The 115,343-nt window shown below is 41.0% G+C and carries 95 protein-coding genes, 1 tRNA gene and 1 pseudogene (1 of these 97 running past the window's edge); 77 read left to right on the top strand and 20 right to left on the bottom strand.

All coding sequences use genetic code 11. The annotated features are described in order from the left end of the window. The 5 genes from DFR58_RS11740 to DFR58_RS11720 form a co-directional block, all read left to right on the top strand. A protein-coding gene (locus DFR58_RS11740; protein ID WP_170138138.1) for an ABC transporter permease crosses the window boundary here: on the top strand, window positions 1-1,950 show its 3' portion. It extends 99 nt beyond the left edge of the window; only the last 1,950 of its 2,049 coding nucleotides appear in the window; its start codon lies off the left edge, out of view; its stop codon occupies window positions 1,948-1,950. A gap of 172 nt (window positions 1,951-2,122) precedes the next feature. Then, a complete protein-coding gene (locus DFR58_RS11735; protein WP_341457402.1) occupies window positions 2,123-2,836 on the top strand; it encodes a YetF domain-containing protein in 714 nt (237 codons plus the stop codon). Window positions 2,837-2,859: 23 nt separating this feature from the next. Further along, window positions 2,860-3,660: a JAB domain-containing protein gene (locus tag DFR58_RS11730; protein ID WP_479722739.1), complete on the top strand. Its 801-nt coding sequence runs from the start codon at window positions 2,860-2,862 to the stop codon at window positions 3,658-3,660. A 110-nt stretch (window positions 3,661-3,770) separates the two neighbouring features. Then, complete coding sequence (locus DFR58_RS11725; protein ID WP_114298037.1) at window positions 3,771-4,838, top strand: DUF4097 family beta strand repeat-containing protein; 1,068 nt, start codon at window positions 3,771-3,773, stop codon at window positions 4,836-4,838. Window positions 4,839-4,979: 141 nt separating this feature from the next. Then, the gene (locus tag DFR58_RS11720; RefSeq protein WP_114298036.1) at window positions 4,980-6,377 is read left to right on the top strand and encodes an AAA family ATPase; all 1,398 of its coding nucleotides are present in this window, start codon (window positions 4,980-4,982) and stop codon (window positions 6,375-6,377) included. A 196-nt stretch (window positions 6,378-6,573) separates the two neighbouring features. Here DFR58_RS11720 and DFR58_RS11715 read toward each other — a convergent pair whose 3' ends face one another. The 4 genes from DFR58_RS11715 to DFR58_RS11700 all read right to left on the bottom strand — a co-directional run bounded on the left by DFR58_RS11715 (window position 6,574) and on the right by DFR58_RS11700 (window position 10,515). Further along, complete coding sequence (locus DFR58_RS11715; RefSeq protein WP_114298035.1) at window positions 6,574-7,515, bottom strand: transketolase family protein; 942 nt, start codon at window positions 7,513-7,515, stop codon at window positions 6,574-6,576. Between the two features lie 2 nt (window positions 7,516-7,517). After that, the gene (locus DFR58_RS11710; RefSeq protein WP_114298034.1) at window positions 7,518-8,360 is read right to left on the bottom strand and encodes a transketolase; all 843 of its coding nucleotides are present in this window, start codon (window positions 8,358-8,360) and stop codon (window positions 7,518-7,520) included. A gap of 20 nt (window positions 8,361-8,380) precedes the next feature. Beyond that, entirely contained in the window at window positions 8,381-9,148 is a 768-nt protein-coding gene (locus DFR58_RS11705) for an SDR family oxidoreductase (RefSeq protein ID WP_114298033.1), read from the bottom strand. 140 nt (window positions 9,149-9,288) lie between these two features. Further along, window positions 9,289-10,515, bottom strand: coding sequence for an ROK family transcriptional regulator (locus DFR58_RS11700; protein WP_114298032.1), 1,227 nt, complete (start codon window positions 10,513-10,515; stop codon window positions 9,289-9,291). An 890-nt stretch (window positions 10,516-11,405) separates the two neighbouring features. Here DFR58_RS11700 and DFR58_RS11695 point away from each other — a divergent pair. The 5 genes from DFR58_RS11695 to DFR58_RS11675 all read left to right on the top strand — a co-directional run bounded on the left by DFR58_RS11695 (window position 11,406) and on the right by DFR58_RS11675 (window position 17,551). Then, on the top strand, window positions 11,406-12,824 hold the full coding sequence (locus DFR58_RS11695; protein WP_114298031.1) for an ABC transporter substrate-binding protein: 1,419 nt from the start codon (window positions 11,406-11,408) through the stop codon (window positions 12,822-12,824). A 143-nt stretch (window positions 12,825-12,967) separates the two neighbouring features. Next, the gene (locus DFR58_RS11690; RefSeq protein WP_114298030.1) at window positions 12,968-13,867 is read left to right on the top strand and encodes a carbohydrate ABC transporter permease; all 900 of its coding nucleotides are present in this window, start codon (window positions 12,968-12,970) and stop codon (window positions 13,865-13,867) included. Window position 13,868: 1 nt separating this feature from the next. Beyond that, complete coding sequence (locus tag DFR58_RS11685; protein WP_114298029.1) at window positions 13,869-14,693, top strand: carbohydrate ABC transporter permease; 825 nt, start codon at window positions 13,869-13,871, stop codon at window positions 14,691-14,693. 114 nt (window positions 14,694-14,807) lie between these two features. Continuing rightward, window positions 14,808-15,866 (top strand): NAD(P)-dependent alcohol dehydrogenase, encoded by a 1,059-nt coding sequence (locus DFR58_RS11680; RefSeq protein WP_114298076.1) that lies wholly within the window; start codon window positions 14,808-14,810, stop codon window positions 15,864-15,866. Window positions 15,867-15,895: 29 nt separating this feature from the next. After that, window positions 15,896-17,551, top strand: coding sequence for a ribulokinase (locus DFR58_RS11675; RefSeq protein WP_114298028.1), 1,656 nt, complete (start codon window positions 15,896-15,898; stop codon window positions 17,549-17,551). Window positions 17,552-17,626: 75 nt separating this feature from the next. Here the strand turns inward: DFR58_RS11675 and DFR58_RS11670 are convergent, their stop codons facing one another. The 3 genes from DFR58_RS11670 to DFR58_RS11660 all read right to left on the bottom strand — a co-directional run bounded on the left by DFR58_RS11670 (window position 17,627) and on the right by DFR58_RS11660 (window position 24,791). After that, entirely contained in the window at window positions 17,627-19,111 is a 1,485-nt protein-coding gene (locus DFR58_RS11670) for a glutamate synthase subunit beta (RefSeq protein ID WP_114298027.1), read from the bottom strand. A 20-nt stretch (window positions 19,112-19,131) separates the two neighbouring features. After that, a complete protein-coding gene (gene gltB, locus DFR58_RS11665; RefSeq protein ID WP_114298026.1) occupies window positions 19,132-23,718 on the bottom strand; it encodes a glutamate synthase large subunit in 4,587 nt (1,528 codons plus the stop codon). 551 nt (window positions 23,719-24,269) lie between these two features. Further along, on the bottom strand, window positions 24,270-24,791 hold the full coding sequence (locus DFR58_RS11660; RefSeq protein WP_114298025.1) for a hypothetical protein: 522 nt from the start codon (window positions 24,789-24,791) through the stop codon (window positions 24,270-24,272). 233 nt (window positions 24,792-25,024) lie between these two features. On the opposite strand from DFR58_RS11660, the gene DFR58_RS11655 reads away from it, so the two are divergent. Continuing rightward, entirely contained in the window at window positions 25,025-25,534 is a 510-nt protein-coding gene (locus DFR58_RS11655) for a hypothetical protein (protein ID WP_114298024.1), read from the top strand. 72 nt (window positions 25,535-25,606) lie between these two features. Here DFR58_RS11655 and DFR58_RS11650 read toward each other — a convergent pair whose 3' ends face one another. Then, window positions 25,607-27,472 carry a VanW family protein gene (locus DFR58_RS11650; RefSeq protein ID WP_114298023.1) on the bottom strand — a complete coding sequence of 622 codons (1,866 nt, stop codon included), beginning with the start codon at window positions 27,470-27,472 and terminating at the stop codon, window positions 25,607-25,609. Window positions 27,473-27,814: 342 nt separating this feature from the next. On the opposite strand from DFR58_RS11650, the gene DFR58_RS11645 reads away from it, so the two are divergent. The 9 genes from DFR58_RS11645 to DFR58_RS11605 all read left to right on the top strand — a co-directional run bounded on the left by DFR58_RS11645 (window position 27,815) and on the right by DFR58_RS11605 (window position 34,343). Further along, complete coding sequence (locus DFR58_RS11645) at window positions 27,815-28,405, top strand: NUDIX hydrolase (RefSeq protein WP_170138137.1); 591 nt, start codon at window positions 27,815-27,817, stop codon at window positions 28,403-28,405. 167 nt (window positions 28,406-28,572) lie between these two features. Further along, window positions 28,573-28,908, top strand: a complete 336-nt coding sequence (locus DFR58_RS11640) for a YaaL family protein (RefSeq protein ID WP_114298021.1) — start codon at window positions 28,573-28,575, stop codon at window positions 28,906-28,908. 23 nt (window positions 28,909-28,931) lie between these two features. Further along, window positions 28,932-29,204: a pro-sigmaK processing inhibitor BofA family protein gene (locus DFR58_RS11635; protein WP_114298020.1), complete on the top strand. Its 273-nt coding sequence runs from the start codon at window positions 28,932-28,934 to the stop codon at window positions 29,202-29,204. A 306-nt stretch (window positions 29,205-29,510) separates the two neighbouring features. Continuing rightward, window positions 29,511-30,089 carry a 2-oxoacid:acceptor oxidoreductase family protein gene (locus DFR58_RS11630; RefSeq protein WP_114298019.1) on the top strand — a complete coding sequence of 193 codons (579 nt, stop codon included), beginning with the start codon at window positions 29,511-29,513 and terminating at the stop codon, window positions 30,087-30,089. Then, on the top strand, window positions 30,086-30,406 hold the full coding sequence (locus tag DFR58_RS11625; protein WP_114298018.1) for a 4Fe-4S binding protein: 321 nt from the start codon (window positions 30,086-30,088) through the stop codon (window positions 30,404-30,406). The genes DFR58_RS11630 and DFR58_RS11625 overlap by 4 nt, the downstream gene beginning before the upstream one ends. A 19-nt stretch (window positions 30,407-30,425) precedes the next feature. Next, window positions 30,426-31,610, top strand: coding sequence for a pyruvate ferredoxin oxidoreductase (gene porA, locus DFR58_RS11620; RefSeq protein WP_114298017.1), 1,185 nt, complete (start codon window positions 30,426-30,428; stop codon window positions 31,608-31,610). 11 nt (window positions 31,611-31,621) lie between these two features. Then, a complete protein-coding gene (locus DFR58_RS11615; RefSeq protein ID WP_114298016.1) occupies window positions 31,622-32,557 on the top strand; it encodes a thiamine pyrophosphate-dependent enzyme in 936 nt (311 codons plus the stop codon). A 240-nt stretch (window positions 32,558-32,797) separates the two neighbouring features. Continuing rightward, complete coding sequence (locus DFR58_RS11610; protein ID WP_114298015.1) at window positions 32,798-33,052, top strand: hypothetical protein; 255 nt, start codon at window positions 32,798-32,800, stop codon at window positions 33,050-33,052. Window positions 33,053-33,356: 304 nt separating this feature from the next. Next, window positions 33,357-34,343, top strand: coding sequence for a CotS family spore coat protein (locus DFR58_RS11605; protein ID WP_114298014.1), 987 nt, complete (start codon window positions 33,357-33,359; stop codon window positions 34,341-34,343). Between the two features lie 3 nt (window positions 34,344-34,346). Here the strand turns inward: DFR58_RS11605 and DFR58_RS11600 are convergent, their stop codons facing one another. After that, on the bottom strand, window positions 34,347-36,017 hold the full coding sequence (locus DFR58_RS11600) for a formate--tetrahydrofolate ligase (RefSeq protein ID WP_114298013.1): 1,671 nt from the start codon (window positions 36,015-36,017) through the stop codon (window positions 34,347-34,349). A 210-nt stretch (window positions 36,018-36,227) separates the two neighbouring features. Between DFR58_RS11600 and yabG the strand changes: the two genes are divergently transcribed. The 4 genes from yabG to DFR58_RS11580 all read left to right on the top strand — a co-directional run bounded on the left by yabG (window position 36,228) and on the right by DFR58_RS11580 (window position 38,884). After that, window positions 36,228-37,106, top strand: coding sequence for a sporulation peptidase YabG (yabG, locus tag DFR58_RS11595; RefSeq protein WP_114298012.1), 879 nt, complete (start codon window positions 36,228-36,230; stop codon window positions 37,104-37,106). A 115-nt stretch (window positions 37,107-37,221) separates the two neighbouring features. Next, window positions 37,222-37,488: a Veg family protein gene (locus DFR58_RS11590; RefSeq protein WP_114298011.1), complete on the top strand. Its 267-nt coding sequence runs from the start codon at window positions 37,222-37,224 to the stop codon at window positions 37,486-37,488. Between the two features lie 393 nt (window positions 37,489-37,881). Continuing rightward, window positions 37,882-38,160, top strand: a complete 279-nt coding sequence (locus tag DFR58_RS22170) for a hypothetical protein (RefSeq protein WP_114298010.1) — start codon at window positions 37,882-37,884, stop codon at window positions 38,158-38,160. A gap of 208 nt (window positions 38,161-38,368) precedes the next feature. Then, window positions 38,369-38,884 (top strand): C39 family peptidase, encoded by a 516-nt coding sequence (locus DFR58_RS11580; protein ID WP_114298009.1) that lies wholly within the window; start codon window positions 38,369-38,371, stop codon window positions 38,882-38,884. Window positions 38,885-38,990: 106 nt separating this feature from the next. On the opposite strand, the gene DFR58_RS11575 is transcribed toward DFR58_RS11580, so the two are convergent. Then, window positions 38,991-40,211 carry a DUF5050 domain-containing protein gene (locus DFR58_RS11575; protein ID WP_114298008.1) on the bottom strand — a complete coding sequence of 407 codons (1,221 nt, stop codon included), beginning with the start codon at window positions 40,209-40,211 and terminating at the stop codon, window positions 38,991-38,993. Continuing rightward, complete coding sequence (locus tag DFR58_RS11570) at window positions 40,157-40,726, bottom strand: RNA polymerase sigma factor (RefSeq protein WP_114298007.1); 570 nt, start codon at window positions 40,724-40,726, stop codon at window positions 40,157-40,159. The genes DFR58_RS11575 and DFR58_RS11570 overlap by 55 nt, the downstream gene beginning before the upstream one ends. Before the next feature lie 276 nt (window positions 40,727-41,002). Here DFR58_RS11570 and DFR58_RS11565 point away from each other — a divergent pair, with 276 nt between their 5' ends. The 3 genes from DFR58_RS11565 to DFR58_RS11555 all read left to right on the top strand — a co-directional run bounded on the left by DFR58_RS11565 (window position 41,003) and on the right by DFR58_RS11555 (window position 44,380). After that, window positions 41,003-42,571 carry a DUF3794 and LysM peptidoglycan-binding domain-containing protein gene (locus DFR58_RS11565; RefSeq protein WP_114298006.1) on the top strand — a complete coding sequence of 523 codons (1,569 nt, stop codon included), beginning with the start codon at window positions 41,003-41,005 and terminating at the stop codon, window positions 42,569-42,571. Window positions 42,572-42,770: 199 nt separating this feature from the next. Next, complete coding sequence (ispE, locus tag DFR58_RS11560; protein ID WP_114298005.1) at window positions 42,771-43,622, top strand: 4-(cytidine 5'-diphospho)-2-C-methyl-D-erythritol kinase; 852 nt, start codon at window positions 42,771-42,773, stop codon at window positions 43,620-43,622. A gap of 74 nt (window positions 43,623-43,696) precedes the next feature. Continuing rightward, complete coding sequence (locus DFR58_RS11555; protein WP_114298004.1) at window positions 43,697-44,380, top strand: GntR family transcriptional regulator; 684 nt, start codon at window positions 43,697-43,699, stop codon at window positions 44,378-44,380. Between the two features lie 48 nt (window positions 44,381-44,428). Here the strand turns inward: DFR58_RS11555 and DFR58_RS11550 are convergent, their stop codons facing one another. Next, entirely contained in the window at window positions 44,429-44,638 is a 210-nt protein-coding gene (locus DFR58_RS11550; RefSeq protein ID WP_114298003.1) for a heavy-metal-associated domain-containing protein, read from the bottom strand. Between the two features lie 213 nt (window positions 44,639-44,851). Between DFR58_RS11550 and DFR58_RS11545 the strand changes: the two genes are divergently transcribed. The 10 genes and pseudogenes from DFR58_RS11545 to DFR58_RS11500 all read left to right on the top strand — a co-directional run bounded on the left by DFR58_RS11545 (window position 44,852) and on the right by DFR58_RS11500 (window position 59,452). Continuing rightward, window positions 44,852-46,477 carry an ATP-binding protein gene (locus DFR58_RS11545; RefSeq protein WP_114298075.1) on the top strand — a complete coding sequence of 542 codons (1,626 nt, stop codon included), beginning with the start codon at window positions 44,852-44,854 and terminating at the stop codon, window positions 46,475-46,477. Window positions 46,478-46,603: 126 nt separating this feature from the next. Further along, window positions 46,604-47,332: a PspA/IM30 family protein gene (locus tag DFR58_RS11540; RefSeq protein ID WP_114298002.1), complete on the top strand. Its 729-nt coding sequence runs from the start codon at window positions 46,604-46,606 to the stop codon at window positions 47,330-47,332. Between the two features lie 16 nt (window positions 47,333-47,348). Then, complete coding sequence (locus DFR58_RS11535) at window positions 47,349-48,170, top strand: hypothetical protein (protein WP_114298001.1); 822 nt, start codon at window positions 47,349-47,351, stop codon at window positions 48,168-48,170. A 159-nt stretch (window positions 48,171-48,329) separates the two neighbouring features. Continuing rightward, window positions 48,330-49,919, top strand: a complete 1,590-nt coding sequence (locus DFR58_RS11530; protein ID WP_114298000.1) for a DUF342 domain-containing protein — start codon at window positions 48,330-48,332, stop codon at window positions 49,917-49,919. Between the two features lie 69 nt (window positions 49,920-49,988). Further along, window positions 49,989-51,917 (top strand): GAF domain-containing protein, encoded by a 1,929-nt coding sequence (locus DFR58_RS11525; RefSeq protein ID WP_114297999.1) that lies wholly within the window; start codon window positions 49,989-49,991, stop codon window positions 51,915-51,917. A 345-nt stretch (window positions 51,918-52,262) separates the two neighbouring features. Next, complete coding sequence (locus tag DFR58_RS11520; protein ID WP_114297998.1) at window positions 52,263-53,441, top strand: metallophosphoesterase family protein; 1,179 nt, start codon at window positions 52,263-52,265, stop codon at window positions 53,439-53,441. Window positions 53,442-53,708: 267 nt separating this feature from the next. Next, window positions 53,709-56,228, top strand: coding sequence for an ATP-binding protein (locus DFR58_RS11515; RefSeq protein ID WP_114297997.1), 2,520 nt, complete (start codon window positions 53,709-53,711; stop codon window positions 56,226-56,228). Window positions 56,229-56,438: 210 nt separating this feature from the next. Then, window positions 56,439-56,795, top strand: a pseudogene (locus DFR58_RS11510) (cell wall hydrolase); the annotation flags it as partial. Window positions 56,796-56,848: 53 nt separating this feature from the next. Continuing rightward, entirely contained in the window at window positions 56,849-58,240 is a 1,392-nt protein-coding gene (gene ypeB, locus DFR58_RS11505) for a germination protein YpeB (RefSeq protein ID WP_114297996.1), read from the top strand. A 147-nt stretch (window positions 58,241-58,387) separates the two neighbouring features. Continuing rightward, on the top strand, window positions 58,388-59,452 hold the full coding sequence (locus tag DFR58_RS11500; RefSeq protein WP_114297995.1) for a type II CAAX endopeptidase family protein: 1,065 nt from the start codon (window positions 58,388-58,390) through the stop codon (window positions 59,450-59,452). Between the two features lie 9 nt (window positions 59,453-59,461). Here DFR58_RS11500 and DFR58_RS11495 read toward each other — a convergent pair whose 3' ends face one another. After that, entirely contained in the window at window positions 59,462-60,478 is a 1,017-nt protein-coding gene (locus DFR58_RS11495) for an ATP-binding protein (RefSeq protein ID WP_114297994.1), read from the bottom strand. 17 nt (window positions 60,479-60,495) lie between these two features. After that, window positions 60,496-61,479, bottom strand: a complete 984-nt coding sequence (locus DFR58_RS11490; protein ID WP_114297993.1) for a DnaD domain protein — start codon at window positions 61,477-61,479, stop codon at window positions 60,496-60,498. Window positions 61,480-61,924: 445 nt separating this feature from the next. Between DFR58_RS11490 and DFR58_RS11485 the strand changes: the two genes are divergently transcribed. After that, the gene (locus tag DFR58_RS11485; protein WP_114297992.1) at window positions 61,925-62,857 is read left to right on the top strand and encodes a magnesium transporter CorA family protein; all 933 of its coding nucleotides are present in this window, start codon (window positions 61,925-61,927) and stop codon (window positions 62,855-62,857) included. Between the two features lie 92 nt (window positions 62,858-62,949). Here DFR58_RS11485 and DFR58_RS11480 read toward each other — a convergent pair whose 3' ends face one another. Next, complete coding sequence (locus DFR58_RS11480) at window positions 62,950-63,174, bottom strand: hypothetical protein (protein WP_114297991.1); 225 nt, start codon at window positions 63,172-63,174, stop codon at window positions 62,950-62,952. A gap of 287 nt (window positions 63,175-63,461) precedes the next feature. On the opposite strand from DFR58_RS11480, the gene DFR58_RS11475 reads away from it, so the two are divergent. The 17 genes from DFR58_RS11475 to DFR58_RS11395 all read left to right on the top strand — a co-directional run bounded on the left by DFR58_RS11475 (window position 63,462) and on the right by DFR58_RS11395 (window position 81,587). After that, a tRNA-Arg gene (locus tag DFR58_RS11475) sits at window positions 63,462-63,538 on the top strand. Window positions 63,539-63,771: 233 nt separating this feature from the next. After that, window positions 63,772-64,761 (top strand): LacI family DNA-binding transcriptional regulator, encoded by a 990-nt coding sequence (locus tag DFR58_RS11470; RefSeq protein ID WP_114297990.1) that lies wholly within the window; start codon window positions 63,772-63,774, stop codon window positions 64,759-64,761. A gap of 218 nt (window positions 64,762-64,979) precedes the next feature. Next, a complete protein-coding gene (locus tag DFR58_RS11465; protein ID WP_114297989.1) occupies window positions 64,980-66,080 on the top strand; it encodes a Gfo/Idh/MocA family protein in 1,101 nt (366 codons plus the stop codon). 50 nt (window positions 66,081-66,130) lie between these two features. Continuing rightward, window positions 66,131-66,916 (top strand): sugar phosphate isomerase/epimerase family protein, encoded by a 786-nt coding sequence (locus tag DFR58_RS11460; protein ID WP_170138134.1) that lies wholly within the window; start codon window positions 66,131-66,133, stop codon window positions 66,914-66,916. Between the two features lie 30 nt (window positions 66,917-66,946). Further along, window positions 66,947-68,050, top strand: a complete 1,104-nt coding sequence (locus DFR58_RS11455; RefSeq protein ID WP_114297987.1) for a Gfo/Idh/MocA family protein — start codon at window positions 66,947-66,949, stop codon at window positions 68,048-68,050. Between the two features lie 34 nt (window positions 68,051-68,084). Further along, window positions 68,085-69,467 (top strand): MATE family efflux transporter, encoded by a 1,383-nt coding sequence (locus DFR58_RS11450; protein ID WP_114297986.1) that lies wholly within the window; start codon window positions 68,085-68,087, stop codon window positions 69,465-69,467. Window positions 69,468-69,730: 263 nt separating this feature from the next. Beyond that, on the top strand, window positions 69,731-70,129 hold the full coding sequence (locus DFR58_RS11445) for a C-glycoside deglycosidase beta subunit domain-containing protein (protein ID WP_114297985.1): 399 nt from the start codon (window positions 69,731-69,733) through the stop codon (window positions 70,127-70,129). A gap of 24 nt (window positions 70,130-70,153) precedes the next feature. Continuing rightward, window positions 70,154-71,134, top strand: coding sequence for a sugar phosphate isomerase/epimerase family protein (locus tag DFR58_RS11440; protein WP_114297984.1), 981 nt, complete (start codon window positions 70,154-70,156; stop codon window positions 71,132-71,134). A 524-nt stretch (window positions 71,135-71,658) separates the two neighbouring features. Continuing rightward, a complete protein-coding gene (locus tag DFR58_RS11435; protein ID WP_170138133.1) occupies window positions 71,659-73,257 on the top strand; it encodes an ABC transporter substrate-binding protein in 1,599 nt (532 codons plus the stop codon). A gap of 161 nt (window positions 73,258-73,418) precedes the next feature. Continuing rightward, window positions 73,419-74,393 carry an ABC transporter permease gene (locus tag DFR58_RS11430; protein WP_114297982.1) on the top strand — a complete coding sequence of 325 codons (975 nt, stop codon included), beginning with the start codon at window positions 73,419-73,421 and terminating at the stop codon, window positions 74,391-74,393. Between the two features lies 1 nt (window position 74,394). After that, on the top strand, window positions 74,395-75,306 hold the full coding sequence (locus DFR58_RS11425; RefSeq protein WP_114297981.1) for an ABC transporter permease: 912 nt from the start codon (window positions 74,395-74,397) through the stop codon (window positions 75,304-75,306). Between the two features lie 10 nt (window positions 75,307-75,316). Beyond that, window positions 75,317-76,303 (top strand): ABC transporter ATP-binding protein, encoded by a 987-nt coding sequence (locus DFR58_RS11420; RefSeq protein WP_114297980.1) that lies wholly within the window; start codon window positions 75,317-75,319, stop codon window positions 76,301-76,303. Further along, on the top strand, window positions 76,300-77,256 hold the full coding sequence (locus DFR58_RS11415) for an ABC transporter ATP-binding protein (protein WP_207659220.1): 957 nt from the start codon (window positions 76,300-76,302) through the stop codon (window positions 77,254-77,256). The genes DFR58_RS11420 and DFR58_RS11415 overlap by 4 nt, the downstream gene beginning before the upstream one ends. Window positions 77,257-77,307: 51 nt before the next feature. Next, window positions 77,308-77,970: a nuclear transport factor 2 family protein gene (locus tag DFR58_RS11410; RefSeq protein WP_114297979.1), complete on the top strand. Its 663-nt coding sequence runs from the start codon at window positions 77,308-77,310 to the stop codon at window positions 77,968-77,970. A gap of 491 nt (window positions 77,971-78,461) precedes the next feature. Beyond that, window positions 78,462-79,427: a sugar phosphate isomerase/epimerase family protein gene (locus DFR58_RS11405; protein ID WP_114297978.1), complete on the top strand. Its 966-nt coding sequence runs from the start codon at window positions 78,462-78,464 to the stop codon at window positions 79,425-79,427. A 13-nt stretch (window positions 79,428-79,440) separates the two neighbouring features. After that, window positions 79,441-80,367, top strand: a complete 927-nt coding sequence (locus DFR58_RS11400; protein ID WP_114297977.1) for a sugar phosphate isomerase/epimerase family protein — start codon at window positions 79,441-79,443, stop codon at window positions 80,365-80,367. 41 nt (window positions 80,368-80,408) lie between these two features. After that, window positions 80,409-81,587: a Gfo/Idh/MocA family protein gene (locus tag DFR58_RS11395; protein ID WP_114297976.1), complete on the top strand. Its 1,179-nt coding sequence runs from the start codon at window positions 80,409-80,411 to the stop codon at window positions 81,585-81,587. A gap of 159 nt (window positions 81,588-81,746) precedes the next feature. Here the strand turns inward: DFR58_RS11395 and DFR58_RS11390 are convergent, their stop codons facing one another. The 3 genes from DFR58_RS11390 to DFR58_RS11380 form a co-directional block, all read right to left on the bottom strand. Further along, window positions 81,747-82,598 (bottom strand): AraC family transcriptional regulator, encoded by an 852-nt coding sequence (locus DFR58_RS11390; protein ID WP_114297975.1) that lies wholly within the window; start codon window positions 82,596-82,598, stop codon window positions 81,747-81,749. 13 nt (window positions 82,599-82,611) lie between these two features. After that, complete coding sequence (locus DFR58_RS11385; RefSeq protein ID WP_114297974.1) at window positions 82,612-83,793, bottom strand: MFS transporter; 1,182 nt, start codon at window positions 83,791-83,793, stop codon at window positions 82,612-82,614. 158 nt (window positions 83,794-83,951) lie between these two features. Next, window positions 83,952-85,505: a PucR family transcriptional regulator gene (locus tag DFR58_RS11380; protein ID WP_114297973.1), complete on the bottom strand. Its 1,554-nt coding sequence runs from the start codon at window positions 85,503-85,505 to the stop codon at window positions 83,952-83,954. Between the two features lie 268 nt (window positions 85,506-85,773). Here DFR58_RS11380 and DFR58_RS11375 point away from each other — a divergent pair, with 268 nt between their 5' ends. The 11 genes from DFR58_RS11375 (at window position 85,774) to DFR58_RS11325 (ending at window position 96,357) form a co-directional block, all read left to right on the top strand. Further along, the gene (locus tag DFR58_RS11375; RefSeq protein WP_114297972.1) at window positions 85,774-86,019 is read left to right on the top strand and encodes an acyl carrier protein; all 246 of its coding nucleotides are present in this window, start codon (window positions 85,774-85,776) and stop codon (window positions 86,017-86,019) included. A gap of 61 nt (window positions 86,020-86,080) precedes the next feature. Continuing rightward, window positions 86,081-87,817 (top strand): CocE/NonD family hydrolase, encoded by a 1,737-nt coding sequence (locus DFR58_RS11370; protein WP_114297971.1) that lies wholly within the window; start codon window positions 86,081-86,083, stop codon window positions 87,815-87,817. A 293-nt stretch (window positions 87,818-88,110) separates the two neighbouring features. Beyond that, entirely contained in the window at window positions 88,111-88,485 is a 375-nt protein-coding gene (gene acpS / locus DFR58_RS11365; RefSeq protein ID WP_114298072.1) for a holo-ACP synthase, read from the top strand. A 41-nt stretch (window positions 88,486-88,526) separates the two neighbouring features. Then, window positions 88,527-89,525, top strand: a complete 999-nt coding sequence (locus tag DFR58_RS11360) for a phosphate acyltransferase (RefSeq protein ID WP_114297970.1) — start codon at window positions 88,527-88,529, stop codon at window positions 89,523-89,525. 19 nt (window positions 89,526-89,544) lie between these two features. Next, window positions 89,545-90,660, top strand: a complete 1,116-nt coding sequence (gene buk / locus DFR58_RS11355) for a butyrate kinase (RefSeq protein WP_114298071.1) — start codon at window positions 89,545-89,547, stop codon at window positions 90,658-90,660. Window positions 90,661-91,202: 542 nt separating this feature from the next. Then, window positions 91,203-92,195 (top strand): sugar phosphate isomerase/epimerase family protein, encoded by a 993-nt coding sequence (locus tag DFR58_RS11350; protein ID WP_114297969.1) that lies wholly within the window; start codon window positions 91,203-91,205, stop codon window positions 92,193-92,195. Next, window positions 92,195-93,127 carry a sugar phosphate isomerase/epimerase family protein gene (locus DFR58_RS11345; RefSeq protein ID WP_242987570.1) on the top strand — a complete coding sequence of 311 codons (933 nt, stop codon included), beginning with the start codon at window positions 92,195-92,197 and terminating at the stop codon, window positions 93,125-93,127. Before DFR58_RS11350 ends, DFR58_RS11345 begins: the two co-directional genes overlap by 1 nt. 54 nt (window positions 93,128-93,181) lie before the next feature. Next, window positions 93,182-93,667 carry a VOC family protein gene (locus DFR58_RS11340; RefSeq protein ID WP_114297968.1) on the top strand — a complete coding sequence of 162 codons (486 nt, stop codon included), beginning with the start codon at window positions 93,182-93,184 and terminating at the stop codon, window positions 93,665-93,667. Between the two features lie 51 nt (window positions 93,668-93,718). Then, window positions 93,719-94,708: a sugar phosphate isomerase/epimerase family protein gene (locus tag DFR58_RS11335; RefSeq protein ID WP_114297967.1), complete on the top strand. Its 990-nt coding sequence runs from the start codon at window positions 93,719-93,721 to the stop codon at window positions 94,706-94,708. A gap of 13 nt (window positions 94,709-94,721) precedes the next feature. Continuing rightward, window positions 94,722-95,873, top strand: a complete 1,152-nt coding sequence (locus tag DFR58_RS11330; protein WP_114297966.1) for a Gfo/Idh/MocA family protein — start codon at window positions 94,722-94,724, stop codon at window positions 95,871-95,873. A 112-nt stretch (window positions 95,874-95,985) separates the two neighbouring features. Then, window positions 95,986-96,357 (top strand): nuclear transport factor 2 family protein, encoded by a 372-nt coding sequence (locus tag DFR58_RS11325; protein WP_114297965.1) that lies wholly within the window; start codon window positions 95,986-95,988, stop codon window positions 96,355-96,357. Between the two features lie 49 nt (window positions 96,358-96,406). Here the strand turns inward: DFR58_RS11325 and DFR58_RS11320 are convergent, their stop codons facing one another. After that, window positions 96,407-97,285 carry an AraC family transcriptional regulator gene (locus DFR58_RS11320; protein WP_114297964.1) on the bottom strand — a complete coding sequence of 293 codons (879 nt, stop codon included), beginning with the start codon at window positions 97,283-97,285 and terminating at the stop codon, window positions 96,407-96,409. A 413-nt stretch (window positions 97,286-97,698) separates the two neighbouring features. Here DFR58_RS11320 and DFR58_RS11315 point away from each other — a divergent pair, with 413 nt between their 5' ends. From DFR58_RS11315 to DFR58_RS11305, 3 genes are read left to right on the top strand one after another with little or no spacing between them, the layout of a single operon-like run. Beyond that, window positions 97,699-99,084, top strand: a complete 1,386-nt coding sequence (locus DFR58_RS11315; protein ID WP_114297963.1) for an ABC transporter substrate-binding protein — start codon at window positions 97,699-97,701, stop codon at window positions 99,082-99,084. A gap of 10 nt (window positions 99,085-99,094) precedes the next feature. Next, window positions 99,095-100,942, top strand: coding sequence for a cache domain-containing sensor histidine kinase (locus DFR58_RS11310; protein ID WP_114297962.1), 1,848 nt, complete (start codon window positions 99,095-99,097; stop codon window positions 100,940-100,942). 19 nt (window positions 100,943-100,961) lie between these two features. Then, window positions 100,962-102,518 carry a response regulator transcription factor gene (locus DFR58_RS11305; protein ID WP_114297961.1) on the top strand — a complete coding sequence of 519 codons (1,557 nt, stop codon included), beginning with the start codon at window positions 100,962-100,964 and terminating at the stop codon, window positions 102,516-102,518. Between the two features lie 39 nt (window positions 102,519-102,557). Here DFR58_RS11305 and DFR58_RS11300 read toward each other — a convergent pair whose 3' ends face one another. Continuing rightward, window positions 102,558-104,072 carry a PucR family transcriptional regulator gene (locus tag DFR58_RS11300; protein ID WP_114297960.1) on the bottom strand — a complete coding sequence of 505 codons (1,515 nt, stop codon included), beginning with the start codon at window positions 104,070-104,072 and terminating at the stop codon, window positions 102,558-102,560. Window positions 104,073-104,616: 544 nt separating this feature from the next. Between DFR58_RS11300 and DFR58_RS11295 the strand changes: the two genes are divergently transcribed. From DFR58_RS11295 to DFR58_RS11260, 8 genes are all read left to right on the top strand, one after another. Beyond that, complete coding sequence (locus DFR58_RS11295) at window positions 104,617-106,077, top strand: FAD-dependent oxidoreductase (protein WP_114297959.1); 1,461 nt, start codon at window positions 104,617-104,619, stop codon at window positions 106,075-106,077. 53 nt (window positions 106,078-106,130) lie between these two features. Next, window positions 106,131-107,096 (top strand): flavodoxin family protein, encoded by a 966-nt coding sequence (locus tag DFR58_RS11290; protein ID WP_114297958.1) that lies wholly within the window; start codon window positions 106,131-106,133, stop codon window positions 107,094-107,096. A gap of 246 nt (window positions 107,097-107,342) precedes the next feature. Continuing rightward, window positions 107,343-107,855, top strand: a complete 513-nt coding sequence (locus tag DFR58_RS11285) for a nitroreductase family protein (protein ID WP_170138132.1) — start codon at window positions 107,343-107,345, stop codon at window positions 107,853-107,855. Window positions 107,856-107,875: 20 nt separating this feature from the next. Continuing rightward, window positions 107,876-109,981 carry an FAD-dependent oxidoreductase gene (locus DFR58_RS11280; RefSeq protein ID WP_114297956.1) on the top strand — a complete coding sequence of 702 codons (2,106 nt, stop codon included), beginning with the start codon at window positions 107,876-107,878 and terminating at the stop codon, window positions 109,979-109,981. Between the two features lie 18 nt (window positions 109,982-109,999). After that, the gene (locus tag DFR58_RS11275) at window positions 110,000-110,647 is read left to right on the top strand and encodes an NADH-ubiquinone oxidoreductase-F iron-sulfur binding region domain-containing protein (protein ID WP_170138131.1); all 648 of its coding nucleotides are present in this window, start codon (window positions 110,000-110,002) and stop codon (window positions 110,645-110,647) included. Window positions 110,648-111,328: 681 nt separating this feature from the next. Continuing rightward, window positions 111,329-112,261: an ABC transporter permease gene (locus DFR58_RS11270; RefSeq protein WP_341457400.1), complete on the top strand. Its 933-nt coding sequence runs from the start codon at window positions 111,329-111,331 to the stop codon at window positions 112,259-112,261. A gap of 14 nt (window positions 112,262-112,275) precedes the next feature. Further along, entirely contained in the window at window positions 112,276-113,166 is an 891-nt protein-coding gene (locus DFR58_RS11265) for a carbohydrate ABC transporter permease (protein ID WP_114297954.1), read from the top strand. Between the two features lie 332 nt (window positions 113,167-113,498). Next, window positions 113,499-115,046 (top strand): ABC transporter substrate-binding protein, encoded by a 1,548-nt coding sequence (locus tag DFR58_RS11260; RefSeq protein ID WP_114297953.1) that lies wholly within the window; start codon window positions 113,499-113,501, stop codon window positions 115,044-115,046. The last annotated feature ends 297 nt before the right edge of the window (window positions 115,047-115,343 follow it).

Genomic DNA, 115,343 nt, shown 5'->3' with positions numbered 1-115,343 from the left:
ATGTATTTTATAATAATAAACATAGTGTTCTCAAAAAGTATTTCAAACATGAGCTTTGGTCCTACAATGCAGGCAATGCTGACGTTTGGCCTTGTTGTAATGAGCTTGTTCACCATTGCGTACATGCTGTATATAAACAGCTTTCTTATTAAACGCCGCAAGCAGGAATTCGGGCTTTATGCCGTTCTGGGTCTGGAAAAGCGCCATGTGGGAAAAATTATTCTATGGGAAAGTGCTATGCTCAATACCGCGTCTATGGCACTGGGGTTTCTGTTTGGAGTAGTGTTCGGCAAGCTGGCTTTTGTGCTGCTGCTTAAAATCGTGAAAACTGCGCCGAACAGTAAATACGTGCTGTCTCCTTCTGCGTTTGTTGTCACTGCCGTGATATTTGCGGGCATATTTGTGCTTACTACAATTTATAACCTTAATCAGGTGCGCCTTGCAAAGCCTGTGGAGCTGCTTTCAGGTAAAAGGAAGGGTGAGAAGAAGGTAAGAGGCGTTGTGCCACTGACAATTATTGGGCTTATTCTTCTGTGTACCGCATACACCGTATCGATTACAGCCAAAATCCCTGCATCGGCGCTTCTGCTTTTCTGGCCTGCCGTTATACTGGTTATAATCGCTACCTGGATGCTCTTTACTGCGGGAAGTGTGTTTTTGCTCCGCGCTCTGAAAAGGAATAAAGGATACTATTACAAACCGGGAAACTTCATAGCAGTATCAGGACTTATGCACCGTTTAAAGCAAAATGCCTCCGGGCTTTATAACATCTGTATTCTTTCGACTATGGTGCTGGTGACGGTTTCGGGCTGCTGCGCTCTCTATTTCGGACAGGAGGAGATACTTTCGGTTCAGAATCCAAATGATTTGGTTATATCTATAAATTATAATAAAAATTATGCAAAGTTTCCCAATGCCGACAAGGCCAGAGAGACGATTGATGCTCTGGCGCGTGAGCACGGCGTTGCCATTGAAAGCATGTATACCTACAAGTCCCTCAGTGACAACCTTATTATAAAAAACGGTGAATTTATATTCAAAAATAAAAATGGAGATATCAGTGTCGGTACGGAAGACTACAATGATAATTACTTTTATGTTTATATAACAACACAAGAGGAATATAACGCTGTAACAGGAGAGAAAGAAGATCTTGGGAGCCATGAGCTGCTGCTTCTGACCGATGATGATATAGGAAGCCACTCACAGCTTACCATTCAGGGAACAACATATGCTGTAAAAGAGATTATTTCAGGCACAAAATTTACCGCAGGCAAAAATTCCGTAAGCAAGACAAGGCTGTTTATTGTGGCCTCGGATGATGCCGCAGCTCTTGAGCTGAGGGCGGTAATTAATCCGTCTGCGGGCAGCAGCTCTAATGATAGGGGTAAGTGCTTCTCATTTACTACCGTTATTAACCTCAAGGGGGACAATAGCGACTGTGCAGCTTATTCAGTAGCCTTGTCCAAACAGCTTTACAGTGCGGCAACTGACGGGCTGGACACCGGAATGGGATATTCCTACAGAAATATTTTCACCAACCGTCAGCAGAGCAACGGTATGTTTGGGGGACTGCTTTTCCTGGGAGCCTTCTTCACTATACTTTTTCTGACAAACACAATTTTGATTATTTACTTTAAGCAGATATCCGAGGGCTTTGACGATAGGGATCGTTTTGTCATTATGCAAAAGGTGGGCATGAGTGACGATGAGGTGAAGAGCACAATAAACAAGCAAATACTTATTATATTTTTCCTTCCGCTTGCCACAGCCCTTCTGCATGTAGCGGCGGCGGGCAATATGATTATACGGCTGCTGGAGGCATTTGCACTGTTTAACGGCGGTCTGACGATAGTGTGCATTTCGGCGACAAGTGTAGTTTTTGCACTTGCATATATATTTGTATACCGCTTTACGGCTAAGGCTTATTATAGAATTGTCAGGTGGTAAGAACGCGGCTATGTCCTTGCCCGATTTATAAAATACGGCATCTCAAAATATGAGGTGCCGTATTTTTGTAGTTATAAACAGTTATAATCAGAATGTTATTTAAATGTGGATAACTTATTAAAATAAATATTAAAAAGTGGATAGAATACTTGGTAAAGGAGGTGCAAGCTCAATGATGACTTATTTAATGCTTACAGCAAGGATTATCTCTATAATGCTTTTGTTTCTGGTAATGACACTGCTCTCGGGAAGAAGGAAAATAGGTGAAATTCCTGTGTTTGATTTTTTGGTAATTATAACTTTAGCTTCAGTGGTTGGTGCCGACATAGCGGAGCCTGATATAAAGCATTTGCCCGTTGCATATGCTGTGGTGCTGATAATACTTATGCAATATTTTTACGGAGTTCTTATTATAAAGAGCAAAAGGCTGGGGAAGCTGCTTACCTTTGAGCCTGTTGTTGTTATAGAGAACGGACAATTTGTAAAAGAAAACTTAAGAAAACTGAAGTATAGCATTGATACAATACTTATGATGCTCCGGGAAAAAGAGGTTTTTGATGTCAGTGAAATAGAGTTTGCCATAATAGAGTCCACAGGACAGCTCAGTATACTTAAGAAATCCCAGTATCAGCCGTTAACTCCAAAGGAAATAAAGCTCAACACAAATTATAAGGGATTATGCATCCCTTTGATTGTTGAAGGAGAAATATACGAGGAAAACCTGGTCCAATTGAATTTGAGCAAGGAATGGCTGCATAATCAGCTCGAAAAAAGCAGCATAAGCTCAGAAAGAGATGTATTTTATGCGGCAATAAATACTGATGGGCAGCTATATATATCAAGGGGCAAGGATGATATAAAGGACATACACAATATAAGGCATTGAAAGCATAATACTTTTATTTGGACATGCCACAGAATTTGCTTCAGCAGGAAGGGAATTTACTGCAGGATGGAGAATATTTGAAGGTATTAAGAGGACTGCAGAGCGTTTTGGATAGGATATTCCTGTCTGGAGGGGAAATGATGGATAAAAAGCTGCATGAGGGACACCGGCAAAGAGTAAAAGCGAGGTACTTAAGGGAAGGGCTTGATGCGTTTGAGGATCATCAGGTGCTGGAAATGCTTCTTTTTTTCTGCATACCTATGAAGGATACAAATGAGCTTGCACATAAAATGATAAAGGAATTTGGGTCTCTTTCGGGGCTGTTTGAGGCCGGCCCGGAGGATATCTGCAAAAGGTGCGGGGTCAGTGAGAATACCGCAATTCTGGCATCTCTTGTTCCGTCGCTGGCAAGAAGATATTTTAAAGATAAGTGGAGAGACAAGCCCCTGCTTAACAGCTCGTTAAAAGCGGGGGAGTACGCGGTTTCTCTGTTTGCAGGCAGGATTTACGAGGCTTTTTTTGTAATATGCCTGGATTCTCAAAACAGGGTAAACTATTCTGCTCTGGTACATGAGGGTACAATAAATGAAGCGCCTGTGTACCCAAGATTGATTGTTGAGGCTGCGCTGAGGCATCAGGCCAGCGGCGTAATACTTGCACATAATCATCCCGGGGGCAGCTTAAGGCCGTCGCAATCAGACCTTGAAGCAACTAAAAGAATAATCACGGCACTTGAGGCAATATCAATTAAAGTGATTGATCATATTATAGTGGCGGGGGACAGATATACCAGCTTGACTGAAAGAGGGCTTATAAATGCTTGATATTTTAATTCAATAACTATATAGAATATAAATTATTTTTTGCAGACAAATTAAAAGATCTATCGTACTATTCTTATATATCATTAAAGATTTTAAGGGGTAAATTCTCTATGAAAAAATTTGTATTGATTTTTATATCAGGCATAATGCTTGTAATGCTTTCGGGATGTGCGTTATCAATAAACGGAAAGAAGATAATTTCCTTTAACGAAAGAGAATCCTTTAAATGGCCGGCGGGTAATAATTCTCTTGAAAAGGCGGAGGTAATAAGCGAGCCGTTTAAGAAAGACGGAAGGCTTGTTGTTGCCAACACAGCAGGAGAAATAGTATTTAAATCATGGGAAGAGGATTCAATTCAGATAACTGCATTAAAGAGTGTAAAGGGCGGAGGAAGCCAGAAGGATTTAGAGCAGCTTATTGATAAAATTAAGATTGATGTGGATAATAACAACGGAAATATAAACGTAAATGTAAAATATATTACGGGAATGTGGGGCATTAACAGACAGAAAGTAAATTTGGAGATTGCGGTTCCCCAAAATGCCGAGATTATAAGCGGTAACTCGACATCGGGAGACATAAGAGCTTCAGACATTAACGATGTTAAAGAGCTGAATTTATCTTCTGTGTCGGGCAGAATTGAGATAAGAAGCTCCTCATCGGAAAAATTTAGTGTAGGGACAACATCTGGAGGAATAAATGTTGAAGATTGTAAAGGGAATATGACACTGCAAACCATTTCAGGAGAGATTACTCTGGAAGAGGCAGTGGGAGAATTAAAATGCAGGACTACCTCAGGGAGAATTAAAGCGGATGATGTAGAGGGGAGTATGACAGCTTCAACTATATCGGGGAGCATAAATGTAAGCGGTACGTACCTTGGGAGTATATCCGATTTTCGCACGACATCGGGGAGCATATATGTAGAGGCCGAAAGGATAGACGACAGAGGAGAATATAAGCTAAGCTCCGTTTCAGGCTCTGTTAAGTTGATACTTGATGAAGAAGCTTCTTTTAACTTAAAGGCCAGCTCTACCTCGGGACATATAACAAACAGGTTTGACATGAGCCGGGAGAATGAGGGTGCTTCAAAAAAGAAAGTAAGTGGCAGGGTCGGTTCGGGAGGTGCTGATATAAATATAAGCACTGTATCGGGAGGTATAAGTATATTGAACTAACAGGCAGGATAGAGCGAAAGTTAATTGAGTCTGTTTTTTTCTAAAAACTATAAGGAGTATTTGACAATTTAATATTACAAAGATATAATATAATTGTGATTAGACTAAAATAAAATATATTATTTGATGTATCGGTGAGATATGAAGAAATTTATTGGTAGAGAATCAGAATTAAAAACCCTTGATCGTGAGTTCAATCGCGGAAGCGGCTTTGTAGTCATATATGGACGAAGACGAGTCGGAAAGACTACACTGATAAAGGAGTTCATTAAGAATAAAGATGCGATGTATTTCCTTGCTACAGAGGAATTGGAGATTGGGAATATGAAGCGCTTTACTAATACTTTGACGGAATACACTAAGCAGGATTATTTAAAAAATGCAAGTTTTTCTGATTGGGAAGACTTGTTCAAAATATTTGCAACACATAAGCCTGATGCTAAAAAAGTACTGGTAATAGACGAATTCCAATACCTTGTGAATGTTAACTCCGCGTTTGCGACAATTTTTCAAAGAATATGGGATGAAATACTGAAAGATAAAAATGTGATGATTATCCTTTGCGGGTCGCTAATCAGTATGATGATGGCTCAGGTACTCTCATACAGTAGCCCTTTATATGGAAGAAGAACAGCGCAAATACGTTTGTCTCCTTTAAAATTTACAGATATTATGAAGTCGAATGCCAATAAATTTTTTGAGCAGCTTGTAGAAGTATATTCTGTTACAGGGGGAGTTCCGAAATACTTTGATTTCTTTGATAATGATGAACCATTAATAGAAAATATTGAGCGTGAAGTTCTTCAAAAAGGTGGCTTTTTATATGAAGAACCAGTTTTTTTGCTGGAAAAGGAAGTCAAAGAACTTGTGAGTTACTTTTCTATTATGAAGAATATTGCAGCTGGTAATCATAGGGTATCTCAACTTGCAGGTGTTCTGGAAATGCCTTCAAATGCATTAAGTCCATATCTCAAAACTCTTATGGATTTGGATCTGGTTGAAAAACGGATACCTGTCACTGAGAAACAGCCTGAAAAGAGCAGGAAGGGTTTATACTTTGTTAATGACCACTTTATAGAATTCTGGTTCAGATTTGTTTATGCTTACAAAGGAGAACTTGAACTTGAAAATACTGAATATGTTTTAGGAAAGATAAAGAAAAGCTTTATTGAAAAGCATGTCAGCTTTGTATATGAAGATATTTGCAGGGAGCTGCTTGCGTTGTTGTGCAGTGAAGGGAAGATAAATTTTATACCAAGTAAAATTGGATCTTATTGGGGTCCTAACATCGAAATTGATGTTGTAGCACTTGACGAAGAAAGAAAAAAGGTATTGCTTGGGGAGTGTAAATATCACAACCAGCCGGTGGATGCAGATGTTTTTTTTGAACTGAAAGGGAAAGCTGAGAAAATTATTGAACTAGCAGAATATGAAAAAACTTTTATATTATTCTCTAAGAGTGGTTTTAGTGATCGACTAAAAGAATTGGCAGAACAAAATTCCAATGTTATACTTGTAAATAACGATAGTATTGTTTAATTGTGGTATGAACTGCTCTTTTATAAATGAATAGAGATTTATACAAAGCACAAAACAGATTTGAGAAGGGCTTTTGGCTTTGGCATCAAGTTAACAACTGAAGTATATAGCAGCAAAGGCGGCATATCCGATGAAGATTTGGATATGCCGCCTTTGCTATGAGAAAAGGTACGGAAACTTTATAAAAAAAGCATTGTTATTTTTTCATAGAAATGGATTTTTTAACCTTTTCAATTATATTTTCCTTGTTCAGACCGAATCTCTCCATTAGTGCTTCGGCATTGCCCGATTTGCCAAAGGTATCCTCCGTGCCCACTTTCAAGACAGGAACGGGAACAGTATCAGTGACAACTTCACTGACGGCGCTTCCAAGGCCTGTCAAAACATTGTGTTCCTCGGCGGTTATAATGGCCCCCGTTTCTTTTGCCGCGTTTATAATAGCATCCTTGTCAATAGGCTTTATAGTATGCATATTAAGGACTCGGACATTGATATTTTCCTTTTCCAGCTCTGCGGCAGCCTTAAGTGCTATTTGCACCATTATTCCGGTTGCAATTATGGTAGCATCCGTGCCGTCCTTTAAAGATTGGGCCTTACCTATTTCAAATTTATAGCCGGGGAATTCGGTGACAACGTCAACGGCCAGCCTCCCAAGCCTTAAATAGCAGGGCCCGTTATAGCTTGCTATTGCACGCACGGCTTGCTTTGTTTCATTTCCGTCGCAGGGGCAGATGACAACCATTTCGGGGATAGCACGCATAAGCCCGAGATCCTCAAGACATTGGTGTGTAGCACCGTCCTCTCCCACGGTCAGGCCTGCGTGAGTTCCTACTACTTTGACATTGAGATGGGGGTAGGCCAAGGTATTCCTGATCTGGTCATATGTCCTTCCGGCTGCAAACATCGCAAAGGTATGGATAAAGGGGATCTGCCCAAGAGTAGACATACCGGCGGCGATTCCAACCATGTTGGCTTCCGCAATACCTACATTATAGAAACGGTCAGGATATTTCTCGCCAAACATGCATGACATTGTGCATGTTGAAACGTCGGCATCAAGCGCGACAACATTAGGCTCCTTCCCGAGCTCGGACAATGCTTCTCCATATGCGTGTCTTGTTGCTATTTTATCAGCCATTTTCAACCCTCCAGTTTAAGATTTTTATTATATAATTCTTCAAAGGCTATTTTAAATTCTTCATCATTTGGAGTTTTACCATGCCATTTCGATTTGCCCTCCATAAAGGAAATACCCTTGCCTTTAACCGTGTTGGCTATTATAATTGTAGGCTTTCCCTCTGTGGCGTTGCCCCCGTCGATAGCAGCGGCAATTTGCTGTACATCATGCCCGTCAATAGATATTACATGAAATCCGAAGCTTAAAAATTTCTTTGTAATATCACCCGTATTAAGGATTTCTTCGATGGTTCCGTCAAGCTGTACCTTATTTGAGTCTAAAATTACTATGAGGTTGTCGAGCTTGTGGGCTGCTGCAAACATGAAGGCTTCCCATATCTGACCTTCGGCAATTTCACCGTCGCCAAGTATTGCATAGGTGGTGTATTTTTTGCCAAGCTGTTTAGCGGCAAGAGCCATCCCTACGGCTGTTGACAGGCCCTGGCCCAGTGAGCCCGTAGACATGTCCACACCGGGTACGTGTTTCATCTCAGCGTGCCCCGAGAGGTAGCTGTCTATATTCCTGAAGGTGCTAAGGTCTTCAATGGGAAAAAAACCACGGGTAGCAAGGGTAGGATATAGAGCCACCGTTGCATGGCCTTTTGAAAGAACAAATCTGTCCCTGTCTTCCCATTGCGGATCCTCGGGACGAATATTCATTTTTTCAAAATACAGAACAGACATAATTTCCGAAAGGGAAAAGGCGCCTCCTATATGCCCGGAATGGGCGCTTTGAACCATTTTAAGGCCTGTTATTCTTAAGTTTTGGGCAATACCGCCAAGCTCTCTAGCTCTCTGTGCATTCATTGTAATCATCCTTTCTTTATTTAATAGCAGCAGTAACCGCCATCGATAACTATATTGCAGCCGGTAGTGAAGGACGAAGCACTGCTTGCAAGATAAAGAACCGCGCCGGCCAGTTCATTAGGCGTACCCAGACGCTTTATAGGAGACATTGCAAACCATGTGTCCATCCATGCTTTGTTTGAAGTGGGGGGAGTCATATCCGTACAGATATATCCGGGACTTATGCAATTTACCCTTATATTGTGCTTGGCCCATTCACATGCCAAAGATTTTGTCAGATGAATTACACCTGCCTTTGCCGCATTATATGCAACCTGTTCCTGGGGATAGTTTACGATAATTCCGGACATTGAGCCGGTGTTTATAATTGAACCGCCGTTTCCATCGGCTATCATGCACCTTCCCGCAGCTCTGGCTACAAGGAATACAGCATCAAGATCTATAGCTATTACCTTACGCCATTCCTCAAAAGTCATGTCCTCACACTTTACACAGTATGCGATGCCTGCATTGTTATGAACTATGTCAATGCGCCCGAATTCATTTTTAATCTGTGCAAAGGCTTCGTTTACTTCTGATTCCTTTGTCAGATCCACTTTGATGGAAAAAGCCTCTCTTCCAAGCTCCTTGATTTGTTTTACCGTCTCACTGTCTTCAAGTATATCAAGAATTGCAACATCTGCGCCTGCCTCAGCAAGAGCAATTGCAGATGCCTTGCCTATTCCTCTGATTCCTCCTGTAACCACAGCCTTTCTGTCAGTTAACATAAAATAATCCAGAATACTCATGAGTATCACTCCTTTTAAATTGTATAATAAAACATTAAAATTGTAATTTTTATGATATATTTACATAATATAACATGGCATGATAATATAATACTTGAGTAGAATAGTAAGAAATGCTATCCCTGAAAGAATATTTTGTTCTAAATAATAAAATCGATTATTTTAAAAGTTTCCAAGTAATATTTTGTCATTGCGATTGATGCACCGATTAGAATTCCCGATTCATTAAATTCGGATATTCTAAGATCAAGCCTGTCGTAGAGTACACTTGGAAGAAACTCCTGAAGGTGGTATCTCAGCTTTGCCAAAAAACGCTCACTGTGAATAATCCTGTCTCCAAGCACTATTACCTCGGGGTTTATGATAAATATAAGTCCTGTAAGACCATAGGCCAGCAAGCGGGACATACGGTTCATTGCCCACACGGCAAGCTCATCTTCCTGCTCATATGCTTCATATATATCGTCTAACCCCGATTTATCATTTAGCGAGGTTTCAGGGAAATCCATGAGCCTGTCCAAAATATTATTCTGCAAGGCGCGAGGTGAGGCATACTCTTCAAAAGTTCCGCGGTATTGGCTGCTGCTGTTGGGGCTGTAATTGACGGCATTAAAATTGATTCCCATATGCCCGACCTCACCTGCTACACCATTGCTGCCGTGAAAAAGCTCTCCGTTTATTATTATACCGGCACCAAAACCAATGCCTCCAATTATGCTCAGCATTGACCCCGCAGCAGTTTCTGAATTTTTGGTGTAAGCATTCCATTCCGTAAGTGCGCTTAAATTGGCATCATGATCAAGCATTATATGATAATCCGGAAACATTTTGGACATTTTCTCCCTGAAATCAACCTTGCTTAATTCCGGAAAGCCGTCGGTCTTTGCGATTATATGTCCGTCATACCTAAACAACCAGCCTAATATAGCTATAGATATCCCCATTACCTTTTTTTCTTTACGGTTGTCAAGCAAATATTGCGTGTTTTTGCGAAGAAGCTCCAATATGGTATCAATGCCGTCGTCATTTGCAAAATTCTCTTTTCTCAAGTCACTTATGTCTCCATGAATATTACAAAATGCAAAGCTTATTTCGTAACGGTTGATACGGATAACCAGAGTAACGACATCAAGCATATCAAGCCTTATGCCGGCAGTTTTACGACCGTTGCTGGCAATCACAGAGCCTGCGTCCCTGACTATACCAATTTGGGTAAAGTCATTTATAATATTAGTGATTGTAGCTTTATTAAGGCCTGTCTGTCTTGCGAGATCAGCACGCGAGATGCTATCATTCCTTAATAAAATTTGAAGAACCGTACACCGGTTTTTTTTACGCATATCCTCGGAATTTCCGCCCAATTTCATGCAACTATGCCTCTTCTCGTAAAAATAATAAAATTAATAAATTATTTTTGTCACCAGACACGAAATATTTGTTAATCGTATAAACTATTTAACTTATATTTTTATGATATTGGATAAAGCTTTTTTTGTCAAGCTATTTTTTCATAATAATTTTGACTGTCCTAAAGTATACTTATATAGAGGCCATTTACAATATATTTGTTGAGACAATGCTATTCTTGGCTTTGCATATTTTATTTAATGTTATATAAGCGTTTAAAAAGTTTACCCAATAAACTTTTATTTCAAATAAACTTACATAAGAACATGGGAAAAAAGCTTACTAAATATATTTAAAAAATACATGCTTTTACCACAGGAAAAAGATTTTTTGTAAATCATAATAATATAAACACAGAGTCCAACAAAAAAATAGGTTTATTAAATAAACAAATGCAAGCCTGATATTTATGTTAATTCATCAAATTGCACAAATAATAGATTTAAAACTGCTTGACAATTAGTAAAAATGTGATAGTATATAAACTATAGACGCGAAATAAGTTAAATCAATAAACTAAATAAAAAATTTAAAAACAAATCAATTGCTTTATATTCGGGAGGAAACAATTATATGTTAACAAATTCCCCGGTATCACAAATATTTTATCTTTTATAAAAACAACTAAAGAAATCTAACTTTTTGACTGCCTTGCTGAATTTTATAAATTTATATGGATTATCTGATTTATAGTTATTCTGGTTATTTTTGTTCTTAATGCATAAAGCTATTTACAATCAGGATTTTGTTGCTGTCTGATAGACAGTGACTTTATTCCGCATACATATTTTGGGCCCATTTATGTGTGCGAAATATATAAACTAAAAAACTTATAAATGGAGGTATCAAAATGAAGAAGAAATTTTTCAAATCCTTGAGCCTGATTATCTTATCTCTGGCAATTTTTGCCGTATCGTTTGCAGGCTGTGGGTCGGGGCAAAATGAGCAAAATCCATCTGCAACTACTCCTGAAGGAACAACGGCTGATCAGCCTAAAAAAAGCACCGAGCTGGTTGTGGCATCTGTTAACAATGGCCCTATGGTTACTATGAATGAGCTTTCAAGTGAGTTTACTAAAGAAACCGGTATTAAGGTTACCTATGTAATGCTGACTGAGAATGACATACGATCCAAAATACAACAGGATGTTGCGGTTGGCAGCGGACAGTTCGATCTTGTCACCCTTGGTACGAATGACATAGGGACTTATCTTGATAATGGGTGGACAACCGAGCTTCAGCCCTTATTTGACAAAATGTCCGATGCCGATAAGACCGCATATGATTTTGATGATCTTATCAAAGCCAATATCCCTGCTTATTCTTCTGCAACAAAGGGACTGGCTGCCATTCCCCTTTACGGTGAGAGTACAATGATCATGTATCGTAAGGATCTCTTTGATGCAGCCGGGCTTACAATGCCTGAAGAACCTACATGGGAAGAGGTTTACCAGCTTGCAAAGAAGCTTCACGACCCTTCAAAGAACATAGTCGGTATGGCTCTTCGCGGAAAGCCCGGCTATGGTGAAAATATGTATACCTTCGGAGCAATTCTCTATGGATATGGAGCGCAGTGGTTTGACATGAACTGGCAGCCACAGCTGCAGACACCTGAAATGAAAGCTGCGTGGGAATTTTATAAAAAGCTTGAGACAGAATGCGGTGCAAAGGATGTTACTTCAAATGGGTATACCGAGACGTTGAATCTTATGGCAAGCGGAAATGCCGCAATATATTATGATGCTACGGTATCTGCCGCAACCTTCGAGGCTGACAATTCACCTATCAAGGGCAAGATGGGCTACGCCCTGTCGCCAAGCGGCCCCGGCAAGGGAAACACTCAGACAATAGGCGGATGGGGACTGGCTATTACTTCTTCAAGCAAAAATCAGGACGCTGCATTTAAATATCTTACCTGGGTTACCGGCAAGGACTATGTAAAGCTTGTTGCCGAAAAGAAGGGCTGGATCAATGTCCCCTCCGGCGCGCGTACCTCAACCTATAAGGATGCTGAATACCAAAAGGTCGCAAGCTTTGCCGACATTACTTTAAAATCTCTGTCCGGCGCGTCCTTTGACAAGCAGGCTGTAAAACAAACGCCGTATACCGGCAATACTTTGCCCAACATTCCCGAATACGCAAGCATAGGTGAACAGGTCGGACAGCTTCTTGCAGATTATGTATCGGGAGGAAAGTCTATTGACAATGCTCTTGCAGAAAGCCAGAAAGTGGCCTTACAGGCTATGAAGGACGGTGGCTATATAAAATAAAATACCTTACTTTAAGGGATTTTAAAAAAGACCTTCAAAACGATATTTAATCCGTCAGCAAAGCTCTACGGCGTGATCATAAACGCTCACGCCGTAGAGTAAATGACAACAGAAAATAAATTGAAAGCGGGTGGAGCTCAATAATGCAGACAACTAAAACCTTAGTGAAACCCAAAAAGAGTCCGATCAGATACCTCTTATTACCTGCTGTAATTTTTGTGGCGGTTGTGACACAGATCCCATTTTTGATGACCATAATTATTTCTTTCTTAAAATGGAACGTTAAAAGGCCGGATATACCTGTAACCTTCGCCGGATTTGACAATTATGCCTATATATTTACTGATTCCAAATTCTACAGCGTGCTGATAAACAGTCTTGTTCAATCCGCTGTTTCACTGGTTTTGTGTACCGTGCTGGGCTTTCTTCTGGCTTTGCTCTTCAGTAAAAGCTTTAAAGGGATAAACATTGCGCGTTCCTTTATCATAGTTCCGTATTTTGTTATGGAGTCGGTAACTGGTATTATATGGAAAACATTGATGTTAAGTCCGTCTTTCGGAATAAACATGGTATTGTCTAAATGGATTGGTATAGAGCCTGTTGCATTTTTCAGCAGTCAGCTTTCCTTAGTGACTATTATAATTCTGATAGTGTGGCAGTGGACTCCATTTTTGTTTATGATCCTTCTGGCGGGCCTGCAGAATCTGTCGGAGGATGTGCTTGAAAGCGCAAAGATAGATGGCGCACATGGACTGAAGCTTTTGTATTATATTAAGATACCTATGCTTAAGAGTTATTTTGAGGTTGGTATGATGTTCGGACTTATTAATATATTAAAAGTGTTTGGCCTTGTATTTGTAACGACACAGGGAGGGCCGGGAGTTTCATCGGCAAACCTACCGTATTATGTTTACCGCACAGCGTTTTATGACTGGCAGATGGGACGTTCGGCCGCAATTGCAGTTATAACCGTAGCTATTACCCTTATTGTAATTCAAAGCTTTTTCAACCTTATAAGGCGCAGACAAAAGGGGGTGGCCTGATATGGATATATCATTAAAAAAGAGAATGGGAAAGCATATCGTTAATGTTTCAATATGGATTATTGCATTGCTTTATTCATTTCCTATACTGTATATGGCGGTTACAGGATTCAAACCGGAGGAAAAGGTTGCTCCTCCTCAACTGTTTTTTACGCCTACCTTTGAAAATTACAGGGCAGTTATTTCAAATGAGCTTACACTGCATCTTTTCAATTCAAGCGTAATAACTGTTATTACGGTGCTTATAGCCGTGTTGCTGGCGGTGCCTGCCGCGTATGCCATAGCATACGGAAAGCTGAAGAGTGCCCAAAGCTATTATTACTGGTTTATAACTACTACACTGCTTCCCGCTGTGGCAGTTGTAATTCCTATTTACCTTGCGCTAAATTTTACAAAGCTTATTGATTCAAGAACGGGACTGGTGCTTTTATATGTCGGTGCGGGCGTGCCGCTGATGATATGGCTGGTCAAGACGTTTTTTGAGGATGTGCCCTTTGAGCTTATAGAAGCTGCTGATATAGATGGTTGTAACCGCGTTATGTCATTTTTTAAGATTATACTTCCTCTGATAAAGGGAGGCATTTTTTCAACGGCAATGCTGGTATTTATAACTACATGGAATGAATTTTTCTTTGCGGTTAACATGACGTATAACAAAGCGGCAACACTAACCGTCTACCTAAACAGGTTTTTAACGCAACAGGGATATTTTTGGGCAAAGATGTGTGCCGCAGGCACTATTGTAGTTTTTATTCCGATAATTCTTGGATTTTTTACCCAGAAGGCTCTTGTAAAGGGGCTTACAGTCGGAGCTGTCAAGGGATAGGGTAAATATCGGGAGCAGACTGTGAGCAGTAAGCCTTTGGCTGAGTATTGTATAGAGCTTGGCCGGTTAAGAGGTATATTTATGGATATGAAAGGTATAGAAGGAGTGGGCGGTATGGATGGTATGATGAAGGTTGCAATGATGAATAAACCCGGAAGGTTTGACTTTGAACAAAAACCGATACCGAAGCTTAAGCCCGATTGTGTGCTGGTTAAATTGGAGTATGTCGGTATATGCGGTTCAGATATGCACCTGTTTGAGCATGGATATATAGGAGAAAATTATGTGAAGGAGCCTATGGTACTTGGGCATGAGCCCGGCGGTATTGTAGCGGAGGTTGGCAGCAATGTAAGCAGCTTGAAGGTTGGAGACCGTGTTGCCGTTGAGCCGGGAGTGCCATGCTGGCACTGTGAATTTTGCAAGAGCGGAAAATATAATCTTTGCCGCAATGTATATTTCTATGCTTCACTGCCTGTCGTTGAGGGCTGCTTTGCAGAGTATATAGCTCATCCGGCAAATCTTTGCTATAAGCTTCCCGATAATGTAAGCACAATGGAAGGGGCGCTTATGGAGCCTCTGGCAGTAGGAATGCACGCCGTAATGCAGTCCGGCATCAGAGTGGGCTCTAATGCTGTTGTAATAGGGGCGGGATGTATAGGCATTGTAACAATGCTTTCTCTTAAAAGCATGGGAATCAGGAACATCACTGTTGTAGATCTTGTTAAAAGCAGGCTGGATCGCGCTTTGGAATTGGGGGCTGCAAATATTGTAGATGCTTCTGAGACTGACGCGGTGAAAAAGATCCTTGAGCTTACCTGCGACGGGGCGGAATTTGTTTTTGAAACAGCGGGCTCAGAGGTAAGTATATTCCAGACTGCAAAAATGGTAAAGCGCGGAGGCACCATTACTCTGGTGGGCTATACAAAGGACGGAACAGCTAAAATGAATGTAAACTGGATTATTGACAATGAAGTTACAGTTAAAACGGTTTTTCGCTACAGAAATATTTATCCACTGGTTATTGAGGCTGTATCCGGCGGCATAATTCCGCTAAGAAAAATTGCATCCGATATTTATGATTTTAATGATATCCAGACTGCTATGGAGAATGCCATTAATAACAAGGATACCGTAATGAAGTGTGTTGTCCGTATCAGCCCGGATGCAAAATAAGGCAAATTGACAAAGGAGAATGGCGCAGAATGAGGAATCTTGTTGCAGGTGCTGACTTTGGAAGTGATTCGGTACGTATTATAGTTATTGATGCCATGACTGGCGAAAGGCTTGTAAAGGCTGTTTGCAGCTATCCCAGATGGCAGAAAAAGCTGTATTGTGATGCTGCAAAAAATCAGTTCAGGCAGCATCCGCAGGATTATATTGAAAGCTTTGTACAATGCATGAATTCTGTTATGGAGCAGCTTGGGGAGAACAGGAGGGGTGAACTCCGAAGCATTGCCATTGATGCTACGGGATCTACGCCTTGCCCTGTGGACAGAAGAGGAGTTCCATTAGCCCTGCTTGAGGAGTTTGCAGACGATCCGGACGCCATGTTCCACCTTTGGAAGGATCATACGGCGGTTGAGGAGGCTAAGGAAATAAATGAGGCTTTTTCCAATGCTAAAATCGATTATACAATGTATCAGGGTATTTATTCGTCCGAATGGTTTTGGTCCAAAATACTGCGAACTATCAGGAAAAATGAAAGAATAAGGGAAAAAGCCTGGATGTGGGTGGAGCATTGCGACTGGCTGCCATCACTTCTGATTGGAAAGACTGATCCGGAAACCATGTACAGGGGATCTTGCGCCGCGGGGCATAAGGCCTTATGGAACAGCCATTTCGGCGGGCTTCCCGATAGAGAATGCTTAGAGAGCATTGATCCGTATCTGGCGTTGGTCTATGATCGGTACGGGAGCAAGCCCCAGCCCGCGGGTACGTGTGCGGGAGTGATTACAAGGGAGTGGGCTGAAAGATTGGGTGTCCCTCAGGACACTATAATAGGAGGAGGTTCATTTGATGCACATGCGGGTGCAGTAGGTGCAGGCGTATCTCTGCGTACAATGGTCAAGGTTGTAGGCACATCCACCGTTGACATGCTTATTGAGGCTTCGGAGAATGTTGAAGGAAAGGATTTAAGAGCATATTGCGGACAGGCGGAGGATTCAATTGTTCCGGGATATATAGGAATAGAAGCCAGTCAGGCGGCCTTCGGCGATGTTTACGCATGGTTTGCGGGTATTCTGATGTGGCCCGTACGCGAATTGATAAATAAATCCCAGCTGCTTGACAGTGAGACCAGAGAAAGGCTTGTTAATGAAACAGCCGCTAGCCTCATCCGGCAAGTGGAACAAAAGGCAATGCTGATTAATGATACTGACATAATTGCTTTGGACTGGTTTAACGGCAGAAGGTACCCCAACCTAAATGACAAGCTGAAAGCTGCCGTAATGAATCTTGGCCTTGGAAGCACGGCACCGGAGATATATCATGCGCTGGTAATGGGTACGGTATTTGGCTCCAGACATGTATTTGACAAATATACAGCCAGCGGCATTAAGATAGAACGCATTATAATGGTAGGGGGAATAGCCAAGAAATCACCTTTTGTAATGCAGATGATGTCCGACGTATTGCAAAGGCCGCTTATGGTTTGTAATGAGGAGCAGACCTGTGCGTTTGGCGCGGCAATATATGCGGCAGTCGCGGCGGGCTTTTACCCCGATGTACCTACGGCACAGCGGGCACTGTGCGAGCCTTTCGAAGCAAATTATTACCCCATTGCCGGCAACCTTGCAAGGTACGAGGAGAAGTACCAAAAATACCTTGTGCTTGGCGGCTTTGTAGAATCAGTCACATAAAGAAATACAGGCGATACAAACTAAGAAATGCTTCCTTAAGAAGGAAGCATTTCTTAGTTTGTATCGCCGTTGTTTTTACGGAAGCACCGTGCTTCCCATTAAATACTTATCGCATTCTCTTGCCGCCGCTCTGCCCTCGTTTATAGCCCACACAACAAGACTCTGCCCCCTGCGCATGTCTCCTGCGGCAAAGACTCCTTTAATATTGGTTTCAAAGCTGCCGTAAGCAGCCTTAACGTTTGATCTCGCATCCTGTTCCACACCAAGCGGCTTTAAAACAGTATCCTCCGGACCAAGGAACCCCATCGCAAGAAGCACAAGTCCGGCAGACATTACCTTTTCTGTTCCGGGAATTTCAACGGGGACAAAACGTCCGGCACCGTCCTTCTTCCATTCTATTTTTACTGTATGAATTTCTTTTACATGCCCATTGCCGTCACCCACAAATTTTTTGGTGGTAATGCAATATTGACGCGGATCTGCTCCGTACAGAGCTGCTGCTTCTTCCTGACCGTAGTCCATTTTATAAACCTTGGGCCATTGAGGCCAGGGGTTGTCACTCTGTCTTTCAGAGGGGGGAGAAGGCATAATTTCAAGCTGCGTGACACTTTTGCAGCCATGACGGATAGAGGTACCCACACAGTCTGTTCCCGTGTCCCCTCCTCCTATAACTATAACATCCTTACCGTTTGCATTTATATAGTTTCCGTCTGCGTGAGCAGAATCAAGCAGGCTCTTAGTATTGGCATGAAGGAATTCCATAGCAAAATGGACACCTTTTAATTCACGGCCCTCTATGGGAAGGTCGCGGGGCTTTGTAGCCCCTCCGCACAACACTACCGAATCATAATCTGCAAGGAGCTTTTCGGCAGGATAATCCTTGCCTATCTCTGTGCCTGTAACAAACTCAATGCCTTCAGCCTTCATTATATCAATCCTGCGGTCTATAACAGCTTTGTCCAGCTTCATGTTTGGTATGCCGTACATCATAAGCCCGCCAACTCTATCGGCACGCTCGAATACTGTGACAAGATGGCCTGCCTTGTTTAATTGAGCTGCACACGCCAGCCCCGAAGGCCCTGAGCCTACCACAGCAACCTTCTTTCCGGTACGGGATACCGGAGGCTGGGGTATAACCCAGCCCTCCGAGAAGGCTCTGTCAATAATAGTGCATTCATTGTTTTTTATGGTTACCTGAGGCTCGTTAATTCCTACGGTACAGGAGCCCTCACAAGGGGCAGGACACACCCTTCCCGTAAATTCAGGAAAATTATTTGTCCTGTGAAGACGCGCGATGGCTTCTTTCCATAGTCCCTTATATATAAGATCATTCCACTCTGGAATTAAATTGTTTATAGGACAGCCTGAGGCCATTCCGTTCAGCAAAATCCCCGTATGGCAAAAAGGTATTCCACAGTCCATACAGCGTGCTCCCTGATTGCGCTGTGCCTCTTCCGGCAGATGCAGGTGAAATTCCTTCCAATCCTTTATCCTCTCCAGAGGAGGGCGATCTGCGGGAAGCTCACGCTTATATTCCATAAATCCAGTTGGTTTACCCATTGTACTTCCTCCAATTCTAATTAATTGCCACCTACACGGGCAACATCCTTATTGTTTGCTTCAAACGCCGCCATAAGAGCATCCTGGCCGCTTAAGCCCGCATCCTGCATCTGCTTTATAGCCTGAAGCATTCTCTTATAGTCCTTAGGCATAACCTTTACAAACAAAGGAACGGTTTTATGCCATTCGGAAAGGATTCTGTCGGCTAAGCCGCTGCCTGTATATTTAAGATGTCTTTCAAGCATTGCTTTAACTTCCAGTATTTCCTCGGTATCCTCAAGACTTTCAAGGCTGACCATTTCCTGATTGCATTTTGTGCTGAAGTCTCCCGTGCGGTTAAGAACATACGCAACACCACCTGACATACCGGCTGCAAAGTTGCGTCCTGTAGAACCGAGAACAAGCACCTTTCCTCCCGTCATGTACTCACATCCATGATCGCCTACAGCCTCTACAACAGCATGCACACCGCTGTTTCTTACACAGAAGCGTTCGCCTGCTATTCCGCGTATATATGCCTCGCCGCTTGTAGCACCATAAAATGCTACATTTCCGACTATAATATTTTCTTCCGGTACGAATGGGGATTCCTTAGGAGGATATACAATTATTTTCCCTCCGGACAGCCCCTTTCCTATATAATCATTTGAGTCACCCTCAAGCGTCATTGTAATGCCTTTGGGTACAAAGGCTCCAAAGCTCTGGCCCGCCGAGCCTTTAAAGGTAAGTGAAATAGTATCCTCGGGCAGTCCGTCTCCGCCATAACGCTTAGATACCTCACTCCCCAGTATTGTACATGCAACCCTGTTAATATTCTTTATAGGCAGCGTTGCAGTCACCTTTTCAGCATTCTCAAGTGCCGGCTTGCATATTTTCAGCAATTCCTTCATATCAAGGGTCTTATCCAGCTCGTGATCCTGCTCTATCTGGCAATATCTGCCGATATCTGCCGAAACATGGGGCTGATACAGTAGCGGGGACAGATCTATTCCTGAAGCCTTCCAGTGATCCTCAATTTTCCTTGCCTCCAGCTTGTCAGTGCGCCCTATCATTTCGTCAATTGAGCGGAAGCCAAGCTCTGCCATAAGCTCACGCATTTCCTGTGCAACAAAGTGCATGAAATTAACCAGATGCTGGGGATCACCACTAAACCTCTTTCTGAGCTCGGGGTTTTGTGTAGCCACTCCGACAGGACATGTATCAAGGTTGCAGACTCTCATCATAACACATCCCAGAACAACGAGAGGAGTGGTTGCAAATCCGAATTCCTCAGCTCCTAAAAGTGCAGCTACTACAACATCCCGGCCTGTCATGAGCTTGCCGTCTGTTTCCACCGTAATACGGCTTCTCAAGTTATTTAAAATCAGTGTCTGATGTGTTTCGGCAAGACCCAGCTCCCAAGGAAGTCCGGCATGTCTTATGCTGGATCTTGGCGATGCTCCGGTTCCTCCGTCATATCCGCTTATCAGAACAACATCGGCGCGTCCCTTTGCAACTCCTGCCGCAATAGTTCCGACCCCTACTTCTGAAACAAGCTTTACACTTATTCTTGCATCCCGGTTTGCGTTCTTTAAATCATGAATAAGCTCGGCAAGATCCTCTATGGAATATATGTCGTGGTGAGGCGGTGGGGATATAAGCCCTACCCCGGGGGTTGAGTGCCTTACCTTGGCAACCCACGGATATACCTTTCTTCCCGGAAGCTGGCCTCCTTCACCGGGCTTTGCGCCTTGAGCCATCTTTATTTGAATCTCTTTTGCATTCACCAGATAGTGGCTTGTAACACCAAAACGGCCTGAAGCTACCTGCTTGATTGCACTGCAGCGCGAATCGCCATTGGAGTCGGGAGTAAAACGGCTGACGTCCTCTCCGCCCTCTCCGGTATTGCTCTTGCCCCCGATTCTGTTCATGGCTATTGCCATAGCCTCGTGAGCTTCCTTGCTTATAGAGCCATAGGACATAGCTCCTGTCTTAAACCTCTTGCATATCGACTCAACAGATTCAACCTCATCTATTGGTATGGGGTTTTCAAGCGTTTTAAGCTCCATAAGCCCACGTAAGGTACACAGCTTCTGGCTTTCATTATTTAAAAGACGCGAATACTCCTTAAACAGTCCATAATTATTCGTACGGCACGCGTACTGAAGCGTATGAATTGTTTCTGGATTAAACATATGGTATTCGCCGTCTTTGCGCCATTGGGTGTTGCCTCCTGAGTCAAGAGTGCCTTCTTCTGCCACATGGCTGCTGAATGCGCTGCTGTGAAGCTTTATCGCCTCATTGGCGATAATAGTCAAATCTATTCCGCCTATACGGGAGGGGGTTTTTGTAAAATACCTGTCTATAACCTCCTGACGGATGCCTATTGCTTCAAAAATCTGGGCGCCCTGATAGCTCTGTATAGTGGAAATACCCATTTTGGATAATGTTTTTACAACACCTTTTACAGAAGCCTTTATATATTTGCCTATGGCATAATCAGGCTTGATATCTGTAAGCATACCCTGACTTATCATAGACTCTATACTCTCAAATGCAAGGTATGGGTTAATCGCTGACGCTCCATAGCCTATAAGCAGCGCAAAATGGTGAACCTCGCGGGCCTCACCTGTTTCAACAACAATGCTTATACGCGTACGGGTACCCTCACGAATAAGATGGTGGTGCAGACCCGAAACTGCAAGCAAGGCAGGAATGGGCGCATAGTCCTTGTTCATGCCCTTATCGGAAAGTACAAGTATGTTTGAACCTTGAGATATAGACTCACTGGCGCTTTTAAATATGTCCTCAAGAGCTGCCGCAAGGCCATTTTCTCCCTCGGAAACCTTAAAGAGCATAGGAATGCGGCAAGTCTTAAAGCCATCTTTGTCTATGTTCAGTATTTTAGACATTTCTCCGTTATCTATAACGGGATATTTCAGCTTTATTTGGCGGCAGCTTTGAGGGGACGGAGTTAATAAATCCCCTTCGCTTCCCATCATGGTCTCCGTTGCAGTAATAATTTCCTCGCGAAGAGCGTCAATGGGAGGATTGGTCACCTGCGCAAAAAGCTGCTTAAAGTAAGTGTAAAGAAGCTGCGGCTTTTCCGATAAAACAGAAAGAGGTGTATCTATTCCCATAGCTCCTATCTGCTCTATCCCATCCTTGGCCATAGGGCCTAGTACTGTTTTAAGGTCTTCATAGGTATAACCGAAGGCCTTTTGGCGTATAATAGTAGTGTTGTAATCTGGTTCATCCATCTGAGGAGCAGTTGGAAGATCCTCAAGCGTTATTAAATTTTCATTCAGCCACTGCCTGTAGGGATGCTGTGCCGACATCTTCTCTTTAAGCTCATCATCATTTATAATTTTGCCCTCGACAGTATCTATCAAAAGCATTCTTCCGGGATGAAGTCGTTCCTTGCAAAGCACGCGCTCAGGCTCAATATCAAGAACGCCGACCTCCGATGCCATTATAACAAGGTCATCCTTCGTAACATAGTAGCGTGCGGGGCGTAAGCCATTCCTGTCAAGCACGGCACCGACAACAGAGCCGTCTGTAAAGCCCATGGCCGCAGGACCGTCCCATGGCTCCATAAGGCAGCTATGGTACTCGTAAAAGGCCTTTTTCTCATCACTCATGCTTTCGTGGTTTGACCACGGCTCAGGTATCATCATCATGACGGCATGTGGCAGCGAACGCCCTGCCAGTGCGAGAAACTCCGTGCAGTTATCAAACATTGCCGAGTCGCTTCCGTCTGGGTTGATAATAGGGAATATCTTTGAGATATCGTCCCCGAATAAGTCCGATTTAAGCATCGACTGACGGGCAGACATCCAGTTTACATTACCTCTTAGTGTGTTAATCTCTCCGTTATGAATCAGGTAACGGTTAGGATGTGCGCGTTCCCAGCTTGGGAAAGTATTTGTGCTGTAGCGGGAATGCACAAGCGCAAGCGCAGATTCCACAGAAGCATCCGCCAGTTCGGTATAAAAGGAATCAACCTGTTCTGCGGTAAGCATTCCTTTGTATACAATTGTTTTAGAGGAAAGACTGGCAATATAAAAATGCTCGTTGTTATCTATAGCACTTTTTTCACAAAGCTTTCTTATTACATAAAGTTTTCTTTCAAATGCCATTGAATCCTTTAAATTCGGGCTGCGGCCTATAAAGGCCTGGCGCATAAAGGGCATACAGGCTTTAGCCGACGCTCCTACGGAGGAATCGTCTACGGGGACGTCTCTCCAACCCAAAAAATTCTGTCCTTCTTCCTTAACAATACGTTCAAAAAGCTTTTCAATGGCTGAACGCTTATTTGCATCGGATGGCAGAAAGACCATTCCAACGCCATATTCCCCAGGCGAAGGCAAATCAATACCTGCTTTTAGACATTCCTTTTTAAAAAACAGATGAGGAATCTGAATAAGAATTCCCGCACCATCTCCACTGTTGGCTTCCGCGCCGCATCCGCCTCGATGAGACAAATTAACAAGGATGGTCAATGCCTGCTGTACGATTTGGTGGGATTTTACACCTTTGATGTTTACCACAAAACCCATACCGCATGCATCATGTTCAAATTGAGGATCGTAAAGTCCCTGCTTAGGAGGTATTCCATTAAGTTTCATGTCAAGCAACCTTTCTAAACTTCATTGTTATATTTTTATGTTAAAGCAGGGGCCTGTTTTGGCCTCCTGCATCAGTGCCATGCCTTTAGGGGATTTTTCCACCAGTCTGTAAGTTAATTATGATAAATAGGTCAGACTTAAAATGAATAATTATCAAATCAATCCTTCAAAAAGAGCATTATCTATTTTAAACCGCGTATCCTTAAATTTGGGATACAAAAAAGACATAACAACAAAGACGCTTGCCCTCTTCATTGAGTATGTCTTGGAAAAACCTTTGAGTACATCTTCGCACTCTAAAATTATTCAAAAAATATGCTTATCCGCATTATAAACAAATACATTTGACGTAATGTACATATTTAGTGCTATAATTATAACATGCTGATGTGCTACATTCAATAGAAATTATAAAAAAAAATAAAAAAACTGCAACTTGTGGAGATAATTCTTGCAAAAACCCTCTGCGTTGTACATTCTAAAGTACACGAATGCTCTTGCTTTTAAAGGCAAAAGACGTTTTTGTACTCTAACCTTTAGACACTGAAGTATTATAAAACATTTTTCACAAACTTATTATAAGCTACAGCGGCTATAATAAATATTGAGATAATTCTTACTGCAAACTTTGCTGCTGTGTCAAGCTTTACATTTTTTTTGAAGGATATTAAGCTGCGGCTTGCAATAATTACATTTATTCCATATATAAGATATAAGATTATCAACGCTGTCAGTATTTTTAATATAAATAAGTTTATATATAATGAGCAGTATATGTAAAATAATATTACAATAAGATTTCTTGTGATATGAATTCCTATATCAAACCTTTTGAAATCTAAAGAGTCATTGTCGCTGAGATCCCGCTTTTCGGACATATTGTTTTTGTCCGAAGCTTTATTTTCTTCAGGATCATTCGCATTACCTAAAAATATAAATGCTATAAATTTGAAAGAATCTGCAACGATAATAATTGATACAAAGGTAAAAAAAACATCATGGTTTGCAAATATAATTACTAAAGGCAGTACTACTAATAAAAATAGAACTAACATAAATTTTTGAGAAGGCATAAAAATACTCCCAGTTTTAAATAATAGGATAAATTACCTCTACATTATAAATTAAATATACATTAAATGACAAGTTTTTTTGATATATATTTATTTTTTTAAATACAGAGGTCTGAAAATATAAAATTCAGAAAGGCCGCCGGACACTTTAAGCATGTCCTTGAGAATAAATAAAGAGATATTAACTAAAAATATAGTAGTAAATAATAAAATCACAAAGGAGGAGCAGCGATATGGCGAGGACACTTGTAGCTGTTTTTGATAAGTATGATCATGCCGAGAATGCCGCGAGGAAGATAAAGGACAGGGGCTTGAAAACCGACGACATATCTATCGTGGCAAAACACGGAGAGGAACAAGGGATGGATCAGCCGGGGGGAATAGGGGCAAGCATGGGAAGAAATGACGGACAGGTAAACGATAACATATCTGACGGAGTAGTCACAGGAGGTATCTTAGGAGGACTTGCGGGACTTGTTATAGGAGCGGGAAGCATGGTGATACCGGGATTTGGAATAATTGCGGCAGCGGGTCCTATAACAGGTCTGATATCAGGTGCGGTAACAGGAGGGATAGTGGGAGGACTCGTAGACTTAGGTATTCCTGAGAATGAAAGCAGGCAGTACGAAGAAGACATAAAATCTGGAAAGATACTGTTCAGCATGAAGACAGATGAGGATAAAATAGACAGTGTATCTTCAATTCTTAGAAATAATGGTGCGTCAAAGATAAAAAGCTATTAAAACAAAGTCTTAAGCAGAGAGAAATCCTGTCCGCAAGCTTTTTAGGAATTCTCTCTGTTTAATTGATTATACTCAAATTACATCTTCCGTATTGATATGGTCATTAATGGCACTATCATCCATGTCGGGCCTGGGAAGCTGGTCAAGGGGAATACCTTCCGGATCTCCGGCATTATCGGCAGAGTCTGACTCTGCATCGGGCAAAAAGCTATCAGGCTCAGAATTCTGTGCAGGGTCTGTATCTGTTGAAGCTCCATTCTGCCCTTCACTATTCGGAACGGAATTTCCTTCGTTTAGAGGGTCTTTATTTGAGGGAGTTTGTTGAACCTTTTTGGTTCCCCTCACCACCTCTTCCACCAGAGGCTGGTAGACACTTGTGGTTATCTTTATCTTTTCAATGACTTTTCCATCCTGCTTTACGGTTTTGAAGGTATCTATGATAGCCCCGTTATGACCCTCCTGAATGACCTTGGTAGTGCCTTCGGGGAGATTAGGATCGTCGGTATAGTTGGTAGTAAAAGGCTTCTCGTTCCTTTTGGAGGATGTAAACTCTACCGTTTTACCGGGAGTTTCATTTGTACCCTTAAGAGAGAAGACAAGGTAATTGTCCTTGGTTATCTGGCTATCTATTTTTATGGGCCATTTTGTAGAGTTCTTGAATCTGAAATCTGTGCTGCCGTAAAAAACAGTGGCATCCCTTCCTTCAGGCACATAAACTACTGAAAACATATGGTTTCTGCGCTCCACCACTTCAAGATCACTGTGCAATACGGCATTGTATAATGTTGAGGAAACCTGGCAGATACCCCCGGCAAGGTCACTTACCACCTTGCCTGACTTATATATGTATGCATCCTTATAGCCCGCATCAACTGTCCTTTTTCCAACGGTCTCATTAAAGGAAAATATTTGACCCGGTGCAAGAATTATACCGTTTATTTTAGAAGCCGCTATTTTTATATTTTGGCTTCTGTTTAAATTATTTTCGGTATTTGTATTAAAATGAGTCTTCATTGTATAAAGATTATCCTTAAACAAACGTGAGTGAACATCAGCAGTGGTTATTTTAGGCGTTTCGGTTGTTAGTGGCACAACTTTTTCGGAGGACTGTCCCTTTTCCAGCTCGGAAACTGCCTGGGCTATTTTGCTCTTATCCACACTTATGCCGATTACCTCAGGTATGATTTCAAGCTTATTGTTTTCCACCTTGAAGGATGCGTCCTGTGCCCTGCGTGTTACCTTGCCGTACAGCCCGTCAACGTCTATAGCATCGGGGTAGACAGTTTCAACAGGTATTTTTAGAGTGTCTGTTTTAAGGTTTTTTATGCTTTCGGTCAATTCCCGGAGTGCCGCGATTCTGTCTATGCGTTCTCCCGAATGCCCCCGCCTTATTATCAGCTTATCCTCCCGTATGGAAAAATCGGACTGCTTAACATCAACAAGAGTTTTAGAGTAAATGGACTGTATAACCTCGTTTGCCTTTTCTTCACTGAACAAAACAGGTATGGAAAGCTTTATGCCATTATGGCGCGCCTTAAATATATCCCCCAGCTTGCTAAGAAGGCTTCCCTCTCTGCCTATATTAAAAGCTGAGTCAACAGCGACTTTTACATCATAGGCCGCATTTATGGAGGAAAATGGAAGGCTGTTGTAAACTCCCTTGCATACTATATTAAGCTCCAATTCCTCAAGATTTTTTTGATATTTGAGATTTAAAGTCTCAGTCAGTTCTTCCTTGGATAAATTTCCGGCATAAATATCATTAATATATATGCCCTTATATACTCTGTCTGAATTTAAAAGAGTATAGCCTAACTGTGCAGTTATTGCCAGCATCAGTAAAATAAAAGTTATCAGCGATATTACGATAACTTTTCGGGAAATAAATTTAACGGCCTGCTTTTTCTGTGGTTCAATGTTTTGCACACTTGTCTCCATTTAAATAAACACTCCAATTTATAATGCCTTTTGTAGGTATTTTCTTAAATAAATGCTTCATGAACGACGGCAGAATTTCTTTACCCAAACAAATATGACGTAAAAAAAATTTTTTTGTTCCATATAAAGCATATCTATATTATCGCAATTTTATAGTAAAAACACAATATATTTATATTAAGCGATGTGAAAATATAATTTGTTGCTGCTATCTAAGTATTGTTACATATAAATTAAGAATTGTGCAAGGTTATAGAAAAAGCCATAAAAAAGTATTAATATAAAGGTAATAATATATAGCTATGAATGGACATATGTCCTCATGGGGGAGGTAGAGTAGAGATGAATACATTTAATCGGAATGAATTGCTTAAAATATGTGAAGAGCTTGGTACGGATCCGTGTTCTCAGGACATTACAATAAAATATATAAACAGCAGCTTTTTTAATAAAATGAAAAAATCCATTGAGAAGGATAGGCGCGGGGAGGTAGTGTTTTGTGTTTTAAGGCCAAACAATAAGATTATCACAGTCACTTGCTCGGAGTATCCCAAGGGTATATTCAGAATTCCTACAGGAGGGATACAGTATGGAGAGGATATTATAAAAGCTGTTTTCAGAGAGACCCGTGAGGAGCTGGGTATAGATGTTAAAGTGAGCAGCTTTGCGGGTGTGTTGAAAATAAGGTTTGAGCACGAAAATAAATTTATTATGTTTTATTCCTATCTGTTTATATTGGAGGAAATGGGAGGAAGGCTTCTTATCGATGCCAGTGACAATGAGGTCAGCGAAATAAAAGAGGTTACGGTGGATGAATTGGGGGAGGTTGCCGGTTTACTGAATAATATTGTGGGAAAGTGGTCCGATTGGGGAAAGTTTAGATATGCCACAACAAATGCGATATATGAATATTTGAGGTCAAAAGAATATTAAGACAGTCAAATTCAATTATATATTTCTTTTTCTTTCATAACCAACAAGCTTATCTTTCAAAATTAAAACCCGTTGAATATCTATCTGAAATTTTTCTGGGCAATGCATATAAATGGTAAATTATGCTTATACTTTTAATATATTTATAAAGTATAGGGAGAATTTACATGCAGCCTAATCCTGAAAAAAATTATAATGTAAAACTGAATAAAGGCGGCTTATTTGCAAGAATTTTAAGAAAATTCAGCTTTAAAGCACCGCAGGCGGTACCTGAAAATGTCCCGAATGAAAACGAAGAGCTGCTGCAAAGCATCAGGAATGCCAAGATGGATTGGATTAATGCAAATATAAATTTTGAAAATGCCGACGAGAGTGAGCTGGTAGACTATTATGCTTACAGAATCAAGGCATGTCAGGTAAAATATGAATACTACATAAAAAAGGCCAAGGAAAAAGGCATTAGAATAGATAGCATTGACTTTAAGCAGCAAACCTTTCAATAAACCGACGAGGGGAATGTGGGTGTATGAGTGTGGATTACGGAGTATTGTTTGCTTATATTGTAGGGATAATATTTCTATTTATACTTGGAAGAGTCTTTTTGATTCCTCTTAAAATAATTTTTAAGCTGGTGTTTAATGCTGTGATAGGGGGGATCGTGCTGGCTCTTATCAATTTTATAGGAAGCGCATTCGGATACCACCTTCCTTTAAATATAGTATCTGCATTAACAGTAGGGTTTCTTGGTGTACCCGGTGTAATATTTCTTGTTATAATTAAAATTATCTTTAACATATAGTACAATCAAATTGTCATGAAGGATTTTGAACGTCTGGCAAATAATATATGCCGGACGTTTATTTATGCATATTTTTTTTGTCTGTATACAGGTATCACGCGCACATGAATTTATAAGGATTATTGTATACAAAGAACAAACGTATAATTAAAATTTCGTGTATATATGGGCATTCTCACGCTTAGTTTCGACTTGACAAGAAATAAACAAACAAGTATACTTTTATTTGAGTTTAGCATAAATTTAGTAAGCCTAAGATTTTTAGCTAATAATATTAAAATTAATTATAAAGAGGAGGTTTACCCCATGGGAAAGATTGTTGAGATTAGATGGCATGGGCGTGGTGGACAAGGTGCAAAAACAGCATCTTTGCTGCTTGCTGATGCGGCATTTAATACGGGAAAATATATTCAGGGTTTTCCAGAGTATGGTCCCGAAAGAATGGGAGCGCCTATTACCGCTTATAACAGAATAAGCGATGAAAGGCTTTCTATTCACAGTAATATTTATGATCCTGAGTATGTGGTTGTAGTAGATGATACGCTTTTGGAGGCTGTTGACGTAACGGCGGGTCTTAAGGAAGAAGGGGCGATTATCATTAACACCGTTAAGGCTCCCGAAGAAGTAAGGCCTTTGCTTAAAGGATATAAAGGAAAAGTATGTACTATTGATGCAAGAACCATTTCTATTGAAACTCTCGGCAAATACTTCCCCAACACTCCTATGCTTGCCGCAGTGGTTAAGGTCAGCGGCGTAATGGAAGAGAATGAATTTTTAAAAGATATGGTTGAGTCCTTTAAACACAAATTTGCAAAAAAACCAGAGGTTGTTGACGGAAACGTAAAGGCTCTTGAGAGGGCTATGCAGGAGGTGAAGGGTCTATGAGTAATAACGCTGCTGAAAAAACAAAAATTCAGGCAGGGAGCTGTACCTGGAAGGAAATATCGGAGGGCGGCATGATTCCCTATGCCGGAAATGCTGAATTATTTAAAACAGGCGACTGGCGTTCAATGAAGCCTATATGGCTTCAGGAAAAGTGCAAGCAGTGTCTGCTGTGCTACCCTGTATGCCCGGATACTTCAATTCTTGTAGATGAGAACGGCAAAAGAATAGAATTTGACTATGACCATTGCAAGGGCTGCGGCGTATGTGTAAAGGTTTGTCCTTTTAAAGCCATTGACTTTGTAGAAGAAGGCAAGTAAGTGAGGAGGGAATTTATAAATGGGTATTAGAGAAAGAATGAGTGGCAATGAAGCGGTAGCTATTGCCATGAAACAGATAAATCCTGACGTTGTTGCGGCTTTTCCGATAACTCCGTCAACAGAAGTACCTCAATACTTCTCGACATTTGTGGCTGACGGTGCCGTAGATACGGAATTTGTAGCTGTTGAATCAGAGCACAGCGCAATGTCGGCTTGTATAGGAGCTCAGGCTGCGGGAGGAAGGGCGATGACCGCTACCTCGGCTAACGGGTTGGCTCTTATGTGGGAATGCCTTTATATAGCATCATGCTCAAGGCTTCCTATAGTTCTGGCCTGTGTTAACAGAACACTTTCAGGCCCATTAAACATCCAGAACGATCACAGTGACTCTATGGGTGCCAGAGATTCAGGATGGATACAGCTTTACGGAGAAAATAACCAGGAAGCATATGACAATACTCTTATGGCTAACAGGATAGGAGAGCACCCTGATGTTATGCTCCCTGTAATGGTCTGTCAGGATGGCTTTATTACTTCTCACGCAGTTGAAAACATAGAGCTGCTTGAGGATGACAAGGTTAAAGCGTTTGTTGGAGAATATAATCCCGAGAATTATCTTTTAAACAGGGAAAACCCTATTGCGGTAGGTCCGCTTGACCACTTTACGCACTGCTTTGAGCATAAGAGGCAGCAGGCCCAGGCGATGATGAACTCTAAGAAAGTAATACTTGAGGTTTCTGAGGAGTTTTACAAGCTTACAGGAAGAAAATACGAGCTTTTTGAGCAATATAAAACAGAAGATGCGGATGTTTGCATGGTTATACTCAGCTCGTCTGCCGGTACAGGGAAGTATGTTGTGGATCAGATGAGGGCAGAGGGCAAAAAGGTTGGACTTATCAAGCTGAGAGTATTCAGACCTTTCCCTGTGGACGAAATTGCGGCAGCCCTTTCAGGATTTAAAGCCATAGCGGTAATGGATAAGTGCGACGGCTTTAATGATGCGGGAGGACCTCTCTTTACTGAAGTAACAAGTGCTCTTTATAAGGCTGGAGCTTTTGGGCCTAAGGTCTTAAACTATATATACGGTATAGGCGGAAGGGACGTAAAGGCCGGGGATTTGGAATCGGTATTCAGTGCATTGTTGGATACAGCAAATACAGGCAAGGTAACTTCTGCATATAATTACCTTGGAGTAAGAGAATAGGAGGTGTGATAATGGCTTATAATTTGAAAGAAGCTGCTAAGAAGCCGGAGAGATTCACCGGCGGACATAGAATGTGTGCGGGCTGCGGTGCTCCCGTAGTAGTCAGGCAGATACTCAGAGCGTTAAAGCCTGAGGATCATGCTGTTATAGGAAGTGCTACAGGATGTCTTGAGGTTTCATCATTTCTTTTCCCATATACGTCATGGAAGGATTCCTTTATTCATAATGCCTTTGAGAACTCTGCCGCAACAGTATCAGGCGCGGAAGCGGCTTATGTTGCAATGAAGAAAAAAGGGACTTTAAAGGGAGAGACAAAGTTTATAGCCTTCGGCGGTGACGGAGGAACTTACGATATAGGTTTGCAGTCATTGTCAGGAGCTATGGAGAGAGGGCATGACATGGTTTATGTTTGCTACGATAACGGAGCATATATGAACACAGGTATTCAGAGATCCTCTGCTACTCCTCAATTTGCCGATACGACTACTTCCCCTGCGGGAAAGAAAATACCCGGTAAAATGCAGGTAAGAAAAGACCTTACAGAGGTTATGGCTAACCACCATCTTCCGTATGTTTGCCAGACTGCGGCTATAGGCAATATGAAGGATCTTTATGAAAAGTCTGAAAAGGCTCTTTATACCAAGGGACCTGCTTTCATGAATGTGCTTGCTCCCTGTCCTAGAGGATGGAGGTACAATACTCCCGACTTAATGGATATTAACAAGCTGGCTGTTGAGACTTGCTTCTGGCCGCTGTATGAGGTTATAGACGGGGAATATACAGTTAATTATATTCCCAAAAATAAACTTCCTGTCAAAGACTTTTTAAAGGCTCAAGGGAGATTTAAGCATCTTTTTAAGGCCGGAAACGAGTACATGATAGAGCAGATACAGGCCGAAGTCGATAAGAGATGGGAAGCCTTGCTGAAGCTTGCAGGAAAGGCTTAATAATATAAAAAGATAAGGCTTGATACAAAGAAGGGGTTAACGGTTGCCCCTTCTTTTTTCAACCTGTATTTAAATAAAGTTGCCAATATATTATTTTATACCATACCATATATTGACATTGAATCCAATCTGTAATAATATATCGTTATATAAATAAATATATACTTAATTATTAAATAATTACAGCTTGGGAAAACCTGACAGCATTCTGGATAAATAATGAAAGGGATGATTTTTTATATGGATTACCTTTTAAGCAGATTGATTAAGGAAACAATAAAGTTTTTGGAAATATGTCAGGAATATTCGTTAAAGAAGGCTATAAGTGTTGATCAGTACCGTAATTTAACCAACATAAAGTTTAAATTCATAAATGATGTTTTAAATATTGAAAAGAAAAACATTGTTATAGATATAGAGCTTCGAAAGAGGCTGAATAAGCTTTTTATTAACGACTGCCGAATAACTCATCCAAGTAAGTTTATTGTGGGATAATGAAAATAAAAATTTTCTTCAAGATGAAGTAAGGACTAATCACATCCAGTCTATGATATAAGGCTGCCCTTTTTGATTCCGCTACAGGATGTCAGGGCAGGCTTTTGCATATTTATGTTTTTAGCTTTTATAAAATGTCCGAATCCTTTCGGCATTTCTGTCTGTATTAAATAGCCTGATAAAACTTCTTAAAGCTTAAAGCGCTAATTTTATTCTTCTATGTAAAATAGACTTAGCATATATTATTAAAGAACACGCTAAAGTGCTTATGCAACTTTCATTTCATAACTGCCGGAGGTTAATTATGCAAGACAGAGAAAGGGAATTGGCATGCAAGTATAATCTGGAGGTAAAGAGCTCTGTTCCTTACAAAGACGGATATTTACTAAATACTCAGAGAGGCAAAATATTTTTAAAAAAAAGCTTGCTGTCAGCAGAAAGAATTCTATTTATATATGGAGCTAAGGAGCATTTATATAATAACGGATTTAAAAATCTGGACAGATATTTATGCAATGAGGAGGGCTTACCCTACTCAAGCATAGATGGCTTTAATTATACTGCCTGTGAGGTAATTGAAGGCTCAGAGTGCAATTTTGATAATACAGATGATGTAATAAAAGCTTCTGTTATGCTTGGAAGCCTGCATAAGTCATCTATGGGATACGTTCCCCCAGAGGGGAGTAAAAGCAGGGATGATCTTGGAAAGCTGCCGTGTTTTTTCGGTAAAAGACTTGAGGAAATTAAAAAGCTTAAAAAGGTTGCAAAGAAGGGAAGAACTAAATTCGATTACATGTTTTTAGAGCATTTTGACTATTTTAACTGCCTTGGAGAGGATGCCATAAGTATGCTTTTGAACTCCCAATATGAACAAATCGCCGATAACTCAAGAAAGCAGGGAATTTTTTGCCACCATGATTTTACTCACCATAACATTTTGCAGAGTGCAGAGAAGTTTTTTTTAATAAACTTTGATTATTGCTGCTTCGAGCTTAAGGTCTATGACCTTGCCAATCTCATAAGGAGAAAAATGCGTAAGTGCAAATGGGATATAAACGAGGCCAAAATAATTGTAGACAGCTATAGAACCGTAGAAAAAATTTCGAGTGAGGAGCTTTTAATAATGAAAATAATGCTTCAATTTCCCCAAAAGTTCTGGAGGGTGGTTAATAAGTATTATAACAGTAAAAGAAGCTGGTCTGAAAAAAGCTTTGTATTTAAAATGCAGGAGGTCATTGATGAAATTGAGTGCCACAAAAAATTTCTGGAAAATTACGAGGTGCTATGCTAAGGCTTAAAAAAGCCCTGTTATAACACCGTTTTCGTCTATGTCTATTTTTTCTGCCGAAGGTATCCGCGGCAATCCGGGCATAGTCATAATTTCACCTGTGACGGCTACTATAAAGCCTGCGCCTGCTGAGAGCTTAAGCTCCCTCACTGTTATATCAAAGCCCTGAGGTCTTCCTAAAAGAGCTGGGTTATCGGAAAGTGAATACTGGGTTTTAGCCATACATATGGGCAGCTTATCCATTCCCATTTCCTCTATCTTCTTTATGGATTTTTCGGCCGATCCGGTATACAGTACATCTTTTCCGCCGTAAATCTCTTTGGTTATAATTGATATTTTCTCTTTTATTGTAAGGTTTACATCATATAAGGGCTGAAAATGTGATGGCTCTTTGTCTGTCAGCCTTACCAGCTTTTCTGCCAGATCGGCTCCTCCGTGGCCCCCTTTGGAAAAAACCTCAGAAAAGGAGACTTCTATGTTCATATCCTTGCAAAAGTCTTCAACGTATTTTATTTCATTTTCGGTATCGGTATGGAAGTGATTTATTGCTATTATTACAGGAACTCCAAACTTTTTAATATTCTCAACATGCTTTTGCAAATTTACAATCCCTCTTTTTAGGGCTTCAACATTCTCGGCATTTAGAGCATCCTTTTTAACCCCTCCGTTGAATTTAAGAGCGCGAATAGTTGCTACCAGCACTGCCGCATCGGGCTTTAGGCCTGCGCATCTGCATTTTATATCGAAAAACTTTTCCGCTCCAAGATCAGCCCCAAACCCCGCCTCAGTTATTACGTAGTCGCAGAGCTTTAAAGCCAGACGTGTGGCCATTACGCTATTGCAACCGTGTGCTATATTAGCAAAGGGGCCGCCGTGCATTAATGCGGGAGTATTCTCTAGGGTTTGAACCAGATTTGGTTTTATAGCGTCTTTTAACAGCACTGTCATTGCTCCCGCTACTCCAAGGTCTTTAGCGGTGACGGGACTGCCTTGATATGTATACCCTATTATTATGCTTCCCAGTCTGTTTTTTAGGTCATTTAAGCCTGAAGACAGGCATAGTATTGCCATTACCTCCGAGGCAACCGTTATATTAAAGCCGTCCTCCCTGGGGAAGCCGTTTGCTTTTCCTCCAAGACCTACCACAATATTTCTAAGAGCCCTGTCATTCATATCCATAGCTCTTTTCCAGACAATCTGGCGAGGGTCTATGTTAAGCTTATTGCCCTGCTGGATATGGTTATCTATGGCAGCGGACAATAAATTGTTTGCTGATGTTATTGCGTGCATATCGCCTGTGAAGTGAAGATTTATATCCTCCATTGGAACTACTTGAGAATACCCGCCTCCGGCAGCTCCGCCTTTAACACCCATAACAGGTCCAAGTGACGGCTCACGAAGCGCAATGACGGCATTTTTTCCTATTCTGGACATTGCCTGCCCAAGCCCCACGGTTGTTGTTGTTTTGCCTTCTCCGGCAGGAGTGGGATTTATGGCGGTAACAAGAATGAGTTTGCCATCTTTGTTGTCCTTAACTCTGTCCCAGATTTTATCGGTAAGCTTAGCCTTATATTTTCCGTACAGCTCCAACTCATCGCAAGCGATATTTAATACTCCCGCAACTTCATCTATAGGTTTAAGGCGGCATTTTTGAGCAATCTCAATGTCTGTCGTCATTTTGAATTTATCTCCTTATTTTTACAGGCAATATAGCTGCCTATATTATATATGCAAATTTATTATACCGTTTGTTATTGCATGGAAGCAATAGTTATTTTTTTTGTAACAGCATAAAATTCATACGCATATTATGTACTAGAAAAATTTATGCGATCCGGAGCTTGTTTTGAAGTTGCCTTAAAACTATAAAAGGACGAAGGTGATTTAGTGGGAGAACTGAAAATAGGGGATACTGTGGCAAGAAAATCATATGGAGGGGATGTTTATTTCAAAATAGTGGATATAAAGGATGTTGAAGGCGAGAAAGTGATAACACTCCAAGGCATAAGCTACAGGATAGAGGCAGATGCCCCGGAAACGGACCTGTACGTGCTTACCGATAAGAATCTGATTGAGCACAATTCCAGAATGGCGTCAATGATTAATAAAAAGTGCAGGGACATACAGCAGATTCACCAATATAGGGGTGGTTTAAAAAAAGCAGTATATAGGAATACCACACCTGATAATACCCGGAAATTTTCGAGACCGGGGAAGATACTACATATAGACGGAGATGAAGATTACCTCGACACTTGTTTAAAGCAATACAGAAAATTTGGTCTTGAGTGTACCGGAATATATATACCCGAAAACCGGCAGGCGGAGCAAATATATGATTTGCTTCGGGAGCACAGGCCGGATATTCTTGTATTAACAGGCCACGATGGTGTAATTAAAGGTAATGGAAACTATTGCAATATCGAAAATTACAGAAATTCAATGTGCTTTATTGAGGGGGTACGGGAAGCGAGAAGATATGAGCCTGATATTGACAGTCTGGTAATTTTCGCCGGTGCTTGCCAGTCCATGTACAATTTGATAATAAAGGCGGGGGCAAATTATGCAAGCTCGCCTTACAGAGTCTTAATTCATGCGCTTGATCCGGTATTTATATGCCAGAAGGTAGCTTTTACAGGGATAGGCAAAACGCTGGGACCATCGGATGTCATTAAAAATACAATAACAGGATCGGAAGGGATAGGAGGACTGGAAACACGTGGAAAATACAGGGTTGGTTTTCCTGTCGAACCATACAATAATTAATATTTTAAAAATAGTACTTGACATAATTAAAAAATCCTTGTTATAATATTTATTTTTTTTGACAAGCCTATTTTTATATGATATAATATTTCCAAACAGAAGATGAGGTGATTCAATGATAGGAAAAAGTGATCTTTCACAAATCAAGAAAGACATTGAAACCTGTATTGGTGAAAAAGTTCAGCTTAAAGCCAATAAGGGCAGGAAAAAAGCTTTTATCAGAGAAGGAATCCTTGAAAACACCTATCCCAGCATCTTCATAGTGAAGTTTGAAAACGATTATGAAGCAACTAGAAGGGTATCTTATAGCTACACCGACATACTTACAAAGGCTGTAGAGCTTATAGTATGCAAGGATAATAAAAAGATACAGGTTAGCTGATAGCGGTAGGACAGAATGGGATTGGCGGGATACTTAAGGGATATTAAACTATATACTTTTATGACACTATGACTAATGTTTACTTTAAGGTAAAATTAAAGGAGCGGGAATTTATTTCCCGCTCCTTTAATTTTGCCCGCAAACGTTGCATTAAATATAAAACAAAAAGCCAAGGTTGTGCTTAAAAACATTCAATATATCCGCATCAGAATATCCGTATCAGATTTGCATTTTTCATCAAAGATACTTATGTTTCGTTAAATTTCCAAAAAAATATTGACACAAATTAAATTGAATGGTAATATTTTCAATAAAGCAAAAACTTTTGAATGTTAAAGTTTTATGGAATAATGTAGAAAAGCGGAATTATATATATAATTATTGGTATTTATTATGACAAAGGGACTTATGGAATTAATAGTAACAATAGGCATTGCATTGTTGGAATATTTGCTTTTAGAAAAGTTTATTGGTTTAAGAAGTCAATTGAAAAAAGTTATAAATAACTCCTTAATTTATTTATTTGTTGTTATATTTATAGCTGTAATCTTATACTATATTTTCAATTTGCTTTTTAGCAAGAATGAATACTATTATTTAATAAGCAAAATTCCGATGGGTACAATGGTATTTTTGCTATTAAGCGATTTCAAAAAACTTATAAAAAAATAATAACTTAATTAAAGGCAGGATATCAAAATGACTACTAATCTTGTTGAATTTTCAGCAGATAAAGATAGGATTTAAAGTATCTGTCTTAAAATTGCAACACACTACACAAGATATACAAAAAATAAACAATCGAAAAGGAGTTTTAATTCATGCGTAAAACAACAAGGTTAATTTCATTTCACTGGAATCAAAGATTACTAAACACTTATTGACGGATACTGATTCTTTATATCCCGGTGATAACAGCAATAATTGCAGTCTAACAGCACTTGCCACTATCTTTGAATATCACAAAAATTATGGCGGATGCAGTAGTTTACCTTCTGGATTCACTGCTATTTATAAAGATATTCACACTATCGCTAAAGATAAAGGTTGGTGGACAAGTTCAGGTGGAACAGACCCAACTTACATCGACGATATAGCCACAGCAATGTTCAAAAAATACAATTATACAAACGGTAGGGGCAATAATGACTATGTTCTTGATTGGAATGTAGCAAAATCTCAAATAGACCAAGGACGACCATTCGTATTCAACATGGCTAATGACTATTATGCAAACCATTCAGTGTGCGTATTTGCGTATTGTGCTTATAAGAAGTCTGGTAAAAGTGATGTTTGCTTCTTAAAGGTTGCTGATGGTTGGTCAACAGGCTCACGTTACATAGACTGGAACCAGTTTGTTGGCTTCGGCAGTTGGACAAAGGTATTGCCTTATTAGGAAAAAAAGGAACTCTGTAGGGTAATTAGGAGAGCCTTAAGAGTCCCATAGGAAAGCAATAATATAGCGTGTAGTGTGTTGCAATTTTGGTACAGACATTTAATAGTTATTTGTCTGTATTATTTTTATTGTAGTTTGTTAAGATTTCCAACTTTGCTTTTCTTTCTGTATCAACCTTAAATAACCTTCCTCCATAAGAAGGGTGGTAACAATACACTGTATTTCCAATAACATTTATTGTTGTCGCTTCAAAATTATCTATAAGCTTTGTGATATTTGCCCCGTTAATGTCCATTTTGTAAAGGCTTGGGGTTGAATTTTCACTTGAAATAAAGTATATGTTATTATCCTTAATATCAAATGTACCTGTTGTTAGTTCTTTGTCTAAAAGCTTTTTCATTCCTGTTCCATCAATATTTATCCTATAAATATAATGTGAAATTTTGTTCCCATAAATTTGAAAGAAAATATAATTGTTTGACATCTTAAAATCATGTGTGGTTTGGTCTGAAATTTTCTGTATGTTTGAACCATCTAAATTCATTTTATAAATGCCGCCATTACTACTATCATTATTTGTTGGAATTCCTGAAAAATAGAGCTTTTCATTATAAAATCTAAGTGTATTTGCTAGGACATCAGAAAGCTTCTCTAATCCTTGACCATTTTTATTAATTTTATAAATACCATTATTACCTGTGAAATAAATAAATTCATCGTGAATAACTACATCCCCATTAACATTTGCTAATAATTCTCTTTTTGTACCATCCGTTCTAATTCTATATTGCTTTTGGTCATTTAGATTTTGATAATAAATGTATTCCCCATCAGCTATTAAATTTACAACATAATCATCACAAAGCTTTTTTCTGTTACCACCATTCATATCCATACTGTATAACTTAGAACCATCTGTAAAGTCCTGATAGTACAAAGTATTGTTTGCCTCAACAATATAGAACCTTGAGTCTAATGACATGTTAGGCTTATTTCCAAACATTTTTAAAATTCCTCCCCCATAAAAAAGTGAGATATAAATTCCGGCGATAATTATTACAAATGCTGCTGCAATTGATGAGATTCTTTTTATAGGGAGGTTTCGCCGGGGCTTTATAGGTGTGGGCATTTCGCACTCTATATCGCTTAAACGGCTTTTCTGATTGTTTTTAATCTTATCCCACACATCTGGCATATCCTTTTCAATCGCATTTGAAAGTATGTCAAGAATCTCCTTTTCACTCTTGTTTTTCATAGATACCATTCCTTTCCTTAATAATTTTTTAAAAGATTTTTCAATTTCCCTATTGCTGAACGGTATTGCCACCGTTCCGTTGCTTTTGGGATATTAAGCAAATCAGCTATCTCATGATGTTTTAATCCTTTTACTGAATATAGCAATACAATTTGACGTTCGTTATCTTTAAGTTTGTTTAATGCTTCCTTCAAAACAAATCTTTCTATTGAGTTTTCAAATTCATTTTTTTTATCATATGCATATTCTGGTTTTTGGCTTATATGGTCAATGCTCTCAAAACCCGGACTTTGTTCGTTTGTTGAAAAATTCACTTCAAATTTACGTTTTTTCAGGACATTCAAACATATATTCCTTGTTATTCTCAAAACCCATGCTGTCCCGTTTGTTCCGGAAGCGTAAGAATTAGCCATAAGCTTAACTCTAATAAATGTTTCGTGTATGGCATCTTCTGCTAATGGCTTGTCGCCTAATATTGAAAATGCTAAAGCATATACCCCTTTAGACATTTTTTGATATAGCAATGCAAAGTCATTGAGGTTTCCGCTTTTTACATTTGTAATTAATTTATCAATTTCATTATTCAAACTCTTTCACCCCCTCAATAATAATAACAATTTATGGGAGCGTTTTGTTGGAAATTATAAAAAATTTTTTCAAGAAACCGATGTTCCCCAAAAAAAGCTTAATAAGCTCCTCACCCTCTGCTCCCCTCTTTTGAAAAGAGAGGGGCCGGGGGTGAGTTAATTCTTTGCCCATATTTACCTTATTTTTCAGTAAAGTAATATTTTTTTTGCCTTTTCAATATATATTAACTAATAGTAAAAGCCCATTTTTAAATTAAGTTGGAGGAGGGTTAAAAAATGTCACTTGAGCTTATAAGGGAAGAGGTAAAGGTCAGCAGATTAATTGGCAGTAATTCCACTCAGACGGTGATAGAGAATGATATAATCGTGCCTGATATAAAGCCTGACATAGTAAAGATAATTCTTTTAGACGGAGATGTTTATATAGGCGACACCGATGTTATGCAGGATAAAATACTGGTTAATGGAACAATACAATATAAGATACTTTACATTTCGGATAATGAGGAAGAAAATATAAAAAGTATAAACAGCAGCTCCAATTTTTCCTGTGGACTGGATATTGATAATGCAAGGCCCGGGATGAAGGGAAGGGTCAAATGCGAGATAGAGCATATGGATTTTGATATCTTAAACGGAAGAAAGCTTAATGTTAAGGCTGTTGTCAAGGTGGAGGGAAAAGCACAGGAGGAGACTGAGTACAGCGTAATAAACAATCTGAGAGCGGAAGAGGATGTACAGATTTTAAAGGAGAGCATAAGGATAAATTGCTTCCTTGGTGATAACACAGAGGAGTATTCAATGAGAGAGTCTCTTGAGGTTCCCTCAGATAAGCCTGCCATGCTGGAAATTTTAAGAAATGATATAAAAATAGCGGGGAAGGAATATAAGGCTACTGACGGAAAAATAATTGCAAAGGGGGAGCTGAACATTTCCACCCTGTATGTAGGAGACGACGAGAGCAGAAGTATATACTTTATGGAGCATCAGATGCCCTTTACGCAGTTTGTAGATTTGCCTGAAATAAATGAGGACTGCGAATGCAGGGTTGAATATGATATAAATGACACTCTTTTTGACATGGAGGAGGACAGCGACGGAGAATTAAGAGTTTTAAATGCTGAAATAGGACTCAAAATATTTGCCGAGGGCTACGGCAAAAAAAATATAGAGGTTGTAGAGGATGCTTACAGCAGGTATTTTAAGATAGGCATGGAAAAAGAGCTAATTAAATCAGAGGAGACGTTCAGTGAAAATAAAAGCCAAATAATTCTTAAGGACACTATGCAAACGGAGGATGAGGATTGTGAGATAGCTGAAATATTTAATGTTGTGTCAAAGCCTGTAATTTCCGAGCTGATAATATCCGATGAAAAAGTAGTGATTGAGGGATCGGTTAACAACACAATACTGTATCTTGCAGAAAACAACCCGCAGGCTGTTTTTGCGTGTACCAAGGAGGTACCCTTCAAGCACAGCGTGGATATAAGAGGCATAAAGCCTGAAATGCAGTGCGAAGCGGAGGCTGTAATAGACAATTGCAGCCATAGCTCTGTTTCTCCAAAGGAAGTGGAGCTGAGAGTGGTTATAGGAATGAACATCAGAGTAATTAATCAGATACAGCTTTCCGTTATTTCAAAGGCAAATGATTTTCCGATGGATGACAGAGGCGCCGATACGCAGCCAAGCGTAGTGATTTATTTCACAAAGCCGGGGGATACCCTGTGGAAAATTGCAAAAAAATACTGTACAACTGTGGATGATATTGAAAGGGTCAACAATATGGCGGATTACGAGGCCGTTATACCGGGACAGCAGATATTGATTCCAAGGAAAATATCATAACAGCTAAAGGCTCCCTTTGTATTAAAAATTGATATTGTGATAGAAAAAAGTGCCTGAAATTTAGAATTCAGGCACTTTTTATTGAAACGATATTGTTCTTTGTATATAATATACTTAATTATTTAATAGTTAAAGAATAAAGGTAAAAACAGCTTGTAAATTGTTAACAATAATTATATCGGACGGAGATATTTAGGAAATGAATTCAATAGAGCTTGAGGCGAGGGCTAAAATAAACCTGTCTCTCGATGTGACAGGCAGGCGCGACGACGGCTACCATACAGTCAAAATGATTATGCAGACCGTTGCGCTGCATGACCGGGTAATGCTTGAGACGGCGCGTGAGGGAATAGAAATACAGTGCAACTGCAGGTGGGTTCCTTCAAACGAATCAAATATTGCATATAAAGCGGCAAAGCTGCTTATGGAGACTGCCGGCGTTAAAACAGGAGTCAAAATAGTAATTGATAAGAGAATACCTGTGGCAGCGGGATTGGCAGGAGGCAGCTCCGATGCTGCTGCCGTTTTAAAGGGGCTTAACACCTTGCTTGAGCTGGGGCTTTCTACTAATGAATTAATACGGGTGGCAAAGCAGATAGGAGCTGATGTGCCGTACTGCATTTTGGGAGGAACAATGCTTGCCGAAGGAATAGGAGAGATCCTTACCGCCCTTTCTCCCTTGAAAGGAGTGGCTGTTGTGCTGGTAAAGCCTAAGATAGGAGTGTCTACGGCGTGGGTCTACAGCAACCTTGATTTGAAAAATATTTCCCGGCACCCTGACACCGATCTGTTGATATCTGCTATTAAAAACAGGGACTTAAGCACGCTTTGCAAAAATACTCAAAATGTTTTGGAGACAGTCACAATACCAAAGTATGGAGTTATACAAAGGATAAAGGATACCTTGATGGAGCTTGGGGCCATAGGCAGCATGATGAGCGGGAGTGGGCCCACTGTTTTCGGGGTATTTAAGAATGCGGGGACTGCCGAAAGGGCATATAGGCATGTCAGGAAGTTTAATTGGGAGTGTATATTGACATCCACGTATTAAGAGTACCTGGACCGGTATTAGAAACACAAAGAAAAAAGTAACGCTTACAATAGCTTTACAAAGGAGAGATACGTATGGCAGGAAAACTTTCAAAGGTAAATTTGAATGATTACAAGCCTTTAAGAGAAGTTATTTTTAACACCTTGAAAGAAGCAATTATAGTTGGCGAGCTAAGGCCGGGGGAGCGGCTTATGGAGGTGCAGCTTGCCGATAAAATGGGAGTGAGCCGCACTCCGGTACGTGAGGCTATAAGAAAGCTTGAGCTGGAGGGTCTGGTAAATATGATCCCAAGAAAGGGGGCGCAGGTTGCGGATCTGTCTGTTAAGGACATAATGAATGTGCTGGAGGTAAGAGCCTCTCTGGACGGATTGGCAACAGCTCTGTCCGCTCAGAGAATCACAGAGGATGAGATTAAGGAGCTAAAGCATGTGCTTTCCCAGTTCATAAGTAATGTTGAGAAGGAAAACCTTCCCGGAATTATAAAAAAGGATGTTGAGTTCCATGACATAATTTACCGCTCATCGAGAAATGAGAAGCTTATACAAATATCCAGCAATTTAAGGGAGCAGGTTCACAGGTTCAGAGTTATATACCTTAAGGACTATATAAGCACAAAGGATATAATGCACGAGCATATGGAGATATATGACGCTATAGTGTCTAAAGACCCAGAGAAGGCTTTGGTGCTGGCCCAGAAGCATATAAAGAATCAAGAGGTTACTATAGTAAATTCAATAAAAAAGAATAATCTGACTTGAAAAAAGGGGAGAATGTAACATAAAACACATATCTCCCTCCTTTTAATGCTATTGTATTACCTCATACCCTATAGAGGAAACATTTTTTCTGATTTCCTCAGGATTTATGTCATGAGGCTCATAATCTACGTTTACTGTTTTGGTCTTTAAATCTACAGAAACAGTATTTACTCCCTTGACACCCTTAAGGCTCTGCTGTATCTTATTTGAGCAAATGCTGCAGGTTATTGAGGGAACGTTAAAAGTGGTTGTTTCCATGTAAAAGGCCTCCTTGTTTTAAGCTTTATGATAGTTAGTATTATTCCTTTGCGGCATAAAAAATATTATCAAACATAAAAATATATTTATATTGACTAAACATAGAGTATTACATTATAATCTATGCTGCTTAATACTATGACTGCGGTTTTTTAATTTAATAAGTTATATACTATAAATAATAATTCTGTTAAGAGGCAGGTTTTGTTAAATATGTGGTATGATGAGTTTTTAAGTAAATATAGGGCGGGTATTTCCCATGAGTTTCTCCTGTACTTTAACGTAAGGGATGTGGTGGACAATTACAGACACATGGATCGCTTTCTTTATGAGGAGTTTGTTAAAGCACGGGGCTTTGCAATAGTGGCATTTTATGATATTTCAAGAGGACTCACGTTTGCAGACCCCGGCATGGAGAAAGAGTTTAATAAAATAACCTCAAATGAGGCTTCCGGCTTGCTACACTCTCTTCCGTCGAAGATATTTCCATATATAGACATGGCTATAAGAAGCACCAAAATGATTTTGTTTTTAAATCACGCAGAGAAGATCATTCCTGCGGTAGATATAGGAAGCATGTCTTTAGAGGAACGTGCTGCATTAATATGGATTTGCGAGTGGTCTGTGGACGGTAAGGTATCTTCCGTAGGAAGCACTATAATAATGCTGGCGGACAACCTTGCCGATGTCAGCAAGGAGACTCTTAAATCATCCTATAGGATAGAGCCTGTGCTTATAGAGCTTCCCGGAGAGGATGAAAGAAAAAAGTACATCGAATTTCTTTTAAAAGACAATACTATAAAAACAGATATTTCTGTAGAAGAATTTGCAAAGCTTTCGTCAGGCTTAAGCAAAAAATCCATAAAGGATATCAAGCTTAAGGCGGAGGCTGAGGATGTGCCTGTGAGCTTTGAATTTATTAAGGAGAAGAAGCATTCCGTCCTTAAAAAGGAATACGGAGATGTTCTGGAATTTATTTATCCTGAGATAGGCTTTGAAGATATCGGGGGAATGGACAGAGCAAAAGGATATCTTATGAAGAATATTATAGAGCCTGTAAGAAAAGGGGATTTGAGAAGGGTTCCGATGGGCATACTGCTGTGCGGGCCGTCGGGGACGGGAAAGACACTTCTGGTAAACGCTCTTGCCAAATCCAGCGGCTTCAACTGCGTAAAAATAGACATGTCAAGAATTTTAGGGCAGTATGTGGGTGAAAGTGAAAAGAATTTTAAGAAATGCCTGCTGGGAGCGCAGTCTCAGCAGCCTGTAATAGTATTTGTAGATGAAATTGACACTGCTTTCAGAAGAGGCGAAAGCGGAGACAGCGGAGTGGGAAGAAATATCTTCAGCGAATTTTTGCAGTTCACGGGAAATACAAGCAACAGGGGGAGGGTAATTTTTATTGCCGCCACAAACAGGCCGGATCTTCTGGACGCTGCATTAAAAAGAGCGGGAAGGTTTGATAAAAAGATACCTGTTCTGCTGCCTGAGGTTGAAGAGAGAGCTGAAATATTTAAGATAATGATAGGCAAATATGGCTTTGAGACCGATATAAAGGATTTTATGCCATTTGCCCAAAAGAGTGAAAGCTACACCGGCGCTGAAATTGAGACGGTGGTAAGAAAAGCGTATGAGCTGGCAAATGAAGACGGGTGCGATGGATGTGTTCTTACGGGAAATATATTGCAGAAGGCAATAGACAGGTGCAGGCCAAGCACTCAGGAGGTTGAGTTCATGACCATGCTGGCAATAAAGGAATGTGACGATAAGGATTTACTTCCGGAAAGGTATAAAAAGTGGCTGGACAACAGAGAGGCTCTTGATATGGCAGAGGGTTAAAAAATATCAGACATGGAAATAAAAATCACGTATAATACATATTATTATAGTAATTTTTGTTTACAAGATGTCTTATTTATAATAAATTAATATTAAGAAGAATATATAAATGGGAGGCAATGCTCTATGGGTTTATTTAGCAGATTGGGTTCCGTAATAAGAGGCTTTTTCGGGCTGTTTATAGGAGGGGTTGAGGAAAGAAACCCCGAAGCTCTTTTTGAGGATATTAAAAATCAGATTGACAGAGCGAGAAAAGAGGCCGAAAAGCAAATTATAGAGATCCAAACCAATGCTGAGATGATAAAAATTGAGATGAAGAATGCCGAAAAGAGCTTGCTTACTATAAAGGCAAGAGTAGAGGCTGCTCAGAGGCAGGGAGATAAGGATGTGCTTGTGGAGCTCCTAATGCAGGAGGAGGAGTATCAGACGGTGTTTGATACTCATAAGGCAACTTATGACAACGCTATGGCAGAGGTTGCAAAAATCCGTGACGACTATAAGATATTTGAATCTGAGATGACCTCCAAGCTTAACGAGCTAAGGACATTAAAATCTCAGGCAAAGATGGCGGGCCTGAGGGAGAATATAAACTCCGTAAATGCTAAATACACCTCTAAAAACAGTACTGTAGGCAGTGTAAACGAGAGCATGGACAGGGCCAGAGAGGTTGTAAACAGGAAGACGGCAAGGGCAAACGCTATAGAATCGTTAAATGATGACAATATGGATATGAAGCTTAAAAGGCTGGATATGAACTCCGCAAGAGACAGGGCCCGTGCAAGAGCTGAGGCTATGTTAGGAAGCGAGCAGGGCTTTGAGGTTAAGGAAAAGATTAATAATAAGACTACAAATTGATTTTAAAGAGGGTAATATGAAATTTAGAATGGTGATGAGTGCATTTTTTAAATTTAAAAATCTTGGCTGGATGTGCTTGCTTCTGGCTGCGTCTGCTATTGCCGCAAATATGCTTAGCGGATTGGATGTATTTGGGCTGTCGGTTTTGATTGACCCTACGACTCCGGTTGTATATCTTCCCGCGCTGGTCATATATCTTGGCATTATTGCAAAAACTCTTTTAAGCGAGGAGTTTCATGAGGAGTTTAACCGCAGAGAGAAGAGACGGGAGATACAGGATTTAAATTATAAATGCTTAAAGCTTGCCAATGAAGCGAAAAGACATACCAATGCTGCTTATATGAAGAAGCTGAGAAGGGTTATGGACGATAAAAAGGATATAGTTGAATCCTATTTCAGAGGAGAGCACAGCTATATAAAGGAAAAAATAGTAGAGCAGACGCTGAATCTTATAGTTGCTTATATAAAGCTGCTTATTAATTTCTGCATAAGAAGCAAGGAGCTTGGAGAGATGGATGTAAGCACTATAGCCGACAGGATTAATGCAAATGTCCGCAAGCTCAATTTTGCAAATGACCCGCATATAAAGGAGGATGTGAAAAACCTCATAGAAATGGATGAAAAGATAATAAACAGGCTGAAGGATGAAAAGAAGGAACTGGAAAGAATCAGTGCAAAGCTCGATTATATGGAAAGCACGGTAAATATGTTTAAGCATCAGGCTATATCGAGCATTGAGTCGGAGGAAATGGTAGAAAAGCTGCAAACGGCTGTAGATGAGGCAAAAGCACTTGATAACGTTCTGGAGGAGAGGCGAAGAAATAAAATTAATTTGTAAAAACCAATTGTTATTTAAGATAAAAGAAAATGGCTTAATTATTAAGCCTTTTTTTGCATAATAAAAGGGAAAAAGTATTTTATGTCGAATAATTTAAGTTAATGGGGATTTTTTGCTAGAACGAATTACTCTATATATAAGAGTGAGTGGGGTTTTAAGATGAGGCATGATATTATTTTTTCATCTGATTACATATTGATTACAAAAAGGCAGGATGACTTTTATATTGAATCCTTTAAAAGAGGAATGTCGGTTGAAGATTTTAACAGGCTTGTGCTTGAGCATAACAATATTAAAATCATAAGCTTTATTGCTGTAAAAAATGCACTTCTGTTTGCGCCCAAGCCTCCCGTAAAGTTTGGGGAGCTGAGGGAGAGAGTGGCTGTCGAGATTTCCAGTGATGAATTGAAGGCCTATATAACTCTATGTGTAAAAGAAGATGAGCTTCAAAACGAAAAGAGAATAAATCTCATAAGGGAAATTGTAGGTAAATTGGGGGAGAATGGCGTAATATTTGGTGTAAAGCATGACGTATTGCTCAACCGTCTGGAGAATGGCAAAAAAATACTTATTGCCGAAGGAGTGGCTCCTGAAAACGGAGATGATTCAGTAATAAAAATGTATGAGATGAAAGAGCCTAAGCCGGAGGTAAAGGAAGACGGAAATGTCGACCATTATGAGCTTAACCTTATAAATAAGGTGCATGTGGGAGATTGGTTGGGTGAAAGAAGGGACCCCACTCCCGGTACATCCGGAAAATCGGTTAAGGGAAATACTCTGCTTGCAATGGAAGGCAAAAAATATCCTCTTTTTTATGATAAAAAAACAGTTAAAGAGGTATATGAGAATAATGTTTCGACATTGTATGCTTTAGTGGATGGTGCGGTTAATTACTCAGGGAACAGGATAGGGGTGTCAAACCATCTTGAAATAATCGGCAATGTAGGCTTTAAAACAGGGAATATTGATTTTGACGGCTTTTTAACCATAAAGGGCTCTATAGAAGATAACTTCTCGGTGACTGCAAACAGAGATGTGGAAATTCTCGGAGATTATGGTGTAGGGAGCGTAAGAGAGATAATAAGCCGAGAGGGCAGTGTTTTTATAAAGGGTGGTATTGTAGGTAAGAATAAGGCGGTTGTTAAATCAAAAAAGGATATTTACACAAAATACATTTCGGATGCAACAATTATTTGCGACGGAAGCGTACATATAGGATTTTACTGCCTTAACAGCAACATTATAGCAAAGGAAGTAATTCTTGATTCGCCTAAGGGACAAATAATAGGGGGAAGTATTGAGGCCGAAATCAAGGTGATATCATCTATTATAGGCTCCCAGAGTGAGAAGCGCACCTCTATTTGTGTTAAGGGATTTGACAGAAATAATTTAAAGGATAAGCTGGAGAACGTCATACGTGATATTGAGATCTCTAAAAGCTGCTTAAGCAGGTACAAGCAGGAAATGTCAATATATTCAAGCTCCTCAAATCTCACAAAAGAGCAAAGTGTAATGTGGGATAACCTAAGAGAGAAATACAACAGTGAGAGAGACAAGCTTAAGCTTTTAGAGGATGAGAAAAAGGTTTTTATTAATTATTTGAAGACTCATGGAGAAGGAGAAATTTGTATACTCAAAAAGGCTTATCCCGGCACTGTAATAGAAATTAACAGAATACCAAAGGAACTGAGCAAGGTAACCTTAAGTACGTGCTTTTATGTCCATAATGGGGTTCTGAAGGAGCTTTGATATATTTATCTTAAAAGGAACAATACTTAAATAACTTCTCGAATGTAGGATTTTTAAGGGGGAAGGCTAATGGAATACAAATCTATCCTTGATAGAATTGAAGAGCAAAAGAAGGTCGAGGATTTATCGGTAAAATTATTCAGGTACGCGGGACTGATACAGGCTATTGAGTTCTTTTCACAGAAACTGAATTTTGAGCAGATAATAGAAGCGGGCTTCGATTTTGTCAATGAGCTTCTTACTATAGGAAGGTCGGCTGTTTTTGTGTTGGAGGGAGACAGCTACGTTTTAAGAAAGATTAAGGGCTTTGATAATGCCGTTTCTACCATAAAAAATAATGACAAACTGCAAAGCTTCGCCTTATTGAATGGCAGCCTTATATTTGACAGGGCTTTGCTTAAAGAATTTTTTGATGAGGAAATACTGGATGCGTACAGTATCTCTGTTTTTATGCCTCTGATAATTGAGAGCACGCTGTTTGGATTTATATTTATATCTAATAAAACCACAGGTCCGTTAAACGATGAAGACTACATAATATCTGAGGCGTTGATAAAGCTTTTAAATAATGCTCTTGAAAACTACAGGAGCTATGAGCAGCTTCAAAAGGCCAATCGGGAGCTGGACGAAAAGATATTCAACCTTTTTGCAATAAACCAGTCGTCAAAGGCTCTCTTAAGCGAGCTTAGTCTTGATTCTCTCTACAGTTTGTCGGTAGATGTCTTTTCAGAGCTGACACAAAACAGCATTACCGGCTTTGTTTTGTACGACGAGAAAAGTGAGAAGCATGTCTTAAGGGCATTTAAGGACATCTGCTATACCTGCATGGATGCACAAATAAGTCTTACCCTTAACAAGGGGGCAAGGATAGATGCAAATAAGGTAATTATAAAGCTTTGCGACGAGCGGGATGCACAGTATTTTAACGATATTTTCATTGAGGGGGCTGGAGTACTTGCTCCTTTAAGGCCCGATTATATAATACTGCTGATAAAGAACAACACAATAGCAGGCTTTGTGACGCTGGGTCAGTCAATAACGGGCACAGAGTATAAGCACAGCATGTTTGAGCTCATAGAAAGCCTTGCATCCTCAACATATATTGCTCTTTCAAACGCCATGCTGTTTAAGCAGGTAAACGAGCAGAAGAAGATGATTCAGGGCAAGCTGGATAAGCTTATTACTTTAAACAATCTCATGAAAAACATAAACAGCTCTCTTGATGTCGATACGCTTATAGATATTACGTTAAAAACTCTTGAGGTGTCGTTTTTTGTAGAAAAAGCCGTATTTGCGTTATACGATAAGGAGAAGAATGCCTTTAACCTTTACAGAACCCTGAACATAGAAACCGCGGAAAAAGAGATTGCTGTAAACGGGAACTGGAAAAGAGTCATGGAGGGCGACAGAATATACAGAGTAGGTGAAGCTGCGGTTTTTGATTATATGGGAGAGAAGCTTGCATCCGATATAGATGTAAGTCCGGGAATAGTAATTTTCCCTATATATATAGACAGGGTAGAGATTGAGGTTTTGGGAGTGCTAATTGTATTTAAATACAAAAATACCGCTATTGATGATACCGAAAACATGATTACTCTCGAGACTGTTGCGGGACATATTGCACCAGCTATAAGCAACCTGTTTACAATTGAGGCTCAAAAGAAGTTTTTACTGCCTAATTATACCGAGCTATTTAAGAAAGACTTAACGGAAGCAATAGAAGAGACCTTTGAGGTGTTAAACAAGCTTGAGGTATTTTATATATGTGATAAAAGAGATCTTCTTTTTAAGGATAATGCCATAATTGACAGGCTGAAAGGCAGCTTCAGGAATGTATATCCCTTTACGCAAAACAATATTTTTATAATTAATATGTACGAATTGGATGCCGATCAAAAAATAGAGCTGATAACGGGCACTGAGGATATTGCAGTAAGGAAGATGGTTCTGGGAAAGGACTTTAATAACCTTCAGGAGTTTTTAGCATTGTTCTAAATAATTTAGGCTTTTGCATATGATATGGGATAACGGAGGATGTAAAATAATATCCTCCAGAATAATTTCTACTCTAACTACAGAAGCATGTATACCTGTAGAAGACGCTTGTGACTTTAGTTAGCCTAAATTGTAGCGCGGTTACGCATTCCGGGGAAATTATCCTTCCGGAAATTATTTTACATTCTTTTTAGATAGTTTGCATCCTAATTTATATAAATAACAAGGCAGTATTGAAAAATATCAGGCGATTTAAGGGGCTGCCGCAAAACAGGTGCCGGATGCATTATGTTTTGTGAGGAGCCTCTTTAATATTAAAATGTCGGCAGGGGGTGGTTTCTAGGGGTGAAAAGTGTAAAATTTCTTCATTGTGCGGACATGCATCTTGACGCTCCGTTTACTTCTTTGGCAAGCTATGAAAAAGTGCAATTAAGGCAGAGGGATTTAAAAGAAGTATTTAAAAGGATAATTGACGCGGCAAGGGATGAGAATGTCGACATACTGCTGGTAAGCGGGGATCTCTACGAGCATAATTATGTAAAAAAATCCACTGTAGAGCTTATTAATGATGCTTTTAGCAGTATAAAGCATATAAAGGTTTTTATAGCACCGGGCAACCATGATCCTTATATACCCGGCTGTTACTATGAAAAATTTAAGTGGAGCGATAATGTGCATATATTGGCGGGAGAAAGCTGCTGCATAAAGCTTGATGATATGGGAGTGTGTATATATGGTGCGGGCTTTGGCAGCTTTTATGAGGAACGGACACTGATTTCAGGAATAGCGCCTGTGGATGAAGGCTGTATAAACATTCTTCTAACTCATGGAACTGTGGATATGAATTTTAAAGCCTCCGTATATAATCCAATGTCGGGAAATGAGCTGGCGGCATTAAATATGGACTATATAGCTCTTGGACATTTCCACAACAGGATAGAGGATATAGGGGGATATGGAGTGGTATACAATCCCGGAAGCCCTGAAGCGCTTGGGTTCGATGAGCCGGGAGAGCATGGGGCTTTTATGGGCAGTATATACAAGGACAATGAAAAGTCAAGTAAGCTAGATTTGAGGTTTCTGACGCTTGGGAAAAGGTTTTATGAACAAAAGGACATCAATATAGGAGGGTGTTGCAGCGAGCAGCAGGTGATATCAAAAATTGAGGATGCAATATGCCTGTGCCCTGCCGGAAGGCCCGGTGGAAAAAAGCCTGCCGACGGATTGTATTCCGTAACGATAAGAGGATCCGCCGGAGACTTTAAGTGGGTTAAGGCAGAGCTTATAGAAAACTATTTTAGGGATAAGCTGTTTTTTTTAAAGCTGGCGAATGAGGCAGGCACGGATTATAATATAGATGAAATAATAAACGAGCCGGGACTTAGAGGGCTGTTTGTGCGTAAGGTTCTTAAGCTGATGGATCAAGCTCAAGGGAACCATGACAGAGAGCTTTTGCACAAGGCCATGCATTATGGCCTTGAAGCACTGGAAAAGGGCAGGGTGGATATTGACTATATAATTTAGGCTTTTGCATATCGGATAACGGAGGATGTAAAATAATATCCTCCAGAATAATTTCTACTCTAACTACATAAGCATGTATATCTGTAGAAGACGCTTATGACTTTAGTTAGCCTAAATTGTAGCGCGGTTACGCATCCCGGGGAAATTATTCTTCCAGAAATTATTTTACATTCTTTATTAGATAGTTTGTACCCTAATTTATATAGTGATTGGATAGACTTCTGTTGCGGTGCGTTGCTATAAAGGGGCGGTTTTGACGGGGGAGCTATGAGGATAGAAAAGCTTGAAATAAAAGGCTTCGGGAAATTGAGAAACAGAAAGCTGGAGCTTAAACCGGGGCTGAATATAGTTTTTGGAGCTAATGAATCGGGAAAGACTTCTCTTCAGTGCTTTATAAGATCGATGCTTTTTGGAATTAAGGGTGGAAAGGGAGCAAGGGACGGAACGCCTTCGCCTCTTAAAATGTATAGGCCGTGGGACACAAATGAGTTTTCAGGCATTATGGAATATGTGCTTGACAACGGCGAAAGGTATAGAATAGAAAGAAGCTTTGTAAACAATTCTGTAAGAATATTTGATTCTTTTTTTAATAACATAACGGACACCTTCCATGTAGGTAAGGATAAAAGGGCGAGATTTGCGGAAAAGCATACGGGGATGAATGAGGTATGCTTTAGTAAAACTGTGTTTATAGGGCAAATGGATGCCAAAATAGGCGAGGACGGCGGCAGAGAGCTTTTAAGCAGGCTTACAAATATAGCTCAGACCGGCTATGAGGATATTTCCTTTAAAAGAGCGAGTGAGGCGTTAAAGGATGCCTTGAAAAACCATGTAGGAACCGATAAAACCTCTACACGCCCGCTGGACAGAATTACTTTACGGCTTTCGGAGCTGAATTCAACGCGCGGGCAGTTGCTTGAAAAAATCGCTCTGCTGAATGAGACAAAAGGCTGCTTGGACAGAGCTGAGATTGCTAAAAAAGGGTTGGGAAAGAGAGAGGCTTTTTTAAGAAGCCTTAAAGAGCTGCTGCGGTTTTATTTGGAGCTTGAAAGGTGTGTAAGCTTAAAAACGGGCTTGGAGCAGGCTCTGGAAGGCATAGACGGATATGAAAAGGAGCTTGGAAGCGTTTCTCTTCGCATGGAGGAATACAACAGAATAATAGCGGGATCTTCAGGAATACATGCGTTCGGAAATGATGATATGGACAGGCTGGATGAAGACTATAACAGTCTTTTAGGCATTGAAGCCGTTATACGGACGCTTAACCGGGAAATAGACCGCAAGAGGCAGGATGACGAAAGCGGCATGATAAATTCTGGGGACATAATAACACCGAGGGATGAAATTGAGTCTATCGAGAAGGGTAAAAACAAAGGCAGCGAGGCTATTAATGAGAAAATCAGAAATATGCAGTCAGGTCAGAGAGTATATGCAATAGTAATGGGTGTTTTGACGGCATTGAGTGCGATGTGCTTTGCAGCGGGGCTTATAAAGGACTCTGCGGCAGCAGCAGTGGTGGCAGGCTTTGTGTTGCTTGTGTGTGCCGTCGCGGCCTTTTTTGTGAGAAGTAAAGGAGCAGGAGAGCTGAGGAGGCTTAGAGAGCAAAAAAGAGCTGCTTTGATAAATGAAAGCAGGCTATCTGAAGATATTAATAAAAAGAGGGAGCTTTTGAAGCTTGATTTAACCAGGCTTGAGGAGGAGCTTCAGGAAAATGTGAGAATAAGGCAGGCGTTAAAAAATAAAATTGAGGCTGTGCTTAACTGCGGAGGAATAACAGGCGAGTGCGGCGAACAGCTTTCGCAGGAGGGGATTAAAGCCTTCCGGAGCTTGGTAAGAAAATATAGTGAAGCAAAGTCGGAGATGGGCTATGCTCTAAAGAGAGGTAATGAGCTGCGGCGGGGGCTGGACACATATTTAAAAAATGCTTCTGCATTGTGCGGAGAGGATGTTAACAGCAGGCAAAGCATAGAGAGCAAAATTTTAAGCGCATCGGAGAGAATAAATTGCCTTGAAAAAAAGGCAGAGGAGACATCGGCGGAAGTTGAACAGCTTTTTCTGCATGAGGCTGTAAGCGATTTATATGCAGGTATATATAACGACTTTAAAGTATTAAAGAGCACCGGGGCCGATATGGGTGCCGAAGGACTTGAGGAATTACTGGAAAGAGAGCATGTCAAAACCTCCCGGCAGCTGGAGGAGGCATCTCTAAGCATAAGGGAGTATGAAACCATTATTAAGGGAATAGAGGAAGCTGCGCCGGATGTGCAAAATATTGGCGCTGAAATAGAAGAGCTGGAAGCACAAAAGTCTAAGCTTGAGGACATAAATGCTTCATTAAAAATAGCTGCGGATGTTCTGGCGGAGGCAAGCATGGAGCTGCAAAGAGACTTTGCGCCTGCTTTGAATAAAAAGCTCGGGGATACCATAAGCAGAATAACGGCAGGGAAATACATTGATCTCAGAGCCGACAATTCACTTCTATTAAAGGCTATAGTGCCGGAAACGGGAGAGGTTGTGCCTGTTGTGGCCTTAAGCGGAGGCACTATGGATCAGATGTACCTTGCACTCAGGATTTCTGTCGCTCAGCTTATTGCCAGAGACGGTGAGAATGTGCCGTTCATTATGGACGAAGTGTTTGCACAGTATGATGATAAAAGGACAGAGGAAGCGTTTGATTTTTTATATGAGCTGTCGCAAGGGAGGCAGGTATTGCTGTTCACCTGCAAAAGCAGGGAGGTAGAGCTTGCGAGACAAATATGCGGTGAAATTAACGTTATAGAACTGTGATAGAAAAAAATACAACAAATATGCAGAGGGACAGCTTTCCTGTGCATATTTTTTTGTGTACAGACAAAAAATATCTGCATGGGTAACAATTGAGAGAGGAGGAAGGAATGCTTGAAAAGGGTAAAGATTCTATCGATTGTTCTTGCGGCGGCCTTTGTAATAATTAGCACAATTTTTTATAACAGCCCCTTTTATGCCGAGGGAAACGGAATAGGAGAAGAGCAGATGCTGGCCAGAGCGATAAACGGAGAGGCGAGAGGCGAACCCTACGAGGGCCAGGTTGCTGTGGGTGCTGTAATTCTGAACAGGACAAGAGACGCGGCCTTTCCTAAAAGCATAGCCGGAGTAATATACCAGCCGGGGGCATTTACAGCGGTGAGTGATGGACAGATAAATGTCCCCATCGAAAGCAATTCATCAGTAGTAAGGGCAGCGAGGGATGCTTTAAACGGATGGGATCCGACAAACGGCTGCATCTATTATTGGAATCCGGCCACTGCCACAAGCAATTGGATCTGGAGCAGACAGATAGTCACAAAAATAGGCAAGCACAATTTTGCAAAGTAAAGTGCTGCGTAAGGCGAATAAGCTATTTGGGATAAATTTACGGAGGTGGGAATTTGGGCTTGAGAGAAAAGCTATTGGATTTTAAGCAAAGGCTGTCCGACAGGAAAATGTACAGTGTTGTTATCATTGCTATAGCGATAGTTGCCATATGGGGAATATACCAGTACAAGCGTGCTGCTGACCTGACGCAGCATATTAATAATCAGTACAACAGGGCTTTTTACGACATGGTGGGATATGTAAATAATGTAGATGTGCTGCTGATAAAGTCGCTTATATCAGCTTCACCGGCAAAGACGGCCTCCACGCTTCAGGAGGCGTGGCGACAGGCCAACCTTGCTCAGGAGAACCTTGGGCAGCTTCCTGTTTCTCAGCAGGTACTTGCCAACACGTCAAAGTTTCTCACGCAGGTGGGAGACCTTTCTTATTCTCTGAATAATCAAAACATGCAGGGAAAGGCTTTGACGGAGGAGCAGTATAAAACTATTGAAAAACTGTACGGATATGCTTCAACTCTTGGTAAAAGCTTAAACGAGCTTCAGACGCAGATTAACTCGGGAAGGATAAAATGGGGCGAATTAGCACAGAAGGGGACTCCGTTTTTTAAAAAGGCCTCTGCCCAGATGCCCTCAAAGCAGTTTGAGAACATAGATAAAACCTTTCAGGACTATCCCACGCTTATTTATGACGGGCCGTTTTCAGACCATCTTGCAAAGGCTGAATTAAAGGGACTGACGGGTGATGTGATAAGTGTGGAGGAGGGGAAAAAACGTGTAATGAAGCTGTTTAACGGAAATAAGTCTGCGGTCGTTGAGGAAAACGGTAAAAATGATTCTCCTCCCATCAAAACTTACAGCTATAAGGTAACATTTGAAAATGCCGATAAGAACCAAACCGCTATTGTAGATATAACTCAAAAGGGAGGGCATTTATATCAAATGCTCTACAACAAGCCTGTGGCAAATGCAAAAATAGATGTGGATCAGGCGAAGGCCATGGGGAAAAAGTTTCTGGACGAAAATGGCTATAAGAATATGAAGGACACTTATTATCTGAAGGAAGACAGCACGGCGGTAATAAATTATGCCTATGAGCAGAACGGCGTTGTTGCATATCCTGATTTGATAAAGGTTAAAATTTCATTAGACGACGGAGAGGTTCTGGGCTTTGAGAGTAGGGGCTATATTTCCTCACACTCGGAGAGGAAGATCCCCAAGCCCAAGATAAGCGAGAAGGAGGCAAGAAAGCTCATAAATCCCAAGGTAAAGATTTTGAGTTCAGGCTTTGCAATAATACCCACAGAATATAAGACGGAGATATATACCTATGAGTTCAAGGGAAAGCTTAACGGAAGAGATTTTCTCATATATATAAACGCGGAGACGGGCAGAGAGGAAAATGTGCTTATGATACTCGAGACACCCGGAGGGATTCTCACAATATAGTTTTTAGATATAAAAATGCAATAAAAACCGGCTTGCTTAAGTCGGCTTTTATTGCATATATTTTTGTATAGCGGTAATATAGGACTAGGGAAATTTGCATTTCCGTGCATTAAGCAATGCTTTCTAAAACAGTTTGGGGGGTACAAGGTGGATAAGAATGACTATACAAACAACATTGATCTATCCGCAGAGGGGCTTTGCGGACAGCAGCCTCGAAGGCCAAGCATAGCTCAGGCAGCACTTTTGTATTCCGTGGCGGTTGTACTGCTGCTGTATGTAGGGTTTAAGGCGCAGAATGCCAGCAGGTATCCCGGGCTTTTGATAACTGAATTTTTGCTTATACTTGCACCGTCTCTTGCTCTCTTGCTCATAGGGAGGTATGACTTTAAAAGTGTGCTGAGGATAAAAGGGGTAAGCCTCATAAACCTTTTTATTATCCTGTGCATTATGGGAGCCGCGCTGCCTATAGTGGGCTTTTTAAACATGCTCAACCTGTTTGTAATTGAGACTGTATTTGGAAGGGTTGTACTGCCGGATATTCCTGTGGCCTCCAATGGGACGGAGCTGCTTGTAAATATTTTAATCATAGGCGGCTCGGCGGGGATTTGCGAAGAAATTATGTTCAGGGGTGTTATACAGAGGGGAATGGAGAGGCTCGGGGCCGTAAAGTCTATTTTAATTACAGCCTTTTTATTTGGTCTGATGCATCTTGATTTTCAAAGATTTTTAGGAACCTTTGTGCTTGGGGCACTGATAGGGTTTATAGTATACAGGACAAACTCAATATTTGCAGGCATATTCGCACATTTTGTAAACAATTCTATCGCTGTAGTCGCATCGTATGCCGCAGCGCGCATAGGTGAGCTTGCAAAGTCAATGGGAAAGGATCAGCTTACCGCAGAAACGGGTAAATACCTGTCCAGCCTGACAAGCCTACCGTTTGAACAGCTTATAGGAGTAATAATTGTCTGGGGATTTATGTTTATGTCCTGTGCGGCAGTACTGACAGGCCTTATTGTAGCACTTATAAGAACCACAGAGCAAGAGGTCCGGCCTGTGGTAAAAGAAAGCTCAACAAGGGGAAGAGCGGGATTGCTGTGGGCTTTGCCGGGAATTCTTATTACAGCGGCAATTTACTTTGCTCAGGGGCTTAAGCTAAGTGATCCGTCCAATGCGCTCGCCGACAGAATATTAAGTATCTTGAGGCTTTAAATAAGAGGTTCAGCGAATATTTCTTCTTATATCGTCCCCTATGAACATAAGCCTGTCAAAGCAGCCTATGATACGTGAGGAAACCCTTTCGGTATAGTATTCGTCAAGCTTTCTTGCACCTATATTTGTAGAAATTATTGTTTTGCAGGGGGAGCTGAAATTGTTCATCTGACGGGTATTAATTATTGTGAGCAACTCGGCATATCTTGCGGCGGTCTGGGACTCTGTGCCGAGATCGTCAATTATCAACAGACCCACTTCAAAAATACTGCTGTAATTGCCGTCTTCAAAATCGTCCTCCTTATAGGCCTTCATTTTGAACTCTGCAATGGTATTAAAAAGCACAGGTGCGGTCTGATACAAGACAGTGTGCCCTTTTTTCATAAGCTCTAAGGCTATGCAGTTGGACATAAAGGTTTTCCCTACGCCTGTCGGGCCGCTGAAAAAGAGGTTCTTTTCATCAGAAGAATTAAAATTTTCTATAAAGCTTAAGCATCTTCTTTTTATATTCAATATATTTTCCCTAGGAGAGATTTTTAACCCGTACCTGCTTTCATCTGAGGTTTCAGGATATACATGCTCATTGAAGGCGGAAAAATTCTCTTTTTGAACCAGCTTGAGATTTGACTGGCTATATATGGCGTTTATCAGCATCTGCTTATAGCAGGAGCACTTTTCCGCTCCTGCCGGATTTTCGATAAAGCCCGTGTCCTTGCACTTGGGACAGGTATAAGCAATTTCAAGGTGATCTGCGGTATAGCCATGCTTCAAAAGCAGGGTTTCCCGTTTAGTTTTCAAGACGCGCAGAGTTCTGGTGAATTCCTCAAGCAGATTATCTTTCGCACTGTTTTCAACAAGAAGCATTCTATTGTATTTGATACCGGAAAGATTAATTTCCTTGTCTATTTCCTCAAGTCCGGGCACAAGCAGATAGGCCTGTGACTTTTTAGCCATAAACCTGTCAACGGCCGCCCTTTGCCTATCGTCATATTCCTTTTTAATGGACTGATAAATATGCCTGTTCATGTGTATCTCCAGTACAATTATTTTTCACCCGCAACATTATTAAAAAAGCTATTATAGTAATCATCATCGTGCTTTCTTTGCTCAAAATTGTCCTTCTGCGGAATAGCCTGACTTTTTACCTGAGCTTTAGGGGTATTCTGCTTTTTGCTTTTTTCATGGGCAATGACCTCATCTCTGGTCCGCAAGCCTCTTTCATACCAATCTGTTAGTATTGCGTGAACATACTTAAAATTGGGGTTGGTCTTGGCAGTGGTCTTTTTAAGCGACAGGTCAATGACTTCAATTGTATATTTATAATCAACCACCCATTTTTCCACATACTCATCTTCATATTCGGTAAGGTTTCTGCCAAGCTTAAGCTTTTTCACTATGCTGCTTCGGATGTCCTTTATTTTCTGATACTCAATAAAATACTTGTCCAGATCAAAGCTGTTCTGAATGTTCTTATTGTGCCAGTTGTCGGCAACCTTCATTATGTAGTTTTTTGATAGCCCCTTATGGTCATAGCAGTGCTGAAAAAGAGCGTACATTACGTCCTCCTCAAACTTATACTTATCAAACCATGCGTCCAGATCGGTGTACCAGGACGGAGACATGACTCCCTGAAAAAAAGAGTTGTTTATTGCGGTAATAATTCTGTTCCGCTTCTTATTTCTTTCAGAGCTGAGTGCCGCCTCCTCGGGGGTGGAGGTTGTCTTTAGCCTGTACAGCTTATTTATCTCCTTCTCCTTGAGATCGGACATCACGATTCCATCGTTTGTACGGTCTATTACCCCTATGCTCTCAAGGAAGGTAAACGCACTCTTTACCTTATGTATGTCTATTTCCAGCTTTTTGCACACCTCTTCAGTGGAGGTTTTTTTGTTGTGCTTGCTTAAAAAAAGGCAATACATATAGATCTTTACAAAATCCGAATCCATAGAGGGCATGTACTCGGTAATAAAGATATCCGGTACCATTGTATCTGAGTACAGCATTGACTTGTACGATTCAAAAAACATATATTCCTACCTTTCAAGGCGCCTGTTATAAATAGCATTGTCTATTTTTACTAAAATTATATCATATAAGATTGCCTCATTACAAAATGAATAAACATCAAAAACATGTTGTCGGGATATTATTGCTGGCTATTTCTGCACTTTTTTTGAATTATCGGGGCAATGTAAGGATTAAAAATATGCAAACTCCGAATTGCAAAATAATCGTTGAAATACTTATTTTAAAAGGGTATAATTATTTAGTCAATGTTGTTATGGTGTTACTTATTAATGATTTCTGCAAAATGGAGGTGAACAGCATGGAAAGTGAACCTGGTGGTAGTAGTCACATACGACATTTCCAATTATTCCTTGGGTTTATTTGTCATGCTGTTAATATTAGTTTAACACTATGACACATAAACCCTCTGGCATTAGTAAAAATATGTTTGAGAGGGTGATTTTGTTGATTAAAATGTTTAAAACTATTAACAATGAATTAGTATGCGTAGAAAAAATTGACGATGGTGTTTGGGTTAATTTAATTAATCCAACAGAAGAAGAGATTAGCAATATTTGTGATGAACTAAAAATAGATCCTGAATTTGTTAAATCGGCATTAGACGAAGAAGAACGTTCTCGAATAGAAAGCGAAGATGGCCAGATACTTATATTGGTTGACATACCGATTATGGAAAATACTGGGAAAAACAACACATATTCAACCTTACCTTTGGGAATTATATTGACAAAAGAAAGTATTATTACCATATGCCTTAAAGAAACACCGATTATTTATGATTTTATCAATAAGCGTGTAAAATCGTTTTATACGTATTACAAAAGTAGGTTTGTTCTGCAAATTCTTTTTAAAAACGCAACCTATTACCTTCAATATTTGCGTCATATTGAGAAATTAAGCAATAGAATTGAGAATGATCTGCAAAAATCAATGAGAAATAAAGAGTTAACCCAATTGCTAAAACTTGAAAAAAGCCTTGTATATTTTTCTACCTCCTTAAAATCCAATGAATCTGTTTTTGAAAAAATGTTAAAGCTGGATTCTATTAAGAAATTTGAAGAGGACAAGGATTTATTGGAAGATGTCATAATAGAAAACAAGCAGGCAATTGAAATGACCAATATCTACAGCAGTATTTTAAGCGGCATGATGGACGCTTTTGCTTCGATTATATCAAACAATTTGAACATGGTAATGAAATCGTTGACGCTTATAACAATTGCGCTTGCAATTCCAACAATGATATCAGGTTATTTTGGAATGAATGTGCCAAATTCATGGGAAGGAAGTAATGTGGCTTTTCCTGTGATAGTGGGGGGATCAATTTTACTATCTGTTCTAGCTTCAGTTATTCTTATAAAGAAAAAGCTTTTTTAATAAAGAATAACAATTAAAACGACATAAAGTGCTGGCTTCTGAGAGGCAGCACTTTTTAAAATTGGGTTTTGTTTTTGATTATATTAACAGCTTTAGCCTTCTCTTAAACAACCCTCGCTGTCATAAAAGTTTTCACCTGCAATTCGCAGAATACCTTTTCCGTCAAAGAAATTTTCGCCGGCTTCGCGTAAAATCCCCTCATAATCATAAAAGCTTTCACTAGGCTGTCTGATATGACCCTGATAATCATAATATACTTCTCCCGGACTACGTAAATAGCCCTCGCCGTCATAAAAGCTTTCCGATTTTGAATACATTAAGGTTCCTCCTTATTTATAAAGATTTCTATAAACCCTTTTAATATTTCTACATCTATAAGAGATTATACCATACCTCTTTTGTTATTTAAAAAATTTTTTTGGGTTTATTAGAGGACATTTAATGTGAAAATAAAGTGGCAACGTCACGGATGCTCTTATTTTATTTAAAAATTTGAATTCACTGCCACTTGACTTTTGGAATTTCAAATGCTAAAATTAATGTCTACAGGAGATGCAAGTATTTGCTCTCTTGACATAACAACAGAATATTGAAATTATAATATGCGCCCATAGCTCAACTGGATAGAGCGTCTGACTACGGATCAGAAGGTTGTGGATTCGATCTCTGCTGGGCGCGCCAAGGCTTGCTGGTATTAAATTCCGGTAGGCCTTTTTAATTTCTTTAGACATCTATTTCCCAATTTTTTATATATTACCTTCGCTAAGGCTGCATTTGCTTTGTCAGGTGAAGATAGAAACACCGCTGGTAAACGATTACTTCATTTGGTTGAAACTATTTTTATTTAATGATATAATGTCATAAATAAATATATGATTTAAAACACAAGGATACTATTATCGGGAGCGTATCATATGGTTAAAATAGAAGATGTGGCGGCTTTGGCCGGTGTTTCGGTTGCTACGGTTTCAAGGGTTTTAAATAATAATTACATGGTATCTAAGGAGAAAAGGGAAAAGGTACTGGAGGCAGTCAAAGCCTTAAACTACCAGCCTAATGCTCTGGGGCGCAACTTGAGGCGTGCCGAATCTAAAATGGTGCTCGTTGTATGTACCGCGGTAATAGACGAAGCTATGCGCGGGATACAGGATGTTGCAAAGGATCTGGGCTACGATGTAATACTCAGCTATTCCGACAGGACGGGCGGTATGAATTCCATAAAGTTTCTTGAGAATGGCCTTGTCGGAGGAGTAATTTTCTTAAACATGCTGTTTAAGGACGAGGAATTGATAAATATCAGCAAGCAGTATCCTGTTGTGCAGTGCGGTGAATATGTTGACATACCTAATTCCTATCTTGTGGCGGTTAACGACGGAAAAGCTACCTATGATATGACGAAGCACGTGATTGAACTGGGAAAGAAACGAATCGCGTTTGTTGCCTGTGAAGGCTATGGCGAAAATCCGCACTTTTCAAGAGACAGGGAAAGAGGCTATAAGCTTGCACTCGCGGATTTCGGTCTGCCCCATTATCCTGAATTGAGGAGATCGGGAGATTTCTCAATAGAGAGTGGTATTGCCGCCGCAAAGGAATACTTAAAAATGGATCATAAGCCCGACGCGGTAATATGCGCGCAGGACAACATTGCCTTTGGGTGCCTGAACACCTTTAAAAACGCAGGGCTCTCTGTGCCGGGCGATATCGCTGTAACGGGCTTTGACAACATTGAAATTTCCGAGGTCAGCGATCCGTCAATAACAACTATTGCACAGCCCTTTTATGAAATTGGCCGTGAAACAATGAAAATGCTGGTTTCACTTATGAAGGGTGAAATTAGTGTGGGAAGGCATCTGTTTATTGACTATCAATTGATTGTCCGTGGCTCTACTGTCGGTAAAAAGTGATTCAAGCAAGATATTTCAAGGCTTCTCTAAATTGAGAGGCCTTTTATTTTTTATTATAAGCACGGACCGCACGGGTAAAAGTAATCGTTTTCTGAAATACTGCTTGTATTTTCAAAAGCATAGTGTTATAATATTATCATGATAAAAGAAAACGATTACAAAGCGATTGTCTTGCGAATAACAGCACAAATAATTTTAATTTAAGAGGAGTGTTTAAAATGAAAAACGGAAAATTGTTAATAGGCATTATAGGATGCGGGGGAATTGCAAATAACAAGCATTTGCCTTCACTGGCTAAGCTCGGTGAACTATGTGAAATGACAGCTTTCTGTGACATCAAGGTGGAAAGAGCCGAAGAAGCGGCAAAGAAATATGGAGCAGCCGACGCGAAGATATACTCCGATTATAAGGAGCTTTTAAATGACGACTCAATTGATGTTGTGCATGTGCTTACTCCTAACGTATTCCATGGACCTATAACGGTAGACTCTTTTAACGCTGGGAAGCATGTTATGTGTGAAAAGCCTATGGCTCATACGGCGGCGGATGCTAAGAAAATGCTAGATGCGGCTAAAAAATCGGGTAAGAAATTTACTATAGGCTACCAGAACAGATTCAGGAACGAAGTGCAGACATTGCATAAGGCTTGTGAAACAGGCGCGCTTGGAGATATATACATGGCCAAGGCTCATGCCGTAAGGAGAAGAGCGGTTCCTACATGGGGAGTATTCCCTGACAAATCGCTTCAGGGCGGAGGTCCTCTTATCGATATAGGAACACATGCGCTGGATATAACTCTGTGGATGATGAACAACTATAAGCCAAAGAGCATAACAGGCTCAGTGTTTTACAAAATGGCGGACAAGTTTGAAGGCAACCTGTTTGGGCCTTGGGACCCAAAGACCTTTGAGGTGGAGGACTCAGCGTTCGGATTTATTAAAATGGAAAACGGAGCAACAATTTTCCTTGAGGCTGCATGGGCACTCAATGTTTTGGATTCAAAAGAAGCGGCAACAACTCTTATGGGTACAGAAGCGGGAGCTGAAATAAGATCGGGCATGAGCTATGCTCAGAATGAATTAATAATAAATAACTCAAAGTATGGCAACCTTTTTGAAGAGAAAATTTCAGGCGGGGGACACATAGCTTACTTTGAAGGCGCATCCAATGAGCCGGGCTATCTGGAAGCAAGGCAGTGGCTGCTTTCGATAATAAACGATACCGAGCCGCTTGTAAAGCCTGAGCAGGCATTTGTGGTTACGCAGATACTTGAATGCATTTACAAATCTCACGAAACCGGAAAGATGATTGAGCTTTAAAAATACTTGAGTTTTAAATTATATTTTTTAAATAAGAGGGTTTGATGGTTATGAAGCTTGGAATTATAGCTGCGGTAAAAGAGGAAAGCTTTAAAAATGCCGCCAAAAAGGGTTTGGATTTTATAGAGCTCTGTATAAACGGTGGGTATAATACTGAAGAATTTTTCAATCAGCTTTCTGAAATCAAAGGCTGGATTAAAGGGTATAACGTTGGCGTTGGTTCGGTAGGCCGCTGGAAAGCCAATGTATTAAAAGAAGACGGAAGCATAGACGAAGAAGAGCTTGAAATAGCTTATAAGCTTATAGATGCTGCGAGTTGCCTTGGATGTGAGGTATATGTATGCGGCTGCAACTATATTGAGTCTATGTCATATTACGAAAATTGCACTAAAGCTATTGAGTTTTTCTCAAAGCTCATAGAGTACGGTAAACAAAGGAAGGTTAATATTGCGTCATATAATTGCAGAAAAATAAATTTTGTTCATAATCCTGTGGCTTGGACGATTATACATGGGCATCTGAAGGAGCTTGGGATAAAGTATGACCCCTCCCATGCTGTATATAACGGCGGAGATTATCTTAAAGAAGCTGAGGAATGGGGACACCGGTTTTATCATGTGCATTTGAAGGGCTCTCTCATGATAAACGGAAAAAGAGTGGATGACCCGCCGGCGGGGCTTGATCAGACAGACTGGAAGGCTTTTTTGTCCATATTATACGCAAAGGATTACAGCAGAGGCTTAAGCATAGAACCCCACTCTCCTCACTGGCAGGGGGAGCTGGGAGAAAAAGGCGTGGATTTCACTATAAGCTATATGAAGGCATTAATTCTGTAACTAAAGCTGTAAAGAATAGGGGTGAGGCAAATGCAGAACAAATTAAAATATGCTTGCATCGGTGCCGGAGGAATTGCGGACAAGAAGCATTTAAATGAATATTCAAAGCTTAATGCAGTAGAGATAACCGCTATATGTGATTGTGATATTGAGGCGGCAAAAAGGCTTGCGGAAAAGTACAAAATACCGCATGTATATACCGACTATAAAGCGATGCTTGCGGAGCAAAGGCTGGATTTGGTAAGCATTTGCACACCCAATTTTCTTCATGCCGAAATTTGTATAGATGCTCTGGAGGCAGGAGTAAATGTTCATTGCGAGAAACCGCTTGCACTTAATGCGGAGGAAGTACTGAACATTATAGAAGAAAAAAACAAAAGCGGAAAAAAACTTATGGTAGCCTTAAATAACAGGTTTACAAATGAAGCGGCTCATATTTATGAACTGATTGAAAAGGATTTCTTCGGAGAGATTTATCATGCAAAATGCGGTTGGAAGAGGAATAGCGGTATTCCGGGAATCGGAAGGTGGTTTACCGATAAAAAGCTTTCAGGCGGGGGGCCTCTTATTGATTTGGGAGTTCATTTTCTGGATTTGGCGCTATATTTTATGCAATTCCCCAGAGCTGTTTCGGTGTATGCCGCAACTTATTCCGCATTCGGACGGGATGCTGATAGAATAAGAGTGGGGTATAAAAGCATAAAGGACGGAGTTTTTAATGTTGAGGATACGGCAGTGGGCTTTATAAGGCTTGAAAATGATGCAACCATTGATTTCGACTTTAGCTGGGCCTCCAATATCGAAAAAGAACAAAAATATGTGGAGCTGTTAGGAACGAAGGGCGGATTATCCTTTGTCAATGGAGAAATAAAGCTATATTCTCAAATCGGGAATGCGTGCTATACTTTAACACCTGATACAAAGACAATTCCCTTGGCTCAAAATGAGTGTCGGCATTTTGTCGAGTGCATCATTAGCAATAAAGAGCCGTCAGCTTCAGTTGAACAGGCGTATGAGCTTATGAAGATTATAGATTCCGCTTATGACTCAGCCTCTAAGAAAAAAGAGGTTAGGCTTACAAGCAAAATGCAATTCGGAAAATATGGACAACGTATTTTGGCACAGAGTTATTAAAAGAATTATTTGTATTGCCGGAGGTAGAATATAGGTGGAACAAAAGCTCGGAAGAGATTTGACTGTTGGCAGCATCCCAAAGCATTTGCTTGTTTTTTCAATACCGACATTAATAGGAAATCTGCTTCAAACAGGGTACAGTATTATAAATACAATATGGATAGGAAATATAGTGGGGGAAGACGGCATTGGCGCAACTACTGTTACAACCTCGGTTATATTTGTAATAATAGCTTTAGCCATAGGCTTGACTACGGCAACAACAATTTTGGTATCCCAATATTATGGTGCGAAAAATTATGAAAAGGTCAAGCTTACAGTTAATAATTCGTTTATAGTTGCGCTTATAATAGGAGCAGTAATGACGATAGGTGGAATTTTGTTCCGTGAAACTATACTAAGATTCATGAATACCCCTGAGGAAATTTTTCAGTCAGCCAGCGGATACTTGAAGATTACACTTACAGGACTTATTTTATATTTCCTTTCAGCGCTGATTATTGCCATACTAAGAGGAGTGGGAGACTCCTTTACACCGCTGATTTTCACAGCTATAGGTGTAACCATTAACGCAGTGCTTGATCCCATGCTGATATTGGGAATAGGGCCCTTCCCCGAGCTCGGGCTGAATGGTGCCGCTTATGCGTCAATTATTGCGCAGGGGATAGCCTTTATGTTTTCTTTATATTACCTTAATCATAAAGAAAACTTTATTTCCCTTGATTATAAGAGATTGTTATTTGACAAGGAAGTGACGTTGAAAATTTGTAAATTAGGCTTGCCATTTGCTGTTCAGTCAGCGTTTGTGTCAATTGGAGGACTTTTTATTAATACCTTTGTAAATGCCTTCGGGGCTTCAGCCATAAATGCATACGGAGCTGCCTCAAGAATTGACCAGATTGCTTTTATGCCCGGACAGTCAATAGGTGCGGCGGTAGCTACGCTTACGGGACAGAATCTTGGAGCAAATAAGCCTGAAAGAATAAAATTGATTTTCAAGTGGAGCATAATATTCACGACTGTTTTCACTCTGGCGGTATCGGCATGTGCTGTAAGCCTGCCGGGCCACATACTTTCTATATTTGGTTTTGACAGCGGATCGCAAGGTTTTGATATAGGCATTGAATATTTAAGAATTGTCGGCTCCTCATACGTCTTTCTTTGTGTAATGTTTGCTATTGGAGGAATATTCAACGGGTCAGGGCTGACTACCGTATCCATGGCCTTGGCGTTATTATCGTTATGGGTTGTGAGGCTGCCTCTTGCTGCCGTTCTTTCAAAAACCTCCCTTGGCTTAAAAGGGATATGGCTGTCAATTGGTATCAGCTTTTTTGTAGTTATGTCGGTGGCTTTGATATATTACTATTCCGGCAGATGGAAAAAAGCGGCCTACAAGGTTATTAAAAGCGTATCTTAAATAGCTTGCCAATGCATTGCTTCTATAGTATACAGCGATAAAGATTTTACATGGAGGATATAACTTGATGGAAGAAATTTTTTTGACCCGTAAGGAATACATCTAAGAAAAGCGCCTGATGACATACCCGTGAGACATTTCCCCGCAAGGCGTCTTTTCGTTGTAGTTAAAAATTTTTGTAAGCAATTATATCCTCTATGTTTGTAAAATCTTTATCGTGTCCTATATAAATGCAGCATTATTTATGTAAAGGAGAATGAAATATGTATGATAAGTACATGGTCCTGAGAGAGGACATACAAAGTGTCATTGAAAACGGCGTAGGCACAGGCTTTGAAGTGAAGCTCCGTATTCCGTATTACAGGGGAGTTTTTTTAAGCCTTGTAGAAGACGTCACCGTTACTTTTAACAGCACTGTTTTTACGCGTGACCAGCTCAAATTTTCAGTGGGCGGGGACACTTATACCTTTGATGAGATGGCTACAATGTCAACGTTAAGGTGGGAATACGGTGAAAAGGCCACTGTATTTGTACCACTCAAGGGAGGAATTCCCCTAGGGCTCCATAGAATAGAGGTTTCGGTTACCATTCGTGTCAGTTATATGGGCGGAGGACGCCCATTCACTGTAGTTCTGGAAAATGTAAGCCCTATGGGGGGCTAAATAACCGATTAGGAGGGTTTTAACATGTCGATTAAACGTGGAGTTTCATTTTATAGCTATCAGCAAGCATATTACAAGGGTATATACAACCTTGAGGATCTAATCCGTATTACTTCCCAAGAGGCCGGCGCCGAGGGTATTGAGATTGTGGCGGAGCAAACGCCTGTGGGTAGCTATCCAAATCCGTCCGACGCAGATGTTGACAGGTGGTTTGGCTGGATGGATAAATATAAAACGAAGCTTGCCTGCATGGACTCTTTTATAGATTATTTAATGTTCAAGGGCAGGGTATGCACCTTAAAAGAGCAGGTGCAAATGATGGAAAGGGATTTGAGACTGGCGGCAAAGCTTGGCTTTCCCGTTATCCGTGTTTTGTGCCCTGTGCGCAAGGAGGTTGTGGAGGCGAGCATTCCCATCGCCGAGTACTGCAATGTAAGGATGGGGCTTGAGGTGCATTCTCCCATGATGATACATGCCAGGTGGATTGAGGAATACGTGGACATGTATGAGCGCTCCGGCTCAAAGCATGTGGGAATAATACCCGACTTCGGAATTTTTCAGAAAAGGCCTGCACGAAAGATGATTCAGGACGCACTAAAGCGCGGTGCTGATGAAAAGACTCTCATGTATATTTCGGAAGCCTTTGAAAGCGGGACGGATATTAATAAAATTATTCAGCAGCTCAAGCAGAGCAACGCGGGGCCGAATGAAATGCAGGTTGCCATGTCTCTGATACGCACGCGTAGAAGCAAGCCTGAGGATTTGAAGGATATTGCAAAATATATATTCCATGTGCATGGTAAATTCTACGATATGGATGAGAACTGCAATGAAACCTGTATAGATTATGAGACGCCCTTTAAAGTACTCAAGGAGATTGGATATGAAGGGTACATCAGCAGTGAGTTTGAGGGACAAGGCCTATACAAGGGAGAAGAGGAAGCAGATGAGCTGGAGCAGGTTAAGCGGCATCAGGTGATGCTCAAAAGGCTTATAGGAGAGTAGAACTTTTAAGGCTATATTTATATATAAAGCTATATTTAATAAAAAAACAATCGTTCCTTTGTAAGGAACGATTGTTTTTTAGCTTTATATTGTGTTTTTTACTCAATACGTCAACACCTCTAATCAAAGTTTTTAGTATGGAACAAATTTACATAGGTATTATAAAATTATAGTTTGAGATTAACAGAAGGACATATTTGCCACAAGCCAATTTCTGCACAAAGGTGAGACAATAATTGCCGGCATAATACCGCTTAAATGCTTGTAATTATTGCATAAGCAATAATTGTCTCTGTTTTCTGCAAAGTTTGGCGTGTGGGAGACATATATATATGTTAACCTCTATATGTAATTGCGCGTCACACATTCAACTAGAACTGTTATTGATAGTTTCCTACATTTCGGATTTTCTATATTTAGTACTTTTGGTAATTATGGCATCCATTAAAGGCGTGGAGAGATGCGAGGGGTCTCAAAGCAGATCTTGAGGGAGCCAATAAATAAAAGAAAGGATGAAAACTACTATGAAGCTAAGAAAATATTCAATTTTCCTTGCCTTGGTTATGATTCTCATGACATTTGCAGCTTGTGGCAACGGAGGGACTGACCAACCGGACCCATCGGGAACAGTTTCCAATTCTACAACGGGTGATGCACCCAATGAGGGGACTGCAGGCATACAGAAAGGTACCTCGTTTAAATACTGGGTTAATTACGATATGCCTTCTCATATGCCATGGAAGGACAGCCGCGGAGCTGCTCTGTATAATCAGCTCTACGATAACCTTCTCTACAAATACCAGATGAACCAGAACGACATTCGAGGCAATCTAGCCGAGAGCTGGAAAGTTTCCGATGACGGAATGGTATGGGTGTTCCAAATTAAGAAGGACGCTTATTTTACAAGCGGTAATCAGGTTAATGCGGAAGCCTTCGTAAAGACGTGGGATATTACTAAAGAATTTCAGCCCCGCTACTTCTCTGCTGTTAAAAGCTATGAGGCAACAGGTGAGTTTGAGCTCACCATCACTCTCAACAACCCCTCGGCAACATTCATTTACGATCTTCCCATGCAATCACTTTGCGGCGTTGTAGACCCTAAAGCCATCGAGCAGTATGGCTCTGAGGATAACAAGGCGGCTATTGGCTGCGGCCCGTATTATATAGAATCCTATACCTCAGGTAAGGGCTTTGTACTCAAAGCAAACCCTAACTATCACAACCCCGACAAAGCTCCGTCCATTGAGACGTGCGAGCTCGTGATTATACCGGACGAGAACACAGCTCTCATTGCGCTTATGAATGGTGATCTCGATTGCTTGAATACCGTAAATATCGAAGTGTACAACAACCTTAAACAGAAGGGCTGGGATGTTCTTGAAGTGGAGGATCGCGTAAATCCCTTCTGGTTCAACGCCCGTGAGGTTGAAATTTTCAAAAATGACGCAGTCCGTGAGGCTCTTTGCCACATGGTTGACTGGGAGGCAGCGTCACAGCTGGTGTATGACGGCAAGTATCCCGCCTCTAAGAGCTACTGGGCAGGCCCTGGCATGGTTCCATATTCCGACAAGTATAAGTATGACCCGCAGTTGGGACTGAAAATACTTGCAGATGCAGGCTTCAAGCCGGAGGATATCAAATTTACCATGCTGGCTGACCCCGACTTCACCAACCTCGAGATTGCCATTCAGGCACAATTAAATGAGCTTGGTCTGGTAAATGTTAAGACGGTAACTTATGACGGAGCTACCTGCTACGGTATGCTCAAGGGAGGCACATATGAAATGTTCCCCTGCCATAACGGCTACGGTGTCGAGTCGCCTCTTACGCCATTCTCCATGGGACTTACCCCACAATCAACCCAGCGTGTCATGTGGCTGGACTATATTAACAAGGATCGCTATGCTGAGGCTATGAAGCTTTATGAGGCAGCCAACACATCTGCTACAAATGAAGACTATCTCAAGAATGTTGAAGCACTGACTTCTCTTGTTCAGGATGAATGCCTTGCTATGGGCGGTGTTCAGGTTTATCGCTTCTACGCTGTCGCCAAGAATATAACAGGTGTTCATGTGGCTCCTATTACCGGGTATATGGATTTCTGTTATCTCAAGGTTAAGTAATAACCCGGCAGTTATGTTAAATGACCATAGGCTTAAATAATATTGTGAAGGGTACCGGCGAAAGCTCTGTCTTATCGGTACCCTTTGCGAAACTGATACCACAATCTAAAATATATAAAATGGTAGTTTCGGACTACTCCATTAGTTAAACGAGGTATTATATGATAAAATATACAATAAATAGGATTATTATGGTTCCCATTTTGCTTCTGCTTGTTGCTTTTTTTATATTTATTCTCTTAAATCTCTCAGAGTCAGACCCCGTTGTCCTTATGCTGCCCTCTGAATACACTCAGGCGGATTATGACGCAATGGAGGCTAAATTCGGACTTGACAAGCCTATGCCCGTTCAGTACTTCAACTGGGTTGTCAATTTTGTACAGGGTGATATGGGGACATCCTTCAAAACACAGGGGCCTGTTGCGGATGATGTCGGGTTCCGCATTCCCATAAGTCTCAAGCTGGCATTTATAACAACATTAATTATGGTGATTTTAGGAATTCCGTTGGGTGTCATGTGTGCTGTTAAGCAATATACGGCATTTGACAGCATTGTTAATGTTCTGGCTAAGTTTTTGGGGTCTATACCGGGTTTTTGGCTGGGTCTGATATTGATCATGACCTTCTCGGTAAATCTTGGATGGTTTCCGACATATGGAACGGGGACACTTCGTCATTGGGTCTTGCCTGTATTTACGCTGCTTTTGCCATTTCTCGCAAACTATGTCCGTCAGGTGCGCAGCGCGATGCTGGACTGTATAAGGCAGGATTACATCAGAACGGCACGCAGCAAGGGAGCTAAAGAGGGCTATGTAATTTTCCGTGAGGCCCTTAAGAATGCGCTGCTGCCTATTATTACGCTTACGGGAGGTATCTTTGCTACTATGATCGGCGGTGCGGTTCTTGTCGAAAAGGTTTTCGCCATCCCCGGCGTCGGCTTTAAAATTGTAGAGGCCATTAACAGCCGTGATATGCCTACGCTGCTGGCCTGTACCATGATACTTGCCATATTTACAATTATGGTTCAATTGATTGTAGATCTCTCGTATGCGTTGGTTGATCCGCGTATAAGGAGCAGCTTTGCGGGCAAGAAAAAGAGAAAAGAGACTAAGAAGCTTAAAGAGGAGGTGGCGTGACATGCTGAAAACTGAAAAAGCTGCCGCAGAACAACTGGTTAAAAGGGAAAAAAGTACAAAAAACAGTCAGGGCAGAGAGGTGTGGCATCGGCTAAGCTCACGTCCTGTGGCAATGATCGCCTTTGTGGGTGTGTCACTTTTAATTTTAATCGCTATATTCGCAGATTTGATAGTTCCGTATGAGATGGCCATTAAGCAGATAGCGACTGATAAATTAATGCCGCCGGGAAGCCCGGGACATTTGCTTGGCACAGACAATTTCGGCCGTGACATCTTCGCCAGGATTATACACGGCACCCGTACCGCGCTGCAGATTGGATTAATATCGGCGGCCTCTTCGCTTTTTATATCTGCAATATTGGCCTCCGTCTGCTCTATGCTGGGGGGAATTGTTGACAATATAATCATGCGTGTTATAGATGTAATAAGCTGCATACCCGGCTTGGTTGTTGCTCTTGCAATATGTGCCGCGCTTGGCAATGGGGTGCCGCAGCTTATTGTTGCGCTGACTTTCTCAGGATTGCCCATGCATACAAAAATGGTGCGAAGTGTGGCACTGACGCTGTCAAAGATGGACTATGTGGAATCTGCCGTGGCTTTGGGAGGGAAACCGTCATATATAATGTATAGACATTTATTTCCGAACCTTACCAGCATTATGATAATTAACGGTACAGCCCAGGTTTCCATGAATATTATGATGGGCGCTACATTAGGCTTTATCGGACTGGGAGTGAAGGCTCCTACGCCTGAATGGGGAACTATGCTTGCGAGCGGACTCAACTTCATGATGCGCAACCAGTATATGGTTCTTGTTCCCGGCTTGGTGCTTGCCATATCTGCGTTACTAATCAATACTTTAGGAGACTGCCTGAGAGATGCTTTCGATCCGCAGCTCAAGGGCAGAGCATAGGAGAAAGAATATGGGAGAAAAATTGCTTGAAATTAAAAACCTTAGCGTACGATACACTGCCGATAAGGTAGTCTCAAGAGCGGTAAACCAAGTGAATCTGTCAATAGACAAAGGAGAGGTGCTGGGCCTTGTCGGCGAGACGGGAGCGGGTAAAACTACAACTGCCCTGTCAATACTCGGCCTTCTGCCCAAATACACTTCAACGGTTGAGGGCGAAATCATATTTGACGGTGAAAACCTGAAAGGCGCAAGCGAAAAGAAGCTCCGATCCATCCGGGGCAGCCGTATATCAATGATATTTCAGGACCCCATGACCAGTCTCAACCCCGTCTTTAGGGTGGGTTCTCAGATTGCGGATGTCATAAGGTTTCATAACAGGAATATCAGTCATCATGAAATAAACCAAAGAGTTGATAACATCCTTAGTCTCGTTGGAATTCCGCCGTCCAGAAAGAATGAATATGCCCATCAGTTTTCGGGAGGCATGAAGCAGCGCGTCATGATAGCAATAGCTATTGCCTGCAACCCTGATCTACTCATAGCGGATGAGCCTACTACAGCACTAGACGTAACAATACAGGCCCAGGTTATTAAAATGATGCGCGGGCTGCAAAAGGAAATGGGCTCATCCGTTATGCTTATAACGCACGACCTTGGCATTGTGGCAAACTTCTGCGATAAGGTTGCTATAATGTATGCCGGAGAGATAGTGGAGTATGGCACTTTGGAGGATGTGTTTGATAAAAGCCGCCCTCATCATCCATATACAAATGGGCTTTTTAACTCCATTCCCAATATCACAGAGCGCACTAAACGCCTGACTCCGATAAACGGGCTGACTCCGCACCCTTCAGAGCTGCCGGACGGCTGCAAGTTCCATCCCCGCTGCCCAAAAGGCTCAGAATACTGTCAAAGCGGCGATAATCCGTCCAAGTATATAAACGGCACACATATGATACAGTGTCATCAGTTTGACAAAGGGGGTGCAATTCTGTGAGCGAAAAAGTACTGCTTGAATGCAAAAATCTTAAAAAGTATTTCGAAACGCCAAAGGGTATGCTGCATGCCGTCGATGATGTCAGCTTCAAAATTGGTGAGGGAAAAACCCTTGGCGTCGTCGGAGAATCCGGATGCGGAAAGTCAACTCTTGGAAGAACGATACTAAGGCTTCTACCTTCTACAGACGGAAAAATTATTTTTGACGGTAAGGATATAACTGATATAAAGCCAAAGGATATGACGGCACTTCGCCGACAGATGCAGATAATCTTTCAGGATCCCTTCTCATCACTTGACCCCAAGATGACAGTGTATCAAATTATTGAGGAGCCGCTGTGTATTCACAAGGTCTTCAAAAATAAGCAGGAGCGCACTGAAAGGGTTGCCGAGCTCATGGAAATTGTAGGCCTTGACAGAAGGTATTTTAACACCTATCCGCATGAGCTGGACGGTGGGCGCCGCCAGCGTATTGGCATAGCGCGTGCCCTTGCGCTTAACCCCAAGTTCATAGTCTGTGACGAGCCGGTGTCGGCACTGGATGTATCAATACAAGCACAGATTTTAAACCTGATGATGAACCTGAAGGATAAGCTGGGCCTCACATATATCTTTATTACTCACGATTTATCGGTTGTAAAGCATATAAGCGACGATATACTTGTACTTTATTTGGGTAAGATGGTTGAAATGACAAGCTCGGACAGCCTTTTTGAGGATCCTCTGCACCCATACACCAAGGCACTTCTTTCGGCAATACCTATTCCCGATATATCGCACAAGGGGAAAGAGGCAGAGATTATGAAGGGCGAAGTGACTTCGCCTATTGACCCGCCGGAGGGCTGCCGTTTTGCGGCGCGCTGCCCTAAAGCCACTGAGCGTTGCTTTAAGGAGATGCCTGAATTTATTGAAGTTAAGGAAAAGCATTTTGTGGCCTGCCATTTGTATAATTGACGCGGCTCTGCAAAAAGCTGTCAGTATTTATTTTTTATAGGTGGTGTAAAAATGGAACCGACATTTGAACAAAAGGTTAAAGAGCTGTGGGATGTGCAGGAAATAAAAAAGCTTATGGCCCGTTATGTATATTACGGATATGGACGTGCATGGGAAAATGTCCCTGGAATGTTTGCTGATCGTGATGATATTTGGATAGACTGCGAGGGCTTCGGAGTATTTGACGGCCCTAAAGGTATTGAGAAATTTTTTGTGGAATGGCATCATTCCATGGAGGGCGACGGAAAAGGCATGTTTGCGCTCCACCTGCTGACAACTGATATAGTAGAGGTTGCAGCCGACGGTAAGACTGCGCGCGGACTGTGGCTGTCGCCCGGTGCCGAAGGCCGCAAGGATGCCGGTACAAAAGAGCCGGAGGCCTTTTGGGTATGGGGAATGTATGCAATTGATTTTATAAAAGTGAACGGAGAATGGAAATTCTGGCATTTCAGAATACCTCATTTGCTGTTGTGTGATTACCACCACTCGTGGGTTGAGCTGGACAGGGTCAAGCTGGGAAGCCAGATTGCAAACGACGGACGCCCTGAAGCTGACAGGTCTTCGACCTTCGAGCCTACGTTCTTTGGATGTGAAAAGACGACTAATATGTTCTTTGAGCCTCCTCGCCGATACAATTCTGAGGAGGATCTAAAGGATTTCTGGGTAAAAAAATAATCGCATATTTTGGCTTAAGGCTAAAGGGAGTGTCTCGAAACTACTTTTTCGGTAGTGAGGGATACTCTCTTTATTTTGCTCAAGCTGTCTTTCCCGCAGTGTGAGAATCTTAAAAAATCTGAATAAATGTGAAATTTGCATCATTGTTAAGTGCTGAAAAATTATTTACAATTATTATATACCCTAATTATTTTACGGGTGAATTTATTTATAAAATAATATGTTATTATATAATTTGCAGGTATTACACAAATATATAGTAACAATTTTCAAGCTGCCATTTTTTCATTAAAACAATTGTCTCACCCCTGACCCCTCTCTTTTCTTTAAGCCAATTATTCAAATAAAGAGCCACAAAAAATGTCTTACAAAGGTAATGTTATGACACGCCTGAAATTGGGGACTATGATAAGCTATAATCAGTTAATAAAATTGCCATTATAAATTTTGGCTCGGGGCAACAATAATATAACGGAGAGGAGCGTTCACATATGAAAATAGGCTGTAGTCTGGATTTGGTTGACCTGCGCTATCAGGAGCCGAACCGTAACAAGAGGGAAAGCCAGTACTATTGGGAAGAGCTGTATAAGATGATATCTGCTGCGGGGTTTAAGGGGATTGAGCTTCCTTACGAACCGTATTGGGATTTTGGAGGGCGTACAGGGATACCCTTTACCTTGTACACGGTAAAGGCTGCATACGGATCAGTAAAGAAATATGTTGAATTCTTGAACAACTCAGGTATAGAAGAAATTGCGAGCATTCATTTCAATCCTACCATGTTCATTGGAAAGGATCTTGACAGGTATTTCGGGGCATTTATGCATTTTGCCGTACAGGCAGTGGAGTTCGCGGCACAGGCCGGAACAAAAACGGTAATTGTTACCCCTACTCCCGATATAGGGGAGCTTCAGCTTAATGTAAGCGTGGGACAGGGCGAATGGCCGGTATGGGTAGAGGACTTTCTGAAAAGGACAAATGAGACTCTTGCCAAGCTGGGTGAAATAGCTTCAAAAAGCGGTGTGAAGCTTGCTATAAAGAATGAATTCTGGAGTCTTGCCCACGGCGGGAGGATAGATGACTTCCTTAAGGTGCTTGAACCGGGGCTTGTAGGCTACAGCGCAGATACAGCACATCTTTCCATAGGACGCACAAACCCTGCGGATATAATAAAGAAATACAAGGACAGACTGGACTGTGTGCAATTTTGCGACACAGCATTTGAAGACGTTGAGGATTACTACAAAAAATTTAATCCCGAATATCCTGCAACCGGCACTCAGAAGGTTTTCTGCGATATGGGGCAGGGCAAGGTGGATTTACCGGGCATATATAACACTCTTAAAGAGTGTGGGTATAACGGCTGGGTGATTTGCAGCTGCAGACAAACGGCTGATGTTATGAGAGCATTGCTCAGGATGAGGTATCATCTGGACAATGTAATTTTGAAGGCGTAAGGGGGCATGTAAAATGGAAAATTTAAAATACTCATATATGATGCACTGGAAGCTGATACCGTATAAAAAGATAGAGAATTTCAGAGATTTCTATTATATAGACCGCAGCAACAAGGCATATTTCTCTGACTGGGACAAGATAGTCAAATATCATGTCGGAGCCGGATATAAGGGAATAGAGCTGATGCCCTTCGAGCGCCATCAGATGAAAACACTCTTCGGGTCAATTCAGAACTTCGTGGACTTCATAAAAGAAAGAGGCCTTGAGGGAATATCGGGTATGTTTCACGGGCTGGGGGAATCGTTCGACAGATCTCAGCATAAGGCGATGATTGAGGAGGCTCAGGAAATAATTGACGATACCTATGCCTTTGGCGGTGAGCTTATCAATTTATGCCCTGTTGCCAATTACAACAGAGTAGGCCCTTTGTCCACCGAGCAATTAAAGGCTATTGCCGAGGTGGTTGATGAAATAGGAAAAAGGGCTCTTGACAAAGGGATATCGGTTTGCCTGCACAATGAATTTTTTTGTGCCACAAACACGGAGAATCATAATCAATTTTTGGAAATGACAGACCCGCGGTATGTATTTTACTGTCTTGATACGGCTCAGGTGGCTCTCATGGGAATTGACCCGGTTGAGTTTTACGATAAATACCATGACAGGGTAAAGACCTTCCATTTGAAGGATACCGCTTCGGCGCCTCTCCCCGACAGCGTAAGACATTCTCAGGACCCAGAAATTCAGCCTGACGGCCATCGCTGGTTTTGGGAGCCGGGTGAGGGCGACTTGGATTTCAAGAGCTTGTGGAAGCTGCTGAAGAAATACAATCAAAAGGGCTGGGTAACCATAGAAACTGACGGAACTCCTGATTTGCTGGCATCCATGGTGCTTACAAAGTGGTACATCGACCATGAGCTTTCACCTATTTATAAATAGTATAAAAATACTTTTCGTTGAAGATAAGGAGGTCTTAAGCCATGAGAAGGGTTAAGGTTGGAATTATAGGCTGCGGAGTGATAAGCGGCATTTATTTGACCAATATGACAACAAGATTCAACAAACATTTGGAGGTGGCAGCATGTGCCGATATGTTTGTTGAAAAGGCAAGGGAAGCTGCTGAAAGGTTTAAAATCCCCAAGGCCTGCAGTGTAGAGGAATTACTCTGCGATTCCGAAATTGAGATTGTAGTGAATCTTACCATACCGGCGGCGCATTATGAAGTAAATATGGCGGTGTTGAACGCCAGTAAGCATGTGTATTGTGAAAAACCGCTGGCTCTTACAATGGAAGAAGGAAGGAAGATTGCTGAATTAGCGGCGGCTAAGGGACTGCTTGTTGGAAACGCACCCGATACATTCATGGGAGCCGGCATACAGACCTGCAGAAAGGCTCTGGACGAAGGCTGGATAGGAAAGCCGCTTGTTGTAACTGCCAATATGGTTTGCCACGGCCATGAGGCATGGCATCCTGCTCCTGAGTTTTACTATAAAAAGGGAGCAGGGCCCATGATGGATATGGGGCCGTATTATATAACGGCACTGGTTTCTCTTCTGGGGCCTATTAAAAGGACTATGTGCTTTGCGAAAAAATCCTATGACCAGAGGACAATTACAAGCACCTCGCCTCTTAAGGGGAAGGTAATAGATGTAGAAGTGCTTACACACTATTCGGGCATCATGGAGTTTGAAAGCGGAGTAGTGGCAAATATAAACATGAGCTTTGATATGTGGAAATCAAAGCTGCCGTGCATAGAAATACATGGCACCGACGGTTCAATGGCCGTTCCCGATCCCAACATGTTCGGAGGGCCCGTTAAGATCATAAGAGGAGAAAGCATGATTGCGGCCGTCGATGGACTTAGTACCGGAGAAGCGGTGATGAAATTCCACTCGCCTGAAGTAGCGGATTTATATAAGGAAGTACCTATGCCGTACTATTATGTTCACAACAGCAGGGGCTTAGGAATACTGGATATGGCTTATGCCATAGTCAACGGCAGGAGGCATAGAACAAACGCAGAGCTTGCATATCATGTGCTTGAAGCACTTATAAGCTTTGATATATCCGCAAAAGAAGGCACCGTATATAATATGAAGAGCACCTGTGAAAGACCCGACTCAATGCCTGTAGGCTTGTCAATGGGAGAATTGGACTAATATCTATTTAAAAACCTTTATTAATTTAAAGGGGAAATCGTGAAGCCGTTCAAACGGTTATGATTTCCCCTTTTAGATATTTAGAATCATCTCACTTCTCATTTCTCACCTCTCACCTCTCACTTCCACATTGATAGCCGGAGACGGCAGAAAGGGCTGCTAAAGATCCGCCGCATGTCTGAGGCTGGAAGGAGTAGAGCCTTTAAGCTCCTTGAAGGCCCGGTTAAAGGTGCGGAGGCTGTTATAGCCGCATTCATAGGCTATATCGGTAACGGACATTGTCGTAGTCTCTAAAAGGTTATGTGCTTTTTCCACCCTTGTTTTATTAAGGTAATTTTTATAGGTTAAGCCGGTAACGCTGCTAAAAATCCGTGAGAAATAAAAAGGGCTGATTTTAAGATACTCGGAAATTTCGTCCAGGGATATATCCTGCGAATAATTATTTTCTATATATTTCATAGCGCTTTGAACCAGCGTTATACTTCTTGGGCCGGCTGTATTTCCATCTAGCTCAATAGCCGACTTGGGTATATGCCTTGAGAATAATCCAAAAAGCTTTATTAGGTCTGCTTTGACAAATAGCTTGTAATCATGTCTTTGTGCGCTCATCTCTTTATAAATGGAGTCTATGCAGTATGTCATTTCATTAAGAGCGGATGCTTCCAATTTTAATTCTTCCACTGCGGCACTATCCAATAAGGGAATTGTAGACTGCTTATATGCTGACAAATCAACTGCATTCCCCAAAAGCTCAGGGCGAAAAATGATTGTCACAACAGTTGAGTGCATACCTTTACTGTTAAAATAATGAAGATCTCCCACACCGCAAAAGGCTATATCACCCTTTTTCAATACCCTGTATTCCGAATTTCTTCCCATACCGACGCTTCCTTCGCACACCAGCGAGAGCTCATATTCTGGATGCCAGTGGGGAAGAGAGGTAGCATCGGTGAGCTTCTTTGCAATAATTGGGAAGTTTGGAGAGTAGCCTGTGTTTTCATAGAATGCCATAATCAGTTACCTCCTATGCTTTATTAATATAGTTTTGTGACACAAAGCTTTTCTTTTTAGCTATGGAAATTATTAAAAATGACATCAGGGAATATAAAAATAAAAGAACCGCGGTTAAGGTGTAGATTCCTCTGGCGGAAAAAGAAGGCACCAGATGGCTTAATACTGAAGTGAAAATGGGCGCCCCTGACATGCCCAGACTTATAGATGACATAAAAACTGCCGTTACAAATGTGTTGGATGCCCCGGAGGAGGCTGAAGCGATCATGCTCATGAAAGCTGCGACTGAAAGCGCCGAGCCTGAGCCTAATATTAATGCCGCAAGCATCATTATGCCGGCTTGGTGTGTATTGGCGGCTATAAATATACCCAGCCCCGCCAGAAAAATGGCCAAAGTAACCACAAAGCGGTTTAAAATTCTGGAAAGCTTTCCGAAATAAAGTCCGGCCATTAACCCGCCTACACTGGTAAACATAGTAATAATACCTGTTGTGGCCGCATTTCCTATTCCTTCGCCTGTAATTAAGAAGGAAAGCCTAGCGGTGAATACCGAAATGAGTAAGGCTGCTGCAAACACCAGAAAGCAAATAACAAGCTGCCTTTTAGAAATAAGGGCTGTGCTTTTGTTTTCAGCCTTGTTTTCATGCTTATCCTTACCGGGCAGGTAAAGCATAACCAAAGTAATAACCAAAAGCCCTATGAAAAAAATAGAAAAGTTCAAATGCCAGTTGATGGCGCCGAGCAAGCCCCCCAATACGTAATAAGTAATGGAGCCAATGCATACGAAGGTTCCTTGTATTCCAAACAGATATTCTCTTTCGGAGCCCTCAAAAAAATCGACAATAAGACTTACCATAAAAGGAATAACCAAACCAACACCAATCCCTGTAAAAATACGGACAATGAGTATCAAATAAAAATTGCTGACAAACATGGGGATTATTCCGCTAACGGTAGTAAGTGTAATTCCAAATAGCAGAATTGTTTTTTTAGAAAGCTTTTCCGAAAGCTTTCCGCTGATAAGAGAAGCAGGAACAGTAAAAATAAACGGCAGCGAAAGCAGCTGCATAACCAATACCTCACTGACATCAGGGAACGCCCTTTTTATGTCGGCAAGAACAGGCGATATGCCTGAAATAATTGCTTGAAGCATTGATATGGAGAGAATGGAAAGCATTAATGTATATTTTTTCATAGCTGCTCCTGTATCCTTTCACAAGGTTAAACATAGAATTGATAGCTATTAATATACATTATTAAAAATACAATTGTCTTGCCATTTATTATTTTTACATGGACAGAATTTGTTCAAGGTAATTTTAGACATGAGAAATTATAAGTATATGAGAGATATTATTTCAGGTCTGCGCTTTCGCCCAAATAAAACAGTATCTTTACAGATATCAGGATTTCTGCCAGCTCATCGCCATTTTCCAAATTGCTTCCTATTATATTTTTGATTTTATCTACCCTGTAAAAAAGGGTATTTTTATGAATGTGCAGCTCTGCGGATGTCTTTGTGGGGTTTTTCAGGTTCTTTAAGTAATGATACAGTGTTTTCAGCAAGACCGTATCGTTTTTTTTATCGTATTCCAATAGTACACGCACTGTCGGACAGCAGAAATTCCAAAGGTTTTCATGCTCGCCGCATAATTCTATCATATGAAATATCGAATAATTTTCATATTTAAATATATATTTACTGTCATTTAGCTTCACGCCAAGCTCAGAGGCCTTAAGAGCCTGCTTGTAATATCTCTGGATTTCCCATATGTCTGAAAAGCATATGCTAAGGCCTGCTATTTGATTTATATTACTAAGGTACGCTTCCAGCTCTTGGAACTCATATTCAGTTATATGAGTATTTTTAGGACGGCTTAAAAGAAGCACTATGGTATCCCGGTATATAACATATATGCTCCCCGGCAAAAGCCTTATCAGCTGTTCTGCGATATTGTGCCTTGCCTTGGAGGATTTGTAGCCTTTTGGGCTTGTTGCCAGAACATAGAGGTTTTCTTTTAATGTATATCCCAGCACGCGGAATCTTTGATGTATGTCCTTTATATTGCCTACCTTATTTTCCAGCATATCGGCGAGTAAATTTGAGTATACAAGGCCCTTGTTTTCCTTGTACAGCTCATTTTTTTGCAGCTCCTGCGAGACAATGTTTCCAAGGTTGTATAACAGCTTATAGTCATTTTCAGAAAATTTTCTATTAAGCTCGTAAAGTGCAATATGGGCTACCTCAATCTGATGAATACTGACCGCTACAATCAGCATACCCTTGCCTGTGGCTTTATTGCTTAAGTAAAAGGGATAATTGTTCTTTCTCACCTTTTCATCCAAACGGCTTTTTTTAATGCTCTGAACGTTTTTATCAAGTATATAACCGAGATTTAATTCCTCCTGCAGGTCAGGATCATTAGTAAGTACCATTTTTGATTTTGCGATGTATTTAAAGCTTGTATCGACTATAAAAACAGGGTTTTCAAATATGGCTGAAGCAACGTCGGTTATGTATTGCAGCCCCATTTCCGAAAACAGCGCGTCGAGCAGCAGCTTCATATCGGATATAATTTGCTGGTCTTCTATAAATAACTGCTGCAGCTTTTCAAAAATAAGCTCTGCGTCAAAATCCTTTTTAATCAAAATAAGATTTAAATTGTTTTTAGTAAAAAAATCCGAACGAATTTCCACGTCACAATAGCTGATTATATTAATAACAGTGTCATCAGGCAAGACTTCAGGAAGCTGTGACGCATACCCATAATAAATTATATGCGGTAAAAAAACCTGTTGTCCTTTAGACAGCATTTTATACCCGAGCAGCTCCACTGCAAAGTCAGATTCAACACGTATTTCAAACTGCATATCGCCTAAGCGGGTTATTAAAAGGTGTAAATCCATATTATCATTCCTTTATAATTAAACCTAAATATGTCTATATTCTCCTGCTATGGAAGCGTGAAAATATCCTTTGTGTTCTCAACACAATCAAAGCAGTAATTATGCATAGAAATTTGTGCGGCAATACGATGAATAAGCTTATTTAATTATATACAATTAAGATAACGTAAGCAATGGGAAGCACGAAATTCATAATATTACCCTATCGGTTCATTGTGTTAAAAATCTAAAATCTGAAACTTTCAAAAGAAAAGAGGTAAATATCATCATGAATTTAAATGAAGAGGTATTGGAATTAATCATCAAAAAAGCTTCAGAACTTTTTAAAAAGGATGCCGGCAGCTTGAACGGAGGCACTATGTTTGTGGAAGAGCTGGATGCCAAGTCGGTGGATTATGTAAAAATTATTGCGGTATTAGAGGATGAGTACGGCGCAGAGATTAATTTTATGGAATTCAGAAGAAAAAAGACGTTAGGTGAGGCTGCTGATTACGTTGCAGGTCTTTGCGGCTGATAGCAGAGTTCTACTTTGATAAATAATTCAAAGCTATATATAATACTGAAAGGGGTACAAAATGGCTGAAAATTTTGAGAGAATAACCAAAAAAATTAAATTCGGCGATGAGGAAATAGAGTGTATTTACCGAAAGGCAAGAAAGCCTCTCACAAAGGAAGAAATTGAAGCGAACAATGGCGAGGTTACCTTTGCCTTTTGCCCGGAATTTAACCAGCGTACTTACATTGCGGAGCCGGGAATTATATGCGAGCAGGACGTTGCTGTAAAAATGAGGGATGGAGTAATCATATATGCGGATATATACCGCCCTGAAGGGATGACCGATATACCTGCCATAATATCATGGAGCTTTTTCGGAAAGCGTCCCGGTGACGGTCAGGATGAATGGAAGATAATGGGGGTGCCGCCGGGAACTGTTTCAAACATGGCTAAATTTGAATCCCCCGATCCGGGCTATTGGTGCCATCGTGGATACGCTGTGGCAAATGTTGACTTAAGAGGCTGCGGGCACTCGGAGGGTGATTTGCAGGTATTTGGCACACAGGATGCCCGTGACGGATATGATTTTATAGAATGGCTGGCAAGTCAATACTGGTGCAATGGTAAGGTGGGTATGAGCGGCAATTCGGGAGTTGCCATGACACAATGGAGAATAGCGGCGGAGCAGCCTCCGCATCTGGCGTGTATAGCTCCCTGGGAAGGCACCGGCGACGTATACAGAGAGTCGGCGTTTGACGGCGGTATTCCCGCATATGCCTTTATGGAGGGTGTTGTAGGGTTTACCACCGGGGAGGGCTATATTGACGATATGATAGCTATGGCTCAGAAATACCCTCTCATGAATGCTTACTGGGAGGATAAGATTGCGAAGTTTGAAAAGGTAAGGGTGCCGGCTTACATAACGGCAAGCTGGAGCCATTTCCACCTTCGCGGGGCAATTAACGGTTTCAAAAAAATACGCTCAACAAAGAAATGGCTGCGCGCGCACAGGGAGTTTGAGTGGCCGGATGCATACTGCTCTGAAGGGCTTGAGGATTTAAGGCGATTCTTCGACCGCTATCTTAAGGGCATACGCAATGGTTGGGAGCTGACGCCTAAAATACGCCTGGAGGTTATGGATGCCTATGATTATGACTATCAGACAAACCGCCCGGAAAAGGAGTTTCCTCTTGCCAGAACTCAATACAAAAAGCTCTATCTTAACGCGGAGAAAAAGTCTCTTTCATTTGAAGAGAGCGGCGTAGAGTCCAAGGCTTGCTATGATGGCAATACAGGTGAGGTTACTTTTGATATAAAATTTGAAGAGACTACGGAAATTACCGGGTTCATGAAGCTCCATGCATGGGTGGAGGCAGACGGACATGACGATATGGACATATTTGTTACAATTCAAAAGCTGGATGATGAGGGTAATTTTATACCGACAAAGGTATTGGGTGAGCCTCACCCCGGTGCGTGGGGCAAAATGAGAGTTTCGCGCAGGGAGCTTGATCCCAAGCTTTCAACAGACTATCAGCCTGTTCAGGCCCACCGCAAGGAAGAAAAGCTAAAACCTGGAGAAATTGTCCCGGTGGAAATAGAAATATGGCCGCACAGCAGAATATGGCACAAGGGACAGCAGCTTCGCCTGCATTTAGCGGGACGTTATATCCGCGAGGGCTGGTTTGAGAGGCTTGAATGGGAAACTGACAACAAAGGGAGCCATGTGATTCATACAGGCGGCAAGTACGATTCATTCCTGCAAATACCGGTTATACCTCCTAGGTATCAGGCCGGAGACTATATATATCGCTAAACTGAAATGTATATGATGCGATAAAGATTTTACAAACATAGAGGATATAATTGCTTACAGAAATTTTTAATAGCAACGAAAAGACGCCTTGCGGGGAAATGTCTCACGGGTATGTCATCAGGCGCTTTTCTTAGATGTATTCCTTACGGGTCAAAAAAATTTCTTCCAGCAATTTATATCCTCCATGTAAAATCTTTATCGTGACTTATATAGAAGCTTGGAATTCATTATATACGGTGGTTAACTGTCTTAGCCGCCGTTATATAATATACGGCGGAAAAAAGGGGTGCGGTATGGTGGTTGGTATTGGAACGGACATTTTAAAGATTGAACGTATAAGAAACGCCTTAAGTGACGGCTACAGCGCTTTTCTAAGAAAGACCTTTACATTGGAGGAGCGGGAGCAGGCGGCATTGAGGCCAGACCCCGCAATGTATTTTGCAACAAGGTTTGCAGCTAAGGAGGCCGTTTTTAAAACCTTAGGCATAGATGGAAGCTTTGTCGATTTGACTGAGATAGAAATTATCAATAATGAATTTGGGCAGCCTGCTGTGCAATTGTTCGGAAAGCTTAAGCAAGTAGCCGAGAGTAAAGGAGTAAGCAGCGTAATGGTATCCATTTCATATGAAACGGAGTATGTGTCTGCATTTGCTGTCGCGCAAAGATAGAGAAGCTTATTTATCCTGAAATTATACGAGGAGAGTTTAAAATGGGTACAGATTTTATGAGCAGGCTTTTGGAGAGAGCAAAGGCTGCTCCAAAAAGAATTATTTTTCCCGAAGCGGAAAATGAAAAGGTTATTCAGGCTGCAAGAAGGATTAAGGATATGGGAATTGCTTATCCCATCCTTGTAAGTAAAAAAGGGACAGCCGAGGGCTTAGCAGCGGGGCTTAATATATCAACTGACGGGTTTGATTATATCGATAATACAGACGAAACAATACTGGTCGACACTGTTCGGTCATATTTGGCGGTAAGCAGCGAGCTTACCGAGAAAACCTTAAACAGAAAGCTTAAAGCTCCTTTGAATTTTGCCGCGGCTATGGTCAAAATAGGAAGAGCCGATTGTCTTGCCGCAGGTATTGACCATACGACGGGTGAGGTTATACTTGCAAGTCAGATGTTTATCGGCATGGAGGAAGGGATTAGCACAATATCCAGCATAGGTATAGTTGAAGCTCCGGGTTATCAGGGCTCTGAAGGCAATCTGCTTGCTATTACGGACTGCGCGGTTTGTCAAAACCCAAATGCTTCGGAGCTTGCGGATATTGCATGTACATCTTCAGATACAATGAAAAGCTTGCTTGGCTGGGAGCCAAGAGCGGCGCTGATCTGCTTTTCTACCGACGGCAGCGGCCAGCATGAAATTACAGAAAAGGTGGTGGAGGCCGTAAGGCTTGCTAATGAGCGCAGGCCTGACCTTGCCATAGACGGGGAATTCCAGCTTGATGCCGCATTAAACCCAATGGTGGCCGCTAAAAAGGTAAAGAGAGAAAGCGGTGTTGCAGGCCGTGCCAACATAATTGTATTTCCTGATTTAAACGCAGGCAACATAGGCGTAAAGCTTATACAAACCTTCGGAAACGCTCTCGCGCATGGCCCGCTGCTGCAAGGCTTTGCAAAGCCCGTAACGGATTTTTCAAGAAGTGCTCCGGTGGATGAAATAGTCGGCAATCTTGTCATGCTTGTGGTAAGGGCGGGTAAATAAGTGTATGAAGGGGATCAGCATGGATAAAAAATATAAACTGTTTGCAATAAATCCCGGTTCAACCTCTACAAAGGTTGCTCTGTTTGAAAACGATAGGCTTATTTTCTCGTCAAACGTTTCTCATGACGCATCTAAGCTTAAGGAGTTTCCTGAGATAAGCGACCAATTTGACTATCGCAAGGAAACTATTCTTTCAGAGCTTGAAAAAAGCAGCATCAGCCTTGAAGGCACAAATGCTTTCGTAGGGCGTGGAGGCGGGCTGGTTTCACTATCAGGAGGGACATATACAATAAATGAAACTCTTCTTAATCATGCAAGAGTTGGGTTTACTGTAAAGCATCCGGCAATACTGGGAAGCCAGTTGGCATATGATTTTGCATGTACCTATGGCGGGGAGGCGTATGTTGTAAATCCTCCCGATGTTGATGAATTTGATTCCATTGCCAGAGTTACAGGTATGTCTGAGGTTTTCAGAGAGAGCAGAATTCATGCTCTGAATCAAAAAGAAATAGGTATCAGGTATGCCGTAGGCATAGGAAAAAGCTATGAGGAGGTAAATCTGGTTATTGCCCATATAGGTGGCGGAGTATCGGTAACCGCTCACAGAAGGGGGCTTATGGTAGATTCAAATGATATTGTAAACGGCGACGGGCCTATGGCTCCCACCAGAGCAGGCTCCATACCTGCTAACGCTCTGATTAAAATGTGCTTTTCCGGCAAATTTACTGAAAAGGAAATGTATGCCCGCATTACAAAATCAGGGGGACTTGTTGATCATCTGGGAACGTCGGATGTGAAGGAGATTTTGGGGCGCATTGAAGAAGGAGATCAATATGCAAAGCTGATATATGATGCGATGATTTATCAAATAGCAAAAAATATAGGAGCCTATGCCACTGTCTTAAAGGGAAATGTAGATGTAATAATTCTGACTGGAGGGATTGCAAACGACCGGTATTTAGTTGAGCAGGTCACTGAAAGGGTTAAGTATATCGCTCCGGTTAAGGTGATGGCCGGGGAGTTTGAAATGGAGGCTCTGGCTAGTGGTGCCTTGAGGGTGCTTACAGGCGTGGAGGAAGCAAAAGATTATACTGGAATTCCCGTTTGGAGCAGCTTTGAAAAAAATGCTATATAGGATGCGATAAAGATTTTACAAACATAGAGGATATAATTGCTTACAGAAATTTTTAATAGCAACGAAAAGATGAATTTGGGGGAAATGTCTCTAGGGTCCGAGCATTCATTCACTTTTCTTAGATGTATTCCTTACGGGTCAAAAAAATTTCTTCCATCAAGTTATATCCTCCATGTAAAATCTTTATCGCTACTATAACATCTGAAAAGTTTATTTCTAAGGACAAAATTTGTCTATATTAACTTAAGAAGTGGCAAGCTGGCGATAGAATTTATTTTTATAATTAAATTATCAAGATAATTCTATATAGGATGCAATAAAGATTTTACAAACATGGAGGATATAATTGCTTACAGAAATTTTTAACTACAACGAAAAGACGCCTTGCGGGGAAATGTCTCACGGGTATGTCATCAGGCGCTTTTCTTAGATGTATTCCTTACGGGTGAAAAAAATTTCTTCCATCAAACTATATCCCCCATGTAAAATCTTTATTGCTAAATATATATTATCAAGCTAATGCAATTAGTGAAAGGGGTAAAATGATGAAATTCGGATGCAGTCTCGAATTGATTAATATGCGTACAAGCGGGCCTAATTTTATAATCAAGCAATCTAAGCTGTATTGGGTTGAGATGTTTAAGCTGGTTGCTGCTGCGGGGTTTAAAGGCATTGAGCTGCCGTACAATCCTTTTTCAAGTGACCCGATGGCCTTTGAAATCGGCAGGTGCGGAGTTCCTATAAGCGCATTTGCAGTCAATGCCAAATACGGTTCGCCCAAGGAGTTTATGGCATTTCTCAACGAAGTGGGAATAGAAGAGGTCACAGGCGTTCATATCAACGCAAATGATGTTATGCTGGAAATTATTGCTTCGGGACAGGACATGTCGGTTTACTTTAACCTGTTCGAGAAAATGGGCATGGAGGCCATTGATTTCCTCTGCTCTCTTGGAAGCAAGGTCTTGGTAGTATCCCCCACACCTGAAATAGGCTGGCTTGAAAGAATGGTTAACGGAGATTTGAATGGGGAATTTGCGGCAAAGACCACAGAGCTTTTGAAGAAGCTTGTTGCCGCCGCCAAAGAAAAGGGGATCAGCACAGCGATAAAAAATGAGTATTGGAGTCTGATGAGGGGAAAGGCGGCAGCTGACCTCTTAAATCAGGTGGAAGGAGCTTTGTTTAGCCCTGATCTGGCGCATATACAAATTACAGGCGATGATCCTGTTATGGTGATAAACGCTCATAAGCACCAGTTAGCAAATGTGAGATTCAGTGATACTGATTTTACAGATGAGGTGGGCAATTATAAAAAGATTAATGCTGAAATTCCTGTGCAAGGAAATCAGAAGGTGTTTTCAGATCTGGGAGAAGGCAGCGTGGATTTGCTTGGAGTTGCAAAGGTGCTTAAGGACAACGGCTATGATGGCTGGATAATATGCGAGTCAAAGAAAACTCTGAATATCCATAGGGCATTATTAAAAATGCGCTGGTTTATAGACCATGAAATCGTCAACAAGTTAGGAGGTGATAAATAGTGTCAAATTTAAAATATTCATATCAAACGAATATGTGGGGACTTATGGTACAGTATCCTAAACTGAATAACTGGAATGAATGGTACCAGAAGGATTTTAGTAATGCTGTTTATTATCTGGATTGGGATCAAATTTTAAAATATCATGTGGGCGCGGGTTTTAAAGGCATTGAATTAATGTTTCACATGGAGCCTTATATTGACCAGTTCTTTGGACATGCTAAAAATTTTTCCGATTTCGCTAAGGAAAGAGGGATAGAGGAAGTAACGGGTACATTTGCTATAGCGTTTAATTCGCAGGATAAATCAATGCATGAAAGTGCATTAAAAAGCCTTCAGGGCATTATAGATTTTACGGCAAACCTGGGCGGCAAAAGAATCAATATCATGCCTGCGGGCGGATATTATGGACTTGGGCCTCTTTCAAAGGATCAGGTAACGGCGGCTGCGAGCTTCATGAATGAATTTGGAAAGCGCTGCTCCGAAAAGGACATTATTCCCTGTGTTCATACCGAGTTCTGGGGGTCAATAAATAAGAATGAATTATATAGCTATATAGAGCAATTGGATCAAAGGTATGTCGGCTTCTGTCTTGACACCGCTCAGGTTTTGATAATGGGCTATGACCCTGTAAAATTCTATGACGATTACCATGAGTTTGTAAAGTATTTTCATTTAAAGGATACAACCTTCGCATATGCTCCTGATGAATTAAGGCTGAAGGCAGGGGCGGAATTTCAGGATGGTGGAGACCGCTGGTTCTGGGAGCTTGGCTCCGGGCAGGTTGACTTTGTCGGGCTGTGGAAGCTGCTGAAGAAGCACCGCTACAAAGGCTGGATTGGACTTGAAACCGACGGCACGCCTGATCCTATGGCGACCATGCTTTTATCAAAGTACTATATAAACCATGTGCTTTCACCAATTTATGAATAAGCAAGCAAAAGATAATGAGTTAAAATTAAAAATTATTTTACGGAGGGCGTTAATATGAACACTCAATTTTCTAAATTCCTGCAGATAGGAATAATTGTGGAGGATGTAGAGGCAGCTACAAAGCGCTATGAGGAAGAGTACGGAATCGGGCCGTGGAACATAATAGAATTCGGACCGAAAATGTTCCCTAAGATGCTTGTAAACGGAGAGCCGGGAATGCTTGAAATGAAGAACGCTTTTTGCCAGATTTACGGCTTTGAGCTTGAATTAATCCAGCCTGTATCAGACAGCCCTTATAAGAAATGGCTTAAAGAGCATGGCCCCGGCCTGCATCACATAGCTGTAATAACAAGGGACGGCTTTAAGGACGTTATTTCCGAGCATGAAAAGCTTACTGGAAAGAAGCCGTGGATCTGGTGCAAGGAAGACAACGGCAAGGACGGAGAAGGAATGGAATTTGCTTATCTGGATTTGGTTAAGGAGCTTGGACTGTTCGTTGAGATTTACAATGAGGACAAAAAGGGTGGTCTGGAGGCTTAAGACCTGAACATCAAAATAAATAAAAGGATTTTAAAAAGGGGGTATTCTCTTATGGGAAGATTGGTAACGCTTTTCACAGGCCAATGGGCAGATCTGGAGTTTGAAACAATGTGCCGGAAGGCGCAGGAAATGGGCTATGAAGGACTGGAAATTGCATGTTGGGGAAATCACCTGGACGCCATGAAGGCTGCAAAGGATGACGCTTACGTAAAGCTTATTCTGGATACACTGGCGAAATACAACCTAAAATGTGAGGCAATAGGCTCACATATTATAGGCCAGTGCGTGGGTGATTATAATGACCCGAGATTAAACAATTTTGCACCTAAGGAGCTGTGGAACAAGCCTGACGAGATTAGAGCCTGGGCAATTGAGCAGATGAAATATTGTGCAATTGCAGCTAAAAGGCTTGGTGTAAAGGTTGTAACAGGATTCACAGGGTCCCCCATTTGGAAGTATCTATATTCATTTCCTCAGACAACGGAAGAAATGGTTGACGAAGGCTTTAATGAAATTGTGCGCTTGTGGACTCCTATATTGAATGTTTTTAAGGCCAACGGCATTAAATTTGCTCTGGAGGTTCATCCGGGAGAAATTGCATTTGATTATTATTCCACTGAAAAGCTGCTTGCAAAGTTTGCCGACAGGGAGGAATTCGGACTCAACTTTGACCCCAGCCACTTAATATGGCAGGGAATCACACCTCACGTGTTCCTAAAGGATTTTATCAAAAGGGTATACCATGTTCACATGAAGGACGCAGCGGTTACTCTTGATGGGAAATCGGGTCTGCTGGGCTCACACATAGATTTTGGCGACTTAAGAAGAGGCTGGAATTTTAGATCTCTTGGACATGGAGATGTTGACTTTGAAAATATTATACGTGTATTGAATGCTTATGATTATCAGGGGCCATTGTCTGTGGAATGGGAGGACAGCGGTATGGAAAGAGAATACGGAGCTTCCGAGGCCGCCGCTTTTGTTAAGAAGGTCGATTTTGCACCCTCAAATGTTAAGTTTGATGATGCCATAAAATCTTAAAGGGGGAGTAGCTATGCAAAGGAAAAAATTACGTTACGGTATGGTCGGCGGAGATTTAAATGCGTTTATAGGAGGCGTACACCGCGCTGCTATCAGCTTTGAAGGAAAAGCCTTTTTAGTGGCGGGATGCTTTAATCCTGACCAGAGCGCAAACAGAGAATGCGGAGAGTTTTACCAGTTAGCTGATGACAGAATCTATGCCGATTACAAAGAAATGGCTGAAAAAGAAAGCAAAAGAGAGGACAAGCTTGATTTTGTAACTATAGTTACCCCCAATTTCCTGCACTATCAGGTGGCAAAGGAATTCCTGTCAAAGGGAATCAACGTGGTTTGTGAAAAGCCGTTATGCTTTGAGCTGGAAGAAGCAAAAGAGCTGGAAGCGCTTGCGAAGGAGAAGGGGCTTCTCTTCTGTGTAACCTATGGCTATTCAGGCTTCCCTATGGTTAAGCTTGCAAAAAAGCTGGTTAAAGATGGAGTAATAGGAGATATAATAAATGTAAATGCGGAGTACCTGCAGGAATGGCTTATTGATGATATAGGAGCCGGTGACATAAGCACCAATAAGCTTTCGGTTTGGAGAAAGGACCCTAAGGTAGCGGGAATTTCAAATTGTGTTGGTGATATAGGCACCCATATTAAGCATACAGTTTCATATATTACCGGCCTCAAGCTTAAAAAAATAGCGGCTAAATTGGACTATTTCGGACAACCGCTGGACTTAAACGCAAATATACTTGTAGAGCTTGAAAATGGAGCAAGCGGAGTTTTCTGTTCTTCACAGGTATGTGTGGGACATGCAAACGGACTGGTTGCAAGAATATTTGGAACTAAGGGAGCCATTGAGTGGGTGCAGGAGGACCCCAACTATTTGAAAGTGACACTGAAGGGACAGCCGCCGCAGATCTACAACAGAGGAATGGGGTATGTGACAGGAAGAGCGTCAGAATTGAACAGAATTCCAAGCGGGCACCCCGAGGGGTTGTATGAAGCATTTGCAAATATTTACAAGACTTATATAAATGCGCTTTTAAAGAAAATCAACGGAGAGGAATTGTCCGAAAACGATTTGGACTTCCCTACAGTTTCAGAAGGCGCTGAGGGCGTTAAATTCATTCATGCCGTTATTGAAAGCAATAAAAAGCAATCGGCATGGGTTAATTTATAAACATAAAAGCTGTAAAACCAATGGCATTATTTGTATAGCGGTTAAGTAAAATTAACCGCCTTTTTTTACTCCAAATCAAAAACAATCACATAAAATATTTGAGGATGATATTATGTATACAAATAAGGAAATTGTTTTAAAAATGTACGAGGTTATTTTTAATGGGCATGATTTAAGCCGGGCAGGGGAATTTATTAAAGACGATTATATCCAGCACAATCCCGGCGTTGAAACGGGCTTGAAGGGCTTTGTAAAAGCCTTTACCTCTCATTTCCAAAGGTTTCCTCAGTTTCATGTTGAAATAAAGAGGATTATTGCCGAGGGTGATTATGTTGTGGTGCATTTGCATTCTAAAGGCTCGCCTGATGAGCTAGGCGGCGCCGTAGTGGATATTTACCGCTTTGAAAACGGCAAGGCTGCAGAGCACTGGGATGTGCTTCAAAAAATCCCCGCTGAACCGATACACAATAACGGAATGTTTTAACTGGAACTACAATGGTAAACCCTGGAATTAAAATAAAGCGGCTTGCATATTACATGTTAATTCTCAGGGGGTCTTTTTGTTTCATAATGCTTAAACGGATATCTGAAGGGGAATAACCTTTTATTGATTTGTATACCCGGTTAAAGGTTCTTATGCTGTTAAAGCCGCATCCATAGGCAATATCAATTATAGGGTCGGGAGAAGATTTTAAAAGGTTATTTACCTTCTCAATTCTAATAGTATTGAGATAAGCTTTAAAGTTCTGCCCGGTAATTTTATTAAATATTTTTGAAAAGTAGGCAGGACTTATTCCTAGATGATTTGAAACATCCTGAAGTGATATGCTGTATAAATAATTATGCTCGATAAATTTTATGGCTTTTTGAATTAACCTTATGCTTCCGCCCGCTGTGTCATAATTATCCCTTTCGATAGGCTGCTGGGGCAGGTGCCTTAGAAATAATCCTATAAGCTCAATTAAACGGGAGGCTACTAAAATTTGATAGTGCGTGTCCTGCCTTTGGATTTCCCGGTAAATATAGTTTATGCAAGCCTTCATCTCATCTATGTCATTAACGCTCAGACCGAGGCCGGAGATTGTTGACTTATCAATAAATGGGTATGAAAAATGTAAGCCTGATGGAAGCTTTACTATTTTGTCAATCAGCTCAGGACGGAAAACAATTATTAAAACGGTTGAATCCGTGTTTTTTTTGTCGTAATAGTGTATGTCCCCCCCGGTGCATATTGCTATATCGCCCTTCTCAAGCACCTTGGTTTCGCAATTAATACTCATTGTAAGATTTCCTTCACATACCAGAGCTATTTCAATTTCAGAGTGCCAATGTGCCAAAAAATTAATGTTTTTAAAAACAGTGGCATGGATGGGAAATCCAGATTTGTATTCACGATTTTCATGATACACCATAAATGAATTACCTCATAATTAAGATTTTAACATCATTATAGCTTAAACCAAAAAGGATGTCCAGCCTTAGAAAAATAATGCCTCCAGCCCAAGATGAATATGAAAATATCTGAATAAATATTAAATTTACAGCATTGCTATATCGCTTTAAAAGCTTTATAATTTATATAGATCAACAAAAATAAGTTAACATAATACAGTCACATACTAAAACCTGTGTATTTGCATTAACCGATGAAATGGTAAACATCTTTTATAGATTTATCTCATCGGTTATTTGCTTTATCCGCCTTTTTGGCAGGCGGCACTTTTTAACACTACACACCTCCATAAATTGGAATATATTATAAATTTATCAGTATTTACGCCATATGGGGCAGATGATATAATTTAAAGGATAAAGGAGCAAAAACATGAAAATAAGATCTTTTGTATGTATTTTGCTGTTGGCAATAATGTTCTTTTCATCTTTAACGGGCTGTGCGCCATATGGCATAGCGTTCTTTAATAATGCCCCAAACCAAGGGGACAAGTATTTTTCAAAATCTGATATTAAAATAGTGCTTAACTACTACACGTGGATAGCTGCGGAAAAAGACAATCCCATATTTAAACAGTTTTCGGATCTGAACCCCAACATTGAAATCAAGGTAAATTTGCTTCCGGATTCACCTTCAAATATACAGGCCAGATTAGATATATTGGCATTAGGCGGAGGAGAAATGGATATATGGCCTTTTGACGGGGCTCAGCTTACTGAGATAAAAAGAGGGCTGGTTAAAAAAATAGATGAATTTATTGAAAGAGACGGTATTGATATGGAAAAGTGGTTTGGAGCATCTGCTGCAAGCGTGTATTTTAACGGCAGCTATTATGGCCTTCCGTATCGTTCCTCTGTGCCAATGGTTTTTTATAACAAGGATATGTTTGATGAGGCTGGAGTACCGTATCCCACTGATGAATGGACTTATGATGATTTATACCGCATTGCCGGGAGGGTTACAAAGGGAGGAAACAATATCGGTGACCGTAAGGTGTTTGGCTTTATGCAGAACTGGTTTTTGATAGCGGGCGGCCGCCCCGGAAGCAGCACAATTCCTTTCTATGGGCCCGATGGACTAAGCTGCTTTTCAAGCCAGCCATACTGGGAAAAGACGTTGAGCTTAAGAAAGAAAATGCAGGACGAGGGGATTGAAATGCCTTATGAGTATGTCAGGTCAAGAGATACTACTTCAAGCATTGAATTTCTGAGTGGGAGGACTGCAATGACCTATGGGGCAAGCTGGGCAATAAGGGACATGAAGGATAAAAAAAGCTTCCCCGTCCCAATTAATGTTGGATGTGTGCTGCCTCCTATTATAGACAAGTCTGCTGAGAATATTCCTCAAATTTCTGTAGTAGAATCCATGCTGGGAATACCTGAGACTTCCAAATATCCCGAGGAGGCTTGGCGGTTTATAAAGTTCTATATAGAGAACGGTTCTGAAAGCATAGCCAAAAACGGTGATGTTCCTTTATATCTTCCTGCGTACAGCGACAGCCTGATAGAGACTTTTATCGAAGGCTCGGGACTGACCTTTGAGGATGGCAAAAAGTTTTTTCCCGACAAGTATCGCTATGACTTTATTCCAAGAGGCACCGCAAGCTCTGAGTACGTGGATATAATAAGGAAGGAGAGTGAAAAATACCTTACAGAGCAGCAAACGCTTGAGCAGGCGATGGAAAATATAAAAATAAAGGCAGACAAAGCAATAGTTAAGGAAAAGAATTTTCTGAAATATAAAACTACAGATAGTTAAGGTGCGTATAATGTGGTTTAAAAGGCTTGCGAAAAAAGGGTCGGCTATAAAAGGGAATAGGGGCAGGAATTACAGGCATATTCGAAAAACGACTATATCAGGGCGTTTTATCAGAATTTTTATTGTCATTTTTCTGATACCTCTCCTTGCGGGAGGCGTCGTAAGCTATGTTATACAGTCGGAGGCTTCCAGAAAGAATGCTATTACTGTAAACCATGATATTAATACCCGTACCAATATGAACTTGGAAATGATGCTTCAGGGAATTGAAAGAGTTGCAAATGATATTGCCTTTAATGAAAATATTCAAAGTACACTGATAGACTACGAGAAAAGCGGAAAAGCTCCCCTTTCGGGAAAAATGGTTGAGCTGAAAAGCATACTGCTGGATGCTCAAATCAAGACAGATTATTTGGTGTCAAATATAGTATTATTTTCTTATAAAGGCTTTTATTTTACCGACATAAACTTTTACAAGGACTGGTTTAATGTAAAGGATTACCATTTTGGAGAGCTTCTTTCAAAGTCGCATGGAGAAAATATTTGGATACAAAGCCACATTGATAAAAATGATACAAAGACGGGAGCTGCTCATGTAATAACATTAGTAAAAAAAATACGGGTGTCTAAAGGGGACGATATGGGGGTAACCATTGGCTACCTGTTGATTAATGTCAAAGAAAGTGAGCTGTATAAGCTTTTGCATAACTTCGACAATCAATCGGAGGAATTAATGCTGGTCGGCCCCGATTCAAAAATCATAAGCAATAAGGATAAGAGCATGATAGGTAAATCCTTCGATTTATCACAAATATCAGGAAAGTCTGCGGGGAATTATTTTACAAAATACAATGGAGTGGACTGCCTTATTGTTTATTCATGGATGAAAAAAACCGGCTGGTATTTAGTTGGAATCCATGATACTGAAATAATTTTGAGGGACAGCACGCAGTACCTTTATATAGCAATTATAGTTACGTCTATATTGTTTTTGATTTTTGTATTTATTATTACATTAATCAGCAGAAGAATATCAAGGCCCATTATTGGGCTGTACAAGCAAATGAAAAAAGTCGAAAACGGTGATTTTGACGTTACCTTTGACAAGCATAGTGATACAATGGAGGTAGATGAGCTTATCAGAGGCTTTAATGTAATGGTTTATAAGCTTAACAACCTTATAAATGAGGTTTATGAGGCGGAAATAAAGAAAAAGCAGCTTGAAATCGAGGTAAAGCAGGCTGATCTTGAAGCGCTGCAGCAGCAAATTAATCCTCATTTTTTATATAACACCTTGGATTGCATTAACTGGATGGCAAGCTTGGAAGGGAACGAGAATGTTTCAAACATGATTCTGGCGCTCGGCAACTATTTCCGCTCCAGTGTGCACAGGGGGAAAAACTTTGTAACAGTGGAGGAGGAGGTAAAGAATATAAAGGATTATTTATATATCCAGAGTATTCGCTACCGTTTTAAATTTAACGCCGATATCAAGGTTCAGCCCGAAGCGTTAAGATGCAGAACCATGAAGCTTTTACTGCAGCCGCTGGTTGAAAATTCAATTATACATGGGATTGAGCCTAAGGCCGGTACGGCAACTATTACAATAGATATATCAATTTCGGAGGACAGGTTAATTATTATTGTGTCTGACAATGGAGTTGGGATGCCGCCTGAGGTTTTAAATAAAATTCTATACGCCCTGCCTGAAAAGGGAGGAAGCATAGGGCTTAGAAATGTACTGGAAAGACTCAAGCTTTACTATGGAGAGGATACTTATAAAATAGAAAGCGTGAAAGGCGAAGGTACTGCTGTTACTATCAACATTCCATGCTTTGAAAGCACTGATAAAATATAGAGTGATTCTGGAGGGTATCATGTATAGGATATTAATTGTAGACGATGAATACTTGATAAGAAATGGCTTAAGGTATGCTATATCATGGAGAGATATTGGGTTTAAGGTAGCCAGTGAAGCTGCATCGGCGGAAGAAGCGCTGTATAAGCTGGAAAATATTCATGTGGATGTGGTAATCGCTGATATTAAAATGCCGGGTATGAACGGCTTGGACTTAATAAGCATAATCAGAAAACGGTTTCCTCATATTAAAACGGTAATTATCAGTGGCTTTGACGACTTCAGCTATTCTGTAACGGCAATGAAAATGGAGGTTCATGACTATATTTTAAAGCCCATAAATAAAAATACCGTTATTTCTACCTTTACAGCCTTGAAACAAAAGCTGGATGATGAGCATCAAAGACAGGGCATCCAGCAGGCAAGAGAAAATGCCGCCAATAAATTATTTTTTCAAAGGCTTCTTAATAACGATTTTTTAAATAAGGAAGAGTACCTCGAGTTTGTAGACAGGCATGGAATAACTTATCCTTTAGGAGAATGCTGCGTAATTGCGATAAGGATTAAACAGCTTGCGTTAATGGTTAAGGAACAGTTTAATGGCAGCAGAAACAGGCTCGAAGAGGCTTTGGATGATAATTTGAAAAAAGTAAACCGGAAATTGGGACTGGAGCAGTCAAAGTCCTTTTCCGTTATTAATGGCGATAATTATTCGGTGCTGGCAACTGAGGATATTGCAGAGGAGCTGTCCTTACAGCTGAAGGAGGCTATGAGCGGGCTGGCAATTTCTTTCGATATAGGGATAGGACAACCCACAGATGACTTAAATTACATCAGTGTATCATTTTTACAGGCGATAGAGGCTATAAATGAGAACGCTTCCGACAAGCCTCTATATAAATTTACCTCAGATACAGCAAAAAAGGAAATGGACGTAAGCAGAAAATTTTACTTAAGCAAATTGGTTATTCAAAAAATAGAGGAAGGTAAATATGAAGAGCTTGATTCGCTGGTAGCTACAATTTTTGAAGAATTTGAGGGATCAGACTTAAATATTGTTTTTAACTGGTGCGTAAATTCAATATACAGCATATTTGATTACTTTAGCTTGAATAGCTTCTCAAATAAAAAAAATTTTAATGACTTTGATATAACGGTTATTTCTTCGGATTTTTCCATTAATGCAATAAAGGACGCGTATAAACAGAAGTTAAATAAGGTTAAGGAAATGATGAACAGCCTGCACGCAAGCTCGGCTGAATTGGTGGTAAAAAAGGCCTGCGAAATTGCAAACGCCGAATACATGGATGCCGAGCTTTCTCTGCAGGGGATAGCCTCAAGGCTGGATATCAGCTATGGGTATTTAAGCTCGGTTTTCAAACAAATTACAGGTGAAAACTTTTCAGTGTATTTTACCAATATAAGAATGAATCACGCCAGAAGGCTTATTCTGGAAGGCGAGTATAAGATATATGAAATTGCTGATCGAGTGGGGTATACAAGCGCCAGATATTTTACAGATCAGTTCCGCAAGCAGTTTGGCGTTTCTCCAAGTGATTACAGGGCAAGATTTTAAGACGCAAGCAATTGATGCTGAGGGAGTGCAAGTGGGTTTTCACTTTTTTATAAGCTCCTTCAATCGAAGCGAAAGCATCAATCTTAAACGCTCGGAAGGGCTGTCCAGATTTATCCCCATAATCTTCTGTAAGCGGGACAGCCTGTATTTAAGCGTGTTAAGGTGTATATGCAGCTCCCTCGCGGTTGTTGCCTGATTTCTTTCGTTATTCAGGTACACCTCCAGAGTATCAAAATAGGAGGTGCCGTTATTGCTGTCGTATTCCATAATAGCCTGAACAGCAGGGTGCATGAAGGTTTTTCTGTAAGGCTCGGAAAGAGAGCCTGAAATAAAATCCTCCAGTGCATAGTCATGGTAATTGAATAAATACTGCTTGCGGCCTGACTCAATTCCTAATCTGACTGCCGCCTGTGCCTGTTCTAAGAAATCCCTTGCTGATATCAGATCATTAAATACCTCGCTTAATCCTGCAAAAAGCTCCGACTTCTGTAAAAACAAGGAGACATTTTTTTCAAGGTCATTATAGCCTATGCTTTTTGCCGGAATAACAGCAACTACGCTATCCTGATAGGGGAATACCTTAGAGTCGCATAAAATGCCAGAAAGAGCTTTTACATAATAGTCTCTTACCTGATTTAACATATCCTGTGAGTTTAATCGCACATATAATACCCTATACTGCTCATTTACATTCCAGTTTACTCCTGAAAAATATGAGGTCAGAAAGGCCCTGTCGCTGAAGCGTCCGCTAAGCAGCTCCGAAAGGTAGTATTCGTCGGTATATACTCCTGCATTAAAGGTAGATGCACGCTTTATCATAAGATGATTAAAGTATTTGCCGATAAAGTTAACGGTATCGAGAGCGGCACAGGAAAATGGCGTTATGTTCTCTATTATAATGAGCCTTCCAAGAAACCCCTCTTCATCAAAAAAATTTAACGTTATGCTACGGGAGGGAAACAGCTTGGAATTGTAAAGATGAGCGTTTTTCACCTCATACAGCCTGCGCAATTCGTTTGTTTTTTTAAGCGAGGCGATAAAGGATAGCGGCAAAGGCTTGTCGCAGGGAACAAAGCCGGAGGGCTCACTGCCGCCTTCTTCAAAAACAGGCTCCTCTCCCGCGATATAGCTGTGTGCAGAGTCGTGTATCTGGACGCGGTTTTTAAAGAATCTGGCACATATCCTTACGAAATACGGTATTTCCTTATTTGCCAGCAGGCCGTCATTAAGCTCGCGCTCCAGTGCTGAATAGCGGTTTACTGCATCGACGGCAGCGGCATACACTTCATTTATGCTTCCCCGGCATACCAGAACAGGGCAGGGAAGGGCAATCGGCTGTTCTCCCGCACAGATAACCAGACATGAGGCATCAATATTATCCATACTATACAATAGATCCCCGCTGACAACATAAGCCTGACCGGGCTGAAAGGAATTCTGACCCGGAAAAACCAGTTGGACAGACGCATAGGTATGATAAAAACTCTCAGGTATTTCAGCTTTTATCAAGTGCTTACCCAAATGCTCTTCAAACATCTTTGCTGTAATTTGCAAAATAAACACCTCCCCTAATAATTATAGTCTATTTTGGACAAATTGCCAAAGCTATTTTCTGCTTTATAAGACAATTGTCATTAAATTCAGTTTTGTTATAATTAATCATGAGGCTTAATTAATATAAAATTATCAAACGAGACAAACAATTGAAAAGAGGAATGAAATAATCTGAATAAATATTAAATTTGCGTCATTGTTTATGTAAATCAATTATTTTATCATTAATATATATAGGACGCGATAAAGATTTTACAAACATAGAGGATATAATTGCTTACAGAAATTTTTAATAGCAACGAAAAGATGAATTTGGGGGAAATGTCTCTAGGGCCCGAGCATTCATTCACTTTTCTTAGATGTATTCCTTACGGGTCAAAAAAATTTCTTCCATCAAATTATATCCTCCATGTAAAATCTTTATCGCTACATATATAGCAAAGCTTTAAGTCTAAAATGTCAAACCTCTGATCAGGTATTTATTGTTCAGATAATTCACATATAACAAATAAACATAATTAAAAATTATTAACAGGAGGGCGTTATGAGAGAGCTGGAATGCGATATAGTTGTAATAGCGGCCGGACCTGCGGGACTTGCGGCGGCTATCTCAGCGGCTGAAAGAGAAGCAAGCGTCATTGTGCTGGAAAAGTCCAATGCAACCGGAGGAGCAGGGAATATGGGAATGGGCCCGCTTGGCATCGAGACCAGATACCAAAAGGAGCAAATGATTAAGCTGACAAAGGAAGAGGCGTTCAAAAAATTCATGGACTATACTCACTGGAGAGTTGACGCAAGATTGGTAAGGGAGTATCTTTACAAGTCTGGCGACACTATACAGTGGCTGGAGGACATGGGAGTGGAATTTACGGGAGCATCAAGGTATTTTGCCGATTCTGAAGCCACGTGGCACATTGTAAAGCCTGAGAGCGGACGCCCCGGGCCGAGAGCGGCATCAAGAATGTATAAGATAATGACTCAAAGGGCTGAAGAATTGGGAGTAGAGATTCTGCTTGAAACCCCTGCGAAGAAAATACTTAAAGAGGACGGGCGCATAGCGGGAGTTATAGCAATTGATAAAAACGGAGAGGAAGTAAAAATTCAGTGCGGCGCTGTTGTCGTTGCAACAGGAGGCTTTGGAGATAATCCCGAAATGATAAGGCAGCTCACCGGGTATGAGTGGGGGAAGGACATGTTTTCCTTCAGAATCCCCGGCATAACGGGAGACGGTATAAGAATGGCAAGGGAAGTTGGAGCGGGAGAGACGGAGTATAATATTGAAATGGCATATGGATGCCCCAGCGAAAACGGATACACAACGGTAGTGGGTATACACATGCAGCCTAATCTTATGGTAAACCTGCTGGGCGAGCGTTTTATGAATGAGGAGGTTCTGGCAAACACAACCTTTACATCCAATATTCTTGCTGTCCAGAAGGAAAGGTGCGGGTTTTCAATAATAGACGACTCTATTAAGAAGTATTATTTAAAATCAGGAATAGATGACATGAACCTGGTTAATCATGTGAAATCCTCTGAAAACTATGATGTTGAAATAAAGGACGCGGTAGAGAAGGGCGATCCCTATATATTTGCCGCTGATTCCATAGAGGAGCTTGCCGAGAAAACGGGAATAGATGCCGAGGCCCTGAAAAAAACGGTTGAGGAGTATAACAGCTCCTGCAAGGAGAGAGATTTCTTATTTAATAAAAACTACAGGTACATGAGACCGCTGGTTGGGCCTAAGTTCTATGCCGTCAAGTTCTATCCGGGCGGGTATGGAAGCTTAGGAGGAATAAAGATTAATTACAGGACAGAGGCTGTAACAAACGACTTCCAGGTTATTGCGGGGCTTTACGCGGCAGGTACGGACGCCTGCAGCATTTACGGCGACTCCTATGTGTTTGTGCTTCCGGGAAACACAATGGGCTTTGCTCTGAACAGCGGACGCATGGCCGGTGAAAATGCAGTAGAATATTTGTTGAAATTGTATGCAGAGGACTAATAGAGGACTAATACAGAACTAATACAGAATAAATTATGAGGGGGATATAAAACATGAAGGTTTTAGGTATATCATTCGGAAGGAAAATGAAAAATTGTGAGATTCTCGTAAAGCACGCGTTAATGGAGGCTGAAAAAGCAGGGGCAGAGGTGTCATTCATCCGAATGATAGATCTTGATGTAAAGACTTGCAACGGCTGCGGAGGGTGCGGCAAATCTCTGGACAGCGGAGGAAACGGAAGATGTGTGATAAAAGATGATCTCCCATATGTTGATGAAGCTGTTTTAAGCTCTGATGCCATAATTGTTGCGGCTCCTGTATATGCTTTAGGGCCTTCGGGGCAGTTAAAGCAGGTGGCGGACAGGTTTGGGCCCTCCCACGATCTGGCTTTCCTGACAAACGCAAATGAGCAGAGAAAGGCGGCGGGAAAAACAGGCGACGAGCTGGTTGACCCCAGGAACTTCAAGCACAGATACGCGGGACTGATTTCGGTAGGCGGGGCAAAGACTAAAAACTGGGTTTCCTTTGGACTCCCCACAATGCATATTTTATGCTTCCCCGCTCAGATAAAGGTTGTTGACCAGATTGACGCATATAATATGGGAAGCATAGGCAGCCCGCTTCTGGATAAAAATCTTATGGAAAGAGTTGCAAGGCTGGGACGCAATGTGACCTCGGCAATAGGAAAGCGCCATGAGGAGGTTTCGTGGATGGGTGAAGAGGACGGGACATGCCCTGTCTGTCACTGTGATCTTCTCTCGGTAAACGGAACTACGACTGTAGAGTGTCCTGTGTGCGGAATTTACGGTAAGCTTGCCATAGAGGGTGAAAAGATTAAGGTTACCTTCAGCGAAGCAGAGCAAAAAAGATCAAGGTTAAACTATGACGGCAAGCTGGAGCATTACACAGAAATAAAATCCTTTGGTTCAATAGCGGGCCCTAAAATGGCGGCAGCTAAGGATGAACTCCCTAAAATGCTGGAAAAGTACAAGGGCTATAAAGAGGTAAAATTTAAATAGGTAGGGGCAGACCTGCGTGTCTGCCCTTAATTACCCACGAAAATTTTGTTTCAACCACGGAATATGCAAAAATTCAGGGCAGACACATAGGTCTGCCCCTACCACAAAAATATATAAATATGTTGAAACAAAATTATGGAAAAATGATTATTGCAATCAGCAGACCTAACAGATTTTAAACAGGTTCTTAGATGGTTTACAGCCTAACCTATATAAATAAATTAAAATAAAATGGAGGATAGCGTTATGGATATTTTAACTGCGATAAAGGGCAGAAAAAGCATAAGAAAATATAGCACAAAGCCCATTGAAGAGGAAAAGCTGAATAAGATATTGGAGGCTATAAGATTTGCCCCCTCAGCAAGAAATGGACAGCCGTATAAAATACTGGTTATAAGAGATGCCGCAAAAAAGGCGGCATTGAGAAAGGAGCTGGAGGCACCGGCTTACTTTGAGGATGCTCCCGTATTATTGGCGGCTTGTGGTCTTGACCATGCCGTTATGAATAATGGACAGATTAAGGACACAATTGACGCGTCAATTGCCATGGCCTTTGCCGTGCTGCAAGCTTATGAGCTTGGACTCGGAACGGTGTGGACTGCGGGATATGACGGAGAAAAAATGAAAAAGGCGCTTGGAATACCCGCACAATATAGCTGTGTAACTGTAATTCCTCTTGGGTATGCCGCCGAAGACCCCGATCCCAAGCCGAGAAAAGAATTAAATGAGATCGTATGCTACGATGAATTTAAAGAATAGAGGTAAAAGGTGGTGACTTTATGGGTAACATTAAATTAACAATAGACGGCATAAGTGTTGAAGCGGAAAAGGAAATGACAGTTTTACAAGCAGCCCTGGCTGCCGGAATATATATACCGCACCTTTGTCATCACCCAAGCCTTCCCGATGTGGGACAATGCAAGCTGTGTGTTGTTGAAATAGCGGACCGGGACGGAGTTCAGACCTCTTGCACTACAATGGCAGAGGACGGTATGGTTATAAAAACAAAGACAGACAGGCTTAATCATATGAGGACGCTTTCCATGGAGCTGATGCTTGCCGCTCATCCATCCGAATGCACCTCATGTCCAAAGTACTTGAAATGTGAATTGCAAACCCTTATTCAATATTTGGGGGTCAGTGATGCAAGGCTGAGGAAATTGTCATATAACTTTCCTATAGAGACTGGAAATCCCCTTTTCGTGAGGGATATGAACAGGTGCATACTATGCGGAAGATGTGTAAGGGCCTGCCGCACTCTAAGAGGAGCAGAGGCTATAGACTACAAAAAGGACAATGAAAAGGTATATATAGGGACTGAGAACGGCGGTTTGCTTGCCGATGAAAATTGCAAATTCTGCTGCGCCTGTGTTGAGGTATGTCCGACGGGGGCGCTTAGAGACAAGGAAGAGGTTGTTTCGGGCTTTAATAAAGCCGAAGAGGCGCTGCTGCCATGCAAGGCGTCCTGTCCGGCCGGAACGGATGTGCCAAGGTATGTTAGGCTTATAAAGGAAGGGAAGTATTCCGAGGCGGTAGCGGTAATCAGAGAAAGAGTACCCTTCCCATTAACACTGGGATATATTTGTATGCACTTTTGTGAATCGGGGTGCAGACGCGAGGCTGTAAATGAAGCTGTTTCAGTAAAGGAATTAAAGAAATTTGCCGCAATGCGTGATAACGGGCTATGGAAAGAGAATTCAAAGATTGCTCCGCTTACAGGAAAAAAGGTTGCCGTCATAGGATCAGGCCCGGCAGGGCTGACTTCGGCCTACTATCTTGTAAAGCAGGGACATGATGTAACCATATATGAAAAATTATCTTCTCCGGGAGGTATGCTGAGGGTGGGTATACCTGAATACCGCTTGCCAAGGAGTGTAATTGACAATGAAATCAGTGAAATCACAGATGCGGGAGTAAGGATTGTATATAATACCGATATAAAGGACTTAAATTCGCTTAGCTCCTTGGGCTATGATGCGGTTTTAATAGCAATTGGCACACATAAAGGCGTAAGGCTCCCAATTCCGGGAAGTGATCTTAAAGGAGTTATGGTCAATACTGATTTTTTACTTAAATCAAGCCTCGGGAAAAAGGTGGAGACAGGAAGCAGGGTGTTGGTGCTTGGCGGAGGCAATGTTGCTTTCGATTGTGCAAGAGTTGCAAAAAGGCTTGGCGCAAGTGAGGTGAGCATGGCCTGTCTGGAGTCGCGGGCAAATATGACAGCCAGCGCAGAAGAGGTTGAGCAGGGGCTTGAGGAAGGTATCGTAATCCATAATTCAAGAACCTTCAGCAAAATTATTTCGGAAAATGGAAGTCTGGGAGTAGAATGCTCAGAGGTTGATAACTTTTATTTCGATGATAACAGAAAGCTGGTAATTAACACTGTGCCTGATTCCCTGCATGTGCTTTATGCAGATACAGTTATATTTGCCGCCGGGCAGATAGTAGACCTGCCGGAGGAGTACGGGGTTGAGAGCGGAAGGGCCAACATTATAAAATCAGAAAATTATCAAACAAATAAAGCCGGCGTATTCGCCGTAGGGGATTGTATAACAGGCACTACTTCTGTCGTTCAGGCAATTGCCGGAGGCAGGGGTGCGGCGGCTGCCATTGACAAATACCTGGGCGGAGACGGAGTAATCGACGAGGTTCTTGCTCCGTGTGAGGAGCCCGGAGCATTCATTGGAAAAGAGGAAAGGTTTGCTCATAGAGAAAGAAAGCAAATAAGCTGTAAGCCCGTAGAAGAAAGAATAAATAATTTTGACGAGTTTGAACAGGCTTTTGACGCTGAAACCGCACACTGTGAAGCGGAACGATGCTTGCAGTGTGACTTAAGGCTGCGCATACCGAAGGTGAAATTGTGGGGAGATTATGCTCATAAATAGAAAAAGGCGGTGAGGAATTTGATTTGTGAGAAAAATGCGGAGGCCATAGCTGGGGTGGATATTGAGTTTCATAAAGAAAATAATTGTGTCGTGAGCTGGGCTTTAAAGCTTCTTGAGGCTGTATTTGCACAAACCTGCGGGAAAACGGTGTTTTGCCGCGAGGGAACGCTGCAAATGCGCAAAATAATAAAGGATATTTCTGAGGGCAGAGGGCATAGTGAGGATTTAGACATAATTATAGAATTATGCAAGGCTATTAAAGAGATGGCCGACTGTGAATTATCAAAGAAAGCTGCCATGAGTATATTAAATTCCATAGATGAATATAAAGACGAATGGGATGCGCATATCGTAAGGAAGCGTTGTCCGGGGCTGATATGCAGCCGTTTAGTTACTTTTCACATTTTGGGCGAGAAATGCAGCGGCTGTATGCAATGCCTTGATAAATGCCCTGAACAGGCAATAAGCGGGGCAAAGGACATGATTCATGTCATAGATCAGGATCAATGCAGCAGGTGCGGCATATGCATTGATATTTGCAGCAATGTTTGCGGCGCAATTGTTAAGGCCGGAGGAGTAAAGCCCAAAACTCCCGACAGCCCCATACCTGTGGGTACATGGCAGGCAAAGGGCCTTGGGGGGTTAAGGAAGGGATTAAGGAAATAAAAATTAATATATAGGATGCAATAAAGATTTTACAAACATGGAGGATATAATTGCTTACAGAAATTTTTAATAGCAACGAAAAGACGCCTTGCGGGGAAATGTCTCACGGGTATGTCATCAGGCGCTTTTCTTAGATGTATTCCTTACGGGTCAAAAAAATTTCTTCCATCAAGTTATATCCTCCATGTAAAATCTTTATTGCTAAATATATAGCGAAAAATTATAAAAGCGATATACGGCAATTTGCCCGGTATATCGCTTTTTATATAAATTAGGACATAAACTATCTAAAAGGGATGTAAAATAATTTCCGGAAGAATAATTTCCCCGGAATGCGTAACCGCGATATAATTTAGGCTAATTAAAGTCACAAGCGTCTTCTACAGGTATACATGCTTCTATGGTTAGAGTAGAAATTATTCTGGAGGATATTATTTTACATCCTCCGTTATCCGATATATCAAAGCCTAAATTATATAGTTGGGTTGGGCAAGTAATTAGAGAGGGGAGTTAATCAGATAATTTTATAATAATGAAAAAATCTGAACAAATCTGAAATTCATATCGTTGTTTAACTTATAGGTATGGCTTATAATGAATAATGTAATCCTCATCTGCAGATTAAATTCATAACAAAGCATATTCATAACAGAGCATATTCATACGAAGGGGGATAATCAGGTGGCATCAATAAAGAGCTGCAAGAGCAGGAAAGTATGGATAGACTGTATACCTTATTTTCTTATGATGATACCGGGCCTGCTTTATTTGCTAATCAATAATTACCTTCCCATGGCAGGACTTATAATTGCTTTTAAGGATGTTAATTTCTCGAAAGGGCTATTTAATAGCGACTGGGCGGGCTTTAAGAATTTTCAGTTTCTATTCGGCACCTCCGATGCTCTTATCATTACCAGAAACACTATATTATATAATGCGTCATTCATTGTTATAAATACAGTTGTTGCTGTCGGTGTTGCTATTCTGCTCAATGAGATAACCAAAAAATTCCTGTCCAGATTCTATCAAAGCGCTATATTGCTGCCGTACCTTATTTCTATGGTAATAGTCAGTTATCTTGTATTTTCGGTACTTAGCGTGGAAGCAGGGTTTATTAACAACTCAATACTTCCTCTGTTTGGCAAAGACACGGTAATGTGGTACAGTGAAGCGTCATATTGGCCGTATATTTTAGTGCTTGTTAATTCGTGGAAGGGATACGGCTTCTTTTGTATAATTTATCTAGCGTCTATAATAGGTATAGATAAGGAATATTATGAAGCCGCAATAATTGACGGGGCCGGCAAATGGAAGCAGATATGGACCATAACGATACCTTTAATTCAGCCCACAATAGTAATGATGGTGCTGCTGGCAATCGGAAGGATTTTTTATTCGGATTTCGGACTTTTTTATCAGGTTCCCATGAATTCAGGAGCGTTATATGATACCACCAGTGTTATTGATACTTATGTATACCGCGGGCTTCTGCAGCTTGGAGATATCGGAATGTCTTCTGCGGCGGGACTGTACCAGTCTGTTGTAGGCTTCATATTAGTATTGGCCGCAAATCTGGTTGTTAGAAAAATAAACAGAGACAATGCTTTGTTCTAAGAGGGGTGAGATAAATGAAAATCAGAAAAATAGAGTCTCTCAATTTGGTTGCACATGTTGTATTGGCTTTACTGTCCGCCGCAAGTATTCTTCCCTTTTTACTGCTATTTATATCATCCCTGACGGATGAGGCGGTTATATTGAAAAACGGGTATTCCTTCTTTCCTGAAAAATTCAGCTTAGAGGCTTATGAATATCTGTTTCAACAGTCCTCATTAATTCTGAACGGCTATAAAATCACAATACTGATGACGGTACTGGGAACGTTGTTAAGCCTGATATTTACAATATTTCTCGCCTACCCTTTGTCAAGGAAGGAGCTCCCTTTCAGAAACGTATTTTCATTCCTTGTATTTTTTACGCTTCTGTTCAATGGAGGGCTTGTACCTACGTATCTGATGTACACCCAGATATTTCACATTAAAAATACAATTTGGGCATTACTGGTTCCGGGCCTTTTGATGAACGGCTATAATGTTATCTTTGCAAGGACTTATTTCCAGACGAATATACCGGATGCAGTTATTGAGGCGGCAAATATAGACGGTGCGGGAAAGTTCAAAACCTTTCGCCTGATTGTATTTCCCCTATCCTTTCCTATAATGGCAACCGTCGGACTGTTTCAGGCAATAGCTTATTGGAATGACTGGTATAATGGGCTAATCTATCTCACTAATCCCAAGCTGTTTAGCTTGCAGAATATTTTAAACCGTATGATGACGGATATTCAATTCCTTGCCAGTACAAATCTGGGAGCAAATTCAGGGTCGGCAACGGCAGGTATACCCACTACGGGAATGAGAATGGCTATAGCCGTTATAGGCGTTGTTCCCATCATCGCGGTATACCCGTTTTTCCAAAAGTACTTTATTAAGGGCATCACTATAGGCGCTGTTAAGGGATAGTCAATTCTAACGCTTACTTCTTTATTCTATATAGGATGCGATAAAGATTTTACAATCATAGAGGATACAAATGCCTGCAGAAATTTTTAATAGCAACGAAAAAGTGCCTTGCGGGGAAAAGTCTCTTGGGTTTGTCACTCGGCATTTTTCTTAGAGGTATTCCTTATAGGTCAAATAAAAATTTCTTCCGGCAAGTTATATCCTCTATGTAAAATCTTTATCGCCACATATATATCAAAAGCATTAAACATAATTTTTGCGGCATTTAACGTATGCCGCAAGGAACAGAATATATGTACCCAATTCCATCTCAAATTTAAAGGAGGAAGAGCATGAAAAAGAGAATTTTAAGTTTGGTATTAGCACTTACCCTTATTATTTCGGTATTGGCTGGATGTGGAAATGGATCCTCCGCGCCTGATGATTCAACAAAAGGTGCCGGAACGGAACAAAGCGGCTCCGACGGAGCAAATTCGGAGAACGGACCGCCAACGGAATTATCCATGGTAGCCTTGATCTTTTCAAACCCCCCTGCGGATATGAATTTGGTTGTTGATGAAATCAACAAAATTTCAAAGGAAAAGATAAATGCAACCATAAAGCTTACACCCATTAACGTAGGCGCTTACGCACAGCAGGTTAAGCTTATGCTGGCGGGCAATGAAAAGATCGACTTGCTGGCAACGGGAGTTTTAGGGCCGATATTTGACTATTACGGCCAGACCAGAAACGGACAGCTTATGGAGCTGGATGACCTACTGGATAAATACGGACAGGACATAAAAAGTGTCATTGGCGAAAATATGATTGTGGGCACTCAAAAGGGCAAGGTTTATGCCGTTCCCAATTACCACGATTTCGCAAACAGCATCAGGCTGTTCATGAGAAAGGATATGGTTGAAAAACACAACATTGATATTACTAAAATCAAGACGTTGGATGACATGGAGGCTGTATTTAAGGTAATTAAGGAGAAAGAACCCGGTATTACCCCGCATATGTTCGGGCAGGATGCCCAGCAGGGCTTGGATCAGGCATTTTCAATACCCGGTGGAGACTATCTGGGGGATTGGTTCGGAGTTCTTATGGATCTGAATACTCCAAAGGTTTCAAACTATTATGAATCACAGCTGTATGCCGACACACTCAAGGTGGCAAGGAGATGGTATACCTCAGGGTATGTTCTCAAGGATTCCGCAACAAATTCAGAGCCGGCACAGAGCCTTATGAGAAGCGGAAAGATATTTTCATTCTCACAGGCCGGAAAGCCGGGTATAGACGGTCAGATATCCTTGCAAACAGGAATTCCCGTCGTAAGTGCTGAAATTGTGCCCGCACAATCACTGACCTCCAACCTGATGACATTTATGTGGGGCATCCCCAGCTACAGCAAAAATTCGGAAAAGGCCATGCAGTTCTTAAACCTTATGTTTTCTGATAAAGATATCCATAATCTGTTTGCATGGGGAATAGAGGGCAAGCACTATGTAAAAACGGAAGACGGGGTAATCGATTACCCTGAAGGTGTTAATGCACAAAATACAGGGTATGCGTTGCACTCGGCGTTTGAATTTGGCAACCAATTCCTGTCACATGTATGGAAGGGCGATGCGCCTGATCTGTGGAAGCAGATGGATGAGTTTAATAAATCCGCCAATAAATCGGTTGCATTAGGCTTTAGCTTTGATTCGAGCAGCGTAAAGAACGAAATGACGGCGCTCCAAAATGTTTACGGACAGTATGTAAGGGCTATGGGAAGCGGAATAATGGACCCTGATAAGAGCCTGCCTGATTTTATAGACAAGCTTAAAAAAGCCGGAATTGACAAGGTTATTGCTGAAAAGCAGAGACAGCTTGATGAATTTTTAAAGAGCAAGTAACAGCATAAAGCAAAAAAATTAGAATCCAGACAGCAGCTTGTTGGCTGGATTCTAATTTTAGCAATAATTGTATACAACAAAAACTGACTATCAAATAATAAAAAGTGGCAAGCAATTAAATCCTTTATTTTTTATAATGTTGGAGTCAACTCATAATTATAAAACATTTAAAGGTTTATTTATCATATACGAAATCAGGCATGGGGGTCTTAAATGAATAAATTAATAAGCATAAGCGAAGCCGTCAAGTTTATAAATGACGGTTCCACAATAATGATTAACGGCTTTATGGGAGTT

The sequence above is a fragment of the Anaerobacterium chartisolvens genome, from assembly GCF_003337415.1.
Classification (GTDB): domain Bacteria; phylum Bacillota; class Clostridia; order Acetivibrionales; family DSM-27016; genus Anaerobacterium; species Anaerobacterium chartisolvens.
Note: the sequence above shows the minus strand (reverse complement) of the source record. Positions and strands in the feature narration are given on the sequence as shown.

Bases quoted from the DNA above. Each gene is read 5' to 3' on its own strand.
- DFR58_RS11735 (WP_341457402.1), top strand. From the start codon at position 2,123: ATGATGACTTATTTAATGCTTACAGCAAGGATTATCTCTATAATGCTT.
- DFR58_RS11730 (WP_479722739.1), top strand. From the start codon at position 2,860: ATGCCACAGAATTTGCTTCAGCAGGAAGGGAATTTACTGCAGGATGGA.
- DFR58_RS11725 (WP_114298037.1), top strand. From the start codon at position 3,771: ATGAAAAAATTTGTATTGATTTTTATATCAGGCATAATGCTTGTAATG.
- DFR58_RS11720 (WP_114298036.1), top strand. From the start codon at position 4,980: ATGAAGAAATTTATTGGTAGAGAATCAGAATTAAAAACCCTTGATCGT.
- DFR58_RS11715 (WP_114298035.1), bottom strand. From the start codon at position 7,515: ATGGCTGATAAAATAGCAACAAGACACGCATATGGAGAAGCATTGTCC.
- DFR58_RS11710 (WP_114298034.1), bottom strand. From the start codon at position 8,360: ATGAATGCACAGAGAGCTAGAGAGCTTGGCGGTATTGCCCAAAACTTA.
- DFR58_RS11705 (WP_114298033.1), bottom strand. From the start codon at position 9,148: ATGAGTATTCTGGATTATTTTATGTTAACTGACAGAAAGGCTGTGGTT.
- DFR58_RS11700 (WP_114298032.1), bottom strand. From the start codon at position 10,515: ATGAAATTGGGCGGAAATTCCGAGGATATGCGTAAAAAAAACCGGTGT.
- DFR58_RS11695 (WP_114298031.1), top strand. From the start codon at position 11,406: ATGAAGAAGAAATTTTTCAAATCCTTGAGCCTGATTATCTTATCTCTG.
- DFR58_RS11690 (WP_114298030.1), top strand. From the start codon at position 12,968: ATGCAGACAACTAAAACCTTAGTGAAACCCAAAAAGAGTCCGATCAGA.
- DFR58_RS11685 (WP_114298029.1), top strand. From the start codon at position 13,869: ATGGATATATCATTAAAAAAGAGAATGGGAAAGCATATCGTTAATGTT.
- DFR58_RS11680 (WP_114298076.1), top strand. From the start codon at position 14,808: ATGGATGGTATGATGAAGGTTGCAATGATGAATAAACCCGGAAGGTTT.
- DFR58_RS11675 (WP_114298028.1), top strand. From the start codon at position 15,896: ATGAGGAATCTTGTTGCAGGTGCTGACTTTGGAAGTGATTCGGTACGT.
- DFR58_RS11670 (WP_114298027.1), bottom strand. From the start codon at position 19,111: ATGGGTAAACCAACTGGATTTATGGAATATAAGCGTGAGCTTCCCGCA.
- gltB (WP_114298026.1), bottom strand. From the start codon at position 23,718: ATGAAACTTAATGGAATACCTCCTAAGCAGGGACTTTACGATCCTCAA.
- DFR58_RS11660 (WP_114298025.1), bottom strand. From the start codon at position 24,791: ATGCCTTCTCAAAAATTTATGTTAGTTCTATTTTTATTAGTAGTACTG.
- DFR58_RS11655 (WP_114298024.1), top strand. From the start codon at position 25,025: ATGGCGAGGACACTTGTAGCTGTTTTTGATAAGTATGATCATGCCGAG.
- DFR58_RS11650 (WP_114298023.1), bottom strand. From the start codon at position 27,472: ATGGAGACAAGTGTGCAAAACATTGAACCACAGAAAAAGCAGGCCGTT.
- DFR58_RS11645 (WP_170138137.1), top strand. From the start codon at position 27,815: ATGAATACATTTAATCGGAATGAATTGCTTAAAATATGTGAAGAGCTT.
- DFR58_RS11640 (WP_114298021.1), top strand. From the start codon at position 28,573: ATGCAGCCTAATCCTGAAAAAAATTATAATGTAAAACTGAATAAAGGC.
- DFR58_RS11635 (WP_114298020.1), top strand. From the start codon at position 28,932: ATGAGTGTGGATTACGGAGTATTGTTTGCTTATATTGTAGGGATAATA.
- DFR58_RS11630 (WP_114298019.1), top strand. From the start codon at position 29,511: ATGGGAAAGATTGTTGAGATTAGATGGCATGGGCGTGGTGGACAAGGT.
- DFR58_RS11625 (WP_114298018.1), top strand. From the start codon at position 30,086: ATGAGTAATAACGCTGCTGAAAAAACAAAAATTCAGGCAGGGAGCTGT.
- porA (WP_114298017.1), top strand. From the start codon at position 30,426: ATGGGTATTAGAGAAAGAATGAGTGGCAATGAAGCGGTAGCTATTGCC.
- DFR58_RS11615 (WP_114298016.1), top strand. From the start codon at position 31,622: ATGGCTTATAATTTGAAAGAAGCTGCTAAGAAGCCGGAGAGATTCACC.
- DFR58_RS11610 (WP_114298015.1), top strand. From the start codon at position 32,798: ATGGATTACCTTTTAAGCAGATTGATTAAGGAAACAATAAAGTTTTTG.
- DFR58_RS11605 (WP_114298014.1), top strand. From the start codon at position 33,357: ATGCAAGACAGAGAAAGGGAATTGGCATGCAAGTATAATCTGGAGGTA.
- DFR58_RS11600 (WP_114298013.1), bottom strand. From the start codon at position 36,017: ATGACGACAGACATTGAGATTGCTCAAAAATGCCGCCTTAAACCTATA.
- DFR58_RS11590 (WP_114298011.1), top strand. From the start codon at position 37,222: ATGATAGGAAAAAGTGATCTTTCACAAATCAAGAAAGACATTGAAACC.
- DFR58_RS22170 (WP_114298010.1), top strand. From the start codon at position 37,882: ATGACAAAGGGACTTATGGAATTAATAGTAACAATAGGCATTGCATTG.
- DFR58_RS11565 (WP_114298006.1), top strand. From the start codon at position 41,003: ATGTCACTTGAGCTTATAAGGGAAGAGGTAAAGGTCAGCAGATTAATT.
- ispE (WP_114298005.1), top strand. From the start codon at position 42,771: ATGAATTCAATAGAGCTTGAGGCGAGGGCTAAAATAAACCTGTCTCTC.
- DFR58_RS11555 (WP_114298004.1), top strand. From the start codon at position 43,697: ATGGCAGGAAAACTTTCAAAGGTAAATTTGAATGATTACAAGCCTTTA.
- DFR58_RS11550 (WP_114298003.1), bottom strand. From the start codon at position 44,638: ATGGAAACAACCACTTTTAACGTTCCCTCAATAACCTGCAGCATTTGC.
- DFR58_RS11545 (WP_114298075.1), top strand. From the start codon at position 44,852: ATGTGGTATGATGAGTTTTTAAGTAAATATAGGGCGGGTATTTCCCAT.
- DFR58_RS11540 (WP_114298002.1), top strand. From the start codon at position 46,604: ATGGGTTTATTTAGCAGATTGGGTTCCGTAATAAGAGGCTTTTTCGGG.
- DFR58_RS11535 (WP_114298001.1), top strand. From the start codon at position 47,349: ATGAAATTTAGAATGGTGATGAGTGCATTTTTTAAATTTAAAAATCTT.
- DFR58_RS11530 (WP_114298000.1), top strand. From the start codon at position 48,330: ATGAGGCATGATATTATTTTTTCATCTGATTACATATTGATTACAAAA.
- DFR58_RS11525 (WP_114297999.1), top strand. From the start codon at position 49,989: ATGGAATACAAATCTATCCTTGATAGAATTGAAGAGCAAAAGAAGGTC.
- DFR58_RS11515 (WP_114297997.1), top strand. From the start codon at position 53,709: ATGAGGATAGAAAAGCTTGAAATAAAAGGCTTCGGGAAATTGAGAAAC.
- DFR58_RS11495 (WP_114297994.1), bottom strand. From the start codon at position 60,478: ATGAACAGGCATATTTATCAGTCCATTAAAAAGGAATATGACGATAGG.
- DFR58_RS11490 (WP_114297993.1), bottom strand. From the start codon at position 61,479: ATGTTTTTTGAATCGTACAAGTCAATGCTGTACTCAGATACAATGGTA.
- DFR58_RS11480 (WP_114297991.1), bottom strand. From the start codon at position 63,174: ATGTATTCAAAATCGGAAAGCTTTTATGACGGCGAGGGCTATTTACGT.
- DFR58_RS11470 (WP_114297990.1), top strand. From the start codon at position 63,772: ATGGTTAAAATAGAAGATGTGGCGGCTTTGGCCGGTGTTTCGGTTGCT.
- DFR58_RS11465 (WP_114297989.1), top strand. From the start codon at position 64,980: ATGAAAAACGGAAAATTGTTAATAGGCATTATAGGATGCGGGGGAATT.
- DFR58_RS11460 (WP_170138134.1), top strand. From the start codon at position 66,131: ATGAAGCTTGGAATTATAGCTGCGGTAAAAGAGGAAAGCTTTAAAAAT.
- DFR58_RS11455 (WP_114297987.1), top strand. From the start codon at position 66,947: ATGCAGAACAAATTAAAATATGCTTGCATCGGTGCCGGAGGAATTGCG.
- DFR58_RS11445 (WP_114297985.1), top strand. From the start codon at position 69,731: ATGTATGATAAGTACATGGTCCTGAGAGAGGACATACAAAGTGTCATT.
- DFR58_RS11440 (WP_114297984.1), top strand. From the start codon at position 70,154: ATGTCGATTAAACGTGGAGTTTCATTTTATAGCTATCAGCAAGCATAT.
- DFR58_RS11435 (WP_170138133.1), top strand. From the start codon at position 71,659: ATGAAGCTAAGAAAATATTCAATTTTCCTTGCCTTGGTTATGATTCTC.
- DFR58_RS11430 (WP_114297982.1), top strand. From the start codon at position 73,419: ATGATAAAATATACAATAAATAGGATTATTATGGTTCCCATTTTGCTT.
- DFR58_RS11425 (WP_114297981.1), top strand. From the start codon at position 74,395: ATGCTGAAAACTGAAAAAGCTGCCGCAGAACAACTGGTTAAAAGGGAA.
- DFR58_RS11420 (WP_114297980.1), top strand. From the start codon at position 75,317: ATGGGAGAAAAATTGCTTGAAATTAAAAACCTTAGCGTACGATACACT.
- DFR58_RS11410 (WP_114297979.1), top strand. From the start codon at position 77,308: ATGGAACCGACATTTGAACAAAAGGTTAAAGAGCTGTGGGATGTGCAG.
- DFR58_RS11405 (WP_114297978.1), top strand. From the start codon at position 78,462: ATGAAAATAGGCTGTAGTCTGGATTTGGTTGACCTGCGCTATCAGGAG.
- DFR58_RS11400 (WP_114297977.1), top strand. From the start codon at position 79,441: ATGGAAAATTTAAAATACTCATATATGATGCACTGGAAGCTGATACCG.
- DFR58_RS11395 (WP_114297976.1), top strand. From the start codon at position 80,409: ATGAGAAGGGTTAAGGTTGGAATTATAGGCTGCGGAGTGATAAGCGGC.
- DFR58_RS11390 (WP_114297975.1), bottom strand. From the start codon at position 82,598: ATGGCATTCTATGAAAACACAGGCTACTCTCCAAACTTCCCAATTATT.
- DFR58_RS11385 (WP_114297974.1), bottom strand. From the start codon at position 83,793: ATGAAAAAATATACATTAATGCTTTCCATTCTCTCCATATCAATGCTT.
- DFR58_RS11380 (WP_114297973.1), bottom strand. From the start codon at position 85,505: ATGGATTTACACCTTTTAATAACCCGCTTAGGCGATATGCAGTTTGAA.
- DFR58_RS11375 (WP_114297972.1), top strand. From the start codon at position 85,774: ATGAATTTAAATGAAGAGGTATTGGAATTAATCATCAAAAAAGCTTCA.
- DFR58_RS11370 (WP_114297971.1), top strand. From the start codon at position 86,081: ATGGCTGAAAATTTTGAGAGAATAACCAAAAAAATTAAATTCGGCGAT.
- acpS (WP_114298072.1), top strand. From the start codon at position 88,111: ATGGTGGTTGGTATTGGAACGGACATTTTAAAGATTGAACGTATAAGA.
- DFR58_RS11360 (WP_114297970.1), top strand. From the start codon at position 88,527: ATGGGTACAGATTTTATGAGCAGGCTTTTGGAGAGAGCAAAGGCTGCT.
- buk (WP_114298071.1), top strand. From the start codon at position 89,545: ATGGATAAAAAATATAAACTGTTTGCAATAAATCCCGGTTCAACCTCT.
- DFR58_RS11350 (WP_114297969.1), top strand. From the start codon at position 91,203: ATGATGAAATTCGGATGCAGTCTCGAATTGATTAATATGCGTACAAGC.
- DFR58_RS11340 (WP_114297968.1), top strand. From the start codon at position 93,182: ATGAACACTCAATTTTCTAAATTCCTGCAGATAGGAATAATTGTGGAG.
- DFR58_RS11335 (WP_114297967.1), top strand. From the start codon at position 93,719: ATGGGAAGATTGGTAACGCTTTTCACAGGCCAATGGGCAGATCTGGAG.
- DFR58_RS11330 (WP_114297966.1), top strand. From the start codon at position 94,722: ATGCAAAGGAAAAAATTACGTTACGGTATGGTCGGCGGAGATTTAAAT.
- DFR58_RS11325 (WP_114297965.1), top strand. From the start codon at position 95,986: ATGTATACAAATAAGGAAATTGTTTTAAAAATGTACGAGGTTATTTTT.
- DFR58_RS11320 (WP_114297964.1), bottom strand. From the start codon at position 97,285: ATGGTGTATCATGAAAATCGTGAATACAAATCTGGATTTCCCATCCAT.
- DFR58_RS11315 (WP_114297963.1), top strand. From the start codon at position 97,699: ATGAAAATAAGATCTTTTGTATGTATTTTGCTGTTGGCAATAATGTTC.
- DFR58_RS11310 (WP_114297962.1), top strand. From the start codon at position 99,095: ATGTGGTTTAAAAGGCTTGCGAAAAAAGGGTCGGCTATAAAAGGGAAT.
- DFR58_RS11305 (WP_114297961.1), top strand. From the start codon at position 100,962: ATGTATAGGATATTAATTGTAGACGATGAATACTTGATAAGAAATGGC.
- DFR58_RS11295 (WP_114297959.1), top strand. From the start codon at position 104,617: ATGAGAGAGCTGGAATGCGATATAGTTGTAATAGCGGCCGGACCTGCG.
- DFR58_RS11290 (WP_114297958.1), top strand. From the start codon at position 106,131: ATGAAGGTTTTAGGTATATCATTCGGAAGGAAAATGAAAAATTGTGAG.
- DFR58_RS11285 (WP_170138132.1), top strand. From the start codon at position 107,343: ATGGATATTTTAACTGCGATAAAGGGCAGAAAAAGCATAAGAAAATAT.
- DFR58_RS11280 (WP_114297956.1), top strand. From the start codon at position 107,876: ATGGGTAACATTAAATTAACAATAGACGGCATAAGTGTTGAAGCGGAA.
- DFR58_RS11265 (WP_114297954.1), top strand. From the start codon at position 112,276: ATGAAAATCAGAAAAATAGAGTCTCTCAATTTGGTTGCACATGTTGTA.
- DFR58_RS11260 (WP_114297953.1), top strand. From the start codon at position 113,499: ATGAAAAAGAGAATTTTAAGTTTGGTATTAGCACTTACCCTTATTATT.